The following is a 115,343-nucleotide window of genomic DNA, read 5'->3' as shown; positions in this document are numbered from 1 at the left end:
GCTCGATATCCAGCAAAGACTCGAGTGCCTCAAGCTGTCGGCATGCAAGCAGAAAACGCTCATCACTCATTTTACGGTCTTTTTTAAAAATAACCTGCTTATCTCCAATGCTTGTTTTGTACACGTTTCCCACATCCCTTTACAAGTTATTCCACCCTATATTTAAAATATCTGAAATTTCAATAAAAAGCTATAGGTAACTTGACGACAAATTTTCAATAGTGTATATTAAAATCATCATTTAGCTAATAGTTAGTGAGATATTGTTTTATCAAACAATGTTTGCGCATACATATTTGCTGTATGATAAATATTTCCAGGTAGCAACACCTTGTGCTACAGTATTAGGAGGATAAAGTACTATGCAAAACGGTAAAGTAAAATGGTTCAACAACGAAAAAGGTTTCGGTTTTATCGAAGTTGAAGGCGGAGACGATGTATTTGTACATTTCTCAGCTATCGAAGGAGACGGCTACAAGTCTTTAGAAGAAGGCCAGGAAGTTTCTTTTGAAATCGTTGAAGGCAACCGTGGACCACAAGCAGCTAACGTTGTGAAATTATAATTACAAACGTACATTATATTTGATCATATACGATGCAAGAAAGAGGCTGAGTTATCTCAGCCTCTTTCTTTCGTGAAATCCTGGCTGATCATTAAGTATTCCACTGCCTTTATATTCTGTTTCAATTTTTTTTCGATTCTGTTTACTTCAAATTGATTAAAGACATTTCCATTCTTCGCCATAAACAGCAGCATGTCTAAATCTCCATATATTTCATGAAATGCATTTTTTACATCTTCATTAATGCCGACCTTGGTTCTCATGAAATACTCTTTCCTCCCTTCCACGCCATCCGCCTAGTCTAAAAGATTCAAGTTTATATTCTATTTTACATATTTCTGTTATAAGGAACAAAAATCCTTCTTTTTAACGAATGTTTATTTATTCTGAAAATTCATTTTGTTTCTTTAGACTCATTTTTCCGATGTATATTTTAAGAAAGATGTCGAACGATAAGTAAGTGGAGGTGACGAACATGGATCAGATTAATCATACCGGCCTTATCAGCGGTTTTAATAATCTTAAACAATTGGAAATGGCTGTAGCAGCAGCACAAAAAATGACAGGATCTGCAACAATGAGCATGGATCCTGAGGCCATTCAAAACGCGGAAAAAGCACTGCAGGATGCAAAAGCAATTTATCAGACCGCTGGAGATACAGAAGTCGACCAAGACTTTCTCAGCAATCAGAATGAACTTCTGCTGCAATGTGAACACCAGCTGAACGAAGCTAAGCAATAACAAGAAAAGCGGAAGCGCCCGTTTAGCGCAGGCATGACAGATAAGGCTCCGCCAGTAAAGGCGCTTTTTGCCTTTACTGGCGGAGCCTTTCTGGCCGAGGAGTTGGGCGATGGAGCCAGACATCCAAGCGCAAAATTATATGCTTTCTTATCTTTAAAAAAATCCGCTGAATCAAATTGTCAGCGGATTTTCATATTAGCTTCTTGCCGTATTCTTTAATTTTTTGACCGACCGTGCATTCTTCAATACAGAAAGAATGTGCATACTTCTTCCCGTATTCCTTGCGAAAATGCTTTTTTAACAAACAATCTGTGCAATAAGTGTCCAGAAGCTGGTCAATCTCACAAACAACTTGTTTTTTCTCCAATTCATTCATCTCCATCAATCACTTTCAAGCTTCCATTCACTTGCAATTGTTATTCCTTTTAATCCTTGACCTGCAAGCTTATCAGCTTCTTCATTCTCTTTTCGGGCAATTGGCATGCATATTGGGCGCACTTTCATTTTTTTCAGGGCTGCTTCAATTCTATCAAGCCAGAGTGTGTACGCTTCTTCATAGACGGGCCACTCGCCAGAGAGCTGGTTAAGCACGACTTGCGAATCTCCTTTAAATGTTACATCCTGATAGCGCACGCCGAGCTCTTCAAGCTTTTGCACCAGAAAGTAAACAGCCATGTATTCTGCTTCATTGTTGGATGCTGCCTCTTCTGCTTTTGCACTGAATCTCATTCTTGTCCGTTTCTCGTTTAAAGTGTAGTAGATGACAGCGCCAAGACCTGCTTCTTTTGTTTGTTTATTGTAGTTGCCGTCAAAATAAGCTTCGACATCGGCAGGCTCATGCACGACTTTCAATTTTAATTTCTTTAATTCTTTAAGCGACCATGGAGTCCCTCGTGTATCAATGAATTCTATTGATTTCACCCTGCCTGTTTTCTCGAGATCATCACCAATCGAGATGGCTGAATCAAGATCTGTTTCATCATCAGATGTGAAAAGCATGTTCTTTTTTTTCGGGCTGCTGTACATCCATTTAATTAGATATTTCACCTGTTCCACTCCCTAAATCGGATGAGCTCTATATGCAGTAGTTTTGCTCATACCATCAAATGTATTCACTGTGCTATAATCATATTCGGTAATTAACCTGGCCGCTTGCTGACTCAAAAGCAGCCTATACTAAAGCAGCCTTACTAAACATATAAGCAAGGAGACAGATTGTATGCCAAATGAAATGTTGTGGCTTGGTTTTGCGTTAATCAATTTTATCATTGTTCTTTTATTTTATAAACTGTTCGGAAAAAGCGGATTGTTTGTCTGGATTGGCTTTTCAACGGTTGTTGCCAATCTGCAGGTTGTCAAAACCATTGAAATCTTTGGTTTGACCGCAACGATGGGGAATATCATGTATGGGACAGCTTTCTTAGTTACTGACATTTTAAATGAAAAATATGGAGAGAAAGAAGCCAAAAAAGCAGTATGGCTCGGATTTGCAACGTTAATCTCTTTAACTGTCATCATGCAGGGAGTTCTTATGTTCAAGCCTGACGAGACTGATTTTGCACAAGGTGCACTGGAAACGATTTTCGGCCTCATTCCCCGCATAGCACTTGGAAGTCTTGCTGCATTTATCATCAGTCAATATGCAGATGTAGCGATTTATTCTTATATCAGAAAGAAATTTCCGTCTGACCGATTGCTTTGGGTTCGCAATAATGGCAGCACGATGATCAGCCAATTGATTGACACACTTATTTTTACTTCTATCGCGTTTCTTGGCGTCTACCCATTTTCAGTCTGGGTCCAAATTTTTATTACAACCTATTTGATTAAGTTTGTTGTGGCGATTATTGATACACCTTTCGCCTATTTAGCTAAAAAAATGAAGCCCCATGAGTAAGGAGTTGAAGACTAGATGATCGAAGTTTATATAGACGGGGCCAGTGCTGGTGATCCTGGACCTTCAGGAGCCGGTATTTTCATTAAAGGCCACGGCAAAGGGGAACAGTTTTCGGTACCTCTTGGCATCATGACGAATCATGAAGCAGAATACCATGCGTTAATAAAAAGCCTGGAAATTTGTCTAGAGAAAGGTTTTACGATTATTTCAGTCAGAACGGATTCACAGCTTGTCGAGCGGGCTGTTGAAAAAGAATATGTGAAAAATCCAGCTTTTGTCCCGCTTCTTGAGAAGGCTTTAAGCTTAAAAAATCAATTTGAGCTATTTTTTATAAAGTGGATTCCGAGCAAACAAAACAGCGTAGCGGACCAGTTATCAAGGTCCGCCATTCGGATGAACGGAGAAAATGAAAGATGAAAAAATCTTCCGCTGCTGATTTAAGTCTCCTGCTTGTTGCTCTTATTTGGGGTTCTACTTTTGTTATTGTTCAAAAAGCCATTCAATTTATGCCGCCGCATTTTTTTAATGGCGTCCGTTTTTTTGCGGCAGCAGTTATCCTTACGATGATAAGTTTAAGAGTAACCCGCTTTCGTCTTTCAAAAGAGACATGGCTTGCGGGAATATCGCTTGGCGTCTTTTTATTCTTAGGATACGCCTTTCAGACTGTTGGGCTATTATATACGACTTCTTCAAAGGCCGGATTTATAACGGGTTTAAGTGTTATGATCGTTCCACTTTTGTCCATCTGGCTGCTTAGGGAACGGGCAAGAAAAACAGTTTATTTTGCAGCAGCACTAGGAACTGCCGGCTTATACCTTTTAACCCTGAGTGATTTTTCCTCTCTGAATATTGGGGATTTACTTGTTTTCTTCTGCGCTGCTGCGTTTGCTCTTCATATTATCTTTACCGGGAAGTTTTCAGGCAGCCATGATGCTTGGATGCTGACGATTGTTCAGCTTGGAACGGTCTCTTTTTTGAGTTTTTTTTCATCCGGATTATTTGAAGCTTCAAACGTAAAAGAAAATTTCAGGAGCATGTTTACATTTGAAGTTCTCTTTGCGCTTATTATTACAGCACTATTTGCAACTGCTTTCGCCTTTTTCGTTCAAACAAAGCTTCAGCAATACACAACAGCCTCAAGAGTTGCACTCATCTATGCGTCAGAGCCTGTATTCGCTGCTTTAACTGCTTATATTTTCATTGGTGAGCGGCTGACCCTATACGGCATGACAGGCTGTCTGCTTATTTTGGCAGCCATGCTTACAGCTGAATGGAAGCAGAACAAAACTGAAGAATCTCTTTCCACATAAAAAATCTCGGGAGCGCCCCGAGATTTTTTTATGTGGCTCTATTCGTAAACTTTGTTGCTTTTAAATTAGATGATTTAGACATTAAGTGGATCTACGCTGCAGGAACTTGACTCCTGCGGGAAAATAGAGGGAAATGGGAGACCCCCCAGGCAAAGCCGAGGAGGCTCCCAGCCGGACCGCGGAAAGGAAGTTCTTGCAGCGGAAAGAAACGGACAACATTTAAAATCAAAAACAACAATCTATACAATAACAACCTTTTATTATAAGTGCCAAGCGGAAGAGCAAAACTTCACCCTCTTCTCAAATTAGATCAAATTCAATTTTTGCGCCACAAGAATTGCCTGTTTTCGGTTTTTTGCCTTTTCTTTTGTCAGTCTTTCTAAAAGAGAGACAAAAAATGAGCCGTCAAATTCCTTCTGTGCTTTTAATGTCAGCTCGATTGCAGCAATGACAAGCTCATCTTCAGCACCTGTATAATGTTTGCCGAACTCGATAAAGCCAAAAGCATCTTCCTTAAGCTGAAATCCTTTATCTTTTAAATGCAGCAAATAATCTGTAACCGACTGTTTCGTATGTAGCAAGCAGACCCCGCCTTAGGTGTAAAATTTCATCCATTCTAATTTTAGCTGATGGGTGAAAAAATTTCTATACTGATTAGTAATAGCCAATTTCATGAATTTCATCTGATTGAAACGTGATAACGAGGGGATCTTTATTTTGAGCTTCTTTTACCATTGCTTTAGCCACCGTTTTTGCATGGATCGGCTTCATTATTTTTAATTTTCCGATAAATAGGAATCCAAAACTTTTAGCTGCCCATTCACCCATCTTCTCTCCATAACGTAAGTCTTCCCTGTCACCGAGCAGCAGAGACGGCCTGAACAATATTACCGAGGGCAGCCCCATGTTCCTTAAGGCATCCTCCATTTGTCCTTTTACACGATTATAGTAAAACATCGAATCGCAATCTGCTCCGATAGCTGAGACAGCAAGAACTTTTTTAACGCCATGCTGTTTTGCCAGCCGGGCAGCTTCCACTGCGTATTCAAAATCGACTTTATAAAATGCTTCCTTTGATTTTGCCTGCTTCATCGTGGTGCCTAAACAAATAAATAATTCATCTGCGGCAAATTCACTGCCGTAATCAGATAAATGATCGAAATCGGAAATTACGGTATTTTTATGTTTGGTATTTTCATGTGTTAATGGTTTTCTTGTAATCGTCTTCACTTCTGAGTACTGCTTAGATACAAGCAGGAGGCTGAGCAATTCGGTCCCGATCAAGCCAGTTGCTCCGATAATCAATGCTTTCTTCATGATCGCCACTCCAATCTTATAATTAGAAGCATAAAGGAATTAGAGCAATTAATCAAAAAAAGAGAGGTCACATTGCCTCTCTCACTGCCAGGGCATCTGATAAAAATGTGTGCAGCCCTCTGAGTTCCAGTTCCTCAATCATCTGAACAGCCCGGTTATGTTCAACATTCAAAATGGCTTCATCAAGCGGGCACTCAACTGGCACATCACATGTAATTTCAGCAAGTCTTCGTGATAAATGAAGCATTTCAAGATCTTGTTCAATCTTAGAACGCTGCGCTTTAGTCAGCTCTTCCAGGCTGCTGAGCAGGCCTTCAATGGACTTGTATTTCGCAATCAATTTATAGGCGGTTTTTTCACCTATGCCTTTTACCCCAGGATAGTTATCGCTGCTGTCTCCCATCAATCCTTTTACATCGATCAGATGAGCCGGAAGAATGCCTGTTTCTTCAGTGAAAAAATCGTGTGTATATACTTTATACTGGCCAATACCTTTTTGCATAAGAACAACCTGTACATCCACCGTCAATAACTGCAGCAAATCACGGTCACCTGTCAGGATTGAGACATTCATCTCACCTCCGTACAGTTTCGCAAGAGTACCGATGCAATCGTCCGCCTCATAGCCTGAAAGTCCAATATTCGGGATATTTAAAGCCTCAACTACTTCTTTAGCTAAGTCAAATTGCGGAAGCATTTCAACCGGAGCTTCCGGACGGTTTGCTTTATAGTGATCAAACAATTCCGAACGGTACGTTTTGCTTCCCATATCCCAGCAGCAAATCACATGACTCGGGTTAAAATGTTTAATGGATGCCAGTAAATGCTTTAAGAAGCCGTTCACTGCATTTGTTGGAACGCCTTTGCTGTTAATCATAAAATTGCCGTATACAGAAGTTGCATAAAAGGCTCTAAAAAGAAGCGCCATGCCATCTACAATTAATAAATGCTGTTTATTATTCATCTATTATCTGATCCCCTATCTAAAAAATTCAAGTACCTCTATCATATCATAATAAGAGCGGCAGGCTGAAAGGGAAAAACATGAAAAAGACCTCCACATTTGTGAAGGTCTCCTGTCTATAAAGGACTAGTTAGAGTCCTTTTTCTTTTTGCTGTTCATTTTTTTCACTTCTGTTTCTGCATAAGAAGCGAATTCTTCATTAAAGCCATTTTTCTTTTTTTCATTGTTGTTGCGCTGTGCATTTGCATTTCCGCTTTTTGTTCTGCCCATTTATAACACCTCTTTTCAGTTGTGTTAATCTTAGGATTTCCATTAAGCGGGTGTGATTACTCGCAGAAGTTATTGGTTATCACCAGTAGATTTTCGCTGTACGTACTCATGAACCATTTCTTCTGTGACTAGTTTTCTGGTCGGGATTATGCCTTGTTTAGCAAGTTCATTGATCTCAGCTGTAACTGCATTAATGCCAGTTACAGAGAAGGACTGTGATTGTCTGCATTGCTGAACGGCTTGCTCAATCAGCGCTTCTCTTTTTTCTTCTAACGATAAAAATTTGGAAACTATCGCGTGCTGTTTTTTACTGTGAGCTGAAATTTCTTCATGTACGTTTGTCATTGGGCAAGTCTCCTCTTTTTTTCATCAGGTTCAAAACGGCCTCAGCCGGTGTCCAGCAATTGAAAGAATAATCCGGCTTTGTTTCAAAGCCCAGCCTGCCGCAGCGGTAAATCATTTTTCCTTCGCTGCGGAAGCTTTGAAAATGAGTGCATGCTGCACAAACCTGATATTTATTGCTGCTCATTGTTCTCAAGCTCCGTCATAATTTGCTTCAGAGTTTGATTACCTAGTTGATGCAGGGTCAAATCATCATTTGTATAAGCAGACAGCAGCGCTTCATAATAATTCTCTGCCTGATTGGCCAGGTTCTCAGTCAGCAGTCTGCATTCATTCATGAACTGCTCGCGATAATATTCACCGAATTGATGCTCGTGAGCTTCCAGTATATCTGAGATCGGCTGATCAAGTTTCTTCTGCAGCTCGTCACTCATTATTTTCTTCTCATTTTTTTCGAAAAAGGATTTTGTATTTTTAAATCTTTTCAGCGGCTGGCGAATTTCACCATTGGTTATGTCTTTTAACACAGCCTGCAGCTTGGGTGTTTGAAATTTCGAGAATTCAGGCAAAGATGTCCTAAGCTGGTTATTAGTCAGTGCCATATCTTTGGAATGGCGCTTAAACACATCCGCAAGCAGCTTGTGGCTGTATTTTTCAAGCCTAAGGGTTGTTGCCTGCAGCTCTTGCAGGACATGAAATTGCAGCGAAACCAGCAGGTCCTGCAGGCAGTTTTCAAGGATTTCTTTAGTCTGCTTAGATGATCCTGCAAAAGCTCCTGGATGAAAGGCTTCTTTAAACAGGTCTGGAAATCTCAGCATCGTGCGCTGTTTCACATAAAAAAGCTGCTCTTTTATTTCCTGAAGAACCTGTTTTTGCTCAAGCTCGTGTTCATCCGCGCGGAGCATAGATCCAATCTCAGCACGTTCTGTTGAAAGCCTTTCAAGTTCTTTCTTCCTCTTCTCCTGATCATCGTTTGCAGCTTCCAGAATCGACTGCAGCTGCTGCTTTGCAATAGACAGTTCTACCCTGGCAGACATGATCATCGAAGCGGATAAATCGTTGTTGATAAAGTGCATAAAATCATCTTGGAACTGTGCGAATTCAGAAAGAGCAGGATCTGCTGTTTTCTCAAGCTCCATCAGACTTGAAATGCCGTAAAGACGCGGATGGCGAATCTCATGTGTCAGCAGCTGCGCTGTAATGTACTCTTTTACCATCTCAATTTCTTCCTTGCTCTCGGCAAGATCAATGGCATTGATGACAAAGAACATCTTATCCATCGCAAATGTATCTTTCACGCGTCCAAGCTGCTTTAGAAATTCACGGTCGCCTTTTGAAAAAGGATGGTTATAATAAGTGACAAACAAAATAGCATCTGCATTTTTAATATAATCAAAGGCTACTTCTGTATGCCGCGAGTTAAACGAGTCCGCACCCGGTGTATCAACAATCGTAATCCCATTTCGACTAAGCGGGCTGTCAAAATAGATGATGACCTCTTCAACTGTGCATGCTTTTTCTTCATTGGCAACAAACTCTTTGTATTCCTCTCTGTTAACTCCTCTTACCTTTCCGCTGATTGAGGAGAAGTTTTTAAGAGCATGGGTGTAGAGCGGAAGAAGGGATTTCAGTCTCTCATTCCCGCCTTCTAGCCTTTCAAGTTTTAAGAGCGCTGATTGAACCGATTCTGCTTCAATCGAAAATAAATCGGCGATTTCCTTCAAAAACGCTTCTTCTGATTTAAATTTCACTTCAATATAACCGTGCGGCTTATCCGCTGTTACTGGAACAATTTTGTTGATTGTAGCTGTAGTTGGCGTTGGGGACGAAGGCAAAAGCTTTTCCCCTAGAAGCGCATTGGCAAATGAAGACTTTCCTGCACTGAAAGCACCAAATAAAGCAACCGTAAATGATTTATTTTGAAGCGAATGCGCCTTTTCTAATAGAGATGACGACAGCATTTGAAAGCCGGGAATATTCCGCATGGCTTCTGAAGCCCGGGCAATCTGCTGTGAAAAGAAATCTTGATCGGGCTGTAGATCATGTTCAGGCTTTTCTTCGTTTGTGACTTCATCGCTCATGGCAGAACCAGGATGACGAGCCTCAAGCATCCCCTCTACCGGTTCTTTCTCAGGGTGCTTTTGCATCCACTCCGTAAAATTGATGTCTGGAAAGCTTTGCTGTACCATAAGTTCCATTAAATCATTTTTTACTTGTTCATATGAAATGAGACTGTGATATGTTTCATTCAATTCTTCAAGCTGTTTATTCGCTTCGTCAACTTGTGCTTCAAGCGTTTTAATTTGATCTGCACTTTGATTTTTGAGATGGCGCTCAATCTCTTCAATTAGAGGCAGGACCTGCTGTTTGCACTCTTTCTTGACAGCCTCGCTTAAATCACCCGAGAAGGTCAGCGTATATTGAGAATTGACTGTTGCACCTTTATGAATAGAATCCTGCAGCAGCTGCGGCTGAATTTTAACATGGAACGATTGAATGTTATTTAAGATAACGGGATCATGGATCTCATATTCAGCACTTTTTTTCTTTAAAAGCTCAGATATATGCCACGTAATTTGCGACTGCAAGCGCTCTGTTATTTCTTCAAATAGCTCAGATTCACGCTTTTGCTTCTCTTCTAGCGTTTTAGCTTTAGAGAAGAGAAGTCCAACCTTAAATCCGGGCTGAGCAGCTTCAATAAACCGCTCTGCCTTGGATCTTGTCTCAAATGGAATCAAATTCGCATTTTTAAGAATATACTGAAGCTGCTCTTTCATATCAAAAACTGCGCTGTTTACTGTATCAAGCAGGCTTTGCAGGGCTGAAGCTGATGCCTCTTTATTTATTTGAACCGATTCTAATTGCTGAATTAAATCATCTGCCTGGATGCCTTTAATCTCAAGATCATCCTCTTTCCACTTCAAAAATTCTTCCACTAATGATTTCAAAGTGAACTGGGCATTCTGGATAACAAGGTGATTTTCGGCGATTGTATCCCGAATAAGCTTTTTTACTGTCTGAAGCTGATTATGAGTATTTTCAAGGTCTACTAAAGATGTATAAAAGATATGGTTCTTAGAAAGACCTGCTCCGCCAAATGTCATTTCAATTTGTGATTTGAAATAAGTAAAAGGAACTTCTTCTTCCCTGTGTTTATCGATTTGATTCACGATCAAACAGACATTTTTGCCTTTATGTATCATTTCGCTTATAAACGCAACATTCTCTTCAGATTGTACGTGATTATAATCTGTCACATAGAAGATCAGATCTGCAAGGTGCAGCGTTGATTCTGTTGCCATCCGGTGAGCGGCATCTGTTGAATCGATCCCGGGTGTATCCATAATCACCACATTTTCAGGCAGAGCCTGATACGAGTCGCTGATCTCCACTTTCAAAATTTCTTCGCCCTGCTTGCAGTAATCTTTTACTTGCTGAATGGAATATTCCGCGTTCAGCTTCAGCAAATTCCCGCTGCCGTCATGCAAAATGACCGACTTGTCCCCTTTTTGTAGCAGCACCACATTAGCACTGGTCGGGATTGGACTTGTAGGCAGAATGGATTCTTCAAGGATCGTATTAATCATTGTTGATTTTCCGGCTGAAAAGTGACCGGTAAACGCAATATGCTTCGTCTCTTTATGAACTTTATAAATCAGTTCTTTTACCTTAGCTGCTGCGGCTTTATCCTCTATCATCCGTTCGAAAACAGCAGCTGAACGCGGCAGCAGGTGATGTTTTAACGTTTTCGTGCTCATTGCCTAAACCCCTTTACCCTAGCGTATATTGCTATTTTACTTGATTTTTTGCTTTTTTCCCATCATATTATAGAATGTATGAATGGTTCTTCTGAATTCTGAAACTTTTTTATTACATGACCCGTATAATAATTAATTATAAATGGTTTTTTCACTAGCTGAAAGGTGGGCATTTTCTTGTTGTTTGGTAAGGTATTGTGCAAATTTGGAGTCGGCTCGGCAAAAATTGATCTTGTTTTAAAGGGTGATACATACTGCAGCGGCGATATGATCAAAGGTGAATATATCATTAACGGCGGAGTGGCCGAACAGCGATTAAAACGTGTGGAATCAGATCTGGTGCTGACTACTTCAAATGATGACCGGGAAAGAGTGATTCATACGAACACCATTTACTCATCAGCTGTGATTACGGCGCAGGAAAAGAAAGTGATGGGCTTCTCTTTTAAGCTTCCATCTTCCCTTCAGCCATCTGACCACCGAGTATCCTACAAATTTATAACACGGCTGATTTTTACAGACGGCATCAGCAGTGTCGATCATGATGAAATTATTATTCAGCCTAGCTAAATCAATAACTAAAGGTGGCTCATGTCACCTTTTTTCATTTTCTAAAAGTGTATCAATATAATGGAGGACTTCTTCTTCGACTGGATACAATCCGGTCTTCCCATCAGGATCTTGCTTTCGCACATCCCAAAATTTCTCCATAAGTTCAGCGTCTCCTCGAAACGTTAAATCTGACAGCCTTGTGATATCTTGTGCTAGCAGTTGTCCCTCTTCAGAATCCGGGCTGATTTCATTCTGCTGATGAAGCCGTGCCCTCTTTAGTATGGAAATCCATTGTTTTGTTATGAAATCCTCCTGCTCAGCTTTAGGCAGTAAAGACATCGCTTCTATTTCCCCATTATTGAAAGAGTCTTTCCAGTGAAAAGTCTGTTCATGTGCACTCCTGGCAAGCGGCAGAACACGCTCCCAGCTTAAACCGTCGTCCAGCTCATTGATTGTGAGCAATCCAGTTGTTTTTTTAAGCTGGGCTGATAGTTTTTCAAGCTGTGCTTCTAAGTGGTGTTTATGTTTTAAAACAATTTCAACTGTATTCAGCTCTTTCAGCAGGATTTTGATTTGATCCAGCGGAAGCGCTAAAGATTTCAAGAGTACTGCTTTTTCAAGGAGCAATAGATCTGCTTCTGTATACAGCCTCCGTCCGCTCTGATCCTTTATGCTCGGCTCGATCAAGCCGATTTGATCGTAGTACCTCAGGGTGCGGACACTGATATTCAGCATCTTGGAAAGCTGACCGGTTGTAAAAGATTTCACTTTCATGCCTCCTTTTAAAAAAAGTTCTTGCAGGTGACGCAGCGTCATCTTTTATGATCAAGTTAACATTAGAAATGGGGGATTTACATGCAAAGTATTTCTTGCATCAAACAGCGGGATTCTTGGGAAATGAAAGACTTCTTCCTTTTACTGTTCATTGCTTTCGTTGCCGTTCCTTTGCTCATTGAAACGTATCTTTACAATCTATTTGAAGCATTTTTTAAGGATACTTTCTATTCAGGTACGTTAATTGGATTTTTCATGTCTATTTTATTTACCTTAAGTCTGTACTATATTTCCATAAAGCCTCATGCTCTTTCTTTTAAAGAGATTGGCCTTGTTTCTTTTGAAAGAGGATACTGGAAACAAATTCTTCTGTGGACTTTAGCGCTGATCGTTTTAAGCACTTTCATTATGATTTTCATGTCTTTAATGGGAGGAACCTATGAAAATGCAAAAACAGAAAGTATACAGCAAAGCATTTCTCCGCTCACATTGCTGATTGGCCTGCTGTCGGCAAGTGTGGTGTCTCCGATCTATGAAGAACTTTTTTACCGCGGCTTTATATATCGCTTTGTGAGAAACAGATTGGGTATTTTCCCAGGCAATATGATCAGCAGCTCTCTTTTCACCCTAGCGCATATCCCAACCTACAACACGCTGCCGGTCAATTTTTTATCAGGATTGATCTTTGCATGGACCTATGAAAAAACAAATTCTGTGATACCTGCAATAATTATTCATGGCCTATTTAACGGGATTGCGGTCTTACTGACCGCATTTGCTTCCTAGCAGCTGAAAATCCGGTTTTTGACTTATCCTTTTTTTCCTATATAAAGCAAATGTGAGGAAATGCCAAGTAAGGACGGGTCCTTTGCTGTTTCAATTAATAGCTCAATAAGCTTACTGAACTCCTGGTCTCCTTTTCCCTTCCACAAGTTCCAGGAGTTCTCGTTCAGTGCTGCACCAATAGCCGTTGACCCAATTAATGCAGCCGTTTGAAATCCGTATGCCTCCATGAAGGGAGCAATTTCCTCCACACGATAAAAATAAGCGCCTGTAAAGCGCCCTTTTTCCTGGTGATCAAACGTTCCATTCACTAAAAAAGACTGGATTGAACCAATCGAATCATTTGGCTTCCAAAGATCTGGCGACTGTAAGGAAGCATACATATGATGGGCTCTTGATCTGAAAGCAGCAAATACAATGCCGCCTTTCTTTGTCACTCTGTATAATTCTTGAACTGCCTTTATCCGAGCTTTCTCTTTCTGCAAATGATACAGCGGTCCCATCATCAGCGCAGCGTCAAACATTTCATCTTGAAAGAGACAAAGATCCGCTGCATCAAGATGGTGAAAACCATGAAACTGATCTGTTAAACCAAGCTCCTTAGCTTTCTTTTCAGCCAGGGCAACAAGCTTAGGAGTCAGATCGGACAACGTAATGTCGTATCCTTCTGCAGCAAGCGCCATTGAATATTTTCCAGGGCCTGCCCCATTATCGAGAATGTGTGCTTTTTCAGGAAGATACTGTTTTATGTAATGGTAATTGATTATATATTCAAGCGGTTCACGGTCCAGACGGGTCCATTCTCTTTCAGCAAAACCAGTATAATAATCGATGACGGAATCCATGATTTCTCCTCCTTGTGAATCATTGCAATATTCTAAATTATACCATTTATTATAATAAAAACGTCCTCCTTTGGAGAAACGTTTCGTGAAAATCTTGCTCTTAAAATTCTTTCGAAGAAATAGGCAGGAAGTATTTAACCCCCCTCCTGTTAAACGGGAGAATTTTCATATCAGCAATCAAATGGCTTGCGTATCCCGCTGTACTGACAATAAATGAGTGATTGACTCCGGTTGCCTGTTCAAATTGAAACGCGATCACGGCGAAAAAAGCGAGGCCCGCAAGTGAGTGAGTGTAGCTTCGATGAGGAACGAAAGATGCAGCAACAATGAATGCTCCAAGAAGAAAGATCCAGATTTCCTGAAGGGAAAATCCCCCTGCTGCAACTCCGATGCCAGTCATCGTCAGCATATGCCTTTGCCTGATAAAAGCTGAGAGGACAATAATTCCCGTTCCAGTCCCCATGCCTATCCAAATTTCATTGCCTCTTCCTTGAAAAAAGCTGTACATGATCATCAAAAAACCGACAATCTGTGCGACTGTGCGGAAAAATTGATGAGAGAACGTAATTTTGTTGCTCAATTTACCGTCAATATCAAAATCAGGCATTAACGCTGTCAAACCGCCCAGACCTGATAACAGCAAGGTTGTCTGAAAGTCAGCGCCTGCTGTATTGGCGATAATAAATCCTGTTCCGGCACCTATAGCCATGTGTGATGTTCCGTTCATAGATGATACCTGTCTCCTTTTTTGTTTATGTATTATTTTATTTTAATATAAAAAAGTCCTGCTGGGACGATTATGATGGAAAAACTTTCTGAAAAGGTATTTAGTTATACAAATAAAAAAAGATCCCCTTGAACAGGAGATCTTGTTCCATTAAAACGTATGAGCTAAATCTTTAGCGCGGGAAATTCCATCTTCTTTGATTTCCTGAGCTTTGTCAGGCATTGCCGCATGACCTTCAATGAATAAACCTTCGAATGCTGGAACGCCGAAGAAGTTCATCATTACACCAAGGTAACGGTGTCCCATTTCCATTTCAGCTGCTGGGCCAGTTGAATAGATGCCGCCGCGTGCTTGAATGTGAAGAGCTTTTTTATCTGTCAACAAACCGACAGGTCCTTGTTCTGTGTATTTAAACGTTTTGCCTGCTACAGCTACAGAGTCTAGATATGCTTTCATAACTGGAGGGAATGAGAAATTCCAAAGAGGAGTTACGAAAACATATTTGTCAGCTGAAACAAATTGTTCGCTCAGCTCAGATAGGCGCCCTACTTTTGCTTTTTCTTCTGCAGATAGCTCTTCAAATCCTTTGCCAGTCTGAAGTTTTCCCCAGCCGCTGAATACGTCTGCATCGATATGAGGGATGTTCTCTTTATAAAGATCGATATGAACGACCTCGTCATTTGAATTTAATTCCTTGTAAGTATCCAAGAATGCTTTTCCTGCTGCCATACTGAATGATGCAGTATCATCGTGCGGATGTGCAGTGATGTATAAAACTTTTGCCATTTTGTCATTTCACCTTTCCTTGTTTAAAATTAGAGACATTTTATTATTGTTTAAAATTATAAGATTAAAACAATAAATTATGAATCTTTAAATTGAATATCTTCAATTCGAGATAATAATATCGAATATTATATTCTTTGTCAATTGATTTGATTGCACTAAAAAAAATGACGGCTTAAAAGCAGCAATCGTGATCAGTTCGGTTTAATTTATTGGCTCTTTTCGCTTTGATTTTTCACATTCACCCTTGGAGCAACAAACTATACAAAAAGAGCCTTATCTTATAATAACTGATTTAACTCTTTCGTCATCTGCTCATTCAGCTCAGGTCTGCCGTGAAACTTGGCAGGTGTATTCTGAAACAGCTGAATGAGCCATTTATTTTCTCTTTTTGGATGCAGCAATAGCTGTACCTGCAATATTAATAATTACTCAAATCTTAAAGCTCTCTTTCCGTATTGCCGGAAGATTTTTATCCAGTATTGCAGGAGTGCTCGGAAAGGGAATCTCAATTTTCATCAGTCACCCGAATTACCTTGCTTCCGGAATCTTTATGGGCTTTTTTTACTGCACTGCTCAAAATTTCGATAATGGTTTACAGAGGCCGATCGAACTATCATTCCACATAAAAAAAAACTGCCAAAGAGGCAGCGAATGTATTTAAGAAGCAGTATTTACTTTTTTAAGTACGTAACCAATTAACGAGCTGTAGCCTAAGACGGTTCCTAATAATAATAACATTGTCATTGTCTCACACAACCTTTTCGCTGAGAATGATTCTTAAAATCAGTGTAGCACGAATGAAAATCATTTTCAATAAGAAAAGCGGAACCGACTGGTTAGACCCGACAGACAGATAAGGATCCGGCTGAAAAGGCGCTTTTTGCCTTTGCTGGATGAGACGTTCTGGCCGAGGAGTTGGGAGGTGGAGCTGGACACCAAGAAAAGCGCAACCGACCGTTTAGCTCCGACAGACAGATAAGGCTCAGCCAGTGAAGGCGCTTTTTGCCTTTGCTGGATGAGACGTTCTGGCCGAGGAGTTGGGAGGTGGAGCTGGACACCAAGAAAAGCGCAACCGACTAATCAGACTAGGTATTTAGTTAAAAATCTGATTTCCCATGCTAATACTCCATATATCAGACGCTGAACCAGCCAGCATTTCCCCTACCATAAAGAGTCAATCCTTAAGATTCCTCCTTCCCGGGTATAAACCTTTTTTTAGCAAGAAATGCCTTCTTATAATCTGTATGCTCCATCAGCGCTTTTTCTTCCGCCGGTATCCTGATGGATAAAATCGCTGCATTTAGAATCGTAAAAAGAATCGCGGTAAAATATGCTTGAAATAAAATCGGCAGAAAAAGAATTTCGACAGCTACAACTAAATAATTGGGATGCCTCATAAAGCGGTAGGGACCTTTTGCAACGACTTCAAGATCCGGGACAATCATGATTTTCGTATTCCAAAACGGCCCTAAGCTGAAAACAGCCCAATACCTGACGATTTGTGTGATTAATATAATCGGCAGGATGATTATCCACAGGGGGGAAATTTCTTTATTAAAGAGAATGACCTCTAGTGTGAATGACAGCAGAAACAGCAGATGAACGGCTACAATCAGCGGATAATGCCTGCTGCCATGCTCTTCTCCCCCCATTCTTTTCATATGTGCTTCGTTTCTCCTGGCAATCAATAATTCAGAAACTCTTTGAACAATGATAATGAAGAGAAAAAGATAAAAGATCATCCAGCCTTCTCCCATTCTACAAGTAGTAGTTCTGAACAAAATCCTGGCCCGAGGGCTGCAATGATGCCTAAATCCGTCTCCTCACCAAGCCCGCTGCTTAAATATTCTTCAATGACATACATAACTGTAGCGGATGACATATTGCCATGGTTTTTAAGGACGTTTTTAGAGACCTGAAGCTGTTCCTCTTCAAATCCAAGACTTGTTTGGTAGGCTTCGAGAACTTTCTTTCCGCCTGGATGGGCAACGAAGTGCTTAATTTGGTGCAGGGGAATGTGCTCTTCTTTCAGAAAATCTTCAACCGTCTGTCTTAGCCAGTTTTTAATAATGCTTGGAATATCTCTTGAGAAGACGACGTAAAATCCATTATTTTTAATATCCCATCCCATGACATCTTCAGAATCCTTCATAAAGGTTGAACGAGTAGAAAGCGTTTTTGGAAGTGTTTTAAGAAGGGAAAGCTCTTCTGCCTGAACTTCTTCTCCTGCAAGCAATGTGCATGCTACACCATCTGAAAACAAGGATGTACCAATAAAATTGCTTTTCGATAAATCATCGTGCTGAAAAGTCAGGCTGCACAGTTCCACGCAAACGACAATCACTTTAGCCTTCGGATAGGCTTTGCAGTAGTCATGTGCTCTTGATAAGCCGGACGCTCCCCCTGCGCAGCCAAGGCCCCAGATGGGCACCCTTTTTGTTGAATCCTTAAAAGGCAATCGATTCATGATTTTCGCATCAATGCTTGGCGTTGAAATGCCTGTACTTGAAATAAAAAAAATCGCATCAATCTCTTCACAGCCAATGTCTCTCTTTAACAGGCGATTTGCAGTTAAACAGTTGACGATCGCACTGGTTCCAAGCTCTACTGCAGCTTCAATATATGTATTATTTTTGTCTTCGAATGAATGAGCTGAAGTATACCAGCCCATATCTTTTACAAACTGCCTGTTTTCAATGTCTCCGTTTTTAAATGCCGGAAGCAGTCTATTAATATCTTTAAAGGAGCCTGAGAATAGTTCTTTAGCGAATTCAACCGTAGTGTCCTGCGGCATTTGATTCGGCGGTATGCTTTTACCAACAGACAAAATATACGCCATAAATACACCTCATTTTCCACCTGATAAGGTTACTTTTTCCATTATGGCGCCGCTTTATGTAGTACTACATCAGGTGAACAAAAAAAAGCTCTTCCCGTTAAATGGGAAAAGCAACGTTTTAAAGGAGTTGTTGTTGTGCTCTTTTATTATAACCTTAAAATCCTGTTTGAACAGCAAAGATTAAATGGGAATTCATGTAAGAAAAAGCGAAAACCCTTATGATTAGGCATGGCAAATGGGATTCTCCTGAACCTAAAAGCCAGGCGTTCTCACTTAGACTTAAAAAAGTAGGCCATATGAATTTCATCATCAAACTTTCCGTTTAGAATCGCCTGATCACGCTGTGTTCCCTCAATAACAAATCCATACTTTTGATACAGCTTCAGTGCAATTTCGTTTGATGCAAATACGGTTAAGCAGAGTTTATGGAGATTGTTCGATCTGCACCACTCAAGAGTAGCGTTCATCAGCTCCTTGCCGATGCCAAGTCCTTGGGCAGAATCTGAAAGCCACGTCCGGAATAGCCCTGTATGCTTTTTCATCTCAAGTTCTCCGCGGATGACTCTTGCTATACCGACAATTTTGCCTTTTAATTCAACACCTAAATACAGGTTGTTTTTTTCTCTCATATCGGAAATAAAGTCCGCTTCTTCCTGAATAGACCGCGGCCTTTCTTTTTGTATGTACGTTCCGGAATCAATAATGCTTTTTACGGCCTGAATGATGTCCTCCGCATCCTCTTCTCTTACCTGTCGCAATGTGACCTGTTCACCGTTCTTTGCTGTAAATACTGTTTTGATCTCTTGAGTAATCATGATGTTCAGCTCCTTCGGTTTAGTATATCTCAGGGACCCAAGAAGTAACACATTATACAGCCTGGCTCTTATTTTATCAAAGGATAAGTCTGCCCGAATCACGCAAATAGGCTTCAACTTCCTTAAAGCTGTTCACGCCAACATACTTAATTCCTTTCTCTTCCAGCAGCCCGCACAGCGCATCCTTTGCAAAAGTAAGATCCGCATAAACAGCTGGATGAGAGTCAGGTTCACTGTCTCCAAAGAAATATACGGTTTCGTATTGTTCCTTCAGCTTTAAAATCACTTTCGATTTATCTATGCCGTATCGCTCTGAGTATTTCCAGTCTTCTTGGTCAATTTTTAAATGAATATTTTTCTTGTGGTAAACTCCTTCATTCGAAAAAATTTCTACATTTTTAGCCCCAAGTTCATCCAGGATATGCCGGATATAATAATCTGTACCTGCACTTAAAATGAAAAAATCTCCCCCATTTTTTTGAACAAGCTTGATAAATTGTCCAATATGCTCATCCATCGGCAGCGTCAGAATTGATTTTATAAGACTCTCTTCCTCTTCATTGATTGAGGTGAAAACATCACCTAAAAAATCAATGTCGAGCATTTGACCGGCCTTCCATTTTTTATAAAGCACTTCACCCTCAGGAAAGTAATGTTCAATGACATGATGATAAAAATCTTTCTTTGAGATGGTTCCGTCAAAATCTGATACAAAAGCCCACTTTTTCATTGAATTAACCTCCAGAGATTAATTTTCAGCACTTGGAAATATATAGGATGCATTCTCATATGATGTAATAATTGCATTTTATTCTTACATCAAAGGGGATGCACATGAAAAAAACACTCATTATTTTCACCTTGGCGCTGATCATGTTTTTTGGCGCCGGAATCAGCAAAAGCTATGCAGCCGGAAGTGATTTTATCATCATCAACAAATCTAAAAACCAGCTGGCCTACTATCAAAACAGCAAATTAACAAGTGTATTCAGAGTAGCTACAGGCAGGCAGCCTTCTTACACGCCTGAAGGAAAGTTTAAAATCGTAAGCAAAATTGTCAACAGACCTTATTACAAGAAAGGCATACCAGGCGGCGATCCGCGCAATCCGCTTGGCAATCGCTGGCTTGGCATCAACGCCAGAGGCACTTGGGGAACTACTTATGCCATTCACGGCAATAATAACCCAAACTCAATTGGCCAATACATCAGCGACGGATGCATCCGCATGTTTGACAATGAAGTTGAATGGCTCTACGGCCAAGTGAAAATGAACACACCAGTTATCATCACCACGTCAGGCAAAACCTTTGATTCAATTGCGCTTGCAAGTGGCTACAAAGTCAGCGGAAGCAAAGCAGTCCCGTCTAAACCTGCCGCATCTTCCGGGCAAAATCTAAAAAAAGGCAGCAGGGGAAGCGAAGTGAAGCAGCTACAGCAGCTGTTAACATCAAAGGGCTTCAGCACAAAGGGCATTGATGGCATCTTTGGAAATAATACAGATAAAGCGGTAAGGACGTTCCAAAAAAGCAAGAAATTAACGGCAGATGGAATCGTCGGACCTAATACAAGAAAAGCACTTAGTATGTATTGATTAAAAGGGAAGCCCTAAAAATGATTTTAGGGCTTTTTTATTGTATCTCCAGCAGCTCCAGATGAAAATCGCCTACAGCACCTTCTTCATATAAATTTGTAAGAGATGCCGTATAATTGATGATGGTTCCTTTAAATGAGAGGTTTTCACCCGGAACGTACACTTCAAAGGTTTGGTTATATAGAAGCGTTGTGATCGCATGATAGTTGCTGGAATGAACTTTAAAATCCATTGTTATTTTTACAGCACCGTTATCATCGGTTTCCTTTTTGAAGGAGTATGGTTTTAATTCTGTTTGGTTTAATAGAACCGTATTCGTCATTTCCTCTGCACCTCCTATAAGGTTGATAGGGGAATGTTAACATGACAGCAATAAAAATAACAAGAATTCAAGCTCTACTTCAAAAATGGAAAAGGACCTCACCAGATTCAGTGAGGTCCCTTTGTATTAAGAAGCCTGTTTCCTTCTAATGAAACGATCCCGCTCTTCTTTTCTTTTTTCACTACATTGAAAAGAATATTTAAGAAAATGGCGGTTAAACTTCCTGCTACAATCCCATTGTTCGTCAGAATTTTAACGGATTCAGGAAGATTGGCAAACATATCAGGCACAGCTGTCACACCAAGTCCCATTCCTACGGAGCAAGCAATAATCAGCAGATTTTCCTGTGAAGCAAATTCAACTTGACTGAGCATCTTAATTCCGTAGGCGATTACCATTCCGAACATAGCTACCATTGCCCCGCCAAGCACGGCTTCCGGAATGATTGTCGTAAATGCCGCAATCTTTGGAACAAGACCAAGCACCATTAACATTCCGGCTGCTGTGTAAATCACATTTTTTGATTTAACGCCTGAAAGGGAAATTAATCCTACATTTTGAGAGTAAGCTGTGTATGGAAAAGCGTTAAAAATCGCTCCCAATAAGTACGCCACACCCTCTGCACGATATCCTTTCGCAAGATCATCTTTCGTAATTTTCTGCTTTGTAAGATCTCCTAAAGCATAATATACACCTGTTGATTCAACCATACTGACAATGGCCACTAAAATCATCGTTAATATCGGTGCAATTTCAAACGTTGGTGTTCCGAAATAAAAAGGTTTTCCAATTTGAAACCAGCTTGCGTCATATACAGGCTGAATATCAACTTTCCCCATAAATGCAGCAGCTGCTGTTCCTGCAAGCAGACCGATCAAAATGGAAATGGAGCGGATAAACCCTGTGAAAAAGCGATAAAGAAGAATAATGAAAAGCAAAACACCAAATGCAAGTCCTACATTTGAAATAGAACCAAAATCAGGAGATCCCTGCCCTCCTGCCATATTGTTCATCGCAACAGGAATAAGAGTGATTCCAATAATCGTTACTACTGAACCCGTTACGACAGGGGGAAAAAATTTCGCAAGCTTGCCAAAAACAGTTGAAATTAAGATGACAAAGAGCCCAGATGCAAGAATCGCTCCATAAATAGAAGATATACCGTACTCTGTTCCAATCGCAATCATCGGTCCTACTGCTGTAAATGTACATCCCAAAACGACCGGCAAACCGATACCAAAAAATTTATTCTTCCATACTTGGAGAAGAGTCGCCAGTCCGCACATGAAGATATCAACCGAAACAAGATAGGTTAGCTGTTCTGCATTTAGTCCCAGTGCTCCCCCAACGATAAGCGGCACGATGATTGCACCTGCATACATCGCCAGAACATGCTGTATCCCTAATGAAAAAACCTTGAAAGAACCGTTTTTCATACCGCAGCCTCCTCCGTTTCTTCAAGGAATTGAACTTCATGATTTTCAAGTGATTTTATTCTTGCAAGCGATTCTACGCGGAACCCTTTCTCGAGGAGGATTTTGCCGCCTTCTTGAAAGGACTTTTCAATCACGATTCCGATGCCTGCAAGCGATGCCCCTGCCTGCTTGACTATTTCAGCAAGACCAAGTGCAGCTTGTCCATTCGCAAGGAAATCATCAATGACTAAAACACGGTCTTCAGAACTCAGATGCTCGCCCGATACAGCAATCGTATTTTCTTCTTGTTTTGTAAAAGAGTAAACAGATGCCGTTAACAGCTGATCTGTAAGTGTCAGTGACTTTCTTTTGCGTGCAAATACTACAGGAACGTTAAGCTCAAGTGCAGTCATAACAGATGGTGCAATTCCAGATGATTCAAGTGTCACGATTTTTGTAATGCCATCGTTTTTAAATCGATCTGCAAATTCTTTCCCGACTTCTCTCATCAAGAATGCATCAATCTGATGATTTAAGAAGGAATCCACTTTCAATACTTGGTTTGAAAGAACTTTTCCCTCATTTTTAATTTTTTCCTGTAATTGCTTCATGTTATATCCCTCCAAATATGCAAAAAACGGCATTGCCTCACATAGAGTGAGACAATGCCGCTATATCCGGAAAAAATGAAAAGAAATTCCCCATGCATATAAGGAACTTTTTCGAATAAAAACAACACTGCTCACTCATAGTCAGATGATTTACGGTCATCCGGTAGAAACTTGCAGGCCCTATCCCTGCGATTATATGAGTGCTCGTTTATTTGATTAGTTGCATTATAACAAGGATTTTAGCGAATGGGAAGTGTTTTTATAGAGAAAAAACGAATAATAGAGCAGAAAAAGTTTTAAATTATTCGTTTTTTCAAACAAGTTAAAATATGCATTGTAAACTTAAGAAATGGCTTCACCTTATACTTTCTATGCACAAAAGACCGCACAACTATTAATGTGCGGTCTAACTGATTTTATTTTGCAGCTTCCAGCTGGTAAAGCTTCGCATATTTCGATTCAAGATGCTCGATTAAATATTTGGCATTCAGGCCTTCTCCTGTCACATCATGAAGAATTTCAAGCGGCTGTTTCATTTTTCCATATTGATGGATGTGTTCTGTAAGCCAGTTTTTAATGGTGACGAATTCTCCATTTTCAACAAGCTCATCAAAATTTGGAAGGTCTTTCAGCATCGCATGTTTAAACTGTGCTGCATACATATATCCCAATGCGTATGAAGGGAAATAGCCGAACATTCCGCCAGACCAGTGCACATCCTGAAGAACGCCTTCTCCGTCATTTGAAGGAGTTATCCCTAAGTATTCTTCGTATTTCTCATTCCATATACGCGGAAGATCTTCAACTTCAATCTCGTCATTAAATAAACCTTTTTCAATTTCATAGCGGATCATAATATGAAGCGGATAGGTCAGCTCATCTGCTTCTATTCGAATAAGTGAAGGCTTAGATTCGTTTACGGCTCTATAAAAATCCTCTAAAGAGACATCATCGAATTGACCTCCTGCATGCTGTTTCAATGAATCATAGTAGCGATTCCAGAAACCTGGATTTTTCCCTATGAATTTTTCATAGAAGAGTGATTGTGATTCATGAATTCCCATTGAAGTTCCGTCACACAGCAGTGTGCCTTCAAGCTCTTCAGAAATATTCTGTTCATATAAGGCGTGCCCGCACTCATGAATGGTGCCGAATAAAGCTGTGCGGAAATCCTTCTCCGCATACTTCGTTGTAACCCTCACATCCCCGCGGTTTAAACTGATGGCAAATGGATGAACTGTTTCATCCAATCGGCCAGCTTCAAAGTCATAGCCAAGCTCTTTTAAGAAAAATTCAGAGATTTGACGCTGCTTATCTTTTGAAATCGGCTCATACAAAAAGCCGGTTTCTGGCTGATTAGGAGACTCTGTAATCCTCTTTACCAGCGGAACAATGCGTTCTCTGAGTTCTCCAAATACACGGTCAAGCACTTCCACCGATACACCTGGCTCATATTGATCGAGGAAAGTATCGTATTTGTTTTCTTTATATCCCCAGTATTTAAGGAACTTTTTGTTCGTTTCAACAAGCTTTTTTAAGTATGGAGCAAACAAGCTGAAATCAGATTGATCTTTTGCTTCCTCCCATACCGATTCTGCTTTTGATTTAAGAATGACGTATTCTTTGTATTCATCCTGCGGTATCACTTTGCTGAGCTTGTATTCTTTCTCGCACTCCAGTGCTGCTTTATAGGCAATTTCTGAAACTTCTTCTTTCGCCTGTAAAACTTGATCAATATATGATCTCATTTGATCAGACGTTGCCATTTGAAAAACTTCTGTAGAAAGGACACCAATTGCCTGTGAACGCTGCTCAACCGCTTTCTTTGGAGCTCCCGTTCTAAGATCCCAGAACATGAGAGAAATCGCTTCATTATAGCTTTTCATTTTTTGAAGATACTCTAAAAATTCTTTTTCAACGGATTGAATGGACAATCTGCTCACCCCTTGATTTTTATGTAAATAAATAGTAATAATTTTCTAACATTTTCAGATTAAATGATGGGAAAGGCTTTTGTCAATCTTTTTATCGACTGGATAGTCTGTTTAGAGAGAAATAAAAAAGAGGTTGTTCAGAAAGTCTGGATTCATAAAAATTGTTGTTTTCGATTATAAATGTTGTCCGTTCCTCTCCGCTCCAGGAACTTGCTTTCCGCGGGGAGCGTGGAAGCCTCCTCGGCGAGCCTGCGGGGTCTTCCATTTCGCTCTATTTCCTGCAGGAGTCAAGTTTATCCGCCACAATCCACTTAAGATTTTTCACATGCAGTCTAAAAACAACAAAGTTTACGAAAAGAAACTACAGAAAAAAGCAGGCAGGAAATACCATTTGTTTTTCCTGCCTGCTTCATTTTATAGACTTATTGAACAATCCCTCTACACCATTTCAGGCTCAACCGGCAATACGGCTGTCACCTGATCTAATACTTTTATATCGCGTTCATTTGAAAGGTAAATCGAGATTTCTCCCTGATCGGTGCTTGTTCTGATCAGACGCCCGATGCCCTGCTTCAGTCTTAATATCATGTAAGGCATGTCTACCTCAGCAAATGGATTCGCTGAGCTGCCCCGTTTTGATTCAAAAACAGGATCTATTGGAGGAAACGGCAATGACCAAATGATCACATTAGACAGTGATGCACCTGGAATATCGAGTCCTTCCCATAAATGCACGGCACATAAAATGGAGGTTTCGTCATTTTGGAATTCAGATACAAGCTGGCTGATTTCCTGATCTCCTTCAAATAGGAACGAGAATTCAGTGTTCTGTTCACTTATAAATTGCTTAAAGACTTCGAGCTCGTTCATGGCACTGAACAGGATGAGTGCACGGCCGCCGGTCTTATTAACTTTTTCAAGAGTCTGAACACACTTCAATTTATTTAAATCAAGTGCTGCTGATAGATCGTGGAGCTTTATTTTCATATTTTCTTCATAATCAAATGGCGACTCCACTGTGAGAGACAAGTAATCTTTAATGCCCAGACTTCCGGCAATGAAATCAAATGATTTATTGTTAGATAGCGTGGCAGAAGAGAAAATATACGGTTTTTTCTGTGAAAATACTTTTTCACTCAGCACTTCTTCAACAGTCCGCGGCATAATAATCAGCGAAAAATCCTGCTCGCCGCTTTCAATCCAGTGAATGGCTCCGCTCTGCTTATTAAAGAGAGAGATGGAGAATTCCATCGAATCCAAGTACTCTTCGACAATTTTAAGCTCATAAGAATCAATGGTGTACATTTCGCTTTCAAAAACAAGTGCTTCCCCGATTTCAGCAAGAAGCCGGTGGAGCTGAATGCCCTGCTTCTTTAATGTATCATTCATGATAATTTTCGAGCGGTGCGACCCGGGAACTTCTTCAGATGCATCCAGCAGGCTGTCGAAAAACTCTTCATTGACTACAAGTGTGTCCTCCACTAAGTGAGCGAATTCCTCACGGATATCATTCTGGAGCAGTCTTTCCAGCAAAACGGCAAGTGTGCTGCTTTTTACTCTGTATGTTAAGGCCTTTTGCGCCGCATATTCCAGTAGATGGCCTTCGTCAAAAACGACAGAGCTGTGCTCCGGAAGAAGCGGCAGCTGGCCTTCGCGTTTTCTGGAATCAAATGTCCATATATGCTCCATATAGAAATCATGTGAGCAGACAATCAAATCTGCTGCTTTTCTGTAATGATCGCGTGAAAGAGTCAGGCCGCAGCGATGCCTTTGATCGCATGACAGACAATCCTGAAACGAATCATAATTGACAGTGTTCCACTCTTCATCAGATAAATGAGCATATTCTTTTCTGTCGCCATAATGGCTGAAAGATTGCATCCCCGCTTTTTCATGCACAAACGACGGCAATGATTCAAATAAATCAAGATAAAGATCATCACCGGTACGCTGAATCGTTTGATCCAGTTTTTTTAGACATAAATACTGATCCTGTGATTTCCCAAGACGCACATCAATATTCAAGTCCAAATGCTTGCGGAGCTTGGCAATATCGCCCTCATTTTTAACAAGCTGTTCGATGAGTGTTTCATCAGCACAAGCAATGATGGCTGGTTTTCCTGTGTATCTTGCATAGCTTATTGCATAAAGCAAATAAACAAGAGTTTTACCCGTTCCTACTCCCGCTTCAGCAAACATGACATTTTTTTCCCGGAACGCACGTTCAAGCTGAAACGCCATAAATATTTGTTCATCTCTAAGTTCAAAGCCTTTTTCAGGCAAAATATCATAAAAAACATCGCCGATCCAGTTATTTAATCCTTCATAGAAGGTTTCATTCTTTGATACGGCAAAAGGCAGACGTGACGTCGGCATGTATCAGATCCCCCACATTCTTTTATACTCGAAAGGTCATTATTTCACTTAACGCACTCATAGTCAAGAATTCATGACTATGAGTAAACGCAAGAATAAGATTGGTTTTTATATTGCGAGTGCTGCCTTTTCCCACTAAAAAAGATAGGCTTTCATCATGAGAAAGCCTATCTCTTAACGGTCATAAAGTGTATCGATCATCACTTTCTGATCAATAGCAGAGGCGTGGGCAACAGCTTTTAGAAAATCAGCGCGAGCATTGCTGAGCGAAGCATGAGCTGCTGCGTCCTGGCCATTTTCTATGAGCGATAGATAGGAAGACGACAGCGCCTTCGATATTAAGTTAAAGTCTTCGTTTACGTGCAAAAAGACCACTCCCCTGAATTTTATCAATACTGATTCTAGTGTATTCAAGGGAGGATCAATCTATACCTGTTTCTTTTCACGGGGAGGACGTTTCCCCCAGAATTGATAATAATCTGTTTCGATAAATCCATTAAAGAGTTTTCGTTTTTTTGTAGCCTGTCTGCCGTAATATTGCTCAAATCCTTTATGGGAAGTCAGCATATATACAGACCATGTATCATGAGGAGCAAGTGCCCGTCCTAATTCCTTATACATCTGCTCTACTTCTTCTTTTTCGCCGAGACGTTCTCCGTACGGAGGATTGCCGACGATAACGCCGTACTCTTTTCTCGTCGTAAAGTCACTTACTTGCATTTGTTTAAACTGAATGATGCCGCCAAGTCCGGCTTCATCCGCGTTTTCTTCAGCTATGCGGATCATGCGGTGATCGATATCATAGCCTGCAATGTCAAGAGGAATATCATAGTTGGCCAGGTCCTCAGCTTCCACTCTTGCATTGTTCCAGTGCTGCTTATCAATCCAGTTCCATTGTTCAGATACAAATTCACGATTAAAACCAGGTGCAATGTTCTGTCCAATTAAAGCTGCTTCAATAGGAATCGTGCCTGAACCGCAAAATAGATCCGCAAATGGGCGGTCCGGTGTCCAGTTGGTCAGCATGACTAGAGCGGCTGCCAATGTTTCTTTTAATGGAGCTCCGCCCTGATCAAGCCTGAAGCCTCTTTTATGGAGACCTGCGCCGCTTGAGTCAATCGTCAGCGTGGCAACATCTTTTAACAGAGCAATTTCCACTTTATAAAGAGGGCCGGATTCCTCGTACCAGTCAGACGCAATTTTATGATCGCTTTTCAATTTTTCAACAATTGCCTTTTTTACAATCCGCTGACAGTCAGAAACACTGAACAGCTTTGATTTTACTGATTTTCCTGTGACAGGGAATTCAGCTTGTGCAGGAATAATATCTCCCCAGTTCAGCGCTTTTGTCTTTTCAAAAAGTTCATCAAAAGAATAGGCTTTGAATTCACCTACTTTTAATTTGACCCGGTCTGCTGTGCGGAGCCATAAATTTACCCGCGGAATGTCTTTTGCTTCTGCCTCGAATGTAACCTTGCCGTTTTCTGTCGTGCATTCATAGCCAAGATCACGCACCTCTTTTGCAACCAGAGCTTCAAGGCCCATTGCTGCAGTAGCAATTAATGTGACTTTTTCCATGAAATCACCTTCTTTTCTGTAAGATCGTACAGCTAACTCAACCTTCTGTAAGCTTGTTTAACCGAATTTTTATGTAAATGAAAAGCTCTCATCTAAGTGAAGAGAGCCTGTTTCGCATTTATAGTAACCTGTAATAACGTTCTGTAAGCCATGTTTTGTCCCTTTGTACTGCAAACGGCCGGTATCACCTCGTACTCCGGTGGTAATCATCTATCTACAGAAGCGAATCGCTTCCGGCCTTCTCCTTGTTCAGTTCCTAAGAGAAGGTGCCCCTACCTATATTTGGGTTTCTCGCTCGAGGGGTTTACCGCGTTCCACTCTTTCGGTTTCCCAAAAGACTACGTCACTGTGGCACTTTCAAGGTAGTAAAGCCGTATCCCAAATGGGACTTAGGCTTGTTCCCTGCCGTCAGCCAAATCTTTGGCTGCCCTAGCTTATGACTTCGCTAGGCACGAACACTACGGGCATCTCAGCACCGTGCGAGCATGGACTTTCCTCTACAGCCCTAAAGACTGCAGCGATTACCTGAACGTTATTATTTTAACAGCAAATATTAGTATAGTGAAATTAAGAGATTAATGCAAGTGTAAATAAATGGAATCAATCGTACAGCTTGCTGCCGAAAACGTGTTTCTCTAAATTTGATAAACGTTTAAGAATATCAAAGTTCGTTGTATTTGTTTGAACCGGCTGCGCTTGTTTGCGATTAAAAGAATCTTCAAGCTGCTTAGTCAAACGAAGATTTTCCTGCTGCAGCTCTTCAATTTCCTGATGAAACGTTTCATAATCCTTAATTACCAAGTCTAAAAATTTATCAACGTCTTCCTGTTTGTAGCCGCGCATACCCTGTTTAAATTCTTTTTCTAAAATTTCTTTAGCCGTTAATTTAATTTTATCAGAAAGCATCTCTTTCACCTCGTCACACTGAAATCATCTTTACATATTTTTTCACATCTTGATTGCAATTGTCAATTTCTCTTCGCTAACTTGACCAGAATCCATCCGATTTGCTCTGTTCTTCTTCTACAATCATTTGCAGGTCTGAAAAAGAAATCATCATTAATGAATATTCGTTTGCTTCCGCCTTTTTTCTGGCCGTATCAAGCAAAAATTTTGGAGATCCTTGATTTTCTTCATCATAAACAAGAAGCAAACCTTGACTTTTTGAAACAAAAAACTCATTTTTCAAGCGAAACTGATTTGGATTTTCGTATTTTCGTTTTGTTATACTGTCAACAAAATCGGCTTGAGACAGAATGAATTCATAGTATTCTTTATTGTCGTCATTCCACTTCTCTTCCTGATCCAAAAAAGGTGTTAGCACACCCAGCTTTAGTTCATCATACTCCAACTGCAAATCAAAGACAACCTCTGCGGCCCATAGCTCAACACCAAGCTGTCCGCTTATCAATACCCATTCTAAGCCGTCATCAATCATCTGACGCAATGACTTTTCTATTGCTTTTTTAATATACCCGATGGCTGGATCATCTTTTTTAAAAATGCCAAGTTCAAAAGGCTTGTAGCCGGAAACTGTTACTACCTTCATCTATGTATCGTCTCCCTTCAAAAGAAGATAGGAGCTGACACCCTAGCATCAGCTCCTACTATCTGAGGTTAACGGCCGTAAGGACTAAATGGTGGTCTTGGACCGCCGCCGCAGTTAAATTGTTGGTTTGAAACTTGATTTGCCATAGATTGTGTTTGAGGGAAAAAATGTTTATGCTGAACCATTTGATGGTTTACTACAGTAGTATGGGTTGGATGAATGTGCGGAACGACTGTTGTAGAAAATGTGTGCTGTACACAGCATTTTGTCGGATGGACAATCGGCGGACACATTTTAGTTGGTCCCATTGGTCCCATTTGAGCTCCGCCAACCATATTCGGTGCAGGCATATTTGGTCCCATTTGAGCTCCGCCCACAGCAGGCATATTCGGTCCCATCGGTGACACCATGTTTGGCATATTCGGTCCCATTGGAGAAACCATATTTGGCATATTGTTATTAGGCATCATATTTGTTAGACTCCTTTCCTTCATTTCTTATCTGTCTTACAGTGATAGTCTATGAAGAAAAGTGTGTACATGTACTGATGCATTAACCTATTTTTTACAAGAAAGCGTAGAAAGTGTCTTTGAAGTTTGAAAAGATAAAAACAGTTGCAAATAAAACGATGAAAAACAAGTAGAAAATCCCTTTGTACATATTCCGTTCACCCCATGCAGATAGTGTTTACAGTCCTTAATTTTACACACATCTACACCATTCTACAATTACCTATTTTAATCTTTGCAAAATTTCACAATATCGACAAATTCTTTGCGAAAAACCGCTGATTTTGCGCTTCCCCGGGGAATAATTACCTGTTTTTATTTCCTAATCGTTTCATTCTTTTTAAGAGTTCAAGCTTCTCTTTTTCCGAGTCCGTTTTTAATGCTTGATCTTTTGCCTTTATCGTCAAGTAAGCTGAAGTCGCATAAGACAGTGCTTTTTCATAATCCTTTTCTTTATGTTCATAATACTTGGCAAGCTCTACAGCAGCTTTCGCCTTCTGTTTCAAGCTTGGGCCCTCAGCAACGGACTGAAATAACGGCAGTGCTTCCAGCAGGTTTTTCTTCTTTTTTAAATGCATGGCCATTTCGAATTTCGCTTCAAATTCTTTCGCCTCACTGCGGTCAGCTACAGATTTGAATGTGTCGAAAGCTGTTTCTTGATCTCCGGCAGAAAGCAGCCATCTTGCCACTTCATATTGTTCTGTATCCGTCGCTTCGACACCCGGGAACAAGATTCGGTAAGAAAGATGAGTATACAAAGTAATCAAAGAAAGAATATCAATCTCATTATGAATCAGCACACCCTCAATATGATCAGGATCCTGCGACTGAACAAAGCTGAAATACAGCATAGGAGCAAGATAGCCAGGAACATCATGCTCACGTATAATACCCAGTATTTCTTTCTCTACAATGCTGAGTTTTACAGATTCCAAGCTTGTTTTCCATAATCTTCTCGCAGCATGAAACAAATCAAAATGACCGAAAGCTGGAAGGTTTGGCACTTGTTCGCGCACTAGAGTATGCCGTGTTTTCACCTGCGGCCAATCAAAGGCTTTCCCGTTATAGGTTACGAGAGTTTTCGTATTTACATCGCTTAAGAAGCTTTGATAAAGGGCGACTTCATTTCCCGGTTTAGGGAGAAAGTGCTGCTTAACTATCACTTTGTCATGGAAAACCTGTGCGTGTCCAAGCAGAAAGATTGTATTGCCTGCTCCGCCGCCGAGTCCCGTTGTTTCTGTATCAAAGAAAAATAATTCATAGGAATCATGGTCTTTAGATGATAATGGATGCTGGCTGTTTCTTTCATTCCAAAGAGAAACGGCTCTATGAAATTCACCCATCTGATAGAGACCGTGTTTATAATCCAGGGGATAAGTGCGTTCCCTGACCATGCAATACTCTCCATCAAACCAAAAAGGCAATGCATCCAGTGCGGCCCACTTTTCAAGGTTTGGAATCTCCTCTGAATGGGGCATCTGGGCAGTTTCCAAACTGCCTTCTAGCGACATATGTGTTTTTAATCGATTTAACTTTCCTTTTAATGACAAGGATTCTCTGCTCCTTTTAACTGTACTAATAATTGAAGGGTATCGGCTTTTTGATGGTCAGATCCTTCAAGTCCTGTGCAAGACGGGCATCCGGATTCACATGGACAGAAAGCAATCATCGCCATCGCTTCCTTCAGGACGATCTCCATTGTTTCAAATACTTTATTTGCAAGACCCACCCCGCCTGGATAGCGGTCATACAGAAATACGGTCGGCTGATCATTATGAGTTGCTTTCATTTGCGGAATGACACTGATATCGGATGGGTCACACATGACGCTTAATGGGACAATATGTTTAAGAGCATGTGCAATTCCAAGCAGCGCCTCCTCAAGCCTGTCTTTCTTCAGCGATTTTGCCAGTTCATCTGATAAACTGATCCAAGCAGCATTCGTATGAAGTTCTTCTTCAGGCAAATGAATGGGACCTGAACCGATATTTTCATGTGTATCAAATTTTATTTTTTTGAAAATCGTAGCCATCGCCTGAACGGTTACATCTCCAAAACCAAGCTGATGATTTTCATTGCTTCTTGATTTATCTTCCTCCAGCACTTTCAGCTGAACGGCAAGATTTGCATCTGTAAAATAATCAACATCCACTTCTCTCACAAACGCTTTTTTCTCTTCCCAATCTAGCTTCTCAACCTGATATTGAATTCCCTGATGCAGGTAGATGGCTTCATCATGGAGCAAAGTCATTGCGCTGAATCTGTCCATTTCCCCAATCACTTTAACGTGAGCGATGTTAGACTGGTCAACGATAATGACGTTTTCCTGAGAAGCTGATCTCAGACTGATATTATGGGCTGGAAATGAATCATTCATCCAGTGATAACGTTCCCGGTTGTAATAAAGCATCTTTTCTTCTGTCAAAAATTCAAGGATATCCTCTAGCTCAGCATTGCCGAAATTCTCGCCTTTTTTGAAAGGCAGTTCAAACGCCGCACATTTTACATGGTCTACTAAAACAATCAGATTATCAGGGTTAATAATAGCTGTTTCGGGATTTTGCTTAAAAAAGTAATCAGGGTTCTGAATGATATACTGGTCAATCGGCGTGGATCCTGCGACCATGACAATAAGCGCCTCTCCGCTTCTTCTGCCAGCTCTTCCCGCCTGCTGCCATGCACTTGCGATGGTTCCTGGATATCCAGTCATGATGCACACCTGAAGCTGACCGATATCTACTCCCAGTTCAAGGGCATTTGTACTGACCACACCAAGGATTTCACCATTTCTGAGCCCTTTTTCAATCTCCCGCCTCTGCTTTGGCAAATAGCCTCCTCGATATCCCCTTATCGTCTGTTTGCCGAGCTCGCCTTTAATAAGCTCCTGCAAATACGTTAAGATGATTTCAACCCGCACTCTGCTTCTTGCAAAAACGATTGTCTGAATCTTATTTTTTAATAGCTCGCTTGCAATTTTTCTGACCTCAAGCGTAGCGCTTTTTCGAATATTCAGCGGCTTATTCACGATAGGAGGATTGTAAAATAAAAAATGCTTTTTTCCTGATGGCGCACCGTTGTCATCAACAAGAGCCATCTCCTCCTCCAGCAAATTTTCTGCGAGCTCCTGCGGATTTGCAATCGTAGCAGATGTGCAAATAAACACCGGATCACTTCCATAAAAATGGCAGATGCGTTTCAATCTTCTTATCACATTGGCAACGTGGCTGCCGAAAATTCCCCTGTAAATATGAAGCTCATCTATGATGATATACTTTAAGTTCTCAAAAAGAGAAACCCATTTCGTATGGTGCGGCAAAATGGCAGAGTGGAGCATATCCGGATTTGTCATGACTATATGCCCCGCCTTGCGAATGACATTTCGGATGTTGGGGGCTGTGTCGCCGTCATACGTATAAGAATTAATATCCACTCCAAGCTCTGTAATTAGTTCGTTCAATTCACTTTTCTGATCCTGCGCAAGTGCTTTCGTCGGAAATAAATAGAGGGCTCTGCTCGTCTCATCATTTAGAATTTGCTGCAGGACCGGCAAGTTGTAACACAGTGTTTTCCCAGAAGCGGTCGGTGTCACAGCTACAAAACTTTTTTTCATATGGGCAAGCTCATAGGCTGTAGCCTGATGTGTATATAAATTATGTATGCCTCTAGCTGCAAGGGCTAATTTTAATTTTGGGTCTACTGAAGCAGGCATTACCGCCGTTTTTGCTTCTTTTGGCTGAATAGTATGAGCATGTACGACCTGATGTTTGAACTGCTCATCCTTTTTAAGAAATTCAATAACTTCTGCCAGTGACTGCTTTTTTCTCATGCGCTTCACCTCTCTCCTTATTCTAACAGAATAAACGTTCGTTTTTAAGCGAACCGTTCAAAATTAATTATTGGAAATTTTGATGAGCTTTGACGTGTAACCGAGTAATAAATAGTGTTGGCAAATCGACTCCTCCCATGACTTTCAGCATTATTTCCGCATTAAAAAAGCAGGCCGCAGCCCGCTTCATTGATCTCATTATTATTTCACTTTAATTTCAAAGACTTTATCAGAGCCGCCTTTAACCTCGCCTAATGGAGATTTTTGCACATTCTCAATGATATCGCCATTTGTGATGATAATCGGTGTAATTGTGCTCGCTGCTTTTTCTTTAATTAAATTCAGATCAAATGTAATCAATTTGTCTCCAGGTTTTACTTTGTCGCCTTCTTTTACAAATGCTTCAAAGCCTTCACCGTTCATCGCAACTGTTTCAAGTCCGATATGAAGCAGAATTTCCATGCCGGTTAAGCTTTTAATTCCAATCGCATGTTTTGTGTGGAAAAGCTGAATGATTTCTCCTTCAACTGGAGATACAAGTGTACCTTCAGAAGGTTCAATCGCCATTCCGTCACCCATCATTTTTTGAGAAAAAACCGGATCCGGAACATCTTCAAGGCCCAGCAACCTTCCTGTAAGAGGTGCGTAAACCGTTTCTTCTGTTTGCTTTTCAGTTTTTTTGCCAAATAATTTTTTCAGCATTTTCATTCTCCTTTTCTGCATTCGTTTCTACTATTAGAAATACCCTGTACCCCTGAATTTAAACGTTTCCCAAAGTGTGAAAAAGCCCGTCCCCAGTTTATTATCATTATTTAATCACAAAAAGCTTAAATCAAGCAACCAATTCTCGGTTTGATGCATAATTTAGCCTAAAAGAACGAGGAGAGAGTAAAATGAGTGAAAAAAAACAACATCCTCTTTATGAGCTCGCAGAACAATTTTTTGGCGAAAACTCATTTAAACAGGATTTAAATGAATTCGAAAAGATGTTTCGGCTAAAAAGCAGCGCATCCTATCTTAAAATTTCTCAGTTCGAAGAAAATGGCTATTATATTGTTAAAGCGGAGCTTCCCGGAATTAAAAAGGAACAAGTCAGCATTGATCTGCATGAATGTTATTTAACCCTTACTATTTCCCATCAGGAAGAAATCAACATCCAGCATACAGGCGGCTCCAGCATTTCCCAAACATGCGAGCATATCTCTAAAACAGTATTATTGCCTTTTGCTCCCGATAAAAATCAGTTAAAGACAACTTATAAAAACAGCGCTATGGTGATTTCATTTCCTGCTTGAGAGTCATTTCTCCCGTCCAAAAATTAACACTATAATTAAGCCCCTTCTATAAGAAACTATAATCAGGAGGTGCATGACATGCAAAATCAGCATTCGAAACGAATAAACGCAGAACCTTCAGATTCCCCAAGGCTTGTGATTAAGACAAATCTGGACTCTTCCACCCCTGCTGAAGAGAATCCCTATTTCTCCGGCAGCGATAAGGAAAAAGCAAAAAAATATTTTGAGGACCGCTGAGCATGGATAAATCACTGAGCTATTTGCGCGAAGTTCTGTCCAATTATCTGGAGGATCATGAAGTCAGCAGGCATTTATATCAAAAGCTGTCTCAGCAAGCCTTTGATGACGAAAAACATTTTGTGAGAGATTTATCTGAAAAAGAACTGTCATTTCTAAATAAAATGCTGCCTTATGAAATTAAGCACGCAATGGGTGAACAGGATTATGTGCGTGTTGATCAATTGAATGAAGTTTATGAGGAACTGCTGTAGAGGTGTTTGAATGAAAGAGAATGGATTTTTAAATACTAGCAAATACAGTAATACTGATATTGACAAAGTAAAACAGCTGAATGCGCAGTCAGGCCTGTCTTATCAGGAAGTTAAGCAGGCTCTGGCCCGGCAATTTGCATCAAAAAATAAAGAATCATAACAAACAAAAACGCGTGCTGCCTTTCACGCGTTTTTGTTTTGATCATCATTATCCCTTTCGACTACTGACTGTTTATATGCCTGATGAGTTGTAATCGCAGCACCAGCAGCAATAAATCCATTAGCAATGCTGCTTACAGAAAAGCCTAATGTAAAAATGCTTGCAATTATGCCCGCTCCAAGCAAAATCCAGACGATCATCCAATCTTGAACTTTTGGGGTCCTTTTTAAGGCATATCCCAAAATCATCAATGCTGGCACAACTATAACCAGCTGAGGATGAACGCTGATTTGATCAAACACGCTTGAAAGTGCACCTGTCACCACCTAGAACACCTCTTTTTCCATTAAAGTTCATGCAGGAAGCCCAATTTACACTTTAAACATGGAGGTAACACCTTTTACAAGCGAACTCATCTGGTTCACTGCACCCATCATCTGCCCTGCCGTATCCATCACTTTATTAAAATCCATTTGTCCGTCCGGTTTTTTAAATTGAGACATGACAGTTGAGATTCCTCCAGCCTGATTTTTAGCATTTGGCACAGGCTTTGGATAAGGATTTGCATACATGGCCTGCTGTATCATAGTCTGCGGCTGCTGCACCGGAAACCCTTGAGCTTGATAGCCATTCATATAAGGCGGTATTTGTCCCTGCTGATAGTAAGCTGGATTTTGCTGCATTTGTTGATAATTATGTTGAACCTGAGGTAAATATGTCGGGTTTTCATATGGAGGATACCCTTCATATGGATAGTAATAGCTGATTCTTTCTTCTTTTTTTCTTCTGCGGTTTTTAAATGAATTTTCTCCGGCTGAATACATGATTCATACCCCTTTCACATACATTAGGCTATTTCATAGGTATGCTGAAAAAAGAGCTCCCGTGCTTATCCTTCAAACTGAAAAAATATGTCAACTATTGTCGGAAGTTTAAATTTTACAAAAAATTAAGATAAATAAATGACATGATACGATATTAGCAAGGGGAATGGGAGGAGATACATGATGAATTTGAAAAGCATAAAAACTGCATTTTTTGAAGCGAAGCAATATGAACCGAATAGCATGGGCGAGCTCCTGAATTTTATTAAAACCATGTACATCAAAGGTGAATTATCCATCAGCGAATACAGAACTGCTGTCATGCTGCTTGAAACGTCTGATACATCTAATCCCGGACAGAAAGTAAACGCATAGCCAATATTTTCTTAAACAGAGAAGAAATCACTTCTCTGTTTTTTTCTTTTAAAATACATAATCCTGCTGAATGAAACCATATTATGAAGGACTCTTATATCAAAAACATGGAGGTTTTCTATATGGGAAGAGGCAAAGATTTCAATCACCAGAAAAAAGGACAGGATTTAACGATTTCAAAAAAAGGACAGCCTGTCGCTGCGAAGCATTCTAAAGATGTCGAATATGCAATTGAGCCTGTGGCAAGTGAGGGAGACCGTGCTGTGACCCTTCAAGAAGCACGCGAGATTGATGAATAAATGATGGAAACCGGCTCAATTTGGCCGGTTTCTTTTATAGGCTCTTTTTGTAAGGCTATTTTCGTAAACTTTGTTGCTTTTAGACTAAAACCTAAAGTGAATCTACTCTGCAGGCACTTGACTCATGCGGGAAAATAGAGGGAAATGGGAGACCTCACAGGCAAAGCCGAGGAGGCTCCCAGCCGGACCGCGGAAAGCAACGGACAACTATAATCAAAAACATCTATCAATGCGAAAGCCTTCTTTAACAATGAAAAAAAGCCCCCTCTTCTATAAGGAGCTTTCCGTCTGAATATGTGCAATGACTTGTTCAATCACATAGTCAATGGACTGTTTCATGTTTTTAAATCGTATTGGTTTTGACTCCTTATAAAAAGACTGCAGCACAAGCTGTTCGAAATTTTCTACTGTAGAGTCGATTTGAGCAGGAAATAAATATTTTGGTCTCGCCGTGATTCTCCATGTCAAGACATCTTCTTTCCACTCATTCATGATCGCCATCGCCTCTTCAAATGCAGGCTTTACTTCATTAAAGAAATCTACTTCATCCTTTTTTTTTGCATCATTTTCAAAACGGCTGACACATTCGCCTGTTATATGAAGGAGCTTATTTGAGTTATTCAGAATTTTTATATTCATGTTTTGCATCACCTCTCTGGGGTATCTTACCAAACATGAACCTAAAATTCCATTATCATCTGATCTCTAGTAACTTAATCGGTATCTCGGCTGAACTCTGGAGTTCGTGTCCTCCCTTATCCCTTCCTCGTTCAAAAACCTGCTAGCTTCCATTACATGCTGAGCAGCGCCTTCCATGTTCTTATACAGTTCTTCTTCACTTTGGCAGATTGTTTCCGTTACTCTTTTTTGTATGGCAAGTTCTAATTTCGTCATCTCTTCATCTAATTCCATCAATAATTTTTCTACAACCATCTTAGGTATGAGGTGCTCCACGCTGACTCCTCCTTTCAATCTACAGGTACTATTCGAGAAGCTTTTCCCTCCTCCCTTCAAGGGTGACAAAACTAGTTTCCATTCGCCAAAGAAAGAAGAAAATATTGGATAAAGCTTAATTTTCGACATTCCCTTATGCGACATTCTGCATGAAATCAATCTGCGTGCAAACAATACTGATAGGAGGTGGCAACATGGCAAAAGAAACGAAAAAGAAACAGCAAAAACAACAATCTCAGGCACCATCAAAAAACGACCTGGATAAAAAGCTCGGCGGGCCGAACCGCCCATCGACATAGAAAAGCGGAATCGCCCGTTTAGCTCCGACAGACAGATAAGGATCAGCCAGTGAAGGCGCTTTTTGCCTTTGCTGGATGAGCCGTTCTGGCCGAGGAGTTGGGCGATGGAGCTGGACAATGAGAAAAGCGGAGCCGACTGTTCAGGCCCGACAGACAGATAAGAATTCACCCGAAAAGTCCGGTTCCCGCCTTTTTGGGGGAATTTGTTCTGGCCGAGGGACTAGGAGGCGGAGCTAGACACTGTGTATTACGAAATTTCCGTTTAGCTCAGGCATGACAGATAAGGATCATCCAGTGAAAGCGCTTTTTGCCAATGCTTGCTGATCCGTTCTGGCCGAGGAGTTGGTCGATGGACCTGGCTTGCTGAAAAAAGAAAGCAAGGATCTATTAATCCTTGCTTCTTTTCTCTTTATCAATTACGTACTCATTCAGCAAAGAAAATGCATGCATTTGATTTTGTTTTTTTATAAGCCAATCTGTCATTTCGAATTCTTTTGGATTTGGCAGCGGGCTGTACCATTTTTTCATCGGCTGGCCATGAAACCAAATTCTTTCTTTTACGTCTAATTGGTGGGAGATTATCGGATAGGATGTTCTTAAATAAGGTGTGTCTCTTTTTCTTCCGTCGCTCAAGTACTTTTCATAATCAAATCTGGACCCTGTATGGGGTGTCCGTTCTGAAAAGTCCATAAAGTCCGGAAAATAATCGGGGTGAAAAAGCAGCCATGCTAAAGATCTTCCAAGCTTGATGCGACATTTCAGCTTTTTAAAATCGTGAACGGAAAAACCGAATAATCTGCCTTCTCTAGTAGGGAAAACGACTGTGCTAAAATGAAAGAGGTCCTGAAAGAAAAACAGCGGTGTATGAAAAACCTTTCTCTTAAAAATAGCCTTTTCGATAATTGGCTTCTGTATTAAATGCTGTTCATTAATAATCAGCGATGTCATTAAATATTCAATGTTTTTTTCTTCCCAAAAACCCTGCCATACTTTTTTCATAAACGGCGAAACATGGAATTCATCCAGCAAATGGAAAAGAGGCCTGCCTGCTTGTTTTGAAATCTCATATAGCAAGAGCTGGGGATAAGCATCGGAGAAAATGAGCCAGTTTGCATCTTCATAAGTCAGAAACAATGCCTTTATCATTTTTTTATTTATCATTTTTTGAAACCAAGTGCCCTTTAAATCCGTCATACAGTAGCCGGCATTCCGTGATACCATGCCAGCAAGAAATGCCCATCTTATTTCGGGATTTCTTTTAAAATATCGATTATAGCTTTCTGTTCTCGATATGTTGTCGTAATTTTTTTTTAATGTCGTATTCTTTATAAGTGCTATAATATTATTTTCTTCCATTGTTCTTTGTTTCGACGGGAAATCTTGATTGATGTGCATTCATTCACCTCACTTCTTATAGACTCTCCTGATTGAAGCCGAAGTACACATAAAGCAGCGTTAACAAAATCGAAACTTTTTCACCATGTCTTTTTCATTTTTTTTGATATGATAAGTAGTAGTTTTACCTGAGGAGGGAAGAAATGATTTTTCGTTATCCTAACGGAAAAACGTATAACCCGAGTACTGCTCCGCCTAAACAGCGCCAGCCGAAAGAAACCTACAGCAACAGAGGGATGACGCTTGAGGAAGATTTGAACGAAACGAATCAATATTATTTAGACAGAGGCATCGCTGTCATCCATAAAAAACCGACCCCTGTTCAAATTGTAAATGTGGATTTCCCTAAACGGAGTGCAGCCGTTATCCGAGAAGCTTATTTCAAGCAGTCATCTACAACAGACTATAATGGTGTTTATAAAGGAAAGTATATTGACTTTGAAGCCAAAGAAACGCAAAGCAGAACATCCTTTCCGCTTCAAAACTTCCATGAACATCAAGTCAGGCATATGAAGATGGTGCTTGAGCAGGGCGGACTGTCATTCGTCATTCTTTCTGCCTTCCAATCATTTTATCTGATGGAAGCTGCCATTCTTCTTGAATTTTGGGAGAGGAAAGAAAACGGCGGAAGAAAGTCGATCACAAAAAAAGAAATTGAATTAACATCCCACCCCATTCCGCTTGGCTATCAGCCTAGAATTGATTATATTAATGTATTGGAAAAACTGTATTTTCTATCATCCTGAGCGAAGCGGATTTTGTAAAATGAAAGGTTGGAAAAAGCAATGTCAGATCAATATAAAAGCCGTGAAGAACGCAGAAAAGCCTTATCTCAAACAAGTAAAACCAAGAATAAAAAACCAAATAAACCAGAGCGCGGATCTCTCTTTAAACGCATCCTGTTCATATTGGTTTCCATCGGTCTGATCGGACTGATAGCAGGCGGAGTTACTTTTGCAGTAATTGCTGCGGGCGCCCCGAAGCTTGATGAGAAAAAATTAAAGGATTCTTACTCTTCTACAATCTATGATAAAGAAGGCAATGAAATATCAGAAGTAGGAGCCCAAAAACGAACCTATATTTCTTATAATGATATTCCCAAAAAATTAGAAGAAGCCGTCCTTGCAACAGAGGATGCCCGTTTTTACGAGCACAGCGGCGTAGATGTCATCCGTCTCGGCGGAGCTGTAGTAGCGAACGTCACACAGGGTTTCGGCTCACAGGGCGGAAGTACAATCACACAGCAGGTTATTAAAAATTCCTTTTTCACACATGAAAAAACAATCACTAGAAAAATACAGGAGCTTTGGCTCGCTTTTCAACTAGAGCAGAAATATTCGAAGCATGAAATCCTTGAAATGTACTTAAATAAAATCTATTACCACCCTCAATACTATGGTGTTGGGAAAGCAGCTGAAGGATTCTACGGCAAAGAGTTAAAGGATCTTGAACTGCATGAAGCAGCAATGCTTGCAGGCATTCCGCAAAGCCCTACAAATTTTGATCCGAGAAAAAATCCGGAATCAGCTGAAAAAAGACGCAATATCGTTCTCAACTTAATGGTAAAGCAAGGGTTCATTACTGAACAAGAAGCAGAAGAAGCTAAGAAAGTGCCTGTACAGTCAACGGTCGTTCCAGAGAGAGAAAAATCGAATCCTTACAGCGCATATGTAGAGCAAGTCATTGAAGAAGTAAAAGATAAAACAGACATTGATGCAAGTTCAGCAGGTGCAAAAATCTATACAACTATTGATACAGATGCCCAAAAATATGTTGAAGAATTGCTGAATGGAAGTGAGATCGGCTATCCTGATGACAACTTCCAGGCTGGGGTAACCCTCATTGATACAGAAACAGGCGAAATCCGCGCAATCGGCGGAGGCCGCAATCAGAATGTCGGGGACTTCAACTATGCAATTGATACAAGAAGACAGCCCGGTTCAACGATTAAGCCTGTTCTGGATTACGGTCCGGCAATCGAATACTTAAAATGGTCAACGTACGAACAAATTAAAGACGAACCTTACACTTACTCAAATGGCGTCAAAATCAATAACTTTGACAGAGGATATAAAGGACAAATGTCGATCCGTGATGCCCTCGCACAATCACGTAATATTCCTGCACTAAAAGCTATGCAGGAGGTCGGTGTTGATAAAGCGCGCGATTTTGCATCAGGTCTTGGCATTCCGCTTGAAGAAGAAATACCGGAAGCCTATTCTATTGGCGGTTTTGATACCGGTGTCTCCCCTCTTCATATGGCGGGAGCATTTGCTGCATTCGGAAATAACGGGATCTATACAGAGCCTCACGCTGTAACGAAAGTTGTTCTAAGCGATGGCACAGAAATCGACCTCTCTCCTGAGCCTGAAACTGCCATGAGTGATTATACAGCTTACATGACAACTGATATGATGATCTCTGTTGTTGAAGAAGGCACAGGTACAGCTGCACGGGTACCTGGTGTTACAGTAGCAGGAAAAACTGGAACAACGAACTTCTCTGAAGAAGACAAAGCAAGATACAACGTTCCTGCAGGCGGTGCAAAAGACAGCTGGTTTGTAGGCTACACTCCTGAGTATTCAGCAGCCGTATGGACTGGATATATGAAAAACGATGAAAAAATGCACTTAACAAAAACAGATCAGCAGCTTGCAAAAAAAATCTTTAAAGAAGTGATCTCAGAAGTTTCAAGCGGTGATGGCAAAGACTTTAAAAAGCCGAATTCCGTTGTGAAAATAACGGTTGAAGATGGTTCAAATCCTCCGAAGCTTGCAAGCAAATTTACTCCTGACAGCAAAAAAATCAGCGAGTACTTTGTAAAAGGAACGGAGCCTACAAAAGTTTCTGAGCAATATAAACGACTTGCGAAGCCATCCGGCTTTAAAGTGGATTATGATCAAACAAGCAATCAGATTACACTCAGCTGGGACTATAAAGATGACTTAAAAGACGCTGTATCCTTTGAGATCAGCCAATCTGTCGATGACGGTCCAGCACAAGTCATCAATAATACGAAAGATACCAGCATGGTGATTCCAAATGCTGTTGCCGGTTCAACGTATAAATTCTACGTAACCGCAGTAAGTGACGATGACGGCTCAAACCGCAGTGATTCTGCAGCAGCTGTTTTAAAAGTTCCTGAGGCAGTTATTGAAGAGCCTGTTGAACCAGAAGAACCGCCTGCTGAAGAACCAGGTGAAGATCCTGGTGAAGGTGAATTGCCTCCTCTAGAGGAGCTTCCTGGTGAAGGTGAACTGCCTCCTGGTGAAGAACCTCCTGCCGATGGTGATGATGAGGGCGACGACGACGGCGAAGGGCAGCCTGGTGAAGGTGAAAACCCAGAAGAACCAAGCACCCCGATTGTTCCAGTTCCTCCAACAAATCCTCCTGGCAATGGGAATGGAAATAATGGGAACGGAAATGGAAATGGCGGAAATGACGATGGTGATGGAAGTTCAGATGGAGATTAATGATACGATCCCCTCTGCTTAGGCAGAGGGGTTTTTTATGATCCTCGGTTTCCTGCTTCTGGATAAATGGGAGTGTCGTAATTATTTTTGCAGTAGTTTTTTACATAAAAACGCAAGGATCAAAAAATGATCCTTGCGTTTTATTTATTTCGGCTGCTCATAGCCCTTTTTTTATGATATTGTTTAACTGTTTCTTCAATAAGCTGATCGAGCTGAATAAAGGAATGATATTGTTCCGGTTTTAAAAGGACATACATCAGTCTTTCAGACGGGTTGAACGGCTTTGCCGCAAAAGCTGTGAAATCAGACGGCTCTAAATCTAGATGAAGGACTGGAGTTTCATTGCTCCAATGAATCATACAGATCAAAATGGAGATCCCTTTAACCATTTCTGCTTTATCAGCTTTCCTTGTATTTGAAGAGATACCGCTTTTGATTGTCTCCTTAATTGACTGCCATTCATCAATTAGAATTGGGATACTTAATTCAGGATTTTTCCAAGGATGAAAATCAATGGGCACATTCGCTTTAAAGCAAATATCAAAATAAAAGGGATTTGCTTTGATCATTTCTTCCGCAGTTGCCGCAGAATTCAGCGGTATCGTTAATTCATCCTTGCGAAAGAACGGCTCAACCTTAAAGGAACCTGGCAGATTAATTAATCGCTGCATTCCGCACCGTTCCCTTTTTCATTCTTTTTTGTCCTTCACGGCACATGTGAAGCAGCGGGCATTCCGTGCATTTTGGCGCCTGCGCTTTACAGTGGTATCTTCCAAAAAAGATGAGGCGATGATGAGTAAGCGACCATTCTTCCATCGGCACTTTCCGCATGAGTGTTTTTTCCACTTCCATTACGGAGTCTTTCCATTTGCATATAGCAAGTCTCTTGCTGACTCTCTCAACATGTGTATCAACTGCAATAGCAGGAACTCCAAAAGCAACAGACACAACGACATTGGCTGTTTTGCGGCCAACACCTGGAAGCTTTGTCAGCTCGTCCCTGTCCTTAGGCACAACTCCCCCATATTCTTGGGTAAGAAGGGTGCACAGTTTTTGGATGTTCTTAGCTTTATTGCGGTATAAACCAATCGATCTGATATCATTTTGCAGTTCTTCAATCGGTACAGCTAAATAATCCTCAGGCGTTTTGTATTTTTCAAAAAGCTGTTTCGTTACTTTATTGACCAGGACATCTGTACACTGTGCAGACAAGGCCACTGCGATGACAAGTTCAAAAGGGTTGCTGTGATTCAGCTCACAATGTGCATCAGGAAAGAGCTCACCGATTGTATCAAGAGCTTCTCTGATTTGTTTCATATTCAGCATGCGATCACCTGTTTAGTTATTGTTTGTATAAATCTCATGAAAAAATTAACTTTCCAGCCAGTTATAAAACGGCACTTTTCGTTTATATTCTTCATCTGATTGATTTTGCTTTTGGGGCTGGGATTGATGCTGCCGGAATCGTTTGCCGTAATTGCGCGCCTGATCGATTGTCCGGATCCCGTTTTTCTTCCACTCAAATAAAATTCTGTCGATATACCTGAAGTTTAGTTTACCGGATATGACGGCTTCTTTCAAAGCTGCTTTTATGATAATCGGATCATGATAATCCTGATCCATCCAAATTGAAAGTGTTTCAACTTCAAACGGTGAAAGAGGCCTTCCGAATTCACTTTCAAATACAGGATACAAATTCACGTTTTCCTGCTGCTGTTTTTCTTCTGTTTTTTTCTCATCTTTCATCAGCATAAATTCATATATTTTGCCCCAAAGAGGTTTCAGAGAGTACCGTTCGTATTTGATGGAAGCTTGCTCATATTCCTCAATGTCTAAAAATCCTCTTTGCAGCAAGCTTCTGAGAAGGGATGTACATGAAGATACAGAAATGGACATGTTACTTGATAATTCACTTGGAGTAGGAAACTGATTTCCATTTTGAAGATGGAGATTGACTTGAAGAAGCAAAACAAGCTCCTCTTCTTTAATTCCGATTTGATGATAATGCATAATTAATGCTGCAGGAACAGATAGCGATCCCTGCTCTTGCATGTTAACAAATTGCTCTTTATTCATAACGAGTCACCTCACCTAAAATAGTATAACATGTCTCAGCAGAAAAACGGTGATGGACTTTCATGGAAAAGCGATACCGGCTGTTCAGCTCCATTTATAAAAATAAGCAAATTTAAACCCGTTACTGCGAACCTTTAAACAAAAATGGTGCTGTCCAGAAGTGTGTCTTAGCATATGTTGTGGTTTGAATTATATATATTGCTCGTTCCTTTCCGCTGCAGTCACTTGCTTTCCGCGGTCCGGCTGGGAGCCTCCTCGGTCTCCCATTTCCCTCTATTTTCCCGCAGGAGTCAAGTGCCTTTCGCTACAATCCACTTAGAATTTTTATCATTTAGTCTAAAAACAACAAAGTTTACGAAAAGAACCTACAGAAAAAAGCAGGCAGGAAATAACATTGTTTTTCCTGCCTGCTTTATTTTAGGGACTTATCGGACAGCCCCATTTATTATTATGGATATAATCTGTTAAGCAAACGAGGGAACGGAATGGATTCGCGTACGTGTTCTACGCCGCTGATCCAGGCAACTGTGCGCTCAAGGCCAAGGCCGAATCCTGAATGCGGAACTGATCCGAATTCACGCAGCTGCAGGTACCACTGATATGCTTCTGGTGATAGATCGTGCTCTTTAATGCGCTGTTTTAGAAGTTCGTGATCGTGAATACGCTGTGATCCGCCAATGATTTCCCCGTAGCCTTCTGGTGCGATTAAATCTGCACAGAGCACGACGTCATCGCGGTCAGGAGCAGGCTGCATGTAGAAAGGCTTAATGCCTGTCGGGTAATGAGTAATGAATACCGGTTTTTCAAAGCTTTCTGCGATAGCTGTTTCGTGCGGTGCACCGAAATCATCGCCCCATTTAATGTCATCAAATCCTTTTTCATTCAAGAATTTAATGGCGTCGTCATAGGAGATTCTTGGGAAAGGCGCCTTGATTTGTTCAAGTTTAGCGGTATCACGTCCAAGTGTAGTCAATTCAAGCTTACAGTTTTCAAGAACGCTTTGGACGATATAAGAAACATAATTCTCCTGTACAACCAGGTTGTCTTCGAATTCATAAAAGGCCATCTCAGGCTCGATCATCCAAAATTCGATCAAGTGGCGTCTTGTTTTTGATTTTTCAGCGCGGAACGTCGGACCGAATGAGAAAACCTTTCCAAGTGCCATTGCTGCAGCTTCCATGTAAAGCTGACCGCTTTGAGACAGATAAGCATCTTCATCGAAATATTTAGTTGCAAAAAGCTCTGAAGTCCCTTCAGGAGCGCTGCCTGTTAAAATCGGCGGATCTACTTTTGAGAAGCCTTCTTTATTGAAGAACTCATACGTTGCACGGATGATTTCATTTCTGATTTTCATCACAGCGTGCTGACGCTTGGACCTGAGCCATAAATGACGGTGATCCATTAAAAATTCTGTGCCGTGTTCTTTTGGCGTAATTGGATAGTTTACAGATTCATGAATGACTTCAATGCCTGTCACCCCAAGCTCATATCCAAACGGAGAACGCTCGTCCACTCTTACAACACCTGTTACATAGATGGAAGATTCCTGGGTGATTGATTTTGCTGTTTGGAATACTTCTTCAGCTACTTCTGCTTTTACGACTACGCCTTGGATGAAGCCAGTGCCGTCCCGCAATTGCAAAAAGGCAATTTTTCCGCTGGAACGTTTATTTGCAATCCAAGCCCCAATTGTTACTTCTTTATCTACAAATTTGCTTACTTCTTTAATTGTTGTTTTCACGTAATTGTTCCCTCCAAAAACCGGATCATAATATATGTACGTAATTGCTATTATACATTTGTTGCAAGCTTCGTTCAAACATAAATGTGAGCCGTCAAATGACGGCTCATCTTTTATTAATGAACACTGTTATCTTTTACAAATCGGTCAATTCTGACTAAAGCTTCTTCAAGTGTATCAAGAGAAGTTGCATAGGAAAGTCTTACGTTGTCAGGAGCCCCAAAGCCAGAGCCTGGGACAATCGCCACTTTTTCTTTTTCAAGCAATGCTTCTACAAAGTCATCTACATTTGCAAACCCTGTATTTTCTGCCGCCTGCTTTGCATTAGGGAAGAGATAAAAAGCTCCCTGTGGCTTTAAACAAGTAATTCCAGGAATTGAAACAAGCTTGTCATAAATAATGTTCAGGCGTTCTTCAAATGCTGTTCTCATCTCTTCCACCGGCTCCTGTGAACCTGCATATGCTGCGATTGATGCATATTGGGCAATGGATGTCGGATTAGATGTGCTGTGGCTTGCAAGATTTGTCATAGCTTTAATGATTTGCTCATTTCCGGCAGCATATCCAATTCTCCATCCTGTCATTGAATGAGATTTTGAAACACCGTTAATGATGATTGTCTGCTGCTTTAATTCCTCAGAAATCTCGGCAATAGATACATGAGAATGTTCGCCGTAAATCAGCTTTTCATAAATTTCATCTGAAACAATCAGCACATTATGCTGGATACAGATGCTTCCCAGCTCTTCAAGCTCTTCTTTCGTGTAAAGCATTCCGGTTGGATTGCTTGGAGAGTTGATGATGACGGCCTTCGTATTGTCAGTGATCGCAGCTTTTAGCTGATCAGGAGTCATTTTAAACTGATTTTCTTCCAGGGCGTTTACATATACCGGCACTCCATCTGCAAGCTTCACTTGTTCAGGATAGCTTACCCAATATGGAGATGGAATGATCACTTCGTCTCCTTTATTGAGAAGGACTTGAAAAAGTGTGTAGAGAGCATGCTTTGCACCTGTGCAGACGATAATTTCACCAGGTTTGTACGAAAGGTTTTGATCCTTCTGAAACTTGCCGATGATTTCTTTTTTCAGCTCTGCAAGTCCGCCTGCAGGCGTATATTTTGTCTGTCCCGCATTCATTGAATGAACAGCAGCATCAATAATATGCTGAGGTGTATTAAAATCAGGTTCTCCTGCTCCAAGTCCAATTACATCATGTCCGGCTGCTTTCAGCTCTTTTGCTTTTGCTGTGATCGCTAAAGTGGATGAAGGTGTTAATGCAGATACTCTATCGGCTAATTTCATGTATGTGTCCCCCTATTTTTTAATGGCAATATGCTTTCTAATTTCACCATTGCTGAAATTGATTAAATCATATGTATAACGATTTTGATCGTCAATATATTTTACTTCCCAAAGCGGTACATTCTTTTCCATTCCAAGCTTGACGCTTATCACTTTTACAGGATTCTGTTGTGCTTTTACAATTTCCAGCGCCTTTTTTTCAGTTATGCCATCTGAGGCAAGCTTCAGCACAGGCTTTTCCTTCTTGTTCTCAGGAACCCATACGTAAACAGCTTTATTGGACTTATTCAGGCCTGTTATCACGTAAAACTGTTTAAGACCATTAAACGTTTCAACACTTTCGGCATTTTTCAGGTCTGTTTCTTTTAATGCACGGTCAATCGCTTCTTCATGACCATCGTTTTTTTGAGCCATCGCTGAATGATAAACGTTTAAAAAAACTCCAAGTGATACAAGCAGAAAAACGGCGGCAGCACTTGCTGTGATTACTATTTTTTTCCCCATGTTTTAAATCCCTACGTTCTGTAAATCGTAAATACGGCTTTATTTTTATCATCCTGATCAAGCGCCAGACCAAACATCAGATTTTCTCTCTTCAGTGTCCGATTTAAGCCATCGACAATTTTATAGAGGTCATCTGAATGTTCTACGGTTACGGTTGATAAAATTTCGATTTTACTTTCCATGACCTATTCCTCCTATGCAAAACAAAAATTGTAACTTATATGTCAGCCGCAAAGGGCAACAATAACAAATACAGACAACAAGATGTTGTTTTATGTACCCATTATAACAGTATCATTATCAATAAGTGAAAATAAATTTTCTCCTACCCACACCATTGCCTGTGCTGCTCACACAGGCTTTTTTTTATGTGATTCATATTGCATAATATACAATTTTATCGGCCTGATAATGCTATTCCGTGTCGGTGGCGGGCTCCTTATGATTCCAGCGGAGAATTTCATCATGAAGCTTCTCCATCGGCTCCACATGGACATCTATCGGCGGCAGGGATGCAATAAAGTGCCTGCCGTACTTTGCTTCTATAATCCGTTTGTCAAACACAAAGAGAAGTCCTTTATCCCTTTCTGTCCTTACTAGTCTGCCAAAGCCCTGTTTGAACTTAAGGATCGCTTCAGGAAGTGAATAATGATAAAAGGCATTCTTCCCCTGCTTTGTGATCTGTTCGCATTTTGCTGCAACGACTGGATCATCCGGCGGGGAAAACGGAAGTCTGACGATTATCAGCGTTGTCAGTTCATCACCGGGAAAATCCATCCCTTCCCAAAAAGTGCTCGTTCCGAGGAGAATAGCCTGATCAAATTGCCGGAAATTTTTCGTCAGCTTTGAAATGCTTCCGCCTCCTTGACCCATAATCATAAAATCTTCCAGTTCTGAATCAGCCTTTAACAGCTGATGTGTTTTTTTCAGCATATCGTAGGCAGTAAACAATACCAGCAGTTTGCCTTTTGTTGCCTTGGCAATCGCTGAAACATTTTTAGCAATAGCTGCCGTATATTCATCAAGCGTCACATGCTGCACGGCTGGAAAATCTGAAGGGATCATTAACTTCGCCTGTTCTTTATAGACAAATGGCGATTTGATCATCAGCGTTTTTGGATAATAATCTGTCAGACCAAGTTCTCTGATCATATAATCGAAAGAATGATCGACAGTCAAGGTAGCTGATGTAAGGATCACGCTTTTCATCTCTGCAAAAAACCCATCTGCTAATTGCTCTGATACAGAAACGGGCTGTGAATAGACACTGACAGCGTTTTTCGCTCCGCGTGATTCAATTTCAATCCATTTGACAGCATCTTTCTTTTCCTTGAAAAAAAGTGTGTCCAAATCCTGATATGCAGCGGCAAATTTATCAAGAACGGCAAAATATTCATATAGAATAAAGGATTCTTCTTCATTTTTTATCTTGTGAAAATCTTCTTTTTGTTTATTCATGATTGTCATCAAATCGTGGAGCTGGAATTTCACTCTGGCTGCAACCTCTAAAATAGCCAGCCATTTTCTGCTCTGTTTTTGATTGTGTTTAAAACGATGAGTGATCCTGTTAGTTTGTACATCTTTTTCATTTTGAAGGACATAGCTGTGCAGGGTGCTGAACAGCACTCCATTATCTTCAAAGAGCTGTTTTATTATGACATCCATTTCAATAAAGGCATCATTTAATCCATTAATCGAAAAAAGATGCTGTGTTCTTCTAAGCAAACCGTCTGTATAAAGGTTTCCAAGCTGATTGGTTAATGCCTGCAAGGTTAAATAGTGCATCCTTGTGCCTAAATGTTCGCAGGCGATACGCTCAAAATGATGTGCTTCATCAATAATCACTTCTTCTATATCATCAAGAAAATCACTTGAGGACGAAATACTTGATAGCAAAAGAGAATGATTTGTTATGACAACATCCGCTTGTTTGGCGTTTTCATATGCTCTTTTGTAAAAGCAGCGCGACAGCCAGGGGTTTTTAGCAGAGTTTGATGATTTTTCATCATAATGCAGCCTTTGCCAGAGCAATTTCCCGCCAGACGGCAAATTCAATTCATCAAAATCCCCAGTCTCTGTTTCGGTCAGCCATATTAAGAGCTGTGCTTTCGTTAAAATATTATCGTAATTATAGTCATCTTCATTTAAATATTTTTCAAATTTACGCAAGCATAGATAATGGGATTTTCCTTTAAGAACCGCCATATGAAACGGCTGGTTGACGGCTTTTCTGAGCATCGGAAATTCTTTTGCCATGACCTGCTGCTGCAGAGCGGTTGTATATGTACTGACTAATATACTTTTTTTCTCAGACATTGCATAGAAAATGACAGGGATTAAATAAGCAAGTGTTTTGCCTGTTCCTGTACCAGCTTCTATTAAAGCATGCTGATGCGACCCAAAGGACTCATGTATTTCATTCATCATTTTCACTTGTTCTGTACGCATTTCATATTGCTCAAATTGCCCCGCAATTGGTCCATCGCTGCTCATCAGCCGAGTTGAAAAGGTCTCAAAATTCTCTGATATCCGGCTGTTCTGATCATCATGAATAACATTAGATTGTTTTCTTATTGCGATTGAACGAAAGACTTCTATGTGTTCAGGTTCTTTAAGATCAAGCAGTCTCTCAGATATGATATCCTCCAGAACATCTTCAATATCGCTTATAAACGAGCGTGATAAACGCTTCAGAGCTTGAAGGGTGACCGGAGGCAGACATGCTGCTTTTTTGAATATATGAATAAAAAGTTCCCCTGTCACTTCAGCGTCGCTGTCGGCACGATGGGGATTGTCATGCTTGATGTTCAGCTCTTCGCACAGCTCTGACAATTTATAGCTGTCTGCTCCAGGAAAAACAATTCTTGAGAGCTCGACTGTGTCAAGTACAGGACCGGTAAATCTCTGCATTCCGCTGCGTTCGAGTTCTTCTTGTATAAAGGAAAGATCAAAATGAACGTTATGCGCCACGAAATAAGCATCACTTAAAAGAGACGAAACCTTTTCAGCGATAACTTCAAAAGGGGCTGCATCCTTTACCATCTCATTTGAAATACCGGTTAATTGCTCAATAAAAAGCGGTATAGGCTTCAGCGGATTGACAAAGCTTGAAAAACGCTCTGCCACCTTGCCGTTTTCAATCACCACGGCTGCAAGCTGAATGATCCTATCCCCTTTTTTTGGAGAATTTCCAGTTGTTTCAACATCTATTACCACAAATCTTTGTTTCATTTTGATACACCTCAATTAATCGAAAAACCAATAACGTTATTTTACCACTTATAAAGCAAAATCCCCCAAACAATCGGGGGATTTTTTAAAAATTTTATAGAATGGTTGCTGCAGGCTCCTGGCCGAGAAGTTCGGCAATCTGATTTTTTTCATTCATGATGGCCACTTTAGGTTCATGATCACGGACCTTTTCTTCCGCTACCATTGCATACGAAATGATAATAACAACGTCATCTTCCTGTACAAGTCTTGCTGCAGCGCCGTTCAGGCACACAACGCCAGACCCGCGCGGACCAGGAATGATGTATGTTTCAAACCTGGCACCGTTGTTGTTGTTGACGATTTGCACTTTTTCATTAGGAAGCATATCAACTGCATCCAGAATATCTTCATCTATTGTGATGCTGCCGACATAATTCAAGTTTGCTTCTGTAACTCTTGCACGGTGAATTTTCCCCTTCATCATTGTACGATACATTATGATCTCCTCCACTGCTGTTCTCTATATAAATTTCATTCTTTTTCAATTTAATTCGATTGTTATATTATCAATCAGCCTTGCTTTTGTAAACTTGACAGCAACGGCGAGAATCAAGTTCCCCTTCAATTCAGCCAAGGTCTCAAGTTCAGGATAGGAATAGATCTCCACATAGTCAATTACGCCATCTGTATGAGCCGACAGATAGGATGACACTGATTTGGTAACGGCCGCCGGGGATTTTTCCCCTTTCATCATCATATCTTTTCCTGCCTGCAGGGCTTTATAAAGATGCGGGGCCTGCTTCCTTTCTTCTTCTGATAAATAAACGTTGCGGGAGCTTTTTGCAAGTCCGTCTTCTTCCCTTACAGTCTGAACGGGAACGAGCTGGACAGGGAAATGAAAGTCTGAAATAAGTCCGCTGATAACCGCCACCTGCTGTGCATCCTTCATTCCGAAATATGCGCGGTCAGGCCCGACCAGATTAAAAAGCTTAGATAACACTGTTGCTACACCATCAAAGTGGCCAGCTCTTGATTTTCCGCATAAAACATCCGTCCGCTTCTCCACTCTGACTGTAACGGAAGGCTCGTTTTTGTACATTTCATTAACTGATGGAGCAAAGATATAATCTGCACCCGCCTCTTTGGCAAGACGTGTGTCCCTCTCCATGTTTCTCGGATAGGAATCAAAATCTTCATTTTCTCCAAATTGAAGAGGATTGACGAATATGCTGATAATCAGGATATCATTCTGTCTTCTTGCCTCATGCATTAATTTCAGATGTCCTTCATGAAGAAACCCCATTGTCGGAACAAAGCCAATCGTCTGCTGTGAGTTTTTATGCTCTTTCATAGTCTGCTGCAGTTCTTTTAATGCTGTAATGATTTTCATTTGGCTTGAGTTCCTCCATATAGAGACTGAAGTTCCTCATCTTTCATCGTAAAGGTATGTTTTTGCTCAGGAAATTGTCTGCTCTTTACTTCTTGTACGTATTCATTCAAAGAAGTTTTAATTTGTCCGCCGATGTTCGTGTACTGCTTTACAAATTTAGGCACACGGTTCACACCGTATCCGAGAACGTCATGGTAAACAAGCACTTGTCCATCTGTTTCGGATCCTGCACCGATTCCTATGACAGGAATGGTTAATCTATTTGAAATTTCTGAAGCGAGCTGTCTTGGCACACATTCAAGCACTAAAGCGATTGCTCCCGCTTCCTCGCACTGTTTTGCGTCATGCATTAATTTTTTTGCACTTTCAGCATCTTTTGCCTGCACTTTATAACCGCCAAGTACACCGACTGACTGCGGAGTCAGCCCTAAATGGGCAACAACAGGCACCCCCGCCGCTGTAAGCGCTTCAATAATTGGGAGCACATCATCAGCACCCTCAACCTTTACAGCATGTGCGCCGCTTTGCTGCATAATTTCAGCTGCATTTTTTAAAGATTGCTCTTTTGAAAAGTGATAAGACATAAACGGCATGTCTGTCACAATGAAAGTAGAAGGCGCTCCTCTTTTGACAGCCTTTGTGTGATGAATCATATCACTGACTGTAACCGGCACCGTAGAATCATAGCCGAGTACAACCATGCCAAGGGAATCACCGACTAAAATCATATCCACGCCAGACTCTTCTGCAAGCTTAGCTGAAGGATAATCGTATGCGGTAAGCATCACAATCGGTTCATGCTGCTGCTTCATTTTCATAAAATCCAATCTTGTTTTCATTTTTTCCCCTCCCATTAATTGCAGAGGAATTTCATAACCGAAAAGACATGAAAAAACCTTCTTCAAATAGGAAGAAGGATTATACTCATCGTATCCAGCCGGCTTTTCATCCCTCTGTCCCAGTCCGCATTCCGGATCAAGGCAGAACTTTTATTCAAATATGTGATAAAACTAAGTGCAGGTGCAGTTCCAATTAAGGATACTACCCGCCTAGAATTATAACAGAAAATAAAAGGGGATACCAATTTATTAGGCACTAGATAAAAGGAATTTTACGATTAAGTCTGAATTTCGATATCTGCAGAATAAATTTTTTCAATTTTGCCTTCAGCTGTTTCAAGAAGCAGCACACCTTCATCATCAATTCCGATCGCACGCCCGCGAATGGTGCCCTGAAGGGTTCTTGCAATAAGATTTTTATTCAGGCTGATGGCATAGCTTTCCCACAGCAGCTTTACAGGTTTAAATCCATGAATCAAATAGCTGGTATAGAGCTTTTCGAAATTCTTCATGATGGCCTGAATGACCTGAGCCCTGTCAGCCGGTTCTCCTGTTTCCTCAGCAATCGAGGTAGCAATTGCCTGCAGCTCTTCAGGGAATTGATCCAGAGTGTGATTGACATTCATTCCGACTCCGATGATGACAGAATGGACTCTGTCTGCTTCTGCCTGAAGTTCCGTCAAAATGCCGACAATCTTTTTGCCATTTATCATAATATCATTCGGCCACTTGATTTCCGGTGTAAGTCCTGTCACTTCTTCAATCGCCTGGATAAGAGCGACAGCAGTCAGCAGTGTAAGCTGCGGTGTTTTGTTAATCGGAATCTTCGGTCTGAGAATCATGCTCATCCAAATGCCTGTCTGCTTTGGAGAGTACCACGCCCGAGCGAGTCTGCCTCTTCCGCCTGTCTGCTGATCCGCTACGACAATTGTTCCTTCCTCCGCTCCATCCCCCGCTAATGAGTGGGCAATTTTTTGTGTGGATGAAACAACCTCTTCAAAATGAATATGACGGCCCATAAATTCTGTCTTCAGTCCAAGCTGAATTTCATTGCCGCTGATTTTATCAGGTTTATGAGTGATTCTGTAGCCGCGCTTTCTCACAGCTTCAAGCTCATACCCTTCGCTTCTTAAATCTTCAATATGCTTCCAGACTGCTGTTCTTGAGCAGCCAAGAGTTTCACTTAGTTTCTGGCCGGATAGAAATTCCCCTTCAGCTTCTGAAAAAGCCTGCAACAATCGTGTTCTTAAACCAGATTGCACGATGCTAACATCTCCTTAATAGCTTCCTTGCTGTTTTCGACTTCATCGTTCACAACGGCGAGCTCAATCTTTTTAAGTAATTCGCCCATCCACGGGCCTGGCTTTTGACTGCTGATCTTCATCAGGTCAGCTCCGCCAATCGCGAGTTCATTTTTAGAGTGAATCGGCAGACTCTGGTAAAGTGCATTTAGCTCTGCCGTTCTCTCGCAGGACAGCGCTTTCCCTTTTATTAGGCAATAAACAGCTTCTACTTCAAGGGTGCAATGCAAGCCTGCCTCGTAAATGGAGAGCCTTGTCCATTCACTCTTCTTGCGTTTTTGCAAATATAAACTATTTTTAGCGATCAGCTCAATTTGACGATTTGAAAGCTTCCAGCGTCTTAAAAATGTTTCAATGCTGCTTATTTCCAAAACATCCAGCAATGCTGTCCAGCGTTCTTCGGTTAAAGACAAGCTGTTAATTGGCAGGGTACATGCCTTCAGCAGCTGCTGTTTTTTTCCTTCTAAACCAGGAAGGTAATCAATGATGCCTGTTTCTGCAACGAGTTTCAAAGCTTGCCCGCTTCCGTCTCCAGCCATGATTTTTTCAAACTCTGCCGTCTTTCGCTCGACAGATATTTTTTCAAGCAGATGCGTTTTCTCACAGATTGCCTCATACGTATCTCTGCTTAAAGAGAAGCCAAGCTGGCTGACAAAACGGACCGCTCTCATCATTCTCAGTGCATCTTCAGAAAAGCGCTCATGCGGACTGCCGACAGTCGTAATCAGCTTTGCTTCAGCATGTTCTTTCCCTTGAAAATAATCAATGATTCTTCCTTCATCATCCATAGCCATCGCATTTACAGTAAAATCCCGTCTTTTCAAATCTTCCTTCAGGGAAGAAACAAATGTGACCCCGCTTGGTCTGCGATTGTCTTCATATGCAGACTCCGTTCTGAAGGTCGTTATTTCATAATGGATGCCGCCAACAATCACAATCATTGTCCCGTGCAGAGATCCAATATCAATTGTTTTTTCAAAAAGAGCTTTCACTTGTTCCGGCGCTGCAGAAGATGCGATATCTACATCTTTAATTTCCTTTTTAAGCAGCTGATCCCTTACAGAACCGCCTACAAAATAGGCTTCAAAACCATGTTCTTTTAACCTTCGGATCACCGGAAGCGCGTCTTGAAATTCTTTATTCATCACGCTCACCAGAATTCAGCAATCCGTAGTAAAGGTCCTCGTACTGCTTCACGATGAGGCTTGAATGAAATTCTTCCTGTGCAATTCTTACAGACTCAGATGACATTCGTTCGTAGAGCTGTTTGTCCATTAATATCGAGCTTGTTTTTTCGGCAATATCTTTAATATCCCCTACATCACATAAGAAACCTGAAATACCATCTTTAATTACTTCAGGAATGCCGCCGATGTTTGTAGCTACACACGGCACACCGCAAGCCATTGCCTCAAGAAGAACCAGACCGAAGCTTTCCTTCTCAGATAATAGCAGTTTCAAATCACTGATCGAATATAACTCTTCCAAGTGATTTTGCTTCCCAAGAAATAAGACGTTTTCTTTAATTCCAAGTTCTTTGACCAATTTACACACTGATGTCATTTCAGGACCGTCGCCTACAAGCAGAAGCTTTGATTTGACTTTGTCTAAAACACGCGCAAAAACACGGACTACATCCTGAACACGCTTCACTTGCCGGAAATTCGAAACATGAATGATGACCTTTTCGTCTTCTGAAATTCCGTATTCGCTTTTCAAATGAGCTGCATCCTGTTTTTGATAAATGCGTTCATCGATAAAATTATAGACCGTCTGAATTTCTTTATCCGGATTCAGCAGATCATAGGTTTGATCAGCAAGAGCTTTTGAAACCGCTGTAACAGAATCAGAAGCTTCTATGCCAAACTTGATCATATTTGAAAGAGATAAATCATGTCCCAAAACCGTTATATCCGTTCCGTGCAGAGTGGTGACAATTTTCAGATGATCGCCTGTCATTTGTTTGGCCAAGTGCGCGCAAATCGCATGAGGCACAGCGTAGTGGACATGAAACAGGTCAAGTTCTTCACGCTTCGCGACCTCGGCCATTTTACTAGCAAGGGCAAGGTCATATGGCGGATGTTTAAAGACAGAATACTGATTGACTTCTACTTCATGGAAAAAAATATTGTGATACATTTTGTTTAACCGGAAGGGTCTGCTTGTTGTGACAAAATGAATCTCATGTCCCTTTTCAGCAAGCTTTTTCCCAAGCTCCGTTGCTACCACACCTGAACCGCCGACTGTAGGATAGCAGGTTATGCCTATTTTTAATTTCTTCATAATCTTTCCCCTATTAAATCTTTGTCGAGAAGAATCGGGGATTTTGTTAAAAATCCCTCCGCATACTTAACGCCTGCCTCTTTGCCGAATAAGCGCTCTCGGCTCTCTACGCTTTCTATGTATCCATTAATTAAAGGCGTGATTAACGAAGAATCACTTTTAATAAATTGACTTTCATACGCTCTTAAACTAGAGAGTTTTTTATCCATTGTATCTGTTATATCGACCACAAAATCCGGCTTATGGTACCCATTGATCATGTAATAATATAAGCGGTTTACACGATGAGGGGGAAAGCCGCCGGGGTCGCTCACTTTTTTTACTCCAGCTGAAAAACTCGCTTCTTCCACCAATTTCGCGCAATTTCCGTGATCGGGATGACGGTCTTCATACCAGGGTGCAAACACAAGCTGAGGCTTGTATTCCCGGATGACTGATACAATCTTTTCAATATATTGTTCTTTTAAGTATAATCCTCTGTCTGGCAGATTGAGAAAAATACGTTTATGTATGCCGAGTATACTGGATGCACGTTCTGCTTCTTCCTGCCTGAGTTCTACAGTACCGTTGGATGATAGCTCTGCTTCTGTTAAATCGCAAATGCCAATTTTGAAGCCCTGCTCTGCGTATTTTGCAAGAGTTCCTCCCATTCCGATTTCGGCATCATCAGGATGAGCTCCAAATGCAAGAATATCAAGCTTATTCTTTTCCATAGTCGTCATCGATTTCTTTGTCATTTACAATTGATCTCCATTTCAAATCACCGCGTTCAAGTCCGTGGATTAGGATTTCAGCAGTTCCCATGTTTGTCGCAAGCGGAACGGCATAAACATCACATAATCGGATAAGGGCTGTAACATCTGGCTCATGCGGCTGCGCTGTAAGCGGATCCCTGAAAAAGATGACCATATCCATTGCATTGTTTGCGATGCACGCTCCAATTTCCTGATCCCCGCCAAGAGGTCCTGATTGAAAACGGTGAATACTAAGTCCTGTAGCTTCAGATACTTTAAAACCGGTCGTTCCTGTTGCATACAGCTTGTGCTTCTCAAGAATCCCTTTGTAAGCAAGCGTAAATTGAATTAAATCATTTTTCTTCTTATCGTGAGCTATGAGTGCAATATTCATCAGACATTCCCCTTTAGTCGATTAAATTTTCAAGCCCGTAAACCAATACATCCAGATTCATAATTTGCTCCACGCATAATTTTACGCCTGACATGAAAGATGCCCGATTAAACGAATCATGACGGATGGATAATGTCTGTCCGTCCCCTCCGAACAAGACTTCCTGATGAGCGACAAGCCCTGGCAGGCGGATGCTGTGAACATGAATTCCCTGATAATTTGCTCCCCTTGCTCCCGCTAATGTTTCTTTTTCGTCAGGATGGCCCTGTTCTTTTGCCCCTCTCACTGCGGAAATCATTTCAGCTGTTTTAAGTCCTGTGCCAGAAGGTGCATCAAGCTTTTGATCATGATGCATTTCAAGGATTTCTACATCACTGAAGTATTTTGCAGCCATTTGTGAAAATTTCATCATTAAAATAGCTCCTATGGCAAAGTTCGGTGCGATAATGGCGCCAATCCCTCTGTCTTCTGTCAGCTCTTCAAGTTCCTTTAAATCGGCATCTGAAAATCCCGTCGTCCCTACAACAGGTCTTACTCCATATTCAAGTGCTTTCTTCGTATGTATTTTCCCGATTTCAGGTGTTGTCAGATCAATTAAAACGTCCGGCTTCGTTTCAGAAAAGCATTTCTCAATATCTGTGTAGATAATGGCATTGCTTTTAAAATCATCTGCTTTACTGAGCTTTTGTCCTTCAAATTTATGATCAATGACACCCACAAGTGAGAAGTGTTCCGTTTCTTCCACAAGTTTAACGGCTTCTCTTCCCATTCTTCCCCTAGGTCCTGCAATAACAATTTTGATTGTTTCCATGTCTGTTTCTCCTTAAGAATCAATTTTGGTCCAGCGGTCTTTGTCTCTTGTATTAAACTTCTTCATCACAAGGTTATGCGCTTCTTCAAGATCAATATTTAAAGAATTGGCAAGGCAGATTAAGACAAATAAAATATCGCCCGCTTCTTCCTCTATCTTTTTTTCCTGTTCTGTCTGCTTTTTTGGTTTTTCACCGTATGTATGATTTATCTCACGGGCGAGTTCGCCCATTTCTTCTGTTAACCTCGCCATCATGGCAAGCGGACTGAAGTAGCCTTCTTTAAATTGCCCAATATAGTCGTCAACTTCTTTTTGGAGATCTTTCATCGTTTTATTGTTCATGATTCTTCACCTCATCTTTATTCCTTTCCATGTTAGCGGGTCTGCGCCTTTTTGACAAATTTTTAGGTCGTCTTTCAGGCTCAGATTGCACCTTTTGTTTCCATCATCTATAATATTATCGCTAAGACTTAGAGCAGAGGATGATGTACAGCATGTTCAATCAACTGAAAATACGAAATATTTTCTTTATTTTACTCGGTTCAGCTATATTTGCATTTGGTTTAGTTCATTTTAACATGCAGAACAATTTGGCTGAAGGCGGTTTTACCGGAATTACCCTGCTTTTATATTTTATTTTCGATATTGATCCATCCATTTCAAATCTCGTGCTGAACATTCCGATCTTTTTCATCGGCTGGAAGCTGCTTGGCAGGACAACCTTCCTCTATACCATTATCGGAACAGTCGCATTATCGGTTTTTCTATGGCTGTTTCAGCGTTTCCAGATTTATATGCCGCTAAAAGATGATCTGACTCTTGCAGCTTTATTTGCAGGGGTATTTATTGGTGTCGGACTAGGAATCATCTTCAGATACGGGGGTACCACCGGAGGAGTAGACATCATTGCCCGGCTTGTACATAAATATAAAGGCGTCAGCATGGGCAAAACGATGTTCATGTTCGATTTTGTCGTCATTGCCCTCTCTCTTGTCACTTATTTATCCTATAAAGAAGCGATGTATACATTAGTTGCGGTATTTATTGCAGCGAAAGTCATCGACTTTATGCAGGAAGGTGCCTATGCAGCCAAAGGAGCGACCATTATATCAGAGCGAAACGGGGAAATAGCTGACAGAATCATGCAGGAGATGGACCGCGGTGTAACCATATTAAAAGGTCAGGGATCTTTCACAAAGATGGATAGGAACGTTTTGTATTGTGTAGTCGGCAAAAACGAAATTGTCAGGCTTAAAATGGTCATAACCTCAGTTGATCCACATGCATTTGTTGCAGTAAGCGATGTGCACGATGTGCTTGGTGAAGGATTTACATTAGATGCGGATAAGAATCCCATTCACAGATAATCATTAAGAAAATAAGTTCAAGGAACAAAAGCGCAAGCGCCTTGGTCAGATCCGACAGGCAGATAAGAATCCGGCAGAAAAGTCCGGGTCCCGACTTTTTTTACGGATTCGTTCTGACCGAGGATCTAGGCGCTTCCGCTTGCCGTAAATGACTATATTTACTTATCCACAACCTTTTACAATTTAAAATTTCCTAAACAACAAAAAAAGCCTCTCTGCTGGAGGCTTTTTATTTGTTCATATCGCGTTCACGATTCATTTTCTCTTTTTCGCCTCTGTACTTCCGCCATCCCGTATAAGTAAGCGACATAAAAATGATGCTGCCGGTTGATATCATGACCCACCATAATGAAGGATCGGCTTCGTCTTCTTTTACCCGATTAAACAAATCCTGCAATTCCTCCTCCATCAATGCAAGCTGATTCACTTGAGACTCTACTGGTATTTGAGTAAAAATAGCATCTTCTACTACGGATCTATGTGCGTCCATTCTTTTAAGCTGTTCTGAGTCGAGATCCATCATCATGCTGGGATAAACGGTTTCATAAAGCGAGACGAATTCAGCCCAGTTCTGCTGAAAAGACTGATGATCTCCGCTTTCAACATCCCCTTTCACTTGAGAAAAAGCAGACATGACCGGCTCTTCCATTGAGCTCCATAGAGGCTGATGTTCCGATGCTGCCGCATCCACCACAAGTCTCAGCTGAATAAGCGCTCTTACCTTCTCATCATGAGTGATGCCATTCTCCTGCAGCATTTTAGCTGCTGTTTGCTGTGATGCTGATATCGTGCGAATATCTGTTGCTGAAATGCCGCCGTCACCTTTTACAGACTCCTCAAACTCTCTTTGAAAATAATCAATAAGCTTACGTGATTCTTCAAAACGATTTTGCTTTGACAGCTGAAGTGCTGTATCAGTGAGTTTATTTAAATCGTCCCATTTATCCGTGTGTTCAGCCTGATGATCAGCTAAAGCCCAATACGGCAGTGCGACTATCATAACAACGAAAACCGCCATCACGATCATTCTTTTTTTCATCCTTGTCCCTCCTACAGCTTCTACTAAAAAAGTATGAAAAAGTGGACAAGGTTAGACCACCTTTTTACACAAACATCAAAAGGCGGTCTGCAGTTAAAGAAGTTTTAGTTTCAGGGAATTCTTTCTGACGACAAAATAGTATGCGAGATAAATGGAGAAAAGGCTCAGCCAAAATGTGAAATATCCGATTTCAGGCAAATAATTCATCAGAACACTGTATTTGGGCATCATGCCAAACACATAGTCTATGATCTCATTATGCAGTGTCCATACAGCAGCAGCAGCTAAATGCCACGCCTTGAATCTGTAATAAGGGGCATACAGAAGTCCCTGTACAGCCATCCCGAGGTGAGAAAGTATAAGCATATATCCGACCGGATCGAGAACACCTGTCTCATTAAGCACCAGCAGGTTCATCACAACTGCCCAAATCCCGTACTTAAAAAGAGTAATGATGGCAAGCGCTTCAATCAGGGGGAGATTTTTCTTAAATAAAAAACCAAGCATGACAATAGTGAAAAATAGGCTTGCTGTTGGGCTATCAGGGACAAACGGCAGAAAAATTGCCGGGGTCTCGTATAGCTGGTACCTGTACCAGTAATACCCATAGATTGTTCCAAACAAGTTGACGGTGAACATCATAAACAAAAAAGGCTGTTTAACAAGAAGGTATTGAAACCACTTCATCTTTGTTCAACTACTTTCATTCTCAAATATGAATAATCCTTAAACGTAGAAAAAAAGCTGACTTTTAGTCAGCTTTTCACTTATTTTGCTGTTACACTTGAAACAAATTCAGAAAGCACTTTCAGTTCTTCATCCGTGCCTTTAAAGATGCCAGCCGGCATTCCGCCCTGACCTTCTTTAGCGATTTTTGCAACTTCTTCAGGACTTAAACCTGTATCCACCAAAGATGGACCGGCAGCTCCTCCTGCTAAGTTATCGCCATGACAGGAAACGCACGTTTGTTCAGTGAAAATTTTGTAGCCTTCAGATTCTTTATCAATTTCAGCTTCAGCTTTAATTTTCCCTTGTTCTGCAGCTGCTTCCCAGTCATGGGTGGCAACGGATTCCCAAGTTAAGAAAATTGTTGCTGCAACAGCAAGCAGCATCATACCTACAGCTACAGGACGTTTCGAAGGTTTGCGTTCAGGTCCGCGGTCAATAAACGGCGCCAGAAGCAGCGCTCCGAATGCAAGTCCTGGCATAATGAATGCCCCGATTACAGTATAAGGACCTGCGGCATACGTGTATTTCAGCAATTGATATAAGAATAAGAAATACCAGTCCGGCAATGGAATATATCCAGTATCAGTCGGATCTGCAACACGTTCAAGCGGCGATGGATGCGCCACAGTCAAACATAAATACCCGATCAGGAAAACGGCGCCAACAAGCCATTCTTTTAATAAAAAGTTTGGCCAGAATGCTTCTGTTTTACCTGGGAATTCAGAATAATCTTTTGGAATATTCGGTTTTCTTTCAGCTGGAACACGTGAATCTCCAACAAATTTCATCCCTTTTCCGCGATGCATGATTTCCCCTCCTTCTTTGGCAGTTACGCAAATGAACTAGAATGCACTTGCGGATTTTATCTCATCGATTATTTTATAGAGGTCCAGATATACCCTGCTTGCGAATCATGATGAAGTGAGCTCCCATTAATCCAAATAGAGCTGCCGGCAGGAAGAACACATGGATGGCAAAGAAACGCGTCAATGTCTGTGCACCGACGATCTCCGGATGGCCTGCAAGCAATGTTTTTACTTGAGTGCCGATAAGCGGTGTTGCTTCAGCTATTTGAAGACCAACTTTTGTGGCAAATAGCGCTTTCATATCCCAAGGCAATAAATAACCTGTGAAGCCTAACCCTAACATAACGAAGAAAATTAAAACGCCAACTACCCAGTTAAGTTCACGAGGTTTTTTGTAGGCACCCTGGAAAAATACCCGCAATGTATGTAGGAACATCATAACGATAACGAGACTCGCTCCCCAGTGATGCATGCCGCGGACAATTTGTCCGAAAGCGACTTCATTTTGCAGATAATAAACAGATTCCCATGCATTTTTGATATCGGGAACATAGTACATCGTCAAGAACATGCCTGATAAAACTTGAATAACGGTTACAAAGAACGTCAGACCGCCAAAGCAGTATACAAATGCTGAAAAATGGTGCGCAGGATTTACGTGCTCTGGCACTTCATGGTCAGCTATATCCCGCCACATCGGCGTAATATCTAAACGTTCATCAACCCAATCATAAATCTTGTTTAACATTGATTACGCCTCCTTTCGCGGTTTAGCCGAACCAAGATACAAAAATCCATCCTTCACTTCACTCTTGTATACATCAAGCGGAGCAAGCGGCGGTGTTCCAGGAACATTCGTGCCGTCTTTGTCATATAAGCCATAATGGCATGGACAGAAAAATTTGTTTGGATTAGATGGATCACTATTCCAGTTAACTGTACATCCTAAATGCTTACAGACAGGAGAAAGTGCAACAATATCCCCTTTTTCCGTTTTAAATACCCAAGCCGATCTAGGTTCTTCAGACTTGTGCCAAGCATCAACTTGTTTAATTTTAAAATTAAAACGCGTTGGTTCGTTCGTAATTTCATCGACACTCACTACCTGTACAAGGTCTTGCTCTTCGACCTTTCCAAGTACAGGGTCGAGCGCAAAGCGAACCATTGGCATCAGCATACCCGCAGCCATGAAACCGCCTACACCAGTCAGTGTATAGTTGAGAAATTGCCGTCTTGAAACCCGATGTTTTTTCTCGCTCATCATTTTCCCCCCTCTATCTTAAGCTGAAGTCCGTCAGGACATACGATAAAACCATATAAAACTAGGACAATCTCATGATATATCAATCTTCCAGTAAGGTCAATATTATCCTTTTTTGGAACTTTAAAAATGTAAGGGTTTTTATGAAACCCTCCAAGATTGTAAGAAAATGTTCAAAATTTGACTTACTTGATCCTCAATCATTTTCCTTTTCAGGGACTCGTCCATATGTTCCATAGGAATTGGAGGAAGATAGATCACGCTGTCCTTGTGCGTTCCGCCTTCATTTCTCCATAATTCATCACTCGTCACGAAAAAAATATGTTTGAAATTGTCCTTTAATTCATGGTACCATTGTAAAATTGTTTTTTCTCTGTCATGCATTTGTCCGGTTATGTACGTGCAGGCAGGAAGCATAAAGATTCTTCCTTTAAGCTGGCGTTCCAGATCTTCTGTGATCAGCGTTGTATACTCTCCTTCTGCCGCCAAAGATTTCAGATTATCTCCAAATCCTATTTGAACAAGCGGGATAATGGCAGTATCTACATATTCCTTTGATTGAAGAAACATGTTTGTGTCTTCTGATGTCCATTTCATGTCTTACAGCTCCCTCTGCTTATTATGTAATAATTATAAAGGTATTATATGTGTTTGTTAATAAGCTTTTGAAAATGAGGGAGATATTGGCTTTCCAGGCTCATTGCGAAGAACCTTTTGTCCCAAAATCCGTTTTATTAATTCTTACTTTATAAGTGATTTCTGCTTCGCTGAATTTTTCATCCCACTGTTTTCCATACTTTCTCCAATAGGCAGGATGCTGATTTTTAACATAATGAAATAGCCCGGCCACACCTGTCTTATAGTCGTTCTGCAATGTATAGATTAAGTCATTTACCTCCTTTTCAATTGTCTTTTCCACGATTCCTTCAATTCCTTTTTGATACCCTTTATCAAAAGAATTCTCCTTTTCATACCAATCCTCCGCTAATCTGCCTTCTACTCTGATAAAGATATCGATGAAAAGACGTCCATTCTTAATCTTCGTCTTTATTTTTTTGCTTCTCAATTTAATCACTTCAAAGCCAAATGGCTTATCATGATGAACAGCTTCAACTGTGCCTCCTTCTACTGATCCATTAAGCCAGGAAAGAGCTGATACTTCATCACCAGTTAAGTTTTCACCTACCAGTTTTCCATTGTTGATTACACCGGCACCCATTAATTTTAAATTGCCCTTTTCCAATCCTACAATCTGAATGGGAAAGCTTCCTTCAGACTGCAAGCGGGCAGAGGCTTCACCAAGCTTGAGCGGAGGCAAAATTTTATTCGTTTTTTTTCGATTTTCTGTTAGTTCATAGATAATATTAGATGGGATTTCTTTATCTGTTTTAACTGATAAAAGCTCCGATGCAGGTTCTTCCGTAAGAAATATGTATAAGCTTCTTCTTGTTTTATCATCCCTTATAAACTGATTAATGACTGTATCCAAGGGCGTTTCTTTAATAACTTCTTGATTAATTAAAAAGATCCGCTGATGTTCGCTTGATATTGGCTTCGTTTCTAATGAGACATTTCGAATCGCTTCATGCAAAGTCCCCCCTCCTGTTGTAATATTTTTATAGCCGGCTCCCTGACCCTGGCCAATCGATCCGCTTTTCGGCAAAATGATTTGCTGAACGATTTGCACCCCTTCAACAGGATCAATCTTATCTATACCTGTACCTACTACAAGCGAAAGATCTTCAATGTTTTGGCTGTCCCAGCATCCTGAGAGCATCAGTGTAATAAAAATAAGGAGAATTTTTTTCATGGTTTTATTAGCTTCCTTTTCAAAGCGACTGTTAAAAACGTTGCGATTGGAATGACGAAAAAGACAATTTGAAACATTTTTCCGACTATTGTGCTCATTTGAATAATTTCAAGTGTATTGTTGGGTACGCAGGCTATCAAAAACAGGAGCGGAAGCAGGATAAGCACGTTCGTTTTAAAAGTTGTTTTAAACACTTGAGTCATTCCGTACGCAGCTAGATAATAATACATGGAAGTAGTCGTGAAAAACTGCAGAATCCACGTTGTCAGCAGAAACGATTCGAACCGTTCAATAAATATGCCCCTTACTTCAAAGGACTGTACAAATGAAATAGTCGGCCATGTCACAGCTTTCACTTCTTGTTCAGATAAACCTGAAACAACTAGAACATACGTTGTAATATATAAAATTAATGGAATGGCAAAACCGATCATCAAACCCTTCTTCAAGTTTTGTCTGTTTTTTGAAAAGGCTGAAATGACAAGGAAAATTTCCACTCCGATAAAGGAAAGAATCACTGAGTTTAACCCTTTGAATATGGGAGAGAACCCATCTCCCAATATCGGTTTAATATTTTCAATATTAATACTTTTAATACTGAAGAAATAGATAAGAAACAGTTCAACAATTGCCAGAGGAAGAAAGACACTGAAAACCTTTGTTATACTCTGCAGCATCCCTAAAACCAAATACGCGCTTAAACACATTAAGGATAAAATAACGACTTGTACCGGAGTTGTCGCCAGCAGGAAAAAACGGACCATTTCACTCATTGCAACAGCCTCAAAGCTTGCTACACCCATGAAGTACAGAATGATAAATAACTGGACTGCTTTTGAAATCCATAATCCAAACCCTTCTCTTGTATATTGAAAAATATCCTTCACCTGATGTTTTTTAAAGAAATACAGGACGAGAAAAGCAAACAAGATAGCTATGATTCCGTCTATTATTAACACGATCCATCCATCCGGCGAATCAATTTCTGCTGTAATCGTTCTTGGCAAAGTGAGCAGTCCGACTCCGAGCATGGCGTTGCTTACAAGCATCGCTACTTGAAAGACCGAGAGATTATCCATTTGCTTCATTTTTGAGCCTCCTGCTAATTAACCTTCTTCCGCCTGAATGGCAGTCTGATCAAGATATCCCTTGCCATGCTCGGGTTAAAAATCGTTTCCGGCGTGAAATAAGGAGTGTTAAAGCTTGACAGTCTTGATAGATGAATAAGTATTAATATGAAAAACAAAGTCGTTCCATATAGCCCAAGCACCGCAGCAGCTGTCATAGCTCCAAAGCGCAATAATCTAAAAGCTAAGCCAAAACCATATTGAGGTACAGTAAAAGATGTGATGGTTGTGATTGAAACAATGATGACCATAAGTGAGCTTACAATGTTGGCTTCAACTGCAGCTTGACCAATGATAACTCCTCCGACAAGGCCAATTGTCTGCCCGATAGGAGAAGGAAGACGAATTCCGGCTTCCCGCAGCAATTCAATTGTAATCTCCATAATCATTGCTTCAACAAATGGCGGAAACGGCACATTTTCCCGAGTTCCCGCGATTGTGATTGCAAGCTCAGTAGGCAGCAGTCCAGGATTAAATGAAACAAGGGATATGTAAATAGCGGAAAGAAACAAAGTAATAGCCACTGAAATATATCTAAGCAGCCGCAGAAAAGATCCTGCAGCCCATCTTTCATAATAATCATCAGGTGATTGAAAAAGCATATCGATTGTCGTTGGTGCAATTAAAGCAAAAGGCGAACCTTCTGAAAATATCACTACCCTACCCTGTTTCAGGGCAGCAACAACTCTGTCTGGACGTTCTGTGTTCTGAATCTGCGGAAATGGAGAATAAGGTGAATCCTCAATCAGCTCCTCGAGTATTCCTGAATCTTCCACATTTGTTGTTTGCACCTTCTCAAGCCGTTTTTTTACTTCATTTATCAGCTCTTCATTGGCTTTTTCTTTGTTAAACAGATAAACAATCCGTTTAATACTGCTATCTTCCTCAATTTCGATTTTTTTTGCGATAATAGACTGATCATTTGCCAGCTGACGGATAAGCCCTAGATTTTCACCCAGGCTTTCTATGAAACCAAGCTTCGGCCCCCTAACGATCCGTTCTGTTGTAGGTTCTGTAAAGCTTCTCATCTTCTCCTTTTCAGTATCAATGACAAAAGCAGTGGAAATTCCATCAACTAAAAGAACGGTCTGGCCGGAAAAAATATTTTTCAAGACATCTTCAATCGTATGGATTTCCTGTTTTTTTAGAGGATTAACTTTTGAAAAGAAGAGCTGGGAAAAAGAGTGATTAAAATCCGTCATAAAATCAATGGATGAAAATGAATTGATCATTTCATGTTGTTTATTGCTGTCTGTCATACCAGACAGATAGAGCATGACACACATTTTTTGATGCTCTTGGATATAGATTTCTTTTTTCTCCAAATCTGTACTCTCTGAAATAATGGGGTCTAAACTTTCCATATTCTCTGTTAATTGACTTCTGAGCAGGGTATTATTACTCATCATGTTCTCCTCAGGCTTTATCGTTTTTTTATTATTTCTTCTTCTTCTATACTTATACGAATGAAACTAAATACAAAAAGCCCCTTCATTTATTAGAAGGGACTCCATTTTTACGTTTTCTGGTGTTTTTTTCGAAATAAAATTGTTCCAATTATCAGCAAGACAGCTCCAATCACCATGTAAGTATAGGTATTTGTCGCAGTCAAGGGAAGTTTGTTGCTGTTATCATTCTTCGAATCTGTTTCACCTGATGATATTCTATCTGAATCATCTTTCTTATTAGGTTCATTTGGACCTGGAACTGTTCCGCCGCCTGTATCAGGTTTTTCTTCATCATCGTCACTCGGACCAGGAAGATTTTCACCGTCTGCCGGAGGCTCAGTCATATCATTTTCAAGTGCTAAAATAAATGTACCCCCAAGGTCCCGTTCCACTAAGTCAACCGTTACTTGCTTTTCACTGGAAACCTTATATTTTTTACCGCTGTATAAATCTATAATCTTCTCAGACTTTTCAAATGGCACATCAATTGTAATCTGCTGTTCATCTTCTGTCGTGTTGATTCCGATAACCAGAGATTGATCCTTGTAGTCTCTATTGAAAACAAGGTACCCATCTTCATTGCTGCCTGCTACTTTTGTCCGTTCTCCTTTAGAAAAAACGCGGGAATAGTCTTTACGGATGTTTAAAAGCTTCTGATAATGTGCAAGGAGATCATTATTTTCCGTATTGTCCCAGTCAAGATTATACCTATTTTCATTAAACTCGCCTTTATCCATGTCGCCTGCGTGTTTTCCAGTTTGCCCAAGCTCTTCTCCGTAATAGATAACCGGCTGCCCTTTTGCTGTTATTTGCAGAGCAGCGGCAATTTTCTGCTTGCTTTTATCTCCGCCTGCGTGCGCCAATAAGAAACCGTCTTCGTCATGGCTGCTCAGAAACTGACCCATTGCGGCTGTGTTCGAGAGCTTGCCGTTTCGCTCTTCAAGTCTTGCTTCAACAGCTTCAATCTCTCCATTAATAAAATCTCTTGCGTCGTATTTAAAATTGAAATCAAGCAGAGAATCCATCTGTCCGCTGTTTAAGTAACATCCTGTATTATCGATGCCGCCGCCATAATATTCACCAATCATTTTAAAATTAGGATTCACTTTGGTCAGTTCATTTTTAAATACTTTCCATGTAGTATCTTCCACATGTTTTACAGTGTCTACCCTGAAGTAGTCAATAGCATTTCCTTTTTTAGTTTTGTGTGATGCCCACGCTGTCTGCCAGTCAATGATTTGCTTTCTTACAGCCGGATCTTCGGTAATAAGGTCCGGCAATCCTGCAAGCTCCCCTTTTATAACATCCGTTCCTCCGCTGCGGAGCATCCCCTTAAATCGTTCCCGATCTTCATCCCCAGGGAAATTGGGAATGTTTTGTTCATTTTTATCCGTTTCTTTCAATCCATAGCCGGTATGATTCAAGACCACATCGACCATGACTTTCATATTTCTTTCATGCACTTTATCAAGCAATTCATTTAAATCGTCCATCTCGCCAAGATGTTCATCAAGCTTTGAAAAATCCTTTGCCCAATATCCGTGATACCCGTATTGATTGCCGCTTTTGTTATGACGCAGATCCCAATCAATATTATCGACGATCGGTGTAATCCAGATCGTATTGATGCCAAGATCATCAAGATAATCAAGCTTCTTCGTTATCCCTTTAAAATCGCCGCCGTGATACGTTTCAGGATGGTTGACATCATATCCTTCATGATTCGGGTCATTATTCCCTTTGTCTCCATCATAAAAGCGATCAGTCAGCATAAAGTAAATTCGTGCCTCATCCCAGTCAAAATCCCCTTCTCCTCCGGAAACTCGCGGTTTCACTGAAACTGCTGCTTTCGCTGTATGTTTATTTCCAAATTCATCAACAGCTGTAACAGGAATTTCTTTATCCCCTGCCGGCACTGAATCCTTAACTGACAAACTCACTTCTTTCAGTGCAGGATCGATTTGCAATACTTCCGGGCCTCCAAGAGACGATGCATCGGCATACATATCTGAAAACTGAATTGTTTCCTGGTCAGATTTTATATCTAAACTCAAGACGGCATTCTGATTAGATGTGACTTCTTTTGGAAATACAGATGCCTTCATCTTTACTTTTGGAATCACGTAGTCTATATATGATTGCTCATAATATGGATCTGTTACTTCATTCGTTGTTCCGCCCTTTGTGACAAGATAGGAGTATTCATATTTGCCCTCTTCAGGGATATCAAATGTATAGGTGAAATATTCATTTTTCTTATCATATTTCATGTCAAATTGCTTGCCGTCAATTTTTATTTTTACATGCTCAATATCTGACATCGCATTGTTTTCGAAGAGCTCCTGATCCCGGTAGAAAAATGTTGCTTTTCCTTCCGATATGACAGGACCTTTTATCGCTGGAACTGTGTGAAATTCAGCCTTTCCGCTTTCGACAAACACTTTTGTCAGCGGCTGATCTGGGTCTGTTTCTATATATCGGTCTTGATCATACGGATCTTTTACAGCCCAGTCCTGGCCTTTTCTAATGACAAATCCAATGTTTGATGCCTCTGCTCCAATTTCGAACGTTGAAACGGCCCCTTGATCAGTCTCTTCCGTAAACCGTTTTTCGCCATCTTCAAGTCCCGTCTGCCATGTCCATATATTCCATCCGTCATAATCGGCATCTTCTCTGGAATAGGTAAACTGAACATGCCTTTTGACCGGGCTTTTCATCTCACTTGTTTTAAAAGAAAGGGAGAGATCCTGTTTTAATTCTGTTCCTGATTTTTCTCCTGTGATGGCTTGTTTTGGCACAGTCAGTGTATAGTCTTGAGCTTTCTGCAGAGTCTCGGGAACGATTTTCAGCTGATTTGCATCCGCCGTAATCGCTGCCGTTACAGCCTGTCCTCCATTTTCTTTCAAGGAAATGCCGTCTGTCTGCCCGAGTTTAATAGACTCATTGAACGTCAGGATAATAGGAGAAGTTGTTTTAACGTCTTCATCCCCATCAGCAGGAGCTGCTGAAGTAAGTTCAAGCTGTTCTGCATCGCTGATTCCATTAAGAGTATACTCTTTGCTATAAACAGATTGCCCATTTGGCTGATCTTTTTCATTCCAGGATACCGCAGTATTGTTTCCTTCAGCTTCAGGACTCACATCAAATGCGCCATGTTCAGAGGCGGTATTTCCGCTTAATACGGCAATTGCTTTTAATCGATCATCATTTTCAAGCCCCAGTTCGCTTAAAGGAATTCTTCCTTCAAATCCCTTCGTGCGGTCAGCTGCAAACTGTGCACCTTTTATATTTTCCCATGTTGAGAGTTTTGGATGATTAAAGTCTTCTGCACTGTACAATGCAGCACCCGCTATTTCATGATCATTCTTTACTCTGGAAACAATATGAAACTGGGGCTTTGCGTCTGTACCGCCAAAATGGAACGGTGCGCCCCATGGATTTCCTTCCACTTTCGAATCTTCGTTATTAACATTTATTGCGACATTCAGGTACATGCCGTTATCGCCCCAATTTGGGACATTTTTAGCTTCAGCCCAATAATAGAGGAACTGACTGTCATTCTTCAGATGTACATCTCCGAGATGAAAACCTTCATATCCTGGATTATCAGATATGGCCATTGGTTCAATTCCTGCCCAATCCTCACCGTTCCCATCAACTGTTATCACATTCTGTTCAGCAGCAAACACCTGCCATGAACTCATTACTCCGCTCGCCATAAGCAGTATAATTAACAAAATGGATATCCACTTGCTTGTCTTTCTCCTCATCCCATTTCCCCCTTTAGCTCTAAGCGAAATCGTTTGCGCAATTTTAGTGTTACAAAGAGATGATTCCACATATGTAAACGATTACAATCCCAATCATATTTTGTCACGTTTCGACCGAAAAATCAATTGAAAATTCTGAAAAAACCATTGTTCAGCTTACCCTCTATTTAATCAAAAAAAGAACCTCATCTTGTAGAGAGGTTCTTCCTTATTTCAAGCATTTCAGTTTTTCAGTTAAGCTTTCAAATGCTGCTTTATCCTGGCGGTCAAGTGCGTCATCAATCATTTGAAGTAATTTTTCTTTTTGGAATGTTTGTATCGACTGCTCTAAAATGCGTTCAGCTACTACACGGTCTTTTTCATTAATGTTGAGATGTTTCGGCACAAATGGATTCGCTTCAAGCACTGCTGCATAATTCGGCGATTGGTAAGCCGAGCGGAAGTTGAGCTGAATGTACAGATCCTCGTCTTTGTTTAACCGAATGTCATGGAAGGATTTTTCTGCATCCGTTGTCATGACATTTTCTTTGTAAAAACGAAACGGCACTTCCTCTACGCAGTGGGTCGACATGATAATCCCTCGCGGACAATACTGAGCCTGCTCAACGAAATGCACTTTTTCCATCAGCGTGTCGTGACTCATTAAGTAATTCAAAATCCAAACACATTCCCGTCTTTTCAACTGATAATGATTTAAAAACCACCTGATAAAATCCTTCTTCTCAATGACAGATACAGGGGCCATCATATGCATTTCCCTCCTCTGCTAACTGTAGATTCTTATTCTTAAAGTTCAACAGATCCTAGGTGAAATCCTTCCGATTGGACGTTAAAAATCATCTTCTAATTGTATCAAAATCTCTTCGATTTCGACATTCGCCGTATCATGCTTTAATGCCTGACGGAACATTTCCCTGGCGGCGGCGCGATTTCCGTCCTCTAACAAGTAATAGCCGTACTCTATAAGAAAATCTGGTTCTTCCTTGAAGAAATTATATGCTCGCTGGTAATGGTTTAATGCATCCGAATATTGCTCTGTTTGATGATAAGCTCGTGCTAATTTACGGTCATATTCAGGATCTTCCTCGCCGTACCTCATTACTTCTTTCAAACAGTCAATGACTTCTTCATATTTTTGTTCCTGCATATAAATATTTGTCAGTGTAATCGTTGCTTCGACATGTCCTGGATCAATGGCAATTGCTTGCTGGAGCAAGGCAGAAGCTTCGTTTGGCAAATTATTTTTTAAAGCAATTTTCCCGCCGTAAACGTAAAGCTCTTTGTTATACTCATCTGCCTTCAGGCCGTCTTTTACTGTTTCGAGGCTTTCCGCTAGCATGCCTTCTTCTTCATATGCTTTAGCTAAATATAAATAAAGAGATGTATATTCATGATCGAGTTCTTTTAATTTTAAGAACTGATCAATTGCTGTTTTCGGATAATTCGCCTGCAGAGCTGTGAAACCATAGCCGAACAATGTGTGCAGATCTACTTGTTCATCGACCGCTTTCTCATAATACGGAAGCGCTTCTTCAAATTCGCCTGAGGCGCTGATTGATTCTGCAAGCCTCTGATACACATTAACTCCGGTTAACACAGTGTGCTCTTTTAAAACATCCTTAAAATATGGGATTGCTTTATGATAATGACCTTGATGAAAATAAAGCTCGCCTAAAGCAAAGTCAATGACGGGTTCATCCGGGACGATTTTTTTGGCAGACAGCAGCTTTTGTTCGCTGACTTCATTTAATCCCTGCATTTGATACAAATCAGCTGAAAGGATCAAAGCCTGTACATACGCAGGATCTGTTTCAGGGATTGTACTTAATAGTTCAATTGCCTTTTCTTCTTCGTCCATATCTATATAGACTTCTGCTAAAAATACTGTAACCTCAGATTCTTCCGGATATAACATATGCATGTCTTCCATTATATTCAGAGCGTGCTCTGTGTTGCCCCACTGGTAGTATTTTTCTGCAAGCAGAAATTTTTCTTCATCATGCAGAGTCTTCTCAAGCCCTGAAAGTTTTTTTAAACCTTCTTCAGCTTGTCCTGACTCAACTAATTCAATTGCTTCGATTAGTGAATTTTTCAACTTGTAACGCCCTTTCCAAGGAAAATCCTTATGGGACTGCATTTGCAGCAAACCTGCCTGACATGGATATGGAACAGAACTCTCCAAACCCAGGCTTTATGCAGACTTTTTCATCCACTTTGATCAGCTGTCCCTTATGAATCGTAAATTTAGGAATATGATTATGATACCCGCTAGCGGACATTTCTTCAACTGAATTGAATTCATTCCGCACATAGAGGTTATAATCAACTTCGCCGCCGATCCTGATTTCTCCTTTTTCAGGGTATATCCCTATTTTCATTAATAGTGATTTTTCTAGAATTTCATGTTCAGGAGGACAGTCCGGTTCTGCTGCCATCCGGTGTCTATCCATCATTGCAGCAAACTGTTTTCTCCTTTTATTTGATGATGATCCGGTCCATTGAGGCAGGAATGTCATCGGGAATCCGTATATGCATCCGCGAATCCATTCCCACGGAAAATCAGCGATTGAATCTTCTGGATGAATCTCTAAAATAAGCAGTGGAATTTTATTTTTTTTGCAGCTAATGAGCAATGATGGGGTCAATCTTTTCAGTGGAACTTTTACACCGATGCAGTAATCGATTGGAGAATTAATCATCATTTGTTTCTTTTTGCGAATCGCTTCGGGGAGATCCCGTTCATATTCTGCCTGAGCAATGGCTATAACTGTGGTACAGCCCTTTGAAATCAGCTTTTCCGTAAAGATTCGTTTTATTTCTGTAAAAGAACCTCCAATAGAAAAATCAAGCATCACGTGTCCAGGTGTTAACAGATAGTCCGCAGCATTCATTTTCATGCACGTCATCCTCTGCAGCGAAGGACTCATGTAATCAATTTTGTTGTTTCGTATTAGAATGGAAGTTTTAACAAGTTCGCCATTTTTTAAAACATTTGCATCTTCAATAAGATAGGACAACGCCTTTTATCCCTCCCCCTGAAACCTTCTTAAGACAAGCTATGAAGGGAAGGCGCGGGATATGACTGTTAATGAAAAAACCTGCAGAAAAACTTTATTCTGCAGGCATTTTTTTAATTCGATGACCAGCTTCATCGCCCAACTCCTCAGCCAGAACGGGCGCTTCCGCTCTTTTTAATCAGCGAGCTGATTTAAGTGATCAAAAAATTGCGGATAGGATACATTGATTGCTTCATGATCTGACAATGAAACGTCTCCTTCCGTTATAAGGGCTGCAACAGCAAGCATCATTCCAATTCGATGATCACCGTGGCTTGATACAGAAGCTGAGTTTCTTAAGGTCTGTTTACCGCGGATAATCATGCCATCATCTGTCGGTTCAATATCTGCTCCAAGTTTTTTCAGCTCCTGAACAACTGTATCAATGCGGTTTGTTTCTTTTACTTTCAGCTCACTTGCATCTTTAATAACAGTATCCCCTTCAGCTTGAGTGGCAAGCAGAGCAATAACGGGAATCTCATCAATCAATCGCGGAATCAGTTCGCCTGAAATGACCGTTCCTTTTAATTCAGAGGTTGAAATCGTTAAATCTGCAGCAGGCTCATGGGCGTGAGATCCTCTCTCTTCGATTGTTAAATCCGCACCCATTTGACGGAGAACCTCAATGATCCCGATTCTGGTCGGATTAATCCCTACATTTTTCAGCGTAATGGTACTTGATGGAACAATTGCACCTGCTACTAAGAAGAAGGCAGCAGAAGAAATATCTCCTGGAACCTGAATAGATGCAGCCTGTAAAGACTGACCTCCGATCAATTCTGCTGACAGACCTTCTTCCTTCACTTCTATACCAAATGCTCTCAGCATTCTTTCTGTATGATCCCTTGATTTATGCGGTTCTGTTACTTTCGTTTTTTCGTTATTTGCCTGAAGCCCTGCGAGCAGAATCGCTGACTTAACTTGAGCGCTTGCTACAGGGGATACATACTCTAATCCACTAAGCTTGCCGCCGCGAATAGAAATAGGCGTGTAATTGCCGTTTTGTCTGCCATCGATAGCTGCTCCCATTTCTCTCAGCGGGTCAGTGACGCGTGTCATCGGTCTTTTAGCGATCGATTCATCGCCAACGATACAGGCATGAAAAGGACGTCCTGCTAAAATGCCAAGCATAAGACGGGTAGTTGTTCCCGAATTGCCGACATCCAGTATTCCCTCAGGTTCCCTGAGTGCATTAATACCTTTGCCAGACACTTTCACCTTTGTTCCTTCCTGATCGATTTCAACGCCCATTTGTCTGAAGCAGGCAATCGTTGATAAACAGTCTGCTCCTGCAAGGAAATTTTCAATGACAGTCTCACCGTTTGCAAGAGCTCCAAACATCACCGCTCTATGTGAAATGGATTTATCACCCGGAATGGCAATTTCACCGCTTAACGCCTCTGCTCTCCGCAATTTCTTTTCATTTGACATGGTCCTCACCTCATTAACTGAAAAATGTTTTGTAGTCTGTATATTTCTCGATGCATTTTTGTGCACGTTCACGGTCGACATCCGTCTGGAAGCTTAATCTCAGCACACCATAAATCTCTTCGCGCGTTTCGATAATCCGGATGTTCGTGATGCTGATTTCCTCCATTGCAAGATAACCTGTAATTTCAGAAATGACACCTGGATAATCAGGTACATCCACATATAAATCGTAAAAAGAAGGAATAGCTCCTTTTTCTCTCTCAGGCAGGCCATCTCTAAAATCCTTTGCCTCCTGAAAGTACGAAAATAGAGCATCTCCATTAAGTCCATCAACAAGCTCTCTGACCCGGTTCATTTCGTATTGCCAGTCATCAAATAAAGCAAGCAGCTTGTCTTTATTATGTAGGAGAATATCTCTCCACATCGCGGGGCTGCTTGAGGCAATCCTCGTGATATCGCGGAATCCTCCCGCTGCCAGACGCTTAATCAAAGGATGACTGTCTTCAAAACGGCCTGCCTGATGAACAAGACTCGCTGCAACGATATGCGGAAAATGACTGATTACACCTGTAACCTCGTCATGTTCAGCTGGAGTCATTTCAACAAAATGAGCTTTCGTTCCTTTTAAGACGTTCTGAAGGATACTAAGCGAAGCATGGGATGTATGATCCGTCGGCGTCAGGATATAAAAGGCATTTTCAAAAAGGTGGGCTTTCGCCGCGATCACCCCTGATTTATGAGAACCGGCCATTGGATGTCCGCCGATAAACTGCACCCCGTCCCCGAAAACAGAATCAGCGTATTTGCTGATTTTTTGTTTTGTGCTGCCTACATCCGTAATAATGACGCTTTCTTTTAAATGTTGTGAACTTAATGAGTCAATTATGGACAAAGTCTGTTCTACCGGAGTAGCAAGAATAATTAAATCGGCTGTTTCTATGCCGCCGAATTGATTTGGAGCTATTTCATCGATTACGGTCAGAGTCTTGGCGATTTCAGCCTGACTTTGATTAATATCATACCCGGCAATCTTTATAGCAGGAAACTCCTGCTTAATCGCAAGGGCGATCGAACCGCCGATTAACCCGAGTCCGATGAGATGAATTTTTTCAATCTGCTGTTCCATTCTTTATCACCCTCAGCTGCAATATGTATAGAAAAGCGGAATCGCCCGTTTAGCTCAGGCATGACAGATAAGAATCCGGCGGAAAAGTCCGGGTTTGACTTTTTTGACGGAATTGTTCTGTCCGAGGAGCCTGAGCGATGGAGCTAGACAAAAAGTATAAAACTTTATATTCCCTATATTTATAAGAAAGAGGTGATTAAGATCACCTCTTCTTTTATGAAATCAATTCTGTTAGAATCTGCAGAATCTCTTCGTTTTGTTCTTTCGTTCCGATTGTGATGCGGATAGACGTTGGAAATCCGAGTGCTTTGCCGGAACGGACAATATAGCCTTTTTCCAGCAGTGCCTGAAATACTTCATCCGCATCGCGGTTAAAATCGATCAGAATAAAGTTTCCTTCTGAAGGATAGTAGGATAAACCGTGTTCCTTACTGAAATTGTAAAACTGTTCAAGACCCTGTTTGTTTTTTTCTGCACATTGTTTAATGAAATCCTGATCACCTAAAGCATGCAGTGCGGCAGTCTGTCCTAAACGGTTCGTATTAAAGGGCTCTCTTGCAGGTTCGATGCTTTTGATTAACTCCCTGTTCGCAATTCCGTAACCGACGCGGAGGGCTGCAAGGCCGTATGCTTTTGAGAAAGTGCGGAGAATCATGACGTTTTTATATTGTTTGATTAATGGCAGTGTTTCCGGAAAATCAGATGCTGTTACATATTCATAGTAAGCTTCATCCAGGATAACAAGCACATGATTTGGCACCTTTTTCATGAAAGCATGCAAAGACTGCTCGTTGATATAAGTACCTGTTGGATTGTTTGGTGAACATAGCCAAATGACCTTTGTTTGTTCGTCAATTGCTGCAAGCATGGAGTTCAGATCGTGATCTCCATCGATCAGCGGAATTTCCTTAATATCCGCGCCTTCAATGATGGCATTGTGGCGGTATTGAGGAAATGTCGGTGTTGCCATTACTGTGTTCGTCCCTTTCTTCAAAAAGGCGCGGCAAATGATCTGGACAATTTCATCGGATCCATTTCCAAAAATAATTTCATTTTCCTCTACGTTTAAAAAACGTGCCAGCGTTTCACGAAGCAGAGCACTGTAGCCGTCTGGATACATAGCAAGCTGATTCAGTTCATCCTGAATGGCTTTTTTCGCGCGTTCTGAGCTGCCGTATGGATTTTCGTTGGAAGCGAGCTTCACAATGTGAGTTAAGTTATACTCTTTTTTTACTTCTTCAATTGGTTTACCGGGCTGATACGGTTTTAAGTTCGTAAGCTGATCTTTAATTTGCATGAATGGACACCTCTTCTTTAATAAAAGCGAAGATTTCTCCGCTTGCTGCGCGTTTCATCCTGTGCTTACTTTAGCATTTGAAACAAAGGAGGAAGCTTTTTCTTCAAACTCGAGAAGGGCAGCATCCAATGAATCAGCCTCTTTCAGTTTTGAAGATAACCTCTCAACTTCTTCAATTAGTGCACTGCCTACAACAACTCCGTCACATACCTTTGTCAGTTCTTCTACGTGTTCCTTTGAAGAAACACCGAAACCGACAACGACAGGAACTGAAGCTTCTTGTTTTACCTCACTCAGAAAATCGTAAATGCGCTGATCGAACGTCTTTCTCGAACCTGTTACACCTAACGATGAAACACAGTAAAGAAAGCCTTCTGCATTTGACACAATTTTCTTAAGCCGCTGAACAGATGTAGGGGCAACCATTGAAATAAACGTGACGCCATGCTGCTTGCAGGACTCTCTCAAATCTCCGCTCTCTTCAAAAGGAAGATCCGGAATCAGCAGCCCGTCTATTGTGTTTTTTTCCGCTAAAGCAAAGAAGGATTCTTTTCCTAATTGTAACACAGGATTATAATACGTAAAAAGAATTATTGGAATAGTTAGACCTCTTTCGCGCATAGATGGAACGAGTTCCATGGCTTTTACAATATTCATACCGGCCGACAGCGATCTTTGCGAAGCCCTTTGGATGACAGGACCGTCCGCCAGGGGATCTGAATATGGGATGCCAAGTTCAATAGCTGAAGCTCCAGCCTTCTGAAGAGTAAGCGCGAGTCCGATTGTGGCTTCACCATTTGGGTCGCCTGCTGTTATAAACGGGATAAATAATTTCTTATTTTGCGCAAGCTGCTTCTGCAAGTATTCCTGCATTCTTATCGCTCCCTTCAAGAGATTCCATTAGTGTATGAACATCTTTGTCTCCGCGTCCTGATAAACAGATGAGCAGCGTTTCATCTGGATCCATTTTCTCTGCAAGCTGGAAGGCCTTTGCAAGAGCATGGGCGGTTTCAATAGCCGGAAGAATTCCTTCTTCCTTTGCTAAGACAGTTAACGCTTCTAAGGCCTCGTCATCAGTTACGCTCTCATATTTCACCCGGCCTGTATCTGCAAGGTGTGCATGCTCAGGTCCAATTCCAGGGTAATCAAGCCCGGCTGAAATGGAGTATGGTTCAATAATTTGCCCGTACTCATCCTGGATCAGGTAAGTGAGCGAACCATGAATAACTCCTTTTGTGCCCTTGGTGATGGTTGCAGCATGGAGAGGTGTATCAACGCCTTTGCCTGCCGCTTCAACGCCGACAAGCTCAACATCTTCCTCAATGAAGGCTGCAAACATGCCAATCGCATTGCTTCCTCCGCCGACGCATGCGACTACTTTATCAGGAAGGCAATCCATTCGTTCAGCCAGCTGCTGCTTCGCTTCATCTCCTATTACTCTTTGAAACTCTCTGACCATTTGCGGATATGGATGAGGTCCTACTACTGAACCGATCATATAAAAATGATCCTCACAATGCTGAACCCAGTATCTGATCGCTTCGTTCGTAGCATCCTTCAGCGTTTTATTTCCGCTGTGAACAGGGATAACTTCCGCCCCGAGCAGCTTCATCCGAAAGACGTTAAGCTGCTGACGGATCACATCTTCTTCCCCCATAAAGACTTTGCATTCAAGGCCAAATTTTGCTGCAACGGTTGCTGCCGCGACACCGTGCTGTCCTGCACCTGTCTCTGCAATAATTTTTGTTTTCCCCATTTTCTGTGCCAGTAGGGCCTGGCCAATCGCATTATTAATTTTGTGAGCGCCTGTATGGTTAAGATCCTCGCGTTTCAGAAAAATCTTTGCTCCGCCAAGTTTTTTCGTTATGTTTTCGGCATAGGTCAATGTTGTCGGCCTTCCGGAATATTCAATGAGAAGACGGTGGTATTCGTTCATAAATTCAGGATCGGCCGCCGCTTCTGCAAATGCCTCTTGCAATTCTTCAAGCGGCTGCATTAACGTTTCAGGTACATATTTCCCTCCAAAATCTCCGAATCTGCCAAATTCATCTGGAAACTGATACATGGTGATTCACCCTTTCTTCTAGCCTTGTCAATAAGGCCTCATCTTTTTTTCCGTTTTGTTCAATGCCGCTTGAAATATCGATGCCCGGCGGATGTAGCCCGAGCAGCTGTTCAATATTGCCAGGAGTAATGCCTCCTGCAATGAAGAGTGTTTTGTTTATCTCCTCAGCGGCCTGTATATAAGACGGTACTTTTGACCAATCGAATGTCTGTCCAGTTCCTCCGAAAGCTTCTTTGACTTTAGAATCAATCACAAAGCCGTCCGCTGCTTCTGCATATAATTTCATATCAGTCAGTGTTCCCTCATAATGGGGCAATGCCTTCCATACTTCCCTCTTAAAATGATGCTTGATTTCAGCAATTTCTTTGACTGTCTCCGAGCCGTGGCATTGAATGACATCGATTGGAAGTTCATTCATGACTTGTTCTATTTCATTCAGGCGGGCATTTACAAATATCGCCACTAATTGTTTATCCTCAGTTTCAACTTCTTTTAGCCACTCTTTTACATCCAGAGCTTCCACTGTCCGCTTACTTTCAGCAAAAATAAGTCCGAGATAATCTGCCTTTGACTTGCCTGTCAGCTTTAAATCTTCCAAAGATCGATTTCCGCATAACTTGATCAAAGGTTTACTCATTTTCTTCTCCGTATAGAGCTTTGATGGCAGCTGTTTGATTCTCACCGCGCATGAGTGATTCTCCGACTAAAATGGCATGAGCGCCTTCTTGCTGAACAGTTTTCACATCTTCAAATGTAAAAATGCCGCTTTCACTCACTAGCAGAGTATCTTTTGGAACGGATGTGCTTATTGTCTTTATTTGATGGATATTTGTCTTAAAGGTTGAAAGATCTCTATTATTCACACCTAGTATTTTAGGGGTGAACTCAGACATAAGCTTTTCCAGAACTGCCAGAGAATGCACTTCCACCAATACATCCATGCCGAGCTCATAAGCATGCACATACAGTTCGTGCAGCTCTTTAGCTTCAAGCGCCTCTCCTATTAAAAGGATGGCATCTGCCCCTATATTCCTGGATTCCTCAACTTGCTTGTGATCAATAATGAAATCCTTCCTTAACACCGGGAGACTGACTTCTTTCTTAATTTCCACTATAAAATCACGATGGCCCTGAAAAAAGCTTTCATCTGTTAAAACAGAGAGACAATCTGCTTTTCCAGCTTCATAAGCTTTTGCAATTTCCACCGGATGAAAATTCTCTTTAATGATCCCTTTAGAAGGAGATGCCTTTTTTACTTCCGCGATTAAAGCCGGTTTCCGGTTTGAATGCTTCAAGGCACTGTAAAATGAGCGTTCAGATACGTTAGTTCTTTCAGGAATAGTCAGTGAAAGCACTTCTTCCCGTTTTTTTTCAAGAATTTTAGTAAGCATACTGCTCCTCCTTCTTTCTTTGAAGACGGGCGAGCTGACGATAGGCTGTGCCATTTGCGATTGCGTCTGCCGCTTTTTTCACTCCATCAGCAAGTGAATCCGTTTTGCCTGCTACATATAAAGCAGCACCGGCATTCAGTGCAACAATGTCTGCCGCCGCCCCGCTGCGCTTCCCTTCGAACACACCCAGAATCAGTTCTGCACTTTCAGCTGGGCTCTCAACCTGGATGTCTTTTAATTCTCCGCGCTGCAGTCCCATCTCTTCCGGGGTTATTTCATAACGGTCAATCTTGCCGTTTTTCAGTTCAACAATATCTGTTACACCTGTAATACTGCATTCGTCGAGGCCATCTCTTCCTGTAACAAGGAGAACATGTTCTGAGCCAAGCTCGCGCAGGGCAAAGGCTATTTTTTCTGCATACTCTGTAGAGAACACTCCCATTACCTGGCGCTTGGCATCAGCAGGGTTTGCTAATGGTCCAAGAAGGTTAAAAACCGTTCTGAAGCCGATTTCCTGTCTAGGGCTTACAGCATGTTTCATGGAAGAATGGTAGATAGGCGCGAACAGAAAACTCATATCATAAGCCTGCAGAGCGAGCTTCGCTTCATCCGGTGTTGTTTGAATGGAGATCCCAAGCTGTTCAAGCACATCTGCACTGCCGCTTTTTGATGAGATTGCCCGATTGCCGTGCTTTGCTACTTTTACTCCGAGCGCAGACGCAAGGATTGCTGATGCAGTCGAAATATTAAATGTCGATGCCCCGTCTCCGCCTGTTCCGCATGTATCAATCAGTTCCTCTGCATAATCAATGCGGGTCATATGCTGTTTCATTGCTTTTGCAAAACCGACAAGCTCGTCAACCGTTTCACCGCGGAATCTTAATATGGAAATGAAACTTGCGATTTGGCTGGAAGTGGCTTTTCCCTCCATTACCTGATTCATGGCAGCCATTGCCTCTTCTTCGGTCAGCGTGTAGCCTTCAATGCATTTGCTGAGTAATGTTTTCATTTTCTGCCTCCTCCTTTTTGCCAAACACTTTTTCTGCAAGTTCAATGGTTTTAATTAAGGCGCTTGCTTTATTTCTCGTTTCTTTCCATTCTAGTTCAGGCTTTGAATCTGCTACAATTCCGGCTCCTGCCTGAACATAAGCTTTTCCGCCCTGCAAAGAAATTGTCCTGATTGTAATGCAAGAATCAATATTGCCGTCAAAGCCAATATAGGCAATGCACCCTGCGTACGCGTTTCTCGCTGTTGGTTCGAGCTCCTGCAGAATCTGCATGGCCCGCACTTTAGGGGCACCCGATACCGTTCCGGCCGGGAATGATGAAAGCAGAGCATCAATGGGATGTATGCCGGTTTTTAATTGACCGGTCACCTTTGAAATTAAATGCATCACGTGTGAAAAACGTCCGAGCTCCATTAAAACCGGAGTCTTAACTGTCCCATAATCAGCTACTCTGCCTATATCATTTCTTGCCAGGTCAACAAGCATATAATGCTCTGCTTTTTCCTTTTCATCGCTGCGCAGGTCTTCCGCCATCCTGAGATCCTCTTCTTCCGTCTTTCCGCGTTTTCTGGTTCCTGCAATCGGATGAATTTCGAGATAGCCGTCCTGAACGTAGATCAGCCTCTCAGGAGAACTGCCGATCAGCTCAGTCTCATCAAATTTGATGTAAAACATGTAAGGCGAGGGATTCACAACCCTCAGCATTCGATATAAGTCAAAGCCTTTAGCTGTTATTGGCATTTCGAATCTTTGAGAAAGAACACCCTGAAAAATATCCCCTGCTCTGATGTATTCTTTTATTTTTTCGACTGAGTCAAGAAAATCATCCTTTTCAAAATTGGAGGTTACTCCTTCAAACGAAACAGATGCCTGATCCATCGGAGAAAGCATCAAATCATTGAAATCCCTTTTTTCAGTCAGTTGGGAGATCAGCTGATTGATTTTGGTTTCAGCAATGTCATAAACTGCACGCTTGCCTCCTTCTGACTCTTTTCCGGAGAGGCGTTCGTAATGGATAAACGAAAGTGTTTTATCAATATGATCGAATGCGATCATCGTATGGCAAACGAATAAAAGGCACTTCTTAAAGTTCAAATCTTGATTGGCATGCTTTGGAACGCGTTCAAACATCGTAACGGAATCATATCCTAAATAGCCTACAGCGCCCCCTGCAAACGGAATATCAAGATCTGGAAGCTTTACTTTTAAATAGCCGTCCATCCATTGAAAGATTTCTTTCAGAGAAGAAGATTCATAGATTGTTTTTCTTTGTTTGGACCTCACGCAGTAGCGGTCATTTTCTTCTTCAATGAACAAAAAAGGATTTAATCCAATAAATGAATAACGTGACCATGATGATTCCGCGTCTTTGCTTTCTAATAAATACACCGCTTCATCTTCAAACACTTTAAAAAGCTGAATCGGGGTGAACGTGTCAACTTGAAAAGACTTAATAACAGGTATGGTTTGATAGCTCATGCTATCTTGTTTAAATGAGGCAAAATCGGTATGAAACATAAGTACTCACTCCTCCAGCATTGTGGAGAATAAGTATTTAGGAGGTTTTAAGCGGAAGCGCTGCGGTAAAACGAAAAAACCCAAAAACAAAGAATCTCTGTTTTTGGGTAGTCTTAACCGTAACGGAAAATATAAAAGACCTCAGCTAAACTCATTCTCGGCTACCCTAAACTATGCTAAACTAATTGATTTTTCACTGAACTAATCTGACTTGCTCACTATACTCATCTAACGCACTGGAACATATTAGAAGCTCTCTTCTAATTTCTATTCTTGGGGTCTATCTTAATACACATGCTGTTTTCTGTCAACGAATGATGTTCCCGCCTAAGTGAGGAACATCAGGCACTATATTTTCATTTGATTTTATTCTTTGCCTGTTAAATCGGGTCTTAGCACAATCGCTTTCCCCTGATAAACATGCTTTACTTCTTTTTGATTAAGCTCAGTCTCCACTGTCATCATGACCCTGATGCACTTTTCAAGACTTCCTGCTACAGGGATTTCCTGCATGCACATGACAGGAACATATTCCCATCCGTCAAAATTCCGCAGAGCTTTTGCTGGAAAAACCGCATCTAAATCTGCAGTCATTGAGAGCAGGACAGATGCGACATCTTCAGGCTCAACTTTATTTTTTTCAATCATTTCTAGAACAAGAGCTTCCGTTGCTTTGATGATCTGATCTTCATCATTGTGTTCAACTGTAGCAGCTCCTCTAATTGCACGAATCAAACTGATCCCTCCTGTCTCCATGTTTCTAGCAAGGATCTTAATTGATCTCTTTCGAAAGATGAAGTTTCCGGTGCTCCGATCGTTTTTAACAGAACCATCGTGATCGTCCCGGAATGCGACTTTTTATCTTTCAGCATTCTGCTGATTAAAGCATCCGCAGATAAGTTTTCAGGCACTTCAACCGGAAAGCCTAATTCTTTAAACCAATTTTTGATTTTTTCATAAGGAAGACTCAAGCTGTGAATCTTCCCGCTGAGCCAAATCGCAAAAAGCATGCCGATGGCAACACCATCACCGTGGCTGATCTTTCCATATCCTTCGGAAGCTTCAATCGCATGTCCCAGGGTATGGCCAAAGTTCAGATGGGCTCTCACTCCGGTTTCTTTTTCATCTTCTTTTACTACTGCCGCTTTGACACGAATCCCTTCAAGAATCATATGCTGAAGTTTTTCATCATCCAGATCATCGAGAACAGAAATTTCAGACGTCAGCCAATGATAGAAATCTGCATTTCCTATCAGACCGTGTTTTATCACTTCTGCAAAACCAGAACGAAGCTCATGAACCGGCAATGTCGAAAGAAAAGCCAGATCATAAATGACTGCTCGGGGCTGATGAAACGCACCAATCATATTCTTTCCTTCTGGATGGTTAATCGCGACTTTCCCTCCGACCGCACTATCATGCGCAAGCAAAGTAGTCGGCAGCTGAATGAATGGGATACCTCTCATATATGTAGCAGCAGCAAAACCAGCCAAGTCACCAATAACTCCTCCGCCGAATGCAAGAATGAGAGATTTCCGGTCAAGTCCAAGTTTAAGAGCGAGCGTTTGAATATCATAAAAAGATTGGAATGATTTATTCTCTTCTCCGCTCGGTACAACGAAGACTTCCGTCTTATAAGAATGACTCATTGCATTCAGCAGCCGCTCACCGTAAAGGCTTTGAACAGCTGCATCAGCAATAATCAATATACTGGAAGGTTTTATTACTTTTACTTGTTTAATCAGTTCAGTTTCAATGATATTTCTTCCTACTGAAACAGGATATGATCCGGAAGCAGTTTCAATAAGCAAATTCTTCATTAGAACTTCCTCGCATACTCGCGCATTTCCTGAACGTGCTCACGGATTGCATCTATTCGGTCTGAACCGAATTGTTCAAGAATCGCATTCGCGATTTCCCATGCCACAACGGCTTCTGCAACTACACTTGCTGCAGGCACAGCACAGCTGTCAGAACGTTCGATGCTGGCTGAAAAAGGTTCTTTCGTTTCAATATCAACACTTTGAAGAGGTTTATAAAGGGTTGGAATTGGCTTCATGACTCCTCTGACTACAATCGGCATGCCCGTAGACATTCCGCCTTCTAAACCGCCTAAGCGATTCGTTTTGCGTGAGTAGCCATTCTCTTCGCTCCAAATAATTTCGTCATGTACTTCACTGCCAAATCTTCGGGCTGCTTCAAAACCGATGCCAAATTCCACACCTTTAAAAGCATTGATGCTAACGATAGCCGCTGCAATTTTCGAATCAAGCTTGCGGTCGTAATGAACGTAACTGCCGACCCCGGAAGGCATTCCTTCTACAATCACTTCCACGACACCGCCGATGGAATCGCCATTGCTCTTAGCATCATCAATGGCCTGCATCATTTTTACTGCAGCATTCTCATCCAGGCAGCGGACAGGCGATTCCTCAGTAACCCGCTGTAATTCTTCAATAGACGTATAATCTGTTTTTTCAGCTTTTATTGCTCCGATTTCAACTACATGGCCTGCAACTTTAATGCCAAGCTCTGCCAATAGCTTTTTAGCTACTGCACCAACCGCAACTCTGACCGTTGTTTCACGGGCAGACGAGCGTTCAAGCACGTTGCGGATATCTCTGTGCCCGTATTTAATCGCTCCGTTTAAATCAGCATGTCCAGGCCTCGGACGGCTGATCTGGCGTTTAATATCTTTTTCTTCGCCTTCTTCTAAAGGCTCGATACCCATAATATTTGTCCAATGTTTCCAATCATTATTTTCAACTACAAGTGCGATTGGAGAGCCAAGTGCTTTTCCATGACGGATTCCGCTTGTAATCTGAACCTCGTCCTTCTCAATCTGCATTCTTCTTCCTCTGCCATGTCCCTTTTGTCTGCGCGAAAGATCGAGGTTAATATCCTCTGCAGTAATTGACAGCCCCGCCGGCACTCCTTCAACAATAGCGGTTAACTGCGGTCCATGTGATTCTCCTGCTGTTAAGTATCTCATCTAAAGCTCTCCCTTCAGCGCACTAACGCTTTTAAGTAACACTATACCATATGTATGAAAAATTGAATAGAAAGTTTACAGCTGTATTTTTCTGTAAAAAAAGGTGCCTGCTGATTCAAGGTCATATTGCTGACTGTAAAAAATCTGTTCCGTGCTCCCGATAAAAAAGATACCCCCGTTTTTCAAAGCCCTTGAAAACTTATGATAAAGCATATTCTTCGCATCTTCCGTAAAATAAATCAGCACATTTCGGCAAATAATTAAATCAAATCCGCTTTCAAAAGGGTCTGAGAGCAGATTGTGTTTTTTAAATTGTACAGTCTCAATGATTTCTTTGCTAATTTGATAGCCTGCCCCATCCTGAACAAAATATTTGCTCTTCATCTCACCCGGCAGCTCAGCAAGACTTCTTTCCGGATACATCCCGAGCTTTGCTCTGGCTATGACATTTTCGTCTAAGTCTGTTGCCAGAATTTTAATAGAGCGCAATGGCAAATATTTTGACAAAATCATTGCGATTGTATAAGGCTCTTCACCGGTTGAACAGGCTGCGCTCCATATTCTCAGCGGGCGGGACCCGCTTAGCATAGCAGGCAGCAATTCAGTCTCTAATAGATCCCAGCGCTTCCTATTCCGATAAAACTCTGTAACGTTGATTGTTATTCTGTCCAGAAGTTCATAGAGCAGCTCCCTATCTCTTTGAAGTGCTGAACCATACTCCTTAAAACTGTTATATCCCCTTTTCAAATAAAGAGAAGTAATTCTTCTTTTCATTTGTGCCTCTTTATAAAGACCTAGATCTATTCCTGTTAACTTTTTAAATTCTTTCTGAAATTGCATATATTCCATCTGACTCAACTCTCCTGCAGGAATTCCCTCTATGTATAGTATATCGGAAAGTGATAGTCTCTTGTGAGGCCTGAATAAAAAATCTGAAAACTCTTAAAAATTCACATAGAAAGATTTAATGGGAAGTGATATTTAAACACGAGAAAAGCCAGCATCTCTGCTGGCCTTTAGGCGGATCAGTAAATCCAAGTATGAATATCTTTGTCGTATTCTACTAATTCTTCTTGTTTGAAGAATAGATTAATTTCGCGCTCTGCACTTTCCGGTGAATCAGAACCGTGGATGATGTTTTTTCCTACGAATAAACCATAGTCGCCTCTGATTGTACCCGGCAATGCTTCGGCTGGTTTTGTTTTTCCCATCATCGTGCGGGAGATTTCGATCACATTTTCCCCTTCCCAAACCATAGCGAAAACTGGTCCGGATGTGATGAATTCAACTAATTCTCCGAAGAATGGCTTCCCGTTGTGTTCCCCGTAGTGCTGTTCAGCAAGTGAAACCGGAATTTGCATTAATTTAGCCCCAACTAAATGTAAGCCCTTACTTTCAAATCTAGAAACAATTTTCCCGATAAGCTGACGCTGAACGCCATCAGGTTTGACCATCATAAATGTTTTTTCCATCGTAATTTCTCCACCCCGCGATTGTTATGTATGGGCTTTCATGCCCCATGCAAATCGTACCATTTTTTCACTGTTTTCGCAATCGTATGGGGCGAAGGAATTTAAAATTTTCTTTTTCCAATATATTTTGCAATATTGGATAAAGCAGATCTTGCCCGATTTTTCGGCAATTGATTTAAAATGCTGAACCCTTTTTGAAGATACATGTCGCTGACTTGTATGGACCGCTCAATTGCATTTGTAGATAGGATGGCATCAATAATCTCAGCCATTTCAGTTTCGTCCGTATCACTTGCAACCTTGCTGATTTTGTTTTTCAGCTCGGAATTTTCCATTGCAAACAGCACTGGAAGGGTAATGTTGCCCTGCAGCAGGTCTCCTCCAACAGGCTTTCCAAGCTCTTCTTCTGTAGAAGTAAAATCGAGAATATCATCTGTAATTTGAAAGGACATCCCCACGTAATAGCCGAACAGGAATAATTTTTTATGTATAGATTCCGGAACACCGCCTGCAATCGCTCCAAGCTGGCAGCTGGCAGCAATTAATAACGCTGTTTTCCTTTTAATGCGTCTTAAATAAACACGCAGATTCTGGTCAAAGTCATACTTGTCTTTTATTTGTTCAATTTCACCAAGAGATACTTCAACAATTGTTTTTGAAAGGATTTGATGTGCTGCAATATTTTCTAAAGATGTCATAATCTCAAGGGATCTTGCAAATAAATAATCCCCTGTATACATGGCAATGCGGTTATCCCACTTTGCTTTAATGGTCGGTTTCCCCCGCCTGAGCTCAGCATCATCAATCACATCATCATGCACTAAAGATGCCATATGAATAATTTCAAGAGCGATGGCCACTTTTTTGACTTTTTCGATATCATATTCGCCAAACATGGCAGAAAGCAATACAAAAACAGGGCGGATACGCTTTCCCCCTGCCTGAAGAAGGTGAAGCCCTGCCTCGCTTAACAGAGGCTCTGTTGAGCTTACCGTTTTTTCAAGTTCCTGTTCAATCAGATCAAGATCTGCATTTAAGAACGAATACGCCATTTTAAATTTCATTCAATTCACCTAAATACTCGCATTTTTAAAACATGGCTGGTCTAATGATAGATTGCAGTACATATGTCCGCATCCAATACCTCCGCCAGTGAATCTTAATGGAAGGAACTGGACAGAATTATAAACAAAAAAAATTCATTTGCACCCGAGATGCATCGCGGCTACGCCGCCTGTAAAAGGCTTCACTTCTACATCTTTAAAGCCCGCATCTCTGAACATTTGTGCAAGCTCACGCATACCCGGGAAATCTCTGGCTGATTCCTGCAGCCATGAATATTCATTGTAGCTCTTAGCAAACAGCTTTCCGAAAACAGGCATCACAAATCGGAAGTAACCGTAATAAAGCTGCTTAAACCCAATCATGGTCGGCTGGGAGGTTTCGAGGCAGACTACTTTTCCGCCTGGCTTAACAACGCGGTGCATTTCCTTAAGCACGGTCATATAGTCTGGAACATTCCGAAGTCCAAAACCGATCGTTACATAATCAAACGTGTTGTCTTCAAAAGGAAGTTCCATGGCATTGCCGTGAATTAATTCAATATTGGAGTAATCTTTTATTTTCTCTCTGCCAATTTTCAGCATATTGTTGCTGAAATCAAGACCAATAGCCCGGCCTCTCCCGCCTACCGCATCAGCCATAGCAATCGTCCAGTCAGCTGTGCCGCAGCAAACATCCAGGGCAATCGATCCTTGCTTGACATTCATTCGTTTCATTGTTTCGCGGCGCCAGGCAATATGGCGCTGAAAACTGATGACTGAATTCATTTTATCGTAGTTTTTATATATTTTTTCAAATACAGAATGGACTCTTTCTTCTTTGGATTGCTGCATTTCATAAACCTTCTTCCGCAAGCGTAGTGTATCTTATATCCTGATTATACTTGAATGACTGCAATCTTGCTAACAGGACATTCTGCAGAGAGGACGGCTGCTGAAAACAGCTTTCTAAAAGCTCGGCTGTCTCTTCGAAATAACGGTTGCAAAACTCTTTTAAATACACTCCGGTAAATTCGATTGTGCCGATATTTTTCTTCTTTTTCTCCAAATTCCTCATGATCGATAAAGATTCTGCGTTGTATCTGTTTTTCTCAAGCATCAGCCGCTTGTATGATAAAAATTTTGTCGTCAGCTTAGAGAATAGGCCTGCCTGAAAATAATCAGAAACATGCTGAAAAAGAGCCGTTTCTACTTTTATGATACTTGCAACGAATGAATCAAAATCACTTACAGTCTCTTCGTACAGACGAATTTTATGTTCATTTATCTCTTTTATTGCCGTTGCTAACGTTCGAATCATTCCAATATCCTGCATTTCTGATAATAACGCGTAATACAGACCGCTGAAGTAGTCTCCTGCAAGAACAATAAGCTGTCTTTGCATGAACTCTTCCTGCTTTAAATGAACGGAAGTGGATACTTCATCATGAGTATCAAGGGCAATTTGCACAAGCATCGCTGTAATTATGTAGTTCTCTTTTTTTTCATCTGGAAGATCAATCTGATCGAACAAAGCATAGAAGAGGAGCAGTTTATCTTCATCAATCACAGGAGAAGGTATATATTTTGCTAAAAATGGATGAGTGAGCTTTACGTGCAGCGCGTCTTTAATCTTAGCCATTTGTACATAGATGTCTTGCAAATGAATCACCCTTGTCCCCATGTAAATAGAAATTTTTTCGAAAAACCAGCAACAGCAACAAACAGTTACAGCTGAATACTTAATATTATACCATAATTGCAGCCGTCAGAAAATTATCTTCTGGAGTCGCTTTCTATTTCACCGTAGCTCGTCTGAATAATAGCTTTGCCTCTTATCTTGATAGCAGATGTATGCTCAGTAAACTGGGCAATCATGACCTCGCCTTTATCAAGCTTCTCTGAATGATGAAATCGAGTATCCGATCCGCGGGTCAGACCGATGACATTCACTCCATCTTCCACCGCTTTAATCACTAAAAAATCATTTGAGTTGTCTTTCATATGTACACCCCCGAATCCTTATTCTTTAATAAATGATAATACTTCCGCTCTGGCTGCAGGATCTTTCACAAAAACACCTCTGACAGCTGATGTCACTGTTTTGCTTCCAGGCTTTTTGACTCCCCGCATTGTCATGCACATATGTTCTGCTTCTACAACCACCATGACGCCATGCGGTTCTAATGAATCAACAATGCTGTCTGCAATTGTCGAGGTAATTCTTTCTTGAAGCTGCGGTCTTCTGCAAACAGCTTCAACAGCTCTGGCAAGCTTGCTCAGCCCCGTTACTTTTCCGCCTTTTGGTATGTATGCAATGTGAGCCTTGCCAAAAAACGGAACAAGGTGATGCTCACACATCGAATGAAATGGAATATCCTTTACCAGCACAAGTTCTTCATGGTCTTCGCCGAACACGGTTTTAAAATGCTCTTTTGGGTCTTCGTTAAGTCCAGAGAATACTTCGGCATACATTTTAGCAACTCGCTTAGGAGTATCAAGCAGCCCTTCGCGATTTGGATCTTCCCCTATCGCCTCAAGTATGAGCCTTACCGCCTCTTCGATCTGCTGAGTATTGATTTGCCCCATACATATCCTCCTAAAAACAATATATTTGATACAGATTCTAGCATATGTAAGCAATTAAAAGCAAAGAATGATGCATCTTGTGAAGTTTATGCGACAGACATGTCTTAACTTTTTTCCAGAACAAAGGAAAAGCCCCTATAAAAGGGGCTATCCATGGCATTTTTGTGTATGTAATTTATGCATCATACACGGGTAAGAGCACATTATTTTCCAGCAACAGCGTCTTTAAGAGCCTTACCTGGTTTGAACGCAGGCACTTTGCTTGCTGCGATTTCGATTTCTTCGCCAGTTTGTGGGTTGCGTCCTTTACGAGCCGCACGCTCACGTACTTCGAAATTACCAAAACCGATCAATTGTACTTTATCACCGTTTTTAAGTGCATCTAAAAGTGTATCGAAAACAGCATCAACCGCTTTCGTTGCATCTTTTTTAGATAATTCGCTAGCTTCTGCTACCGCGTTGATAAGTTCTGTTTTATTCATGCCTTTCACCTCCTCCCAAAGATTGTTTGTTAAGCAATAAAAGCATTCTGTTAATTTCATTTCTTCACAGATTATGCAGAATCTATACATGATAGAGACGCATTTTACTGTTAACACGCTAATCTTATACGATTAACGGCTATAATTCAATGATTTTCCGCATGAATATTGGGTTTCAAGGAAGAATCGACCAATGCAGAAAATAATTTCTGATAGTAGATTAACACATCCTTTTTCGCTAAGCAAGGAGAAACCTTTATAAAACCTATATAAATCAATAAGTGAAGGTGCTTTCAGCGAACGTGCATTCCTATAAAGAACTTATTTTACAAAAAAATAACCGCAGATGCAAATGTTATTTTGAAATATGTAAAACTTATTAAAGACACTAATACATATTGAGAAAGAAGTAAACATTAATTTTACTAAAATAAAATTTTGTAAGCTGATTGTCATCAGATTGAAAACTATTTTTAAAGACAAAAAGATGACCACTTTTTTGTGGTCATCTGTTCGTATGACTTCTATAGAATGATCGCGATTAAACCGCCAGATCCTTCGTTAATAATGCGTTCGAGTGTTTCTTTTAGCTTGTATCTGGCATTTTCAGGCATTAATGAGAGTTTCGCCTGAATGCCTTCTCTCACAATTGAACTCAAGCTGCGCCCGAAAATATCTGAATTCCAGATGGACAGCGGATTATCTTCAAAATCCTGCATTAAGTATCGAACCAGCTCTTCACTTTGTTTTTCTGTTCCGATAATCGGAGCAAATTCTGACTCCACATCCACTTTAATCATATGAATTGATGGGGCCACAGCTTTTAGCCGGACACCGAATCTTGCACCCTGCCTGATAATCTCCGGCTCATCAAGGCTCATGTCGCTGAGAGCTGGCGCTGCAATGCCGTAGCCTGTTTGCTTTACCATTCTAAGCGCATCTGATACTTGATCATATTCTGCTTTTGCATACGCAAAGTCCTGCATAAGCTGCAGCAGGTGATCTTTCCCGCGGATTTCCACACCAACGACTTCTTTTAATATCTGATCATATAAATCATCCGGCGCGTAAAGATCGATTTCTGCGATCCCCTGCCCCATTTCAATGCCTGCAAGGCTGGCGCGGTCAATGAAATCATATTCACTGAAATAACCGACCACACGGTCAACATCTCTGAGCCGCTTAATATCCTGAACAGTATCTTTGACTGCTTCCTGATAGCTTTCTCGCAGCCAGTGATTATCACGGAGTACCATAACCCAGCTAGGCAGATTCACATTTACCTCAAGCACAGGGAACTCATACAGCGCTTCGCGGAGAACGTTCATGACATCTGTTTCACGGATGCTTTCAACACTCATTGCAAGAACCGGAATGTCATATTTTTCACTGAGCTGTCTTCGGAGAGTTTCTGTTTCAGGATGATACGGCTGAACCGTATTAATAATCATGATGAAAGGTTTTCCTACTTCCTTTAATTCCTCAATGACACGCTCTTCAGCTTCAATGTAATCTCTTCTTGGAATTTCCCCAATTGAGCCGTCTGTTGTAATGACGACACCGATTGTTGAATGCTCCTGAATCACTTTGCGTGTGCCGATTTCTGCTGCTTCATGGAAAGGAATCGGCTCCTCATACCAAGGAGTGTTAATCATTCTAGGCCCATTTTCATCTTCATACCCTTTTGCCCCGGGTACCGTATAGCCAACGCAATCTACCAATCTAATATTGACCTCAAGTCCCTCATCAACATGGATTGAAACCGCTTGATTCGGAACAAATTTAGGCTCTGTCGTCATGATGGTTTTACCAGCAGCACTTTGCGGCAGCTCATCCTGCGCTCGTGCCTTATCTGCTTCATTATCAATATTCGGAAGCACGACTTGCTCCATGAACTTTTTGATAAAAGTAGATTTGCCTGTTCTTACTGCTCCCACTACTCCGAGATAGATATCGCCGCCAGTGCGCTCTGCGATATCCTTAAAAATATCTACCTTTTCCAAGTGATCCCCTCCCGATCATAGGCTTCTTGGGTTATTGACCGTCTGCTTCTTCGTGTTTTAGGACACTATATATTTATGACGTTGTCCTATTTATTTATGACAGTGATCTGAAATTTTTTTCATTTCATTTTTCTTATATGATTTTAAAAAATGAAAAACCCTTCTTTCAGAGTTTATTTCTCTTAAGAAGGGTTCATGACTTATTTATCTAAAAAGACAGGTTCATTTTTTTCATTGACGGTATACGGCAAGGAAAATGCCGGAACAAACGGAGAGTCAGCGACCAATAGATTTCTTATATCTTCACCGTCTGCGGCTTTATTTTTCTTTTCGCTCAATGCTTTATTCAAATCAATGCGGTAATCAACATACACTTCCCCCGTATTATCAATCACAAAAGGCAGTATTTCTCCTGAATAAGGGCTTACGGCATGAGGAGCTTCCTCATAGCCAAGTTTCTTATAGTCCAAAGTAAACACATTTTCAGCTACAACATCTTTATAAGGCGGATAGCCATTGGATGCTTTATACACATTTAATCTCGTTTTTAGATCACGGATTTCCTCTGAGATTCTGAGGTCAATCAGTTTGACGGTCGGATTTTTTTCAACATCAACAAGAACATACAAGTAAACTCCGCCGCTTTCATAGGATGTTCCAGGGGGTTCAGCCATGTATTTCGGCACAAGCTGGGCAAAATCAATCGGGTATTTCTGATAGATCGGCGTTTCCATATCTCTCGTTTTAATCGGAAGCAAACCTCCGGAATCTTCTTTAAACCGGTCAACTGTATTTTGCACCCCTGCTATCTGATCTTCATACGGAACCTGATTCTGGCTCAGCTCCTGATCAGGATACAAGCAGCCTGAAAGCAGTGTCATGATTAAAAAAACAGGTAATAGTGAAGCAAGCTTTTTCATGAAAATCTTCCTTTATAGTGAAGTTCATTATTCATTAACAGGTCCGCTGAACACAACGAAAAAGATTAACAACCCTGCAAGAATCATAAAAAAATAGGCAATCGCCGCAAAAGCAATCTTTAAAAACCCTTTCATTTTAAATCTGCTGAAATAGATTGATATAATCGCAACAAACATAAACCCCATTGAAGCGAGAGCAATCCACATCTTCATCAACGCTGGACTCATTCCCTTACCTCCCCTTATTATCCGAAAAATATTATATCACAAGAAAAGCGGAATCGCCTGTTTAGCCCCGACAGGCAGATAAGGATTCACCGGAAAAGTCCGGGTCCCGCCTTTTTCGGGGAATCTGTTCTGACCGAGGGGTTAGGCGATTAAGCTGGACACCGCGAAATGCGGAACCGACTGCTTAGCTCCGACAGACAGATAAGGAGCAGACTGGAAAGTCCGGGTTTGACTTTTCAGGCTGATCCGTTCTGGCCGAGGAGTTAGGAGGTGGAGCTGGACACCGCGAAATGCGGAACCGACTGCTTAGCTCCGACAGACAGATAAGGATCAGCCAGTGAAGGCGCTTTTTGCCTTTGCTGGATGAGCCGTTCTGGCCGAGGAGCTGGGCGATGGAGCTGGACACCGCGAAATGCGGAACCGACTGTTTAGCTCCGACAGACAGATAAGAAATCTCAATCTAGCCACCTCTTTTTATAAGCTGAAATCCCATTTTATCCAGCTGGATTTCTGCTTATTTAGCCGTTCTATGCACTATTTAGCTGAAGTCTTGATTTTTAAGCCGAGTACGGTATGAATAAATAACAGTTTCTCTATGTATGAACTCCACCCAAGTGGAACACCAGACTTGTCCCTTTTCATGACAAAAAAAACCGAAGTAAAGAGGGGGCAGCTTTACTTCAGCCATTTTTTGCTTCAGACTAATCGGATCCCATTGATTAGAGCAACTCATAATTTACTACGATGCATTTTATGCGAATTTCAGAGCATTTGCATCCTCTAATGCCTATTTTCATGGATTAAGTAAGCCATTTTTATAAGCAGGGAGGAAACGTAAGTATGTGATTCAATGCTATAGTGGATTTACGCATTTGCACCTAGTGGTCCGTTTCATGAGTAAGATTGTTATTCTTTCACAAACTCAAGCTATACTATGCACGTTCCGCCCCTTATGCCACATGAGTCAGCTGCGATTTTCACTAATATTCACAAGATCTTCCATTTCATGTGTTTTCACTCTGGCCATCAGCGAATCAACGGCATCTTTTACTTCTTTATCGTTGAATAGTACATCATACAGAGCTTCTGTAATCGGCATTTTCACATCATATTTTTGGGCAAGCTGATAGGCTGCCTTAGTCGTTCTGACGCCTTCTACTACCATTCCCATGTTTTCAAGCACATCCTCAAGCTTTTGGCCTTTACCAAGCAAATTGCCGGCCCGCCAGTTTCTCGAGTGTACACTTGTACACGTAACAATTAAGTCTCCAATACCTGTGAGTCCTGAAAACGTTAATGGATTTCCGCCCATTATACTGCCAAGGCGCGCTATTTCAGCAAGTCCTCTCGTAATAAGAGCAGCTTTGGCATTATCTCCATACCCAAGACCGTCCGTGATTCCTGCTGCAAGTGCAATAATATTCTTCAGAGCTCCGCCAATCTCAACTCCGATGACATCAGGGTTTGTATACACTCTGAAATGCTGATTCATAAATAAGTCCTGAATATGCTCTGCTGCTTCAAGGTTATCGGAAGATGATGTTACCGTTGTCGGCTGTCTTAAGCTTACTTCTTCAGCATGACTTGGGCCTGATAGAACCACTACATCCTGAAGCAGGTTTTCAGGCACTTCCTCTTTAATGATTTCAGATATGCGCAGAAGAGAATCAGGCTCGATTCCTTTACTGACATGCACAATGATCAATTTATGGTCAATTACTTTTATAACGTCCTGCAGAACTTCTCTAATTGCTTTTGTCGGAACAGCCAAAACCGCGATATTCACTGAATTCAGAGCTTCTGCTAAATCTGTATAGCCTTTAATGGCATCTGAAAGCTCGACTTCTGGCAAATACTTTTGATTCCGGTGTGTTTCATTTATTTGCTGAATGAGCTCTTTGCGATGTCCCCAAAGTCTAACTTCATGATGATTATCTGCAAGTACAATACTAAGCGCTGTCCCCCAGCTTCCTGCACCAAGAACGGCAATTCGTTCCATCCCTATTCACCCCTATTATTTTCTTGCTCTTGCGAAAATTTTAATTGGTGTGCCTTCAAAACCAAATGCATCCCGGATTCTGTTTTGCAGGAATCGCTCATATGAAAAATGCATTAATTCTGGTTCGTTCACGAAAATAGCAAATGCCGGCGGCTTAACAGCAACCTGTGTAGCATAATAAATTTTCAATCTCTTCCCTTTATCAGTAGGTGTAGGATTCATCGCTACAGCATCCATAATGACATCATTCAGTACGCTTGTTTCAACACGCAGAGAGTGATTTTCACTGGCCAGAATGATTTTTGGCAGCAGTGTATGGATACGGCGGGTCGTTTTTGCTGACAAGAAAACGATTGGAGCGTAATCCAGGAATAAGAAATGCTCTCTAATGTTTGTTTCAAAATCTTTCATTGTTTTTTCATCTTTATCAACTGCATCCCATTTATTCACGACAATCACGACTGCACGTCCAGCTTCATGTGCGTAGCCTGCAATTTTTTTATCCTGCTCAATAATGCCTTCTTCCCCGTCAATCACAACGAGCACGACATCTGAACGGTCAATGGCTTTTAAGGCGCGGAGAACACTGTATTTTTCAGTAGACTCGTATACCTTCCCTTTTTTCCTCATGCCGGCGGTATCAATAATAACGAAATCCTGGCCTTCATATCGGTAGCTCGTATCAACCGCATCTCTTGTAGTGCCTGCGATGTTGCTGACGATTACCCGGTCTTCTCCAAGAAGAGCATTCACCAGGGAAGATTTCCCAACATTTGGACGTCCGATTAAACTGAATTTGATTGTTTCTTCATCATACTCTTCTGTCACAATATTTTTAAAATGCTCAGCTACTGCATCAAGCAAATCTCCAAGACCCAGTCCATGAGAACCGGAAATCGGGAAAGGCTCTCCAAATCCAAGCGCATAGAAATCATAAATGCTTGCTCTCATTTCAGGATTGTCCACTTTGTTTACAGCAAGCACAACAGGCTTTTTGCTGCGGTAGAGAATCTTTGCCACTTCTTCATCAGCAGAAGTCACACCTTCGCGTCCGTTTGTCAGAAAAATAATAACATCCGCTTCATCGATCGCAATTTCAGCCTGCTGTCGAATCTGCGCTAAGAACGGCTCATCTCCAATATCAATTCCGCCTGTATCAATTAAATTAAATTGGTAGTTCAGCCATTCTCCCGAACTGTATATTCTGTCTCTTGTTACTCCTGGAGTATCTTCGACGATTGACACACGCTCGCCAACGATTCGATTAAATATCGTCGATTTCCCAACATTCGGGCGGCCGACGATTGCAATTACCGGTTTAGCCATAGCAATCTTTCCTTTCAGCTTGCAGTTTATGTATTTTAATGCGGGCAACATATAAGTTCATATCTTACATTATAAGCTTTCCCTTTTCATGAAAGAAACCCTTCTCTATTTTCGGGAAGGGCTTAACTTTTATATATTAGCAGAGTTTAGCATGTTGTACAACTCAATGCTTTACAATAATGTACAGATCTTCGCCGATTCCGTGTGCGATTCCATCTAAAATGGCTTCTAGATTTTTTGCGTAAAAATCCATTTCTTCTTTTGTTTTGACTACAAAGACGGCAGTCCCTCCTGTTACTTTTTCAGGGCTTGTCGTTACCGCTGCCAGAATATATTTTTCAAGTGATGTACTCAATGTTTAGACCTGCCTTCATTATTCGCTTTAGACTCACTTGGCATTCTTATTGCATTTTCAAGTGTCGGAACTTCCCCTATTACGGTTTTGGCAAGCTCAATGTCTCCTCCTTGAGGGAGGACGAATACTCCTACTCTCCCATCATCTAAATCACGCTTAGCAAGCGGTACTAAGGATGGTTCACCTGAATCCCTGTGAACTCCAAGCGCAGTTGAGACATCGTGCAGGATCGCCTGTCTTTGTCCTAAATTGGCAATTGTCGTTCTTGCATTGTAATTTTTCGGAGTCAAAATAAAGCCCATGCCATATTTTAATACAGCTTCCTGTTTGGCAGGTATCCCAATATTCATAATATAAATGTTATCTATATATAATCCTGCACCTTCAAAATGAGGTTCTTTATATTCAATATGTACGATATCCTTCAATTTGCTTCCTGCCATTAATTTTTTTGATACAATCAGACAAATGACTCCTGCAGCAGCTGCTGCCCAGATGTTTACAACTAAATATGCTAACGTCGTCACTAAAGATGTGAAAATGACTAGATAATTTCTGCTTTCAAAGGCAACGGCAATTCCTTCAATATATGTGCTCCCTCTTGAAACAAGCTCATATCGATCCAGCTCAGTTAACGTATTCCTCTCCATATTTCTCACTTCTCTGAATTGCGAAGCAGCAAGCGTCAGAAAAGTAATCGCAGTAAATTCTTCCTCCATAATAGCTGGTATGGCAATCGTTCCAAGCCCTGCAGCAATAAATCCCAATGCAACATGAATGATTTTTCCATGCAGGTACGTGGGGTACTGCCTGTAATCTGTACGCAGCATATAAAGTCTTGAAGTCACACCAAAAGCAACGCCGAATAATATCGGAAGAGTATATTCATTCATATTAAGCCTGCTTCCCCCTTGCTGATTTTTGAACCTGCTGATTTAATGACGCCGTCACTTGTTCTATATAAGTCCATGTACATAAGATAAAAAAGCCAATTGCAGCCATATTTAAATAATCAGCTGTTCCAATTGTTAATCCGTCATGAAATTTTCCAAGGATAACCCAAAACACTAATTCTCCCTGGCTCATGGAAAGGATCAGAAGCCCTAAACGCTCGCGCATACTTTTCCCCAGATAAAGAGCTAATATACTGATAACCCCAATAATGACAAAAAAGCGGTCGACCATAAACCATACAGGATCAAAGATTTCAAATAAATGAATACCTGCATATGCACTAGTTAACGTCATCACTGAAAAAAAGTGATAAACCTTCCGCATGCTGCCTGCGGCCAAATAATAACCAACACAAAGTGCCATAATAAAGGAAACTCTAATGGAAAAAGAAGAAACCTCCACAAATAGTTCTCCAAATGCTATGAATGCTAAAATAACCACTGATATCAATGTTCGCCTGATGGATTTTTGAAGAAAAAAAGCTGCAACAATCCAAGCTCCCCACAAAATCCAATAGTAAAAGACATTTTCCACGGTCCTCACTCCTATTGTTCCTATTATGGGAGGATTTTTTGATCTTTAATCCACATCTAGGGTGAAAATTGCCGTTTATGTATAGATAGCTGATTAAATGAGCTTTCTCGAATGAATTACTGGTATTGCACTTGCAGCGTTTCTTAAAAATTCAAATGATCAAATCCTCATAAAATGGAATTCATGTGTAACGGATGCTTGAGTCATACTAAGGAATAAAAGGAGGGATATGAAATGGGACGTGACCGTCAAGAAAAAAAGCTGAAAGCAAGTAAACGGGTCGAATCTGACCGAGATCAATCATTGCATTACAAAGGAGCCACTTCTTTAGAAAGCCCAGAGGAATCAAGAGCCCGAAATAAATAGGATTCCATTTCCCGCAGGAACAAAAGCGCATGCTCCTTTGTTAGATCCAACTGGCGGATTCGTTCTGACCGAGGATCTAGGCGCTTACGCTTGCCGTAGATAACTTTATTTCATTATCTAGAATCTATTACCTTTTATAAGTTCCTAAACAGCAAAAAAGCCGCCAAATGCATGGCGCCTTTTCACTAAAACAAAATCCGCACCCTGTAACAGGATGCGGATTTTTATTTTTCGATGATTCGATTGCTGAACACTTTTGTGTCAATGTTTCGTTCAGTTAAAATATGATGAGTCATACCGGATAAAATGACGGGTGCCTGCTGAAGCTGGTTTATGCTTTCTGCCCCAACGGCTGTCATAATCATTCTTAAATCATCCTGAACGTTTTTAATTTCAGAAACAAGTGCTTCATAGCCGTCTTCAATCAATATTTTCAAAAAGAAACCGGCCATTCCTGCGCTTGATGCACCGAGAGAAATAGCTTTCGCTATATCCATCGCGTTTTGAATGCCTCCGGAGCCGAGAATGGAGATGCCTTTAACCGACGAACTTAGCTCCGCTATTGAAACGGCTGTTGGAATTCCCCAATCATTGAAATAAGATAACAGTCTGTTTCTTCTTTCGTTTTCAATTTTTGCAAAGTTCGTTCCGCCAAAGCCTCCAACATCTATGGCTGCAGCGCCGGCATCTCTCAGCTGTTCGGCCGCTTCACGATTCATGCCGAATCCTACTTCTTTCACGATAACCGGAACCTCTGCTGCATTTGCTATTGCCGAAATTCTTTTTAATGCACCGCTGAAATCTCTGTCGCCCTCTGGCATAACCAATTCCTGAACAACATTCAAATGAATTTGAATGGCGTTTGCTTCAATCATATCAATAGCCGTTTTTGCCTGATCAGGCGTTGCTTCGCTTCCAAGGTTTGCAAAAAGCAGTCCTTTTTGATTAACCTTGCGCACCACTTCATAGGAAGGTCTTTCTGAAGCATCGCGAATAGCAGACATTTGGGAGCCGACAGCGAGCGGAATTCCGCACTCAGCTGCTGCGGAGGAGAGCGCTTCATTAATTTTGACTGTTTCTATTCCGCCTCCGCCTGTCATTGCATTGATAAAAATTGGCGAACTTAGAACAAGTTCGCCAATTTCAGTGTGCAGATCAATGTGATGAACAGCCGTATCAGGCAAGCTCTGGTGCAGAAACATGACATCATCAAATCCATTTTCTCTTAGCTGTCCTGTTTTTAAAGCGTGTTGTATATGGTCGATCTTGCGCTTAGCTCTGCTCACATTCATCACCGTTTATTTTAGTTTATTTAATTGATCGCCAATCATTTCGCCTAATTGAAAACCTGAAGACTCTTCTTTAGCCTGATAATTGCGGTAATCCTCTTCATCAGCTTTAGATGGGCCTTCTAATTCACGAATGCTAAGGGAAATGCGCTGTTCGTTTTCATTAACGTCGAGTACCTTCACTTTAACTTCTTCATTCTCTGAAAGCACTTCATGCGGTGTGCCGATATGCTTATTCGAGATTTGAGAAATATGAACAAGACCTTCTACCCCAGGAAGAATTTCTACGAATGCACCGAAAGTAACCAATCGTTTCACTGTACCATCCACAATATCGCCGGCTTTTACTTTACCTGCAATGTTCTCCCATGGTCCAGGAAGGGTTTCTTTAATAGATAATGAGATTCTTTCATTATCACGATCAATCGAAAGAACTTTCACCTGAACTTTTTGTCCTTCTTCAACTACTTCAGACGGTTTGTCAACATGGTTATGTGACAGCTGTGAAATGTGAACAAGCCCGTCAATGCCGCCGATATCAACAAATGCTCCGAAATCAGTCAGTCGCTGAACCGTTCCTTCAAGCACTTCGCCTGCTTTAATCATATCTAATCTCTGCTGTTTCTTTTCGCCATGCTCTTTTTCAACCACGGCACGATGAGATAAGATCACACGGTTCTTCTCACGGTCAATCTCTACAACCATAAGTGACAGTGTTTTTCCTTTATAGTCAGAAAAATCTTCAACAAAGTGAGATTCCACTAATGATGCAGGAATGAATCCTCTTACTCCAAGATCGACAACGAGGCCGCCCTTCACTACATCTTTGACTTCTGCTTCAAATACTTCTTTAGATTCGAATTTAGCCTGCAGCTGATCCCAGGCAAGATCTGCGTCAATTGCTCGTTTAGAAAGGATTAATGCTTCATCCTCGACTTTTGTCACTTTTAGCTGCAATTCTTCATTTTCACTTACAACATCAGAAGCTTTTTCAACGTGCAGACTGGATAATTCACTGATAGGAATAATACCAGTATGTTTCACGTTATCAATTTCAACAATTACCTGTTTGTCTTCAACTTTGGTAACGATCCCTTTTAGAATGTCACCAACTTCCGGTGTTTTTACTTCTACATCATTCATGTCTTCAACCATTCCAATTACCTCCTTGGTCACAACCCACGACTTTAGTTGGATATGTATGAAATCACTTTTTAGAATAAAGTGAAAATACTCTTTTTACTAACTTCTAATAAATGTTACATTTTGTCAAGTAGTAAGACTCTTAAGAGCGATGTTTTTCGAGAAGTTCTGCAATTTTCGACATAATCAGTTCAGTTGCTTCTTCAGCAGTAGCTTTTCTCTCTCTTAAAGGATCTAGATTGATAGGCTCGCCGAAGAAAACTTTTACTTTTCGAAAAGGCTTATACGTGCCGATAACCGCGCAGGGAACGACTAATGCATTAGATCTGAGAGCGAAAAAACCTGCTCCTGCAAGCCCCTTTCCCAGCTTCCCGTCTTTGCTTCTTGTGCCTTCAGGGAATAATCCCAATACGCCGCCTTCTTTCAGCACATTTAAACCATTTCTTAAAGCTTCACGGTCACTCATGCCTCTTTTAACAGGGAAAGATCCAACTTTTCTGACTATACCCCCTAATATAGGGACTCGAAACAATTCTTCTTTCGCCATAAAATGCACTTGTCTTGGAGCTGATATCCCGACTGTAGGCGGATCTAAATTATCAATATGATTCGAACACAAAAGAACCGCGCCTTCTTTAGGAAAATATTCTTTCCCTTTTACTTCGACCCGGTAAAGAGGAAAGAACACTGAAGCTACAACACCTTTGGCAAATTGATAAAAGTTCATTTTCATCAAAGCCTCTCTTTGACAATTTTTTTAATTTCTTCCACAACACCAGAAATTGACAGTGACGTTGTATCAATTTCAACTGCGTCATCTGCTTTTTTAAGAGGAGCAATGACCCTTTCAGAATCCAGTTTGTCCCTTCTTGCAATGTCAAGCTTCAGCTGCTCTAAATCGGATTCAAATCCTTTTGAAAGATTTTCATCATGACGTCTTTTCGCACGTTCGAGCACAGATGCTCTCAAAAAGATCTTCACTTCTGCATCCGGCAGAACATGGGTGCCGATATCTCTTCCGTCCATAACCACTCTGCCGCCGCTTGCCATTTCTTTTTGTCTTTTGACCATTTCTTCTCTGACAGAAGCATGTTTTGCCACTATAGAAACAGAGTTTGTGACTTCATGAGTGCGGATCACTTCTGTGACATTTTCCCCATTCACATAAACAAGCTGCCCTTTTTCACTTGGAACTAGGTCTATTTTTGTATCAGACAGAATCTCTTTCAGGATTTCTTCGTTTTCTAAATCGGCTTTCTGCTGAATCGCTTTATAAGTAAGAGCTCTGTACATGGCACCCGTGTCGATATAAACATATGAATAGTCTTCTGCTAAAATTTTTGCAACTGTGCTTTTGCCTGCTGCTGCAGGTCCATCAATTGCAATCGATATATTTCGTTCCATAGTTCCTCCTTGATAGTTTCCTAGATACGTATACAGGAATCTTCATGCTGTTTTAATAAGAAATAAAAAGAATGCAGGTCTATTTATCCTGCATAGTTGATTGTTTAAAGGTTTCAAGCCATTCACTGATTGTCAGCTTATTTACACCTTCATATTGTACCACACGCGAGATGTGGGGCTGAAGATTTGCATTCGTCAGCGCAGCCTGTGCACAAAATAAAAGAATCAGTTGAATGATCACAATCTTGATCACAATTCGTTCAAACCGCATCATACTTGTATCCATCTCCACTTTTTATAACTAGTATGATGCAATTGGAATTTTCTTATTCGGCTAAAACTCCCTTTTTCTTCATAAGCAGCTGCTGGTCAAAGCAAAATTGCAGCACTTTCTTGCGGTCTGGTTCTGATAAGTCAAGAAATTGAAGCGTGGCCATGTCTTTCTTTCCGCTTTTTATGATTCTTATCATTTTCGCTTTGATTTTTGCATATTCAGTTGTTCCTTTTTGAAAAGGCAAAGAGAGCCATGCATACACCTCTTCATTTTGATTAACAGTGACATGTGACGGAAGGCTGACTGCAGCACCGCCGGCACTTAAATCTATCGTTGTCGTCACAAAAGGTTCAAACATGCCATTTACTGAATGAAGAGCAACATCAATTGCTGTCTCAATCCTGACGTACTCTCTTCTTTGAATTCTCGTCATGTCATGCGCTGCCGGCAGTTTGAAAGCAAGCATCGGTATATTATCTTTGAATCTGCCCAGGACTTCTGTATCAAAATAATAAGGATTTTGATCATTTCCAACGAAGGTGGCAGATAAATGTGTTCCGTTCAGCAAAAAAGATGGTTTTCCTGTCTTTTCATTAACTGGATAATCGGTATATAATACCTGATCCTTAAGATCGACTACTCTGCATTTTAATTTTACAGACTGATCATCTTTTATTTCAAAAATTAAACGATCCCCAATATTCAGCACATGATCACATACTCCCTATTTCACTCTACTCTAATATTAAATCATGGAATATAAGAAAAGCGCAAGCGCCCGTTAAGCTCCGACAGACAGATAAGGATCCGCCAGTAAAGGCGCTTTTTGCCTTTACTGGCGGATCCGTTCTGGCCGAGGAGTTGGGCGTTGGAGCTAGACACCAATGCTCAATATTTTATACTTTCCAATATCTAAAAAAAAGGAAAAGTCTATTTCATCTTTTCCTTTTTTTATATAGGATCTTTTGTCATTTTTTCTTTTCTAAATTTCCTGATAGATCGGCTCAGAGTTATCCAGCTTTTCAACTTTTTCTTCCGTTCCATCATTGGCATTTACAAAGATTCTGTAAGTATCATTTTCCATTGTTCCTAAAAACTCATAAGTAAGAACTTCTTCACCTAGTTCATTTGTAATGATAGCCAGTCTGTCTTCTTGGATCATCAGATTAGGATTAACAAAACTTCTTGCTTCTTCTGCACTGATTTTCGCCTGCGGAATTTCGCGTTTACGGTGTGATGCAAGATAGTCTCTTGCGGAAAAGCCAATTATTTTTCCATCATCAAGAGCCACTTTCATTCTGATTGCATCAGGATAAAGCCTTACATTTTTATAGACGGACACAAAGGAGAAAATGCCTATGTTTTCAAATTGAGCACTTTCATATAAAATCAAATCCTCAAACCCCTGATCTTTTAAAAATTTCGCAGCATTATTAGAAGCATCATTTAAACTGATCTTAGGATCTTTTACTTCTCTGTTCTGAAGCAGCCAAATCGGATAACCGCCTTTTTTTGTAATATCGAGATAGACTTCAGATTTCTTTTTCGGGTCGTTGACTGATACACTGTAAAACTCAAGCGGTGAACCTTTTCCATTAGGTGTTACTTTCATTTCGCCGGTTGAACCCGGAACAAACTTTTCAACTATCTTTGGAACTTCTTTTTCTGTAATGACTTTGCCTTTTAAATGGTCAAAACCTTCTTCCTCTTTTTTAACAGACGTTAAGGACGGATCAAAATCTGTTTCTGAATAGGCATTGACATTTTTCTCAACTGTTTTAAATCCATTAATAATGGTGTTATCATCTTTTTCATCACCAGAAGCCAGAGCAAGTTCAACATCCATCCATCTGAGATTGTTATCGATAACCAAATGCTGTACATTGCGCAGTTCTTTTTGAATATCCTCTGATTTTGTATAAAGCTGCTTTAGTGTGGCATATTCCTGATCTGATAATGGTTCTTTATCCAGGTCCCGTACAGCTGTACGGTAGCTGAAATCAGATATTGCTGCTAAAAACTCTTCTGTTTTGTTGAAAGGGAGCAGTGTCAGCGGCAGCTGTCCCACATCAGAATGAGCTTCTGATGTAATTCTCCATACTTCAACAAGGCCCGGTGACAGCGATTTTTTTGAATTCATTGCAAGAGTGGCACCGATTTTATCATGCAGCTGATCAACCTGATAGGTCAAATCATGGAATGCACGCTGGTAGTTATTTTCAGCATGAATCAGCACAGCATTTTTTTCTTGATGCTCTTTGTAGCCCCAATAAGCCGTTCCAACGACTCCAATTGTCAGAATCGCAATCAATATCCCTCTGATCATTACATTCACCTCTTAATTGCAGAATATGTGTTTCCCAATCTGTTTTATTTGAGGACGTCCCCAAATCCAGCCGCTTGTTGCAGTATTGGGATTAAAATAATAAGTCGCACTCTCTGTTGGATCCCAGCCATTTATTGCATCCATTACTGCTTTTTTAGCCGTTTCATTCGGAGTCAGCCAAATTTGCCCATCTGCTACAGCTGTAAAGGCTCTTGGCTCAAAAATAACACCTGATACTGTATTAGGGAATGTTGCACTGTCCACCCGGTTTAAAATAACGGCGGCTACGGCAACCTGCCCGATATACGGTTCTCCGCGCGCTTCGCCGTATACAGCATTTGCCATTAGCTGTATATCATTTTGCGAAAAACCCTCCGGCATATTTACAGCGGTTGTTTTTGCTTTAGGCTGAGTCTTTGCTTTAGGCTGTGCCTGCTGTTTTTGCTGAGCTTGCTGCTTTGGCTGCGCCTGCTGCTTCGGCTGTGTTTGTTTTGTCTGTCCTGAAGGGGCCTTGCCTCCCCCTTTTTTGCCGTGTGTTGCTTTTAATTTTGCCTTATACGCTTTTGAAGGCGAGCTCTGTCTGCTGAGCGGAACACCTCCGTAGTGTGTAAAATCTTTGCCTGAGTTAAGCTGTTTATGGACAAAATCGCGATAATATTTTGTAGTCTGTGCGAGTTTTTGTTTTGTTGACTCTCCAACCAGTCCATCTATTTCCTTTAATCCAAATTCATATTGAAAGTTGCGTACCGCCCAATAAGTGCTCCATCCATATACTCCATCGATCGAACCGTTATAATATCCGTTGTACTGCAATCTTGCCTGCAGTTCCACAACATCATCGCCAACAGCGCCTTTTTGAATCACTTGATTCGAAAACGCATGGGCTTCATTTTGATTTAAAATAGTCATTTGGAAAAAGAGGGCAATGATTACTGCACCTGCCGTCATCCAAATGAAACGATTTTTCTGCATGCTGCTGCCTCCTCATGATTAATGGTTTTCCTTACAACGTATTTTTTGTAGTAAATGGCATTTTATACAACCTGATTAAGAACTTCTGTCCATAAAAAAATAAGCAACCCTCTTAAAGGATTGCTTTTTGCTTATACAGGATGTTTAATCATTCTTGCTTTTTTTGCTTTGTGCAGAGCAAACCACCATAAGAAAAACATAAATGGGACCATATAAAACGGCCAAAGTTCATGTGCAACCAATATGTAATCATATAATCCGTGCAGCAGAACCGGAAGCATCAAAGACAGCAAAATCCATTTCTTTTTTTCAGAAATAAGGGAAAACTTTCCTTTCCCAAGATAATACCCCATAATGACACCGAACAGCGCATGACTTGACACGGGCAATAGCGCCCTGCCAATTGCGAACTCCAGTCCATTTCCAATCAAATACAGAATATTTTCCAGGGTGGCAAATCCAAGAGAAGATGCAACACCGTAAACAATACCGTCATAATGCTCATCAAAATGAACATGCGGATAAATAGTCACTATTAAGATAAACCATTTAAAAAACTCTTCCAGAAGCCCGCTTGATACAAATGCCAGCATCAGCCCAGAGTCAAAGACTTTTTCTTCTTCAAGAACATATTGAATAAACATGATTGGAAAAACGAGCAATGCCCCAAAAACAAATGACCTGAAAACCATGTAGAACGGCTCTGAATCATACTGGTCTTTTAAATAAAAATAGCTTAAAATGGCTAAACCAGGGGCTATGCCGGCAGATATAATGGCAATCATCCACAGGCCTTCTTTCTTCTAAAATCTTCTATTTATTAATGGTATCATGTTATCGTAGAATTGAAAATGAATGAATCAGATCAAACAGAGAAAAAGATTTCAAACATTCGGAGGAGCTTATGAAACATATATTTGTTATACACACAGGCGGTACAATCTCAATGAGTGAAGATGAAACAACAGGGGAAGTCAAACAGGGAGAATCGAATCCTCTGCTTCACAACTTACTGAAATTCAATGATATTATGATTACGGCAAAGGAATTATTTTACCTGCCTTCGCCTCATATCACCCCAAACGAAATGCTCCAATTAAAAGAAACGATTGAAAAGGCATGCAAGAAGGATAAAATTGATGGCATCGTTATTACTCACGGTACAGACACTCTTGAGGAAACGGCGTATTTTCTGGACTTAACTTTAAATGTCAGCATACCCGTTGTTATTACAGGTGCCATGAGATCAAGCAATGAGCTCGGTTCAGACGGATTATACAATCTAGTATCATCCATTCAAGTCGCCGCAAGCGAAGAAGCAGCAGAAATGGGTGTACTCGTTGTCATGAACGATGAGGTCCACTCGGCAAAAAATGCAACGAAAACACATACAAGCAATGTAGCGACCTTTCAGAGTCCGCAATACGGCCCAATCGGCATAGTCAATAAAAGAGGCGTTGCCTTTCATCATAAACCAGTCAATCGAACGTCACTCGCTGTTGCCTCTTTAACAAAGCAAGTCCTGCTTTTAAAAGCATATGCAGGCATGGATGAAACAATTTTGAAAGCCATAGAACAATTAAAACTCGACGGATTGGTCATTGAAGCACTGGGACAAGGCAACCTGCCGCCCAAATTGATGACTTCCTTAAAAAGATTAATGAGCTTAGGCGTTAAAATTGTGATCGTATCCAGATGCTTCAACGGCATTGTGCAGGACGTCTATGCCTATGAAGGCGGGGGAAAAACACTCAAAGACGCCGGCATTATTTTCAGCAACGGACTAAATGGCCAAAAAGCGAGACTAAAACTCATGATCGCCCTTGAAACCACACATAACGAAGAAGAATTACAGGAAATTTTTTCGTATTAAACCAGAAAAGCGGAACCGCATTGGGCAGCTCCGACAGACAGATATGGCTCCGACAGAAAAGGCGCTTTTTGCCTTTACTGGCGGAGACGTTCTGGCCGAGGAGCTAGGCGGTGGAGCTAGACAATGAGAAAAGCGGAACCGACTGTTCAGCTCCGACAGGCAGATAAGATCAGTTCATCAAATGACAAATAAAGTGAAAAAAAGACATCATCTTAAGCGATGATGTCTTTTTTTCACTTTATTTTCTTTGCAATATGATCAGCCAATAACCCGCCATGGAAGCGCCCATTTTCGATAAAAATCTCGTTTGCATTGTTTCCCGCTGCAATGACTCCCGCAATGTAAATTCCTTCTGCGTTTGTTTCCATTGTTTCTTCGGAAAAAGCAGGTCTCCCGGACGCTTCGTCAATTGCAACGCCCATTTTAGTGAGAAATGAATGGTCCGGATGATATCCTGTCATAGCGAATACAAAATCATTTTTTATTGTTTTTTCTTCTTTGCAGTCCACTTCATAAGTTACAGCCTCTTCTGTTATGCTCTTTAAAATAGAGTTGAATTCCATTTTAATTGTTCCGTTTCTAACAAGTGCTTCAAATTCAGGCAGGATCCATGGTTTTACACTTGGGGAATAGGTTCCGCCCCTGTAAATGACAGTAACACGCGCACCGGCATGAACAAGTTCAAGCGCTGCGTCCACACTTGAATTTTTCCCGCCTACCACAACTACATCTTTATCGAAATACGGATGTCCTTCTTTAAAATAGTGGAACACTTTTGGAAGATCTTCTCCTTCAATGTTCATATAGTTTGGATGATCGTAATAGCCGGTTGCTGCCACGATAAATTCAGTTCGGTAGTCCACTTTAGACGTTTTGACAATAAATCCTGTTCCTTCTCTCAATACTTCAGCAACTTTCTCAAAAGCATTGATTCTTAAACCAGTCCTCTTGACCACTTCTCTGTAATAAGCGAGCGCCTGAATACGGAATGGCTTCCTGTTTTCTGTAATGAAAGGTATTTCGCCAATTTCAAGTTTTTCACTTGAGCTGAAAAACGTCTGATGAGTCGGGTAGTTATAAATGGAATTTACGATGTTTCCTTTTTCTATAATAAGAGGATTAATCCCTTTTTCTTTTAATGCAATGCCTGCAGCTAATCCGCATGGACCGCCGCCGATAATAATGACTTGTTCCGTTTTCAAAGCGTTCACTCCTGAATAAAACTAAAATCGTCCTGTTTGTCTATTTAATAAAAGCTGTTTTCGCATAGATTGTTGTTTTTGATTATTAATGCTGTCCGTTCCTTTCCGCGGTCCGGCTGGGAGCCTCCTGATATGAACGAAACTGTCAAGGCTCCTCCCGCAGACCTTTTTTTGGACATCTTTAAGAAGAGAAGCGT

The 115,343-nt window shown here is 41.0% G+C and carries 126 protein-coding genes, 1 other RNA gene, 1 pseudogene and 1 riboswitch (1 of these 129 running past the window's edge); of the genes and pseudogenes, 20 read left to right on the top strand and 108 right to left on the bottom strand.

All coding sequences use genetic code 11. The features are described from left to right. Positions 1–124, bottom strand: the 5' end (the start) of a protein-coding gene (locus GJU41_RS17670; RefSeq protein ID WP_070877868.1) for a hypothetical protein. Its footprint begins 128 nt before the window's first position; only the first 124 of its 252 coding nucleotides appear in the window; the start codon lies at positions 122–124; its stop codon lies off the left edge, out of view. A gap of 238 nt (positions 125–362) precedes the next feature. Between GJU41_RS17670 and cspD the strand changes: the two genes are divergently transcribed. Then, a complete protein-coding gene (gene cspD, locus GJU41_RS17665; protein WP_029280415.1) occupies positions 363–563 on the top strand; it encodes a cold-shock protein CspD in 201 nt (66 codons plus the stop codon). Positions 564–619: 56 nt separating this feature from the next. Here cspD and GJU41_RS17660 read toward each other — a convergent pair whose 3' ends face one another. Continuing rightward, complete coding sequence (locus GJU41_RS17660) at positions 620–826, bottom strand: hypothetical protein (RefSeq protein ID WP_070877867.1); 207 nt, start codon at positions 824–826, stop codon at positions 620–622. Between the two features lie 212 nt (positions 827–1,038). Here GJU41_RS17660 and GJU41_RS17655 point away from each other — a divergent pair, with 212 nt between their 5' ends. Then, the gene (locus GJU41_RS17655) at positions 1,039–1,305 is read left to right on the top strand and encodes a DUF2564 family protein (RefSeq protein ID WP_070877866.1); all 267 of its coding nucleotides are present in this window, start codon (positions 1,039–1,041) and stop codon (positions 1,303–1,305) included. Positions 1,306–1,495: 190 nt separating this feature from the next. On the opposite strand, the gene GJU41_RS17650 is transcribed toward GJU41_RS17655, so the two are convergent. Together GJU41_RS17650 and GJU41_RS17645 are read right to left on the bottom strand one after the other, a co-directional pair. Then, positions 1,496–1,672, bottom strand: a complete 177-nt coding sequence (locus GJU41_RS17650) for a zinc-finger domain-containing protein (RefSeq protein ID WP_070877924.1) — start codon at positions 1,670–1,672, stop codon at positions 1,496–1,498. 14 nt (positions 1,673–1,686) lie between these two features. Next, a complete protein-coding gene (locus tag GJU41_RS17645; protein ID WP_170292824.1) occupies positions 1,687–2,352 on the bottom strand; it encodes a reverse transcriptase-like protein in 666 nt (221 codons plus the stop codon). 172 nt (positions 2,353–2,524) lie between these two features. On the opposite strand from GJU41_RS17645, the gene GJU41_RS17640 reads away from it, so the two are divergent. Genes GJU41_RS17640 through GJU41_RS17630 form a run of 3 tightly spaced genes read left to right on the top strand, consistent with a single transcriptional unit; the run spans position 2,525 to position 4,512 of the window. After that, positions 2,525–3,202, top strand: a complete 678-nt coding sequence (locus tag GJU41_RS17640) for a queuosine precursor transporter (protein ID WP_070877864.1) — start codon at positions 2,525–2,527, stop codon at positions 3,200–3,202. A 15-nt stretch (positions 3,203–3,217) separates the two neighbouring features. Then, positions 3,218–3,619 carry a reverse transcriptase-like protein gene (locus GJU41_RS17635; RefSeq protein WP_070877863.1) on the top strand — a complete coding sequence of 134 codons (402 nt, stop codon included), beginning with the start codon at positions 3,218–3,220 and terminating at the stop codon, positions 3,617–3,619. Continuing rightward, entirely contained in the window at positions 3,616–4,512 is an 897-nt protein-coding gene (locus GJU41_RS17630; protein WP_070877862.1) for a DMT family transporter, read from the top strand. The genes GJU41_RS17635 and GJU41_RS17630 overlap by 4 nt, the downstream gene beginning before the upstream one ends. Positions 4,513–4,817: 305 nt before the next feature. On the opposite strand, the gene GJU41_RS17625 is transcribed toward GJU41_RS17630, so the two are convergent. From GJU41_RS17625 to GJU41_RS17600, 7 genes are all read right to left on the bottom strand, one after another. Continuing rightward, on the bottom strand, positions 4,818–5,093 hold the full coding sequence (locus GJU41_RS17625) for a DUF6123 family protein (protein WP_070877861.1): 276 nt from the start codon (positions 5,091–5,093) through the stop codon (positions 4,818–4,820). Between the two features lie 73 nt (positions 5,094–5,166). Beyond that, a complete protein-coding gene (locus GJU41_RS17620) occupies positions 5,167–5,829 on the bottom strand; it encodes an NAD(P)H-binding protein (RefSeq protein WP_070877860.1) in 663 nt (220 codons plus the stop codon). A gap of 67 nt (positions 5,830–5,896) precedes the next feature. After that, a complete protein-coding gene (locus GJU41_RS17615; protein ID WP_070877859.1) occupies positions 5,897–6,793 on the bottom strand; it encodes a 5'-3' exonuclease in 897 nt (298 codons plus the stop codon). A 126-nt stretch (positions 6,794–6,919) separates the two neighbouring features. Next, positions 6,920–7,063, bottom strand: coding sequence for a hypothetical protein (locus GJU41_RS24710; protein WP_165970872.1), 144 nt, complete (start codon positions 7,061–7,063; stop codon positions 6,920–6,922). A gap of 69 nt (positions 7,064–7,132) precedes the next feature. Then, positions 7,133–7,408 carry a DUF2533 family protein gene (locus tag GJU41_RS17610; protein WP_070877858.1) on the bottom strand — a complete coding sequence of 92 codons (276 nt, stop codon included), beginning with the start codon at positions 7,406–7,408 and terminating at the stop codon, positions 7,133–7,135. After that, positions 7,392–7,592, bottom strand: coding sequence for a hypothetical protein (locus tag GJU41_RS17605; protein WP_070877857.1), 201 nt, complete (start codon positions 7,590–7,592; stop codon positions 7,392–7,394). The genes GJU41_RS17610 and GJU41_RS17605 overlap by 17 nt, the downstream gene beginning before the upstream one ends. Next, on the bottom strand, positions 7,579–11,163 hold the full coding sequence (locus GJU41_RS17600) for a dynamin family protein (RefSeq protein WP_154319178.1): 3,585 nt from the start codon (positions 11,161–11,163) through the stop codon (positions 7,579–7,581). The genes GJU41_RS17605 and GJU41_RS17600 overlap by 14 nt, the downstream gene beginning before the upstream one ends. Before the next feature lie 177 nt (positions 11,164–11,340). Here GJU41_RS17600 and GJU41_RS17595 point away from each other — a divergent pair, with 177 nt between their 5' ends. Beyond that, positions 11,341–11,733, top strand: a complete 393-nt coding sequence (locus tag GJU41_RS17595; protein WP_154319177.1) for a sporulation protein — start codon at positions 11,341–11,343, stop codon at positions 11,731–11,733. Positions 11,734–11,757: 24 nt separating this feature from the next. Here GJU41_RS17595 and GJU41_RS17590 read toward each other — a convergent pair whose 3' ends face one another. Further along, positions 11,758–12,483, bottom strand: coding sequence for a MerR family transcriptional regulator (locus GJU41_RS17590; RefSeq protein ID WP_170292823.1), 726 nt, complete (start codon positions 12,481–12,483; stop codon positions 11,758–11,760). An 87-nt stretch (positions 12,484–12,570) separates the two neighbouring features. Here GJU41_RS17590 and GJU41_RS17585 point away from each other — a divergent pair, with 87 nt between their 5' ends. Then, positions 12,571–13,275, top strand: a complete 705-nt coding sequence (locus tag GJU41_RS17585; RefSeq protein ID WP_154319175.1) for a CPBP family intramembrane glutamic endopeptidase — start codon at positions 12,571–12,573, stop codon at positions 13,273–13,275. A 23-nt stretch (positions 13,276–13,298) separates the two neighbouring features. On the opposite strand, the gene GJU41_RS17580 is transcribed toward GJU41_RS17585, so the two are convergent. The 8 genes and pseudogenes from GJU41_RS17580 to GJU41_RS17545 form a co-directional block, all read right to left on the bottom strand. Next, positions 13,299–14,117: a class I SAM-dependent methyltransferase gene (locus GJU41_RS17580; protein ID WP_070877852.1), complete on the bottom strand. Its 819-nt coding sequence runs from the start codon at positions 14,115–14,117 to the stop codon at positions 13,299–13,301. A 100-nt stretch (positions 14,118–14,217) separates the two neighbouring features. Beyond that, positions 14,218–14,844 carry a metal-dependent hydrolase gene (locus tag GJU41_RS17575; RefSeq protein WP_154319174.1) on the bottom strand — a complete coding sequence of 209 codons (627 nt, stop codon included), beginning with the start codon at positions 14,842–14,844 and terminating at the stop codon, positions 14,218–14,220. 150 nt (positions 14,845–14,994) lie between these two features. Beyond that, the gene (locus tag GJU41_RS17570) at positions 14,995–15,630 is read right to left on the bottom strand and encodes an FMN-dependent NADH-azoreductase (RefSeq protein WP_070877850.1); all 636 of its coding nucleotides are present in this window, start codon (positions 15,628–15,630) and stop codon (positions 14,995–14,997) included. A gap of 281 nt (positions 15,631–15,911) precedes the next feature. Further along, a pseudogene (locus GJU41_RS25280) lies at positions 15,912–16,016 on the bottom strand (SgcJ/EcaC family oxidoreductase); the annotation flags it as partial. A gap of 798 nt (positions 16,017–16,814) precedes the next feature. Next, positions 16,815–17,372 carry an isoprenylcysteine carboxyl methyltransferase family protein gene (locus tag GJU41_RS17560; RefSeq protein ID WP_175443506.1) on the bottom strand — a complete coding sequence of 186 codons (558 nt, stop codon included), beginning with the start codon at positions 17,370–17,372 and terminating at the stop codon, positions 16,815–16,817. Next, positions 17,372–18,472: a type III polyketide synthase gene (locus tag GJU41_RS17555; RefSeq protein ID WP_070876280.1), complete on the bottom strand. Its 1,101-nt coding sequence runs from the start codon at positions 18,470–18,472 to the stop codon at positions 17,372–17,374. Before GJU41_RS17555 ends, GJU41_RS17560 begins: the two co-directional genes overlap by 1 nt. 269 nt (positions 18,473–18,741) lie before the next feature. Next, positions 18,742–19,287: a GNAT family N-acetyltransferase gene (locus GJU41_RS17550; protein WP_070876282.1), complete on the bottom strand. Its 546-nt coding sequence runs from the start codon at positions 19,285–19,287 to the stop codon at positions 18,742–18,744. Between the two features lie 76 nt (positions 19,288–19,363). Continuing rightward, positions 19,364–20,017 carry an MtnX-like HAD-IB family phosphatase gene (locus GJU41_RS17545; protein WP_070876284.1) on the bottom strand — a complete coding sequence of 218 codons (654 nt, stop codon included), beginning with the start codon at positions 20,015–20,017 and terminating at the stop codon, positions 19,364–19,366. Positions 20,018–20,121: 104 nt separating this feature from the next. Here GJU41_RS17545 and GJU41_RS17540 point away from each other — a divergent pair, with 104 nt between their 5' ends. Continuing rightward, a complete protein-coding gene (locus tag GJU41_RS17540; RefSeq protein ID WP_070876286.1) occupies positions 20,122–20,880 on the top strand; it encodes a L,D-transpeptidase family protein in 759 nt (252 codons plus the stop codon). A gap of 37 nt (positions 20,881–20,917) precedes the next feature. On the opposite strand, the gene GJU41_RS17535 is transcribed toward GJU41_RS17540, so the two are convergent. The 14 genes from GJU41_RS17535 to GJU41_RS17470 form a co-directional block, all read right to left on the bottom strand. Further along, entirely contained in the window at positions 20,918–21,202 is a 285-nt protein-coding gene (locus tag GJU41_RS17535; protein WP_070876287.1) for a DUF3219 family protein, read from the bottom strand. Positions 21,203–21,309: 107 nt separating this feature from the next. Beyond that, the gene (locus GJU41_RS17530; protein WP_154319173.1) at positions 21,310–22,638 is read right to left on the bottom strand and encodes a nucleobase:cation symporter-2 family protein; all 1,329 of its coding nucleotides are present in this window, start codon (positions 22,636–22,638) and stop codon (positions 21,310–21,312) included. Then, positions 22,635–23,228, bottom strand: coding sequence for a xanthine phosphoribosyltransferase (locus GJU41_RS17525; protein WP_070876291.1), 594 nt, complete (start codon positions 23,226–23,228; stop codon positions 22,635–22,637). Before GJU41_RS17525 ends, GJU41_RS17530 begins: the two co-directional genes overlap by 4 nt. 118 nt (positions 23,229–23,346) lie before the next feature. Further along, positions 23,347–23,448, bottom strand: a riboswitch (purine riboswitch). A 196-nt stretch (positions 23,449–23,644) separates the two neighbouring features. Continuing rightward, on the bottom strand, positions 23,645–25,114 hold the full coding sequence (locus tag GJU41_RS17520; RefSeq protein ID WP_070876321.1) for a carboxypeptidase M32: 1,470 nt from the start codon (positions 25,112–25,114) through the stop codon (positions 23,645–23,647). Positions 25,115–25,600: 486 nt separating this feature from the next. Continuing rightward, positions 25,601–27,538: an ATP-dependent DNA helicase gene (locus tag GJU41_RS17515; RefSeq protein WP_070876293.1), complete on the bottom strand. Its 1,938-nt coding sequence runs from the start codon at positions 27,536–27,538 to the stop codon at positions 25,601–25,603. Positions 27,539–27,712: 174 nt separating this feature from the next. Beyond that, entirely contained in the window at positions 27,713–27,904 is a 192-nt protein-coding gene (locus GJU41_RS17510) for a hypothetical protein (protein ID WP_070876295.1), read from the bottom strand. A gap of 60 nt (positions 27,905–27,964) precedes the next feature. Next, positions 27,965–29,116 (bottom strand): THUMP domain-containing class I SAM-dependent RNA methyltransferase, encoded by a 1,152-nt coding sequence (locus tag GJU41_RS17505; RefSeq protein WP_070876297.1) that lies wholly within the window; start codon positions 29,114–29,116, stop codon positions 27,965–27,967. A 139-nt stretch (positions 29,117–29,255) separates the two neighbouring features. Further along, positions 29,256–29,649, bottom strand: an RNA gene (rnpB, locus tag GJU41_RS17500) — RNase P RNA component class B. A 67-nt stretch (positions 29,650–29,716) separates the two neighbouring features. Beyond that, a complete protein-coding gene (gene gpsB, locus GJU41_RS17495) occupies positions 29,717–30,022 on the bottom strand; it encodes a cell division regulator GpsB (RefSeq protein ID WP_070876299.1) in 306 nt (101 codons plus the stop codon). 76 nt (positions 30,023–30,098) lie between these two features. Further along, on the bottom strand, positions 30,099–30,665 hold the full coding sequence (locus GJU41_RS17490; RefSeq protein WP_070876301.1) for an SLOG family protein: 567 nt from the start codon (positions 30,663–30,665) through the stop codon (positions 30,099–30,101). A gap of 68 nt (positions 30,666–30,733) precedes the next feature. After that, a complete protein-coding gene (locus GJU41_RS25275; protein WP_282958546.1) occupies positions 30,734–31,135 on the bottom strand; it encodes a spore coat protein in 402 nt (133 codons plus the stop codon). Positions 31,136–31,479: 344 nt separating this feature from the next. Further along, on the bottom strand, positions 31,480–32,724 hold the full coding sequence (locus tag GJU41_RS17480) for a ribonuclease H-like domain-containing protein (RefSeq protein WP_070876303.1): 1,245 nt from the start codon (positions 32,722–32,724) through the stop codon (positions 31,480–31,482). Continuing rightward, positions 32,715–35,000: a DEAD/DEAH box helicase gene (locus GJU41_RS17475; RefSeq protein WP_154319172.1), complete on the bottom strand. Its 2,286-nt coding sequence runs from the start codon at positions 34,998–35,000 to the stop codon at positions 32,715–32,717. Before GJU41_RS17475 ends, GJU41_RS17480 begins: the two co-directional genes overlap by 10 nt. Before the next feature lie 201 nt (positions 35,001–35,201). Beyond that, positions 35,202–35,702, bottom strand: a complete 501-nt coding sequence (locus GJU41_RS17470; protein ID WP_070876306.1) for a PTS sugar transporter subunit IIA — start codon at positions 35,700–35,702, stop codon at positions 35,202–35,204. Between the two features lie 191 nt (positions 35,703–35,893). Between GJU41_RS17470 and GJU41_RS17465 the strand changes: the two genes are divergently transcribed. The 4 genes from GJU41_RS17465 to GJU41_RS24700 all read left to right on the top strand — a co-directional run bounded on the left by GJU41_RS17465 (position 35,894) and on the right by GJU41_RS24700 (position 36,946). Continuing rightward, on the top strand, positions 35,894–36,295 hold the full coding sequence (locus tag GJU41_RS17465) for an Hsp20/alpha crystallin family protein (protein WP_154319171.1): 402 nt from the start codon (positions 35,894–35,896) through the stop codon (positions 36,293–36,295). 78 nt (positions 36,296–36,373) lie between these two features. Next, the gene (locus GJU41_RS24705; protein ID WP_170292822.1) at positions 36,374–36,532 is read left to right on the top strand and encodes a hypothetical protein; all 159 of its coding nucleotides are present in this window, start codon (positions 36,374–36,376) and stop codon (positions 36,530–36,532) included. A 2-nt stretch (positions 36,533–36,534) separates the two neighbouring features. Next, entirely contained in the window at positions 36,535–36,786 is a 252-nt protein-coding gene (locus GJU41_RS17460) for a sporulation protein (protein WP_154319170.1), read from the top strand. Between the two features lie 10 nt (positions 36,787–36,796). After that, positions 36,797–36,946 carry a hypothetical protein gene (locus GJU41_RS24700; protein ID WP_170292821.1) on the top strand — a complete coding sequence of 50 codons (150 nt, stop codon included), beginning with the start codon at positions 36,797–36,799 and terminating at the stop codon, positions 36,944–36,946. A gap of 23 nt (positions 36,947–36,969) precedes the next feature. Here the strand turns inward: GJU41_RS24700 and GJU41_RS17455 are convergent, their stop codons facing one another. Both GJU41_RS17455 and GJU41_RS17450 read right to left on the bottom strand, forming a co-directional pair. Beyond that, the gene (locus GJU41_RS17455; RefSeq protein ID WP_224771119.1) at positions 36,970–37,272 is read right to left on the bottom strand and encodes a phage holin family protein; all 303 of its coding nucleotides are present in this window, start codon (positions 37,270–37,272) and stop codon (positions 36,970–36,972) included. A gap of 45 nt (positions 37,273–37,317) precedes the next feature. Continuing rightward, positions 37,318–37,770 (bottom strand): YppG family protein, encoded by a 453-nt coding sequence (locus GJU41_RS17450; RefSeq protein ID WP_070876312.1) that lies wholly within the window; start codon positions 37,768–37,770, stop codon positions 37,318–37,320. Between the two features lie 180 nt (positions 37,771–37,950). On the opposite strand from GJU41_RS17450, the gene yppF reads away from it, so the two are divergent. Then, positions 37,951–38,145, top strand: coding sequence for a YppF family protein (gene yppF / locus GJU41_RS17445; protein WP_083328180.1), 195 nt, complete (start codon positions 37,951–37,953; stop codon positions 38,143–38,145). 122 nt (positions 38,146–38,267) lie between these two features. Further along, positions 38,268–38,444, top strand: a complete 177-nt coding sequence (locus GJU41_RS24695; protein ID WP_165970867.1) for a hypothetical protein — start codon at positions 38,268–38,270, stop codon at positions 38,442–38,444. Between the two features lie 270 nt (positions 38,445–38,714). Here the strand turns inward: GJU41_RS24695 and GJU41_RS17440 are convergent, their stop codons facing one another. Both GJU41_RS17440 and GJU41_RS17435 read right to left on the bottom strand, forming a co-directional pair. After that, positions 38,715–39,083, bottom strand: coding sequence for a DUF1798 family protein (locus GJU41_RS17440; RefSeq protein WP_070876315.1), 369 nt, complete (start codon positions 39,081–39,083; stop codon positions 38,715–38,717). 66 nt (positions 39,084–39,149) lie between these two features. Continuing rightward, positions 39,150–39,398, bottom strand: a complete 249-nt coding sequence (locus tag GJU41_RS17435; protein WP_070876317.1) for a hypothetical protein — start codon at positions 39,396–39,398, stop codon at positions 39,150–39,152. 194 nt (positions 39,399–39,592) lie between these two features. Between GJU41_RS17435 and sspM the strand changes: the two genes are divergently transcribed. Next, positions 39,593–39,697, top strand: coding sequence for an acid-soluble spore protein SspM (gene sspM / locus GJU41_RS17430; protein ID WP_070876319.1), 105 nt, complete (start codon positions 39,593–39,595; stop codon positions 39,695–39,697). Positions 39,698–40,084: 387 nt separating this feature from the next. On the opposite strand, the gene GJU41_RS17425 is transcribed toward sspM, so the two are convergent. Next, positions 40,085–41,092: a DUF2515 domain-containing protein gene (locus GJU41_RS17425; RefSeq protein WP_070878082.1), complete on the bottom strand. Its 1,008-nt coding sequence runs from the start codon at positions 41,090–41,092 to the stop codon at positions 40,085–40,087. 146 nt (positions 41,093–41,238) lie between these two features. Between GJU41_RS17425 and recU the strand changes: the two genes are divergently transcribed. Beyond that, complete coding sequence (gene recU, locus GJU41_RS17420; protein ID WP_318184239.1) at positions 41,239–41,838, top strand: Holliday junction resolvase RecU; 600 nt, start codon at positions 41,239–41,241, stop codon at positions 41,836–41,838. 39 nt (positions 41,839–41,877) lie between these two features. Then, on the top strand, positions 41,878–44,565 hold the full coding sequence (locus GJU41_RS17415; RefSeq protein ID WP_154319167.1) for a PBP1A family penicillin-binding protein: 2,688 nt from the start codon (positions 41,878–41,880) through the stop codon (positions 44,563–44,565). A gap of 140 nt (positions 44,566–44,705) precedes the next feature. Here the strand turns inward: GJU41_RS17415 and GJU41_RS17410 are convergent, their stop codons facing one another. The 18 genes from GJU41_RS17410 to GJU41_RS17325 form a co-directional block, all read right to left on the bottom strand. Further along, positions 44,706–45,236: a YpoC family protein gene (locus GJU41_RS17410; protein WP_154319166.1), complete on the bottom strand. Its 531-nt coding sequence runs from the start codon at positions 45,234–45,236 to the stop codon at positions 44,706–44,708. Further along, positions 45,220–45,891 (bottom strand): endonuclease III, encoded by a 672-nt coding sequence (gene nth, locus GJU41_RS17405; protein ID WP_154319165.1) that lies wholly within the window; start codon positions 45,889–45,891, stop codon positions 45,220–45,222. Before nth ends, GJU41_RS17410 begins: the two co-directional genes overlap by 17 nt. Before the next feature lie 45 nt (positions 45,892–45,936). Beyond that, positions 45,937–46,641 carry a DnaD domain-containing protein gene (locus tag GJU41_RS17400; protein ID WP_070878088.1) on the bottom strand — a complete coding sequence of 235 codons (705 nt, stop codon included), beginning with the start codon at positions 46,639–46,641 and terminating at the stop codon, positions 45,937–45,939. Between the two features lie 448 nt (positions 46,642–47,089). Then, entirely contained in the window at positions 47,090–48,382 is a 1,293-nt protein-coding gene (gene asnS, locus GJU41_RS17395) for an asparagine--tRNA ligase (protein WP_170292820.1), read from the bottom strand. 116 nt (positions 48,383–48,498) lie between these two features. Then, positions 48,499–49,686, bottom strand: coding sequence for a pyridoxal phosphate-dependent aminotransferase (locus GJU41_RS17390; protein WP_070878091.1), 1,188 nt, complete (start codon positions 49,684–49,686; stop codon positions 48,499–48,501). A 12-nt stretch (positions 49,687–49,698) separates the two neighbouring features. Beyond that, entirely contained in the window at positions 49,699–50,190 is a 492-nt protein-coding gene (locus GJU41_RS17385) for a cell wall elongation regulator TseB-like domain-containing protein (RefSeq protein WP_070878094.1), read from the bottom strand. Positions 50,191–50,201: 11 nt separating this feature from the next. Further along, the gene (locus tag GJU41_RS17380) at positions 50,202–50,372 is read right to left on the bottom strand and encodes a YpmA family protein (protein ID WP_070878095.1); all 171 of its coding nucleotides are present in this window, start codon (positions 50,370–50,372) and stop codon (positions 50,202–50,204) included. A 232-nt stretch (positions 50,373–50,604) separates the two neighbouring features. Then, the gene (gene dinG / locus GJU41_RS17375; RefSeq protein ID WP_154319163.1) at positions 50,605–53,421 is read right to left on the bottom strand and encodes an ATP-dependent DNA helicase DinG; all 2,817 of its coding nucleotides are present in this window, start codon (positions 53,419–53,421) and stop codon (positions 50,605–50,607) included. A 94-nt stretch (positions 53,422–53,515) separates the two neighbouring features. Beyond that, positions 53,516–53,899 carry an aspartate 1-decarboxylase gene (gene panD, locus GJU41_RS17370; protein WP_070878099.1) on the bottom strand — a complete coding sequence of 128 codons (384 nt, stop codon included), beginning with the start codon at positions 53,897–53,899 and terminating at the stop codon, positions 53,516–53,518. 45 nt (positions 53,900–53,944) lie between these two features. Further along, positions 53,945–54,793: a pantoate--beta-alanine ligase gene (gene panC, locus GJU41_RS17365; protein WP_154319162.1), complete on the bottom strand. Its 849-nt coding sequence runs from the start codon at positions 54,791–54,793 to the stop codon at positions 53,945–53,947. Beyond that, the gene (panB, locus tag GJU41_RS17360; protein WP_154319161.1) at positions 54,790–55,632 is read right to left on the bottom strand and encodes a 3-methyl-2-oxobutanoate hydroxymethyltransferase; all 843 of its coding nucleotides are present in this window, start codon (positions 55,630–55,632) and stop codon (positions 54,790–54,792) included. Before panB ends, panC begins: the two co-directional genes overlap by 4 nt. Positions 55,633–55,910: 278 nt before the next feature. Then, positions 55,911–56,894: a biotin--[acetyl-CoA-carboxylase] ligase gene (locus GJU41_RS17355; RefSeq protein WP_170292819.1), complete on the bottom strand. Its 984-nt coding sequence runs from the start codon at positions 56,892–56,894 to the stop codon at positions 55,911–55,913. After that, positions 56,879–58,078: a CCA tRNA nucleotidyltransferase gene (locus GJU41_RS17350; protein WP_154319160.1), complete on the bottom strand. Its 1,200-nt coding sequence runs from the start codon at positions 58,076–58,078 to the stop codon at positions 56,879–56,881. The genes GJU41_RS17355 and GJU41_RS17350 overlap by 16 nt, the downstream gene beginning before the upstream one ends. Beyond that, positions 58,071–59,216 (bottom strand): N-acetyl-alpha-D-glucosaminyl L-malate synthase BshA, encoded by a 1,146-nt coding sequence (bshA, locus tag GJU41_RS17345; RefSeq protein WP_154319159.1) that lies wholly within the window; start codon positions 59,214–59,216, stop codon positions 58,071–58,073. Before bshA ends, GJU41_RS17350 begins: the two co-directional genes overlap by 8 nt. Next, positions 59,213–59,953 (bottom strand): bacillithiol biosynthesis deacetylase BshB1, encoded by a 741-nt coding sequence (bshB1, locus tag GJU41_RS17340; RefSeq protein ID WP_224771118.1) that lies wholly within the window; start codon positions 59,951–59,953, stop codon positions 59,213–59,215. Before bshB1 ends, bshA begins: the two co-directional genes overlap by 4 nt. Further along, positions 59,916–60,344 carry a methylglyoxal synthase gene (mgsA, locus tag GJU41_RS17335; RefSeq protein ID WP_070878112.1) on the bottom strand — a complete coding sequence of 143 codons (429 nt, stop codon included), beginning with the start codon at positions 60,342–60,344 and terminating at the stop codon, positions 59,916–59,918. Before mgsA ends, bshB1 begins: the two co-directional genes overlap by 38 nt. Before the next feature lie 13 nt (positions 60,345–60,357). Next, positions 60,358–61,155 carry a 4-hydroxy-tetrahydrodipicolinate reductase gene (dapB, locus tag GJU41_RS17330; protein WP_154319158.1) on the bottom strand — a complete coding sequence of 266 codons (798 nt, stop codon included), beginning with the start codon at positions 61,153–61,155 and terminating at the stop codon, positions 60,358–60,360. A gap of 12 nt (positions 61,156–61,167) precedes the next feature. Continuing rightward, entirely contained in the window at positions 61,168–61,497 is a 330-nt protein-coding gene (locus GJU41_RS17325; protein WP_070878115.1) for a nucleotide pyrophosphohydrolase, read from the bottom strand. Positions 61,498–61,649: 152 nt separating this feature from the next. Here GJU41_RS17325 and GJU41_RS17320 point away from each other — a divergent pair, with 152 nt between their 5' ends. Next, positions 61,650–62,522: a YitT family protein gene (locus tag GJU41_RS17320; protein ID WP_070878117.1), complete on the top strand. Its 873-nt coding sequence runs from the start codon at positions 61,650–61,652 to the stop codon at positions 62,520–62,522. 229 nt (positions 62,523–62,751) lie between these two features. On the opposite strand, the gene ypjB is transcribed toward GJU41_RS17320, so the two are convergent. The 41 genes from ypjB to GJU41_RS17115 all read right to left on the bottom strand — a co-directional run bounded on the left by ypjB (position 62,752) and on the right by GJU41_RS17115 (position 104,297). Beyond that, complete coding sequence (ypjB, locus tag GJU41_RS17315; RefSeq protein ID WP_154319157.1) at positions 62,752–63,561, bottom strand: sporulation protein YpjB; 810 nt, start codon at positions 63,559–63,561, stop codon at positions 62,752–62,754. A gap of 93 nt (positions 63,562–63,654) precedes the next feature. Next, positions 63,655–64,248, bottom strand: coding sequence for a lipoprotein heptaprenylglyceryl N-acetyltransferase LhaT (lhaT, locus tag GJU41_RS17310; protein WP_070878120.1), 594 nt, complete (start codon positions 64,246–64,248; stop codon positions 63,655–63,657). Positions 64,249–64,328: 80 nt separating this feature from the next. Next, positions 64,329–65,096, bottom strand: coding sequence for a menaquinol-cytochrome c reductase cytochrome b/c subunit (locus GJU41_RS17305; RefSeq protein WP_070878122.1), 768 nt, complete (start codon positions 65,094–65,096; stop codon positions 64,329–64,331). Between the two features lie 73 nt (positions 65,097–65,169). After that, the gene (gene qcrB, locus GJU41_RS17300) at positions 65,170–65,844 is read right to left on the bottom strand and encodes a menaquinol-cytochrome c reductase cytochrome b subunit (protein WP_029280290.1); all 675 of its coding nucleotides are present in this window, start codon (positions 65,842–65,844) and stop codon (positions 65,170–65,172) included. Positions 65,845–65,847: 3 nt separating this feature from the next. After that, positions 65,848–66,357, bottom strand: a complete 510-nt coding sequence (locus GJU41_RS17295) for a QcrA and Rieske domain-containing protein (RefSeq protein WP_070878123.1) — start codon at positions 66,355–66,357, stop codon at positions 65,848–65,850. Between the two features lie 141 nt (positions 66,358–66,498). Continuing rightward, positions 66,499–66,954, bottom strand: coding sequence for a YpiF family protein (locus tag GJU41_RS17290; protein WP_070878125.1), 456 nt, complete (start codon positions 66,952–66,954; stop codon positions 66,499–66,501). A gap of 100 nt (positions 66,955–67,054) precedes the next feature. After that, positions 67,055–68,167 (bottom strand): Ger(x)C family spore germination protein, encoded by a 1,113-nt coding sequence (locus tag GJU41_RS17285; RefSeq protein WP_154319156.1) that lies wholly within the window; start codon positions 68,165–68,167, stop codon positions 67,055–67,057. Next, positions 68,164–69,255: a GerAB/ArcD/ProY family transporter gene (locus GJU41_RS17280; protein ID WP_070878127.1), complete on the bottom strand. Its 1,092-nt coding sequence runs from the start codon at positions 69,253–69,255 to the stop codon at positions 68,164–68,166. Before GJU41_RS17280 ends, GJU41_RS17285 begins: the two co-directional genes overlap by 4 nt. Positions 69,256–69,269: 14 nt before the next feature. Continuing rightward, positions 69,270–70,703 (bottom strand): spore germination protein, encoded by a 1,434-nt coding sequence (locus tag GJU41_RS17275; RefSeq protein ID WP_154319155.1) that lies wholly within the window; start codon positions 70,701–70,703, stop codon positions 69,270–69,272. Positions 70,704–70,810: 107 nt separating this feature from the next. Continuing rightward, positions 70,811–74,512, bottom strand: coding sequence for an alpha-amylase family glycosyl hydrolase (locus GJU41_RS17270; protein WP_154319154.1), 3,702 nt, complete (start codon positions 74,510–74,512; stop codon positions 70,811–70,813). Positions 74,513–74,720: 208 nt separating this feature from the next. Continuing rightward, the gene (locus tag GJU41_RS17265) at positions 74,721–75,260 is read right to left on the bottom strand and encodes a ReoY family proteolytic degradation factor (protein ID WP_070878132.1); all 540 of its coding nucleotides are present in this window, start codon (positions 75,258–75,260) and stop codon (positions 74,721–74,723) included. Positions 75,261–75,341: 81 nt separating this feature from the next. Then, entirely contained in the window at positions 75,342–76,649 is a 1,308-nt protein-coding gene (locus GJU41_RS17260; RefSeq protein WP_070878134.1) for a tetratricopeptide repeat protein, read from the bottom strand. Beyond that, entirely contained in the window at positions 76,636–77,529 is an 894-nt protein-coding gene (locus tag GJU41_RS17255; protein ID WP_154319153.1) for a hypothetical protein, read from the bottom strand. Before GJU41_RS17255 ends, GJU41_RS17260 begins: the two co-directional genes overlap by 14 nt. A gap of 174 nt (positions 77,530–77,703) precedes the next feature. Beyond that, a complete protein-coding gene (aroA, locus tag GJU41_RS17250) occupies positions 77,704–78,999 on the bottom strand; it encodes a 3-phosphoshikimate 1-carboxyvinyltransferase (RefSeq protein WP_070878137.1) in 1,296 nt (431 codons plus the stop codon). A gap of 13 nt (positions 79,000–79,012) precedes the next feature. After that, entirely contained in the window at positions 79,013–80,125 is a 1,113-nt protein-coding gene (locus GJU41_RS17245; protein WP_070878139.1) for a prephenate dehydrogenase, read from the bottom strand. 214 nt (positions 80,126–80,339) lie between these two features. Then, positions 80,340–81,422, bottom strand: coding sequence for a histidinol-phosphate transaminase (gene hisC / locus GJU41_RS17240; protein ID WP_070878141.1), 1,083 nt, complete (start codon positions 81,420–81,422; stop codon positions 80,340–80,342). Positions 81,423–81,476: 54 nt separating this feature from the next. Beyond that, positions 81,477–82,295, bottom strand: coding sequence for a tryptophan synthase subunit alpha (gene trpA, locus GJU41_RS17235; RefSeq protein WP_070878142.1), 819 nt, complete (start codon positions 82,293–82,295; stop codon positions 81,477–81,479). Beyond that, positions 82,258–83,487 (bottom strand): tryptophan synthase subunit beta, encoded by a 1,230-nt coding sequence (gene trpB / locus GJU41_RS17230; RefSeq protein WP_154319152.1) that lies wholly within the window; start codon positions 83,485–83,487, stop codon positions 82,258–82,260. The genes trpA and trpB overlap by 38 nt, the downstream gene beginning before the upstream one ends. Next, a complete protein-coding gene (locus GJU41_RS17225) occupies positions 83,468–84,124 on the bottom strand; it encodes a phosphoribosylanthranilate isomerase (RefSeq protein WP_070878146.1) in 657 nt (218 codons plus the stop codon). Before GJU41_RS17225 ends, trpB begins: the two co-directional genes overlap by 20 nt. Continuing rightward, positions 84,117–84,878 (bottom strand): indole-3-glycerol phosphate synthase TrpC, encoded by a 762-nt coding sequence (gene trpC / locus GJU41_RS17220; protein WP_070878148.1) that lies wholly within the window; start codon positions 84,876–84,878, stop codon positions 84,117–84,119. Before trpC ends, GJU41_RS17225 begins: the two co-directional genes overlap by 8 nt. Beyond that, on the bottom strand, positions 84,868–85,887 hold the full coding sequence (trpD, locus tag GJU41_RS17215; RefSeq protein ID WP_070878150.1) for an anthranilate phosphoribosyltransferase: 1,020 nt from the start codon (positions 85,885–85,887) through the stop codon (positions 84,868–84,870). Before trpD ends, trpC begins: the two co-directional genes overlap by 11 nt. Then, a complete protein-coding gene (gene trpE / locus GJU41_RS17210; RefSeq protein WP_070878151.1) occupies positions 85,859–87,403 on the bottom strand; it encodes an anthranilate synthase component I in 1,545 nt (514 codons plus the stop codon). Before trpE ends, trpD begins: the two co-directional genes overlap by 29 nt. Positions 87,404–87,769: 366 nt before the next feature. Further along, the gene (gene aroH / locus GJU41_RS17205; RefSeq protein WP_070878153.1) at positions 87,770–88,138 is read right to left on the bottom strand and encodes a chorismate mutase; all 369 of its coding nucleotides are present in this window, start codon (positions 88,136–88,138) and stop codon (positions 87,770–87,772) included. Further along, a complete protein-coding gene (gene aroB, locus GJU41_RS17200; RefSeq protein ID WP_070878155.1) occupies positions 88,135–89,223 on the bottom strand; it encodes a 3-dehydroquinate synthase in 1,089 nt (362 codons plus the stop codon). The genes aroH and aroB overlap by 4 nt, the downstream gene beginning before the upstream one ends. Then, the gene (gene aroC / locus GJU41_RS17195; RefSeq protein ID WP_154319151.1) at positions 89,223–90,395 is read right to left on the bottom strand and encodes a chorismate synthase; all 1,173 of its coding nucleotides are present in this window, start codon (positions 90,393–90,395) and stop codon (positions 89,223–89,225) included. Before aroC ends, aroB begins: the two co-directional genes overlap by 1 nt. 75 nt (positions 90,396–90,470) lie before the next feature. Beyond that, the gene (locus GJU41_RS17190) at positions 90,471–91,244 is read right to left on the bottom strand and encodes a CheR family methyltransferase (protein WP_070878159.1); all 774 of its coding nucleotides are present in this window, start codon (positions 91,242–91,244) and stop codon (positions 90,471–90,473) included. Between the two features lie 176 nt (positions 91,245–91,420). Beyond that, complete coding sequence (gene ndk / locus GJU41_RS17185; RefSeq protein ID WP_070878161.1) at positions 91,421–91,867, bottom strand: nucleoside-diphosphate kinase; 447 nt, start codon at positions 91,865–91,867, stop codon at positions 91,421–91,423. Positions 91,868–91,968: 101 nt separating this feature from the next. Next, entirely contained in the window at positions 91,969–92,931 is a 963-nt protein-coding gene (gene hepT / locus GJU41_RS17180; protein WP_070878163.1) for a heptaprenyl diphosphate synthase component II, read from the bottom strand. A gap of 135 nt (positions 92,932–93,066) precedes the next feature. Next, a complete protein-coding gene (locus GJU41_RS17175; protein WP_070878165.1) occupies positions 93,067–93,762 on the bottom strand; it encodes a demethylmenaquinone methyltransferase in 696 nt (231 codons plus the stop codon). A gap of 1 nt (position 93,763) precedes the next feature. Next, positions 93,764–94,570, bottom strand: coding sequence for a heptaprenyl diphosphate synthase component 1 (locus tag GJU41_RS17170; protein WP_070878175.1), 807 nt, complete (start codon positions 94,568–94,570; stop codon positions 93,764–93,766). A 113-nt stretch (positions 94,571–94,683) separates the two neighbouring features. Further along, a complete protein-coding gene (gene mtrB / locus GJU41_RS17165) occupies positions 94,684–94,911 on the bottom strand; it encodes a trp RNA-binding attenuation protein MtrB (RefSeq protein ID WP_070878166.1) in 228 nt (75 codons plus the stop codon). Positions 94,912–94,929: 18 nt separating this feature from the next. After that, the gene (folE, locus tag GJU41_RS17160; RefSeq protein WP_070878168.1) at positions 94,930–95,496 is read right to left on the bottom strand and encodes a GTP cyclohydrolase I FolE; all 567 of its coding nucleotides are present in this window, start codon (positions 95,494–95,496) and stop codon (positions 94,930–94,932) included. A 203-nt stretch (positions 95,497–95,699) separates the two neighbouring features. Then, positions 95,700–95,978: a non-specific DNA-binding protein Hbs gene (gene hbs / locus GJU41_RS17155; RefSeq protein WP_029280242.1), complete on the bottom strand. Its 279-nt coding sequence runs from the start codon at positions 95,976–95,978 to the stop codon at positions 95,700–95,702. A gap of 524 nt (positions 95,979–96,502) precedes the next feature. Beyond that, entirely contained in the window at positions 96,503–97,981 is a 1,479-nt protein-coding gene (gene spoIVA, locus GJU41_RS17150; protein ID WP_070878169.1) for a stage IV sporulation protein A, read from the bottom strand. Positions 97,982–98,181: 200 nt separating this feature from the next. Beyond that, entirely contained in the window at positions 98,182–98,901 is a 720-nt protein-coding gene (locus GJU41_RS17145) for a hypothetical protein (protein ID WP_070878171.1), read from the bottom strand. A 27-nt stretch (positions 98,902–98,928) separates the two neighbouring features. Further along, positions 98,929–99,129, bottom strand: coding sequence for a DUF2768 domain-containing protein (locus tag GJU41_RS17140; protein ID WP_070878173.1), 201 nt, complete (start codon positions 99,127–99,129; stop codon positions 98,929–98,931). 964 nt (positions 99,130–100,093) lie between these two features. Beyond that, entirely contained in the window at positions 100,094–101,128 is a 1,035-nt protein-coding gene (locus GJU41_RS17135) for an NAD(P)H-dependent glycerol-3-phosphate dehydrogenase (protein ID WP_070877547.1), read from the bottom strand. Between the two features lie 15 nt (positions 101,129–101,143). After that, a complete protein-coding gene (gene der / locus GJU41_RS17130; protein WP_070877548.1) occupies positions 101,144–102,454 on the bottom strand; it encodes a ribosome biogenesis GTPase Der in 1,311 nt (436 codons plus the stop codon). Between the two features lie 163 nt (positions 102,455–102,617). Then, positions 102,618–102,809, bottom strand: coding sequence for a capping complex subunit for YIEGIA (locus GJU41_RS17125; RefSeq protein ID WP_070877549.1), 192 nt, complete (start codon positions 102,807–102,809; stop codon positions 102,618–102,620). After that, positions 102,806–103,702: a YIEGIA family protein gene (locus GJU41_RS17120; RefSeq protein ID WP_070877550.1), complete on the bottom strand. Its 897-nt coding sequence runs from the start codon at positions 103,700–103,702 to the stop codon at positions 102,806–102,808. Before GJU41_RS17120 ends, GJU41_RS17125 begins: the two co-directional genes overlap by 4 nt. 1 nt (position 103,703) lies before the next feature. Next, complete coding sequence (locus GJU41_RS17115) at positions 103,704–104,297, bottom strand: YphA family membrane protein (protein ID WP_070877551.1); 594 nt, start codon at positions 104,295–104,297, stop codon at positions 103,704–103,706. A 234-nt stretch (positions 104,298–104,531) separates the two neighbouring features. On the opposite strand from GJU41_RS17115, the gene GJU41_RS17110 reads away from it, so the two are divergent. Next, positions 104,532–104,663 carry a YpzI family protein gene (locus tag GJU41_RS17110; RefSeq protein WP_070877552.1) on the top strand — a complete coding sequence of 44 codons (132 nt, stop codon included), beginning with the start codon at positions 104,532–104,534 and terminating at the stop codon, positions 104,661–104,663. Between the two features lie 224 nt (positions 104,664–104,887). On the opposite strand, the gene fni is transcribed toward GJU41_RS17110, so the two are convergent. The 9 genes from fni to prsW all read right to left on the bottom strand — a co-directional run bounded on the left by fni (position 104,888) and on the right by prsW (position 112,856). Then, on the bottom strand, positions 104,888–105,955 hold the full coding sequence (fni, locus tag GJU41_RS17105) for a type 2 isopentenyl-diphosphate Delta-isomerase (RefSeq protein ID WP_154319150.1): 1,068 nt from the start codon (positions 105,953–105,955) through the stop codon (positions 104,888–104,890). Positions 105,956–105,961: 6 nt separating this feature from the next. Then, a complete protein-coding gene (gene rpsA / locus GJU41_RS17100) occupies positions 105,962–107,107 on the bottom strand; it encodes a 30S ribosomal protein S1 (protein WP_070877554.1) in 1,146 nt (381 codons plus the stop codon). 130 nt (positions 107,108–107,237) lie between these two features. Further along, a complete protein-coding gene (locus GJU41_RS17095; protein ID WP_070877637.1) occupies positions 107,238–107,822 on the bottom strand; it encodes a lysophospholipid acyltransferase family protein in 585 nt (194 codons plus the stop codon). Between the two features lie 5 nt (positions 107,823–107,827). Continuing rightward, positions 107,828–108,499 (bottom strand): (d)CMP kinase, encoded by a 672-nt coding sequence (gene cmk, locus GJU41_RS17090; RefSeq protein ID WP_070877555.1) that lies wholly within the window; start codon positions 108,497–108,499, stop codon positions 107,828–107,830. Positions 108,500–108,578: 79 nt separating this feature from the next. Continuing rightward, positions 108,579–108,773, bottom strand: a complete 195-nt coding sequence (locus GJU41_RS17085; RefSeq protein WP_070877556.1) for a YpfB family protein — start codon at positions 108,771–108,773, stop codon at positions 108,579–108,581. 52 nt (positions 108,774–108,825) lie between these two features. Next, positions 108,826–109,482 (bottom strand): flagellar brake protein, encoded by a 657-nt coding sequence (locus GJU41_RS17080; protein ID WP_070877557.1) that lies wholly within the window; start codon positions 109,480–109,482, stop codon positions 108,826–108,828. 273 nt (positions 109,483–109,755) lie between these two features. After that, positions 109,756–111,099: a germination protein YpeB gene (gene ypeB, locus GJU41_RS17075; RefSeq protein WP_070877558.1), complete on the bottom strand. Its 1,344-nt coding sequence runs from the start codon at positions 111,097–111,099 to the stop codon at positions 109,756–109,758. Between the two features lie 12 nt (positions 111,100–111,111). Next, complete coding sequence (gene sleB / locus GJU41_RS17070; protein ID WP_224771140.1) at positions 111,112–112,008, bottom strand: spore cortex-lytic enzyme; 897 nt, start codon at positions 112,006–112,008, stop codon at positions 111,112–111,114. 194 nt (positions 112,009–112,202) lie between these two features. Next, positions 112,203–112,856, bottom strand: coding sequence for a glutamic-type intramembrane protease PrsW (prsW, locus tag GJU41_RS17065; RefSeq protein WP_070877560.1), 654 nt, complete (start codon positions 112,854–112,856; stop codon positions 112,203–112,205). 119 nt (positions 112,857–112,975) lie between these two features. Between prsW and GJU41_RS17060 the strand changes: the two genes are divergently transcribed. Next, on the top strand, positions 112,976–113,944 hold the full coding sequence (locus GJU41_RS17060; protein ID WP_083328272.1) for an asparaginase: 969 nt from the start codon (positions 112,976–112,978) through the stop codon (positions 113,942–113,944). Between the two features lie 233 nt (positions 113,945–114,177). On the opposite strand, the gene GJU41_RS17055 is transcribed toward GJU41_RS17060, so the two are convergent. Further along, positions 114,178–115,146, bottom strand: coding sequence for a YpdA family putative bacillithiol disulfide reductase (locus GJU41_RS17055; RefSeq protein WP_154319149.1), 969 nt, complete (start codon positions 115,144–115,146; stop codon positions 114,178–114,180). Positions 115,147–115,343 lie beyond the last annotated feature (197 nt).

The sequence above is a fragment of the Metabacillus idriensis genome (assembly GCF_009674765.1).
Classification (GTDB): domain Bacteria; phylum Bacillota; class Bacilli; order Bacillales; family Bacillaceae; genus Bacillus_P; species Bacillus_P idriensis.
The sequence above is the reverse complement of the archived record's forward strand: the minus strand, read 5'-3'. Positions and strand labels throughout refer to the sequence as shown.

Coding starts and splice junctions, on each gene's coding strand:
- cspD (WP_029280415.1), top strand. CDS start 363: ATGCAAAACGGTAAAGTAAAATGGTTCAACAACGAAAAAGGTTTCGGT.
- GJU41_RS17660 (WP_070877867.1), bottom strand. CDS start 826: ATGAGAACCAAGGTCGGCATTAATGAAGATGTAAAAAATGCATTTCAT.
- GJU41_RS17655 (WP_070877866.1), top strand. CDS start 1,039: ATGGATCAGATTAATCATACCGGCCTTATCAGCGGTTTTAATAATCTT.
- GJU41_RS17640 (WP_070877864.1), top strand. CDS start 2,525: ATGCCAAATGAAATGTTGTGGCTTGGTTTTGCGTTAATCAATTTTATC.
- GJU41_RS17635 (WP_070877863.1), top strand. CDS start 3,218: ATGATCGAAGTTTATATAGACGGGGCCAGTGCTGGTGATCCTGGACCT.
- GJU41_RS17630 (WP_070877862.1), top strand. CDS start 3,616: ATGAAAAAATCTTCCGCTGCTGATTTAAGTCTCCTGCTTGTTGCTCTT.
- GJU41_RS17620 (WP_070877860.1), bottom strand. CDS start 5,829: ATGAAGAAAGCATTGATTATCGGAGCAACTGGCTTGATCGGGACCGAA.
- GJU41_RS17615 (WP_070877859.1), bottom strand. CDS start 6,793: ATGAATAATAAACAGCATTTATTAATTGTAGATGGCATGGCGCTTCTT.
- GJU41_RS24710 (WP_165970872.1), bottom strand. CDS start 7,063: ATGGGCAGAACAAAAAGCGGAAATGCAAATGCACAGCGCAACAACAAT.
- GJU41_RS17610 (WP_070877858.1), bottom strand. CDS start 7,408: ATGACAAACGTACATGAAGAAATTTCAGCTCACAGTAAAAAACAGCAC.
- GJU41_RS17605 (WP_070877857.1), bottom strand. CDS start 7,592: ATGAGCAGCAATAAATATCAGGTTTGTGCAGCATGCACTCATTTTCAA.
- GJU41_RS17600 (WP_154319178.1), bottom strand. CDS start 11,163: ATGAGCACGAAAACGTTAAAACATCACCTGCTGCCGCGTTCAGCTGCT.
- GJU41_RS17585 (WP_154319175.1), top strand. CDS start 12,571: ATGCAAAGTATTTCTTGCATCAAACAGCGGGATTCTTGGGAAATGAAA.
- GJU41_RS17580 (WP_070877852.1), bottom strand. CDS start 14,117: ATGGATTCCGTCATCGATTATTATACTGGTTTTGCTGAAAGAGAATGG.
- GJU41_RS17575 (WP_154319174.1), bottom strand. CDS start 14,844: ATGAACGGAACATCACACATGGCTATAGGTGCCGGAACAGGATTTATT.
- GJU41_RS17570 (WP_070877850.1), bottom strand. CDS start 15,630: ATGGCAAAAGTTTTATACATCACTGCACATCCGCACGATGATACTGCA.
- GJU41_RS17555 (WP_070876280.1), bottom strand. CDS start 18,472: ATGGCGTATATTTTGTCTGTTGGTAAAAGCATACCGCCGAATCAAATG.
- GJU41_RS17550 (WP_070876282.1), bottom strand. CDS start 19,287: ATGATTACTCAAGAGATCAAAACAGTATTTACAGCAAAGAACGGTGAA.
- GJU41_RS17545 (WP_070876284.1), bottom strand. CDS start 20,017: ATGAAAAAGTGGGCTTTTGTATCAGATTTTGACGGAACCATCTCAAAG.
- GJU41_RS17540 (WP_070876286.1), top strand. CDS start 20,122: ATGAAAAAAACACTCATTATTTTCACCTTGGCGCTGATCATGTTTTTT.
- GJU41_RS17535 (WP_070876287.1), bottom strand. CDS start 21,202: ATGACGAATACGGTTCTATTAAACCAAACAGAATTAAAACCATACTCC.
- GJU41_RS17530 (WP_154319173.1), bottom strand. CDS start 22,638: ATGAAAAACGGTTCTTTCAAGGTTTTTTCATTAGGGATACAGCATGTT.
- GJU41_RS17525 (WP_070876291.1), bottom strand. CDS start 23,228: ATGAAGCAATTACAGGAAAAAATTAAAAATGAGGGAAAAGTTCTTTCA.
- GJU41_RS17520 (WP_070876321.1), bottom strand. CDS start 25,114: ATGAAAAGCTATAATGAAGCGATTTCTCTCATGTTCTGGGATCTTAGA.
- GJU41_RS17515 (WP_070876293.1), bottom strand. CDS start 27,538: ATGCCGACGTCACGTCTGCCTTTTGCCGTATCAAAGAATGAAACCTTC.
- GJU41_RS17505 (WP_070876297.1), bottom strand. CDS start 29,116: ATGGAAAAAGTCACATTAATTGCTACTGCAGCAATGGGCCTTGAAGCT.
- gpsB (WP_070876299.1), bottom strand. CDS start 30,022: ATGCTTTCTGATAAAATTAAATTAACGGCTAAAGAAATTTTAGAAAAA.
- GJU41_RS17490 (WP_070876301.1), bottom strand. CDS start 30,665: ATGAAGGTAGTAACAGTTTCCGGCTACAAGCCTTTTGAACTTGGCATT.
- GJU41_RS25275 (WP_282958546.1), bottom strand. CDS start 31,135: ATGATGCCTAATAACAATATGCCAAATATGGTTTCTCCAATGGGACCG.
- GJU41_RS17475 (WP_154319172.1), bottom strand. CDS start 35,000: ATGAGAAAAAAGCAGTCACTGGCAGAAGTTATTGAATTTCTTAAAAAG.
- GJU41_RS17470 (WP_070876306.1), bottom strand. CDS start 35,702: ATGCTGAAAAAATTATTTGGCAAAAAAACTGAAAAGCAAACAGAAGAA.
- GJU41_RS17465 (WP_154319171.1), top strand. CDS start 35,894: ATGAGTGAAAAAAAACAACATCCTCTTTATGAGCTCGCAGAACAATTT.
- GJU41_RS24705 (WP_170292822.1), top strand. CDS start 36,374: ATGCAAAATCAGCATTCGAAACGAATAAACGCAGAACCTTCAGATTCC.
- GJU41_RS17460 (WP_154319170.1), top strand. CDS start 36,535: ATGGATAAATCACTGAGCTATTTGCGCGAAGTTCTGTCCAATTATCTG.
- GJU41_RS24700 (WP_170292821.1), top strand. CDS start 36,797: ATGAAAGAGAATGGATTTTTAAATACTAGCAAATACAGTAATACTGAT.
- GJU41_RS17450 (WP_070876312.1), bottom strand. CDS start 37,770: ATGTATTCAGCCGGAGAAAATTCATTTAAAAACCGCAGAAGAAAAAAA.
- yppF (WP_083328180.1), top strand. CDS start 37,951: ATGATGAATTTGAAAAGCATAAAAACTGCATTTTTTGAAGCGAAGCAA.
- GJU41_RS24695 (WP_165970867.1), top strand. CDS start 38,268: ATGGGAAGAGGCAAAGATTTCAATCACCAGAAAAAAGGACAGGATTTA.
- GJU41_RS17440 (WP_070876315.1), bottom strand. CDS start 39,083: ATGAATATAAAAATTCTGAATAACTCAAATAAGCTCCTTCATATAACA.
- sspM (WP_070876319.1), top strand. CDS start 39,593: ATGGCAAAAGAAACGAAAAAGAAACAGCAAAAACAACAATCTCAGGCA.
- GJU41_RS17425 (WP_070878082.1), bottom strand. CDS start 41,092: ATGCACATCAATCAAGATTTCCCGTCGAAACAAAGAACAATGGAAGAA.
- GJU41_RS17415 (WP_154319167.1), top strand. CDS start 41,878: ATGTCAGATCAATATAAAAGCCGTGAAGAACGCAGAAAAGCCTTATCT.
- GJU41_RS17410 (WP_154319166.1), bottom strand. CDS start 45,236: ATGCAGCGATTAATTAATCTGCCAGGTTCCTTTAAGGTTGAGCCGTTC.
- nth (WP_154319165.1), bottom strand. CDS start 45,891: ATGCTGAATATGAAACAAATCAGAGAAGCTCTTGATACAATCGGTGAG.
- GJU41_RS17400 (WP_070878088.1), bottom strand. CDS start 46,641: ATGAATAAAGAGCAATTTGTTAACATGCAAGAGCAGGGATCGCTATCT.
- GJU41_RS17390 (WP_070878091.1), bottom strand. CDS start 49,686: ATGAAATTAGCCGATAGAGTATCTGCATTAACACCTTCATCCACTTTA.
- GJU41_RS17385 (WP_070878094.1), bottom strand. CDS start 50,190: ATGGGGAAAAAAATAGTAATCACAGCAAGTGCTGCCGCCGTTTTTCTG.
- GJU41_RS17380 (WP_070878095.1), bottom strand. CDS start 50,372: ATGGAAAGTAAAATCGAAATTTTATCAACCGTAACCGTAGAACATTCA.
- dinG (WP_154319163.1), bottom strand. CDS start 53,421: ATGAAACAAAGATTTGTGGTAATAGATGTTGAAACAACTGGAAATTCT.
- panD (WP_070878099.1), bottom strand. CDS start 53,899: ATGTATCGTACAATGATGAAGGGGAAAATTCACCGTGCAAGAGTTACA.
- panC (WP_154319162.1), bottom strand. CDS start 54,793: ATGAAAATCATTACAGCATTAAAAGAACTGCAGCAGACTATGAAAGAG.
- panB (WP_154319161.1), bottom strand. CDS start 55,632: ATGAAAACAAGATTGGATTTTATGAAAATGAAGCAGCAGCATGAACCG.
- GJU41_RS17350 (WP_154319160.1), bottom strand. CDS start 58,078: ATGAATAAAGAATTTCAAGACGCGCTTCCGGTGATCCGAAGGTTAAAA.
- bshA (WP_154319159.1), bottom strand. CDS start 59,216: ATGAAGAAATTAAAAATAGGCATAACCTGCTATCCTACAGTCGGCGGT.
- bshB1 (WP_224771118.1), bottom strand. CDS start 59,953: ATGACAAAGAAATCGATGACGACTATGGAAAAGAATAAGCTTGATATT.
- mgsA (WP_070878112.1), bottom strand. CDS start 60,344: ATGAATATTGCACTCATAGCTCACGATAAGAAGAAAAATGATTTAATT.
- dapB (WP_154319158.1), bottom strand. CDS start 61,155: ATGGAAACAATCAAAATTGTTATTGCAGGACCTAGGGGAAGAATGGGA.
- GJU41_RS17325 (WP_070878115.1), bottom strand. CDS start 61,497: ATGAACAATAAAACGATGAAAGATCTCCAAAAAGAAGTTGACGACTAT.
- GJU41_RS17320 (WP_070878117.1), top strand. CDS start 61,650: ATGTTCAATCAACTGAAAATACGAAATATTTTCTTTATTTTACTCGGT.
- ypjB (WP_154319157.1), bottom strand. CDS start 63,561: ATGAAAAAAAGAATGATCGTGATGGCGGTTTTCGTTGTTATGATAGTC.
- lhaT (WP_070878120.1), bottom strand. CDS start 64,248: ATGAAGTGGTTTCAATACCTTCTTGTTAAACAGCCTTTTTTGTTTATG.
- GJU41_RS17305 (WP_070878122.1), bottom strand. CDS start 65,096: ATGCATCGCGGAAAAGGGATGAAATTTGTTGGAGATTCACGTGTTCCA.
- qcrB (WP_029280290.1), bottom strand. CDS start 65,844: ATGTTAAACAAGATTTATGATTGGGTTGATGAACGTTTAGATATTACG.
- GJU41_RS17295 (WP_070878123.1), bottom strand. CDS start 66,357: ATGAGCGAGAAAAAACATCGGGTTTCAAGACGGCAATTTCTCAACTAT.
- GJU41_RS17290 (WP_070878125.1), bottom strand. CDS start 66,954: ATGAAATGGACATCAGAAGACACAAACATGTTTCTTCAATCAAAGGAA.
- GJU41_RS17285 (WP_154319156.1), bottom strand. CDS start 68,167: ATGAAAAAAATTCTCCTTATTTTTATTACACTGATGCTCTCAGGATGC.
- GJU41_RS17280 (WP_070878127.1), bottom strand. CDS start 69,255: ATGAAGCAAATGGATAATCTCTCGGTCTTTCAAGTAGCGATGCTTGTA.
- GJU41_RS17275 (WP_154319155.1), bottom strand. CDS start 70,703: ATGATGAGTAATAATACCCTGCTCAGAAGTCAATTAACAGAGAATATG.
- GJU41_RS17270 (WP_154319154.1), bottom strand. CDS start 74,512: ATGAGGAGAAAGACAAGCAAGTGGATATCCATTTTGTTAATTATACTG.
- GJU41_RS17265 (WP_070878132.1), bottom strand. CDS start 75,260: ATGATGGCCCCTGTATCTGTCATTGAGAAGAAGGATTTTATCAGGTGG.
- GJU41_RS17260 (WP_070878134.1), bottom strand. CDS start 76,649: ATGCAGTCCCATAAGGATTTTCCTTGGAAAGGGCGTTACAAGTTGAAA.
- aroA (WP_070878137.1), bottom strand. CDS start 78,999: ATGTCAAATGAAAAGAAATTGCGGAGAGCAGAGGCGTTAAGCGGTGAA.
- GJU41_RS17245 (WP_070878139.1), bottom strand. CDS start 80,125: ATGGAACAGCAGATTGAAAAAATTCATCTCATCGGACTCGGGTTAATC.
- hisC (WP_070878141.1), bottom strand. CDS start 81,422: ATGCAAATTAAAGATCAGCTTACGAACTTAAAACCGTATCAGCCCGGT.
- trpA (WP_070878142.1), bottom strand. CDS start 82,295: ATGCAGGAATACTTGCAGAAGCAGCTTGCGCAAAATAAGAAATTATTT.
- trpB (WP_154319152.1), bottom strand. CDS start 83,487: ATGTATCAGTTTCCAGATGAATTTGGCAGATTCGGAGATTTTGGAGGG.
- GJU41_RS17225 (WP_070878146.1), bottom strand. CDS start 84,124: ATGAGTAAACCTTTGATCAAGTTATGCGGAAATCGATCTTTGGAAGAT.
- trpC (WP_070878148.1), bottom strand. CDS start 84,878: ATGCTTACTAAAATTCTTGAAAAAAAACGGGAAGAAGTGCTTTCACTG.
- trpD (WP_070878150.1), bottom strand. CDS start 85,887: ATGAAAACATTACTCAGCAAATGCATTGAAGGCTACACGCTGACCGAA.
- trpE (WP_070878151.1), bottom strand. CDS start 87,403: ATGTTTCATACCGATTTTGCCTCATTTAAACAAGATAGCATGAGCTAT.
- aroB (WP_070878155.1), bottom strand. CDS start 89,223: ATGAAGAATTTGCTTATTGAAACTGCTTCCGGATCATATCCTGTTTCA.
- aroC (WP_154319151.1), bottom strand. CDS start 90,395: ATGAGATACTTAACAGCAGGAGAATCACATGGACCGCAGTTAACCGCT.
- GJU41_RS17190 (WP_070878159.1), bottom strand. CDS start 91,244: ATGGAATATATGCAATTTCAGAAAGAATTTAAAAAGTTAACAGGAATA.
- ndk (WP_070878161.1), bottom strand. CDS start 91,867: ATGGAAAAAACATTTATGATGGTCAAACCTGATGGCGTTCAGCGTCAG.
- hepT (WP_070878163.1), bottom strand. CDS start 92,931: ATGAAATTTAAAATGGCGTATTCGTTCTTAAATGCAGATCTTGATCTG.
- GJU41_RS17175 (WP_070878165.1), bottom strand. CDS start 93,762: ATGCAGCAATCCAAAGAAGAAAGAGTCCATTCTGTATTTGAAAAAATA.
- mtrB (WP_070878166.1), bottom strand. CDS start 94,911: ATGAAAGACAACTCAAATGATTTTTTAGTGATTAAAGCGGTGGAAGAT.
- folE (WP_070878168.1), bottom strand. CDS start 95,496: ATGGGGCAAATCAATACTCAGCAGATCGAAGAGGCGGTAAGGCTCATA.
- hbs (WP_029280242.1), bottom strand. CDS start 95,978: ATGAATAAAACAGAACTTATCAACGCGGTAGCAGAAGCTAGCGAATTA.
- GJU41_RS17145 (WP_070878171.1), bottom strand. CDS start 98,901: ATGAAAAAGCTTGCTTCACTATTACCTGTTTTTTTAATCATGACACTG.
- GJU41_RS17140 (WP_070878173.1), bottom strand. CDS start 99,129: ATGAGTCCAGCGTTGATGAAGATGTGGATTGCTCTCGCTTCAATGGGG.
- GJU41_RS17135 (WP_070877547.1), bottom strand. CDS start 101,128: ATGGAACGAATTGCCGTTCTTGGTGCAGGAAGCTGGGGGACAGCGCTT.
- der (WP_070877548.1), bottom strand. CDS start 102,454: ATGGCTAAACCGGTAATTGCAATCGTCGGCCGCCCGAATGTTGGGAAA.
- GJU41_RS17120 (WP_070877550.1), bottom strand. CDS start 103,702: ATGAATGAATATACTCTTCCGATATTATTCGGCGTTGCTTTTGGTGTG.
- GJU41_RS17110 (WP_070877552.1), top strand. CDS start 104,532: ATGGGACGTGACCGTCAAGAAAAAAAGCTGAAAGCAAGTAAACGGGTC.
- fni (WP_154319150.1), bottom strand. CDS start 105,955: ATGAATGTGAGCAGAGCTAAGCGCAAGATCGACCATATACAACACGCT.
- rpsA (WP_070877554.1), bottom strand. CDS start 107,107: ATGGTTGAAGACATGAATGATGTAGAAGTAAAAACACCGGAAGTTGGT.
- GJU41_RS17095 (WP_070877637.1), bottom strand. CDS start 107,822: ATGAACTTTTATCAATTTGCCAAAGGTGTTGTAGCTTCAGTGTTCTTT.
- cmk (WP_070877555.1), bottom strand. CDS start 108,499: ATGGAACGAAATATATCGATTGCAATTGATGGACCTGCAGCAGCAGGC.
- GJU41_RS17085 (WP_070877556.1), bottom strand. CDS start 108,773: ATGATGCGGTTTGAACGAATTGTGATCAAGATTGTGATCATTCAACTG.
- ypeB (WP_070877558.1), bottom strand. CDS start 111,099: ATGATCAGAGGGATATTGATTGCGATTCTGACAATTGGAGTCGTTGGA.
- sleB (WP_224771140.1), bottom strand. CDS start 112,008: ATGACTATTTTAAATCAAAATGAAGCCCATGCGTTTTCGAATCAAGTG.
- prsW (WP_070877560.1), bottom strand. CDS start 112,856: ATGATTGCCATTATATCTGCCGGCATAGCCCCTGGTTTAGCCATTTTA.
- GJU41_RS17060 (WP_083328272.1), top strand. CDS start 112,976: ATGAAACATATATTTGTTATACACACAGGCGGTACAATCTCAATGAGT.